The 115343-nt window shown below is 70.9% G+C and carries 88 protein-coding genes, 1 tRNA gene and 3 pseudogenes (3 of these 92 running past the window's edge); 47 read left to right on the top strand and 45 right to left on the bottom strand.

Features of this window, described 5'->3' with window-relative positions; translation table 11 throughout:
- A protein-coding gene (locus ACSYGN_RS26220; protein ID WP_460399699.1) for a glycosyltransferase crosses the window boundary here: on the top strand, positions 1 to 2 show a 2-nt sliver of it. It extends 1309 nt beyond the left edge of the window; a 2-nt sliver of its 1311-nt coding sequence is all that appears in the window; the start codon falls outside the window, past its left edge; the stop codon is cut by the window's left edge — 2 of its three bases fall inside, at positions 1 to 2.
- Positions 1 to 1552 carry the 3' portion of a sugar transferase gene (locus ACSYGN_RS26215; RefSeq protein ID WP_460399697.1) on the top strand. The gene continues 2 nt to the left of window position 1, outside the view, so the window shows 1552 of its 1554 coding nt (coding positions 3–1554); only part of the start codon is in view: it crosses the left edge, with 1 base visible at position 1; the stop codon is at positions 1550 to 1552. The genes ACSYGN_RS26220 and ACSYGN_RS26215 overlap by 4 nt, the downstream gene beginning before the upstream one ends.
- Before the next feature lie 3 nt (positions 1553 to 1555).
- Positions 1556 to 2974 carry an O-antigen ligase family protein gene (locus ACSYGN_RS26210; protein WP_460399695.1) on the top strand — a complete coding sequence of 473 codons (1419 nt, stop codon included), beginning with the start codon at positions 1556 to 1558 and terminating at the stop codon, positions 2972 to 2974.
- Entirely contained in the window at positions 2971 to 5238 is a 2268-nt protein-coding gene (murJ, locus tag ACSYGN_RS26205; protein WP_460399692.1) for a murein biosynthesis integral membrane protein MurJ, read from the top strand. Before ACSYGN_RS26210 ends, murJ begins: the two co-directional genes overlap by 4 nt.
- A gap of 91 nt (positions 5239 to 5329) precedes the next feature.
- Positions 5330 to 6019, top strand: a complete 690-nt coding sequence (locus tag ACSYGN_RS26200; protein ID WP_460403755.1) for a polysaccharide deacetylase family protein — start codon at positions 5330 to 5332, stop codon at positions 6017 to 6019.
- Positions 6016 to 7257 (top strand): glycosyltransferase, encoded by a 1242-nt coding sequence (locus tag ACSYGN_RS26195; RefSeq protein ID WP_460399691.1) that lies wholly within the window; start codon positions 6016 to 6018, stop codon positions 7255 to 7257. The genes ACSYGN_RS26200 and ACSYGN_RS26195 overlap by 4 nt, the downstream gene beginning before the upstream one ends.
- On the top strand, positions 7254 to 7919 hold the full coding sequence (locus tag ACSYGN_RS26190; RefSeq protein ID WP_460399690.1) for a YveK family protein: 666 nt from the start codon (positions 7254 to 7256) through the stop codon (positions 7917 to 7919). The genes ACSYGN_RS26195 and ACSYGN_RS26190 overlap by 4 nt, the downstream gene beginning before the upstream one ends.
- On the top strand, positions 7916 to 9130 hold the full coding sequence (locus ACSYGN_RS26185) for a GNAT family N-acetyltransferase (protein WP_460399689.1): 1215 nt from the start codon (positions 7916 to 7918) through the stop codon (positions 9128 to 9130). Before ACSYGN_RS26190 ends, ACSYGN_RS26185 begins: the two co-directional genes overlap by 4 nt.
- A gap of 49 nt (positions 9131 to 9179) precedes the next feature.
- Here ACSYGN_RS26185 and ACSYGN_RS26180 read toward each other — a convergent pair whose 3' ends face one another.
- The 4 genes from ACSYGN_RS26180 to ACSYGN_RS26165 form a co-directional block, all read right to left on the bottom strand.
- A complete protein-coding gene (locus ACSYGN_RS26180) occupies positions 9180 to 10505 on the bottom strand; it encodes a glycoside hydrolase family 26 protein (RefSeq protein WP_460399687.1) in 1326 nt (441 codons plus the stop codon).
- Positions 10506 to 10808: 303 nt separating this feature from the next.
- Positions 10809 to 11681, bottom strand: a complete 873-nt coding sequence (locus ACSYGN_RS26175; RefSeq protein WP_460399685.1) for a chaplin — start codon at positions 11679 to 11681, stop codon at positions 10809 to 10811.
- A 107-nt stretch (positions 11682 to 11788) separates the two neighbouring features.
- On the bottom strand, positions 11789 to 12016 hold the full coding sequence (locus ACSYGN_RS26170; RefSeq protein ID WP_460399683.1) for a chaplin: 228 nt from the start codon (positions 12014 to 12016) through the stop codon (positions 11789 to 11791).
- 242 nt (positions 12017 to 12258) lie between these two features.
- Positions 12259 to 12681, bottom strand: a complete 423-nt coding sequence (locus ACSYGN_RS26165) for a rodlin (protein WP_460399681.1) — start codon at positions 12679 to 12681, stop codon at positions 12259 to 12261.
- A 356-nt stretch (positions 12682 to 13037) separates the two neighbouring features.
- On the opposite strand from ACSYGN_RS26165, the gene ACSYGN_RS26160 reads away from it, so the two are divergent.
- The gene (locus tag ACSYGN_RS26160; protein ID WP_460399679.1) at positions 13038 to 13454 is read left to right on the top strand and encodes a rodlin; all 417 of its coding nucleotides are present in this window, start codon (positions 13038 to 13040) and stop codon (positions 13452 to 13454) included.
- A gap of 152 nt (positions 13455 to 13606) precedes the next feature.
- Positions 13607 to 14020, top strand: coding sequence for a rodlin (locus tag ACSYGN_RS26155; protein WP_460399677.1), 414 nt, complete (start codon positions 13607 to 13609; stop codon positions 14018 to 14020).
- 140 nt (positions 14021 to 14160) lie between these two features.
- On the opposite strand, the gene ACSYGN_RS26150 is transcribed toward ACSYGN_RS26155, so the two are convergent.
- The 3 genes from ACSYGN_RS26150 to ACSYGN_RS26140 all read right to left on the bottom strand — a co-directional run bounded on the left by ACSYGN_RS26150 (position 14161) and on the right by ACSYGN_RS26140 (position 19794).
- Positions 14161 to 16104, bottom strand: coding sequence for an AMP-dependent synthetase/ligase (locus ACSYGN_RS26150; protein WP_460399675.1), 1944 nt, complete (start codon positions 16102 to 16104; stop codon positions 14161 to 14163).
- 169 nt (positions 16105 to 16273) lie between these two features.
- The gene (locus ACSYGN_RS26145; protein ID WP_460399673.1) at positions 16274 to 17137 is read right to left on the bottom strand and encodes an ABC transporter permease; all 864 of its coding nucleotides are present in this window, start codon (positions 17135 to 17137) and stop codon (positions 16274 to 16276) included.
- Positions 17134 to 19794 carry an alpha/beta fold hydrolase gene (locus ACSYGN_RS26140; RefSeq protein ID WP_460399671.1) on the bottom strand — a complete coding sequence of 887 codons (2661 nt, stop codon included), beginning with the start codon at positions 19792 to 19794 and terminating at the stop codon, positions 17134 to 17136. The genes ACSYGN_RS26145 and ACSYGN_RS26140 overlap by 4 nt, the downstream gene beginning before the upstream one ends.
- A gap of 159 nt (positions 19795 to 19953) precedes the next feature.
- Between ACSYGN_RS26140 and ACSYGN_RS26135 the strand changes: the two genes are divergently transcribed.
- The gene (locus tag ACSYGN_RS26135; RefSeq protein ID WP_460399669.1) at positions 19954 to 20424 is read left to right on the top strand and encodes a GNAT family N-acetyltransferase; all 471 of its coding nucleotides are present in this window, start codon (positions 19954 to 19956) and stop codon (positions 20422 to 20424) included.
- Positions 20425 to 20548: 124 nt separating this feature from the next.
- On the opposite strand, the gene mmsA is transcribed toward ACSYGN_RS26135, so the two are convergent.
- From mmsA to ACSYGN_RS26120, 3 genes and pseudogenes are all read right to left on the bottom strand, one after another.
- The gene (gene mmsA / locus ACSYGN_RS26130) at positions 20549 to 22051 is read right to left on the bottom strand and encodes a CoA-acylating methylmalonate-semialdehyde dehydrogenase (RefSeq protein WP_460399667.1); all 1503 of its coding nucleotides are present in this window, start codon (positions 22049 to 22051) and stop codon (positions 20549 to 20551) included.
- A 14-nt stretch (positions 22052 to 22065) separates the two neighbouring features.
- On the bottom strand, positions 22066 to 23943 hold the full coding sequence (iolD, locus tag ACSYGN_RS26125) for a 3D-(3,5/4)-trihydroxycyclohexane-1,2-dione acylhydrolase (decyclizing) (protein ID WP_460399665.1): 1878 nt from the start codon (positions 23941 to 23943) through the stop codon (positions 22066 to 22068).
- Between the two features lie 50 nt (positions 23944 to 23993).
- Positions 23994 to 24215 (bottom strand): annotated as a pseudogene (locus tag ACSYGN_RS26120) (5-deoxy-glucuronate isomerase); the annotation flags it as partial.
- A gap of 513 nt (positions 24216 to 24728) precedes the next feature.
- On the opposite strand from ACSYGN_RS26120, the gene ACSYGN_RS26115 reads away from it, so the two are divergent.
- A complete protein-coding gene (locus ACSYGN_RS26115; RefSeq protein ID WP_460399663.1) occupies positions 24729 to 24929 on the top strand; it encodes a helix-turn-helix transcriptional regulator in 201 nt (66 codons plus the stop codon).
- Positions 24930 to 25081: 152 nt separating this feature from the next.
- Here the strand turns inward: ACSYGN_RS26115 and ACSYGN_RS26110 are convergent, their stop codons facing one another.
- Complete coding sequence (locus ACSYGN_RS26110; protein ID WP_460399661.1) at positions 25082 to 27319, bottom strand: MMPL family transporter; 2238 nt, start codon at positions 27317 to 27319, stop codon at positions 25082 to 25084.
- 453 nt (positions 27320 to 27772) lie between these two features.
- Here ACSYGN_RS26110 and ACSYGN_RS26105 point away from each other — a divergent pair, with 453 nt between their 5' ends.
- The 3 genes from ACSYGN_RS26105 (at position 27773) to ACSYGN_RS26095 (ending at position 31235) form a co-directional block, all read left to right on the top strand.
- Positions 27773 to 28423 carry a TetR/AcrR family transcriptional regulator gene (locus tag ACSYGN_RS26105; RefSeq protein ID WP_460403753.1) on the top strand — a complete coding sequence of 217 codons (651 nt, stop codon included), beginning with the start codon at positions 27773 to 27775 and terminating at the stop codon, positions 28421 to 28423.
- Between the two features lie 90 nt (positions 28424 to 28513).
- The gene (locus ACSYGN_RS26100; protein ID WP_460399659.1) at positions 28514 to 28753 is read left to right on the top strand and encodes a heavy-metal-associated domain-containing protein; all 240 of its coding nucleotides are present in this window, start codon (positions 28514 to 28516) and stop codon (positions 28751 to 28753) included.
- A 187-nt stretch (positions 28754 to 28940) separates the two neighbouring features.
- Positions 28941 to 31235, top strand: coding sequence for a heavy metal translocating P-type ATPase (locus ACSYGN_RS26095; RefSeq protein WP_460399657.1), 2295 nt, complete (start codon positions 28941 to 28943; stop codon positions 31233 to 31235).
- Between the two features lie 833 nt (positions 31236 to 32068).
- On the opposite strand, the gene ACSYGN_RS26090 is transcribed toward ACSYGN_RS26095, so the two are convergent.
- Positions 32069 to 33358, bottom strand: coding sequence for a citrate synthase (locus tag ACSYGN_RS26090; protein ID WP_460399655.1), 1290 nt, complete (start codon positions 33356 to 33358; stop codon positions 32069 to 32071).
- Between the two features lie 198 nt (positions 33359 to 33556).
- Entirely contained in the window at positions 33557 to 35782 is a 2226-nt protein-coding gene (gene recD2, locus ACSYGN_RS26085) for an SF1B family DNA helicase RecD2 (protein WP_460403751.1), read from the bottom strand.
- A gap of 329 nt (positions 35783 to 36111) precedes the next feature.
- Between recD2 and ACSYGN_RS26080 the strand changes: the two genes are divergently transcribed.
- Entirely contained in the window at positions 36112 to 37017 is a 906-nt protein-coding gene (locus tag ACSYGN_RS26080; protein WP_460399653.1) for a ribokinase, read from the top strand.
- 48 nt (positions 37018 to 37065) lie between these two features.
- Here ACSYGN_RS26080 and ACSYGN_RS26075 read toward each other — a convergent pair whose 3' ends face one another.
- The 6 genes from ACSYGN_RS26075 to ACSYGN_RS26050 form a co-directional block, all read right to left on the bottom strand.
- Positions 37066 to 38052, bottom strand: coding sequence for a hypothetical protein (locus ACSYGN_RS26075; RefSeq protein ID WP_460399651.1), 987 nt, complete (start codon positions 38050 to 38052; stop codon positions 37066 to 37068).
- A gap of 117 nt (positions 38053 to 38169) precedes the next feature.
- Positions 38170 to 38580, bottom strand: a complete 411-nt coding sequence (locus ACSYGN_RS26070; protein WP_460399649.1) for a hypothetical protein — start codon at positions 38578 to 38580, stop codon at positions 38170 to 38172.
- A 493-nt stretch (positions 38581 to 39073) separates the two neighbouring features.
- Positions 39074 to 40063: an ArsR/SmtB family transcription factor gene (locus ACSYGN_RS26065; protein ID WP_460399647.1), complete on the bottom strand. Its 990-nt coding sequence runs from the start codon at positions 40061 to 40063 to the stop codon at positions 39074 to 39076.
- Positions 40064 to 40596: 533 nt separating this feature from the next.
- Positions 40597 to 41397, bottom strand: a complete 801-nt coding sequence (locus tag ACSYGN_RS26060; RefSeq protein ID WP_460403749.1) for a sugar phosphate isomerase/epimerase family protein — start codon at positions 41395 to 41397, stop codon at positions 40597 to 40599.
- Between the two features lie 35 nt (positions 41398 to 41432).
- Positions 41433 to 42641, bottom strand: a complete 1209-nt coding sequence (locus tag ACSYGN_RS26055) for a dihydrodipicolinate synthase family protein (protein WP_460399645.1) — start codon at positions 42639 to 42641, stop codon at positions 41433 to 41435.
- Positions 42638 to 43789 carry a Gfo/Idh/MocA family protein gene (locus ACSYGN_RS26050; RefSeq protein ID WP_460399643.1) on the bottom strand — a complete coding sequence of 384 codons (1152 nt, stop codon included), beginning with the start codon at positions 43787 to 43789 and terminating at the stop codon, positions 42638 to 42640. The genes ACSYGN_RS26055 and ACSYGN_RS26050 overlap by 4 nt, the downstream gene beginning before the upstream one ends.
- 385 nt (positions 43790 to 44174) lie before the next feature.
- Here ACSYGN_RS26050 and ACSYGN_RS26045 point away from each other — a divergent pair, with 385 nt between their 5' ends.
- Both ACSYGN_RS26045 and ACSYGN_RS26040 read left to right on the top strand, forming a co-directional pair.
- Positions 44175 to 45236, top strand: a complete 1062-nt coding sequence (locus ACSYGN_RS26045) for a LacI family DNA-binding transcriptional regulator (protein ID WP_460399641.1) — start codon at positions 44175 to 44177, stop codon at positions 45234 to 45236.
- 115 nt (positions 45237 to 45351) lie between these two features.
- Entirely contained in the window at positions 45352 to 46149 is a 798-nt protein-coding gene (locus ACSYGN_RS26040; protein ID WP_460399639.1) for a sugar phosphate isomerase/epimerase family protein, read from the top strand.
- Positions 46150 to 46475: 326 nt separating this feature from the next.
- On the opposite strand, the gene ACSYGN_RS26035 is transcribed toward ACSYGN_RS26040, so the two are convergent.
- The 7 genes from ACSYGN_RS26035 to ACSYGN_RS26005 form a co-directional block, all read right to left on the bottom strand.
- Positions 46476 to 49802: an SAV_2336 N-terminal domain-related protein gene (locus tag ACSYGN_RS26035; RefSeq protein ID WP_460403747.1), complete on the bottom strand. Its 3327-nt coding sequence runs from the start codon at positions 49800 to 49802 to the stop codon at positions 46476 to 46478.
- Positions 49803 to 49804: 2 nt separating this feature from the next.
- Positions 49805 to 50755, bottom strand: a complete 951-nt coding sequence (locus ACSYGN_RS26030; RefSeq protein ID WP_460399637.1) for an AAA family ATPase — start codon at positions 50753 to 50755, stop codon at positions 49805 to 49807.
- Positions 50752 to 52899, bottom strand: coding sequence for a VMAP-C domain-containing protein (locus ACSYGN_RS26025; RefSeq protein ID WP_460399635.1), 2148 nt, complete (start codon positions 52897 to 52899; stop codon positions 50752 to 50754). Before ACSYGN_RS26025 ends, ACSYGN_RS26030 begins: the two co-directional genes overlap by 4 nt.
- Before the next feature lie 3 nt (positions 52900 to 52902).
- Positions 52903 to 53298: a CU044_2847 family protein gene (locus tag ACSYGN_RS26020; protein ID WP_460399633.1), complete on the bottom strand. Its 396-nt coding sequence runs from the start codon at positions 53296 to 53298 to the stop codon at positions 52903 to 52905.
- Positions 53299 to 53420: 122 nt separating this feature from the next.
- Positions 53421 to 55232, bottom strand: coding sequence for an SPFH domain-containing protein (locus tag ACSYGN_RS26015; RefSeq protein ID WP_460399631.1), 1812 nt, complete (start codon positions 55230 to 55232; stop codon positions 53421 to 53423).
- On the bottom strand, positions 55229 to 56692 hold the full coding sequence (locus ACSYGN_RS26010; RefSeq protein ID WP_460399629.1) for a TIR domain-containing protein: 1464 nt from the start codon (positions 56690 to 56692) through the stop codon (positions 55229 to 55231). Before ACSYGN_RS26010 ends, ACSYGN_RS26015 begins: the two co-directional genes overlap by 4 nt.
- Before the next feature lie 180 nt (positions 56693 to 56872).
- Positions 56873 to 57454 (bottom strand): toll/interleukin-1 receptor domain-containing protein, encoded by a 582-nt coding sequence (locus ACSYGN_RS26005; RefSeq protein WP_460399626.1) that lies wholly within the window; start codon positions 57452 to 57454, stop codon positions 56873 to 56875.
- Positions 57455 to 57602: 148 nt separating this feature from the next.
- Between ACSYGN_RS26005 and ACSYGN_RS26000 the strand changes: the two are divergent.
- Positions 57603 to 57745: pseudogene (locus tag ACSYGN_RS26000) on the top strand (sugar phosphate isomerase/epimerase); the annotation flags it as partial.
- 441 nt (positions 57746 to 58186) lie between these two features.
- Here ACSYGN_RS26000 and ACSYGN_RS25995 read toward each other — a convergent pair.
- Positions 58187 to 58951 (bottom strand): cytochrome c biogenesis CcdA family protein, encoded by a 765-nt coding sequence (locus ACSYGN_RS25995; RefSeq protein ID WP_460399624.1) that lies wholly within the window; start codon positions 58949 to 58951, stop codon positions 58187 to 58189.
- 4 nt (positions 58952 to 58955) lie between these two features.
- Positions 58956 to 59591, bottom strand: a complete 636-nt coding sequence (locus tag ACSYGN_RS25990; RefSeq protein WP_460399622.1) for a TlpA family protein disulfide reductase — start codon at positions 59589 to 59591, stop codon at positions 58956 to 58958.
- 257 nt (positions 59592 to 59848) lie between these two features.
- On the opposite strand from ACSYGN_RS25990, the gene ACSYGN_RS25985 reads away from it, so the two are divergent.
- Both ACSYGN_RS25985 and ACSYGN_RS25980 read left to right on the top strand, forming a co-directional pair.
- Positions 59849 to 60319, top strand: a complete 471-nt coding sequence (locus ACSYGN_RS25985; protein WP_460399620.1) for an IS701 family transposase — start codon at positions 59849 to 59851, stop codon at positions 60317 to 60319.
- A gap of 202 nt (positions 60320 to 60521) precedes the next feature.
- On the top strand, positions 60522 to 61019 hold the full coding sequence (locus ACSYGN_RS25980) for a hypothetical protein (RefSeq protein WP_460399618.1): 498 nt from the start codon (positions 60522 to 60524) through the stop codon (positions 61017 to 61019).
- Positions 61020 to 61534: 515 nt separating this feature from the next.
- On the opposite strand, the gene ACSYGN_RS25975 is transcribed toward ACSYGN_RS25980, so the two are convergent.
- Complete coding sequence (locus ACSYGN_RS25975) at positions 61535 to 62455, bottom strand: EamA family transporter (protein ID WP_460399616.1); 921 nt, start codon at positions 62453 to 62455, stop codon at positions 61535 to 61537.
- A 98-nt stretch (positions 62456 to 62553) separates the two neighbouring features.
- On the opposite strand from ACSYGN_RS25975, the gene ACSYGN_RS25970 reads away from it, so the two are divergent.
- The gene (locus ACSYGN_RS25970; RefSeq protein ID WP_460399614.1) at positions 62554 to 63471 is read left to right on the top strand and encodes a LysR family transcriptional regulator; all 918 of its coding nucleotides are present in this window, start codon (positions 62554 to 62556) and stop codon (positions 63469 to 63471) included.
- 21 nt (positions 63472 to 63492) lie between these two features.
- On the opposite strand, the gene ACSYGN_RS25965 is transcribed toward ACSYGN_RS25970, so the two are convergent.
- Entirely contained in the window at positions 63493 to 64311 is an 819-nt protein-coding gene (locus tag ACSYGN_RS25965) for a hypothetical protein (RefSeq protein ID WP_460399612.1), read from the bottom strand.
- A gap of 5 nt (positions 64312 to 64316) precedes the next feature.
- On the bottom strand, positions 64317 to 64733 hold the full coding sequence (locus tag ACSYGN_RS25960) for a hypothetical protein (RefSeq protein ID WP_460399610.1): 417 nt from the start codon (positions 64731 to 64733) through the stop codon (positions 64317 to 64319).
- Between the two features lie 46 nt (positions 64734 to 64779).
- On the opposite strand from ACSYGN_RS25960, the gene ACSYGN_RS25955 reads away from it, so the two are divergent.
- Both ACSYGN_RS25955 and ACSYGN_RS25950 read left to right on the top strand, forming a co-directional pair.
- Positions 64780 to 69420, top strand: a complete 4641-nt coding sequence (locus ACSYGN_RS25955; RefSeq protein ID WP_460399608.1) for a CHAT domain-containing protein — start codon at positions 64780 to 64782, stop codon at positions 69418 to 69420.
- A 373-nt stretch (positions 69421 to 69793) separates the two neighbouring features.
- On the top strand, positions 69794 to 71647 hold the full coding sequence (locus ACSYGN_RS25950) for a glycoside hydrolase family 3 protein (protein ID WP_460399606.1): 1854 nt from the start codon (positions 69794 to 69796) through the stop codon (positions 71645 to 71647).
- A gap of 51 nt (positions 71648 to 71698) precedes the next feature.
- Here the strand turns inward: ACSYGN_RS25950 and ACSYGN_RS25945 are convergent, their stop codons facing one another.
- The 3 genes from ACSYGN_RS25945 to ACSYGN_RS25935 all read right to left on the bottom strand — a co-directional run bounded on the left by ACSYGN_RS25945 (position 71699) and on the right by ACSYGN_RS25935 (position 77061).
- Positions 71699 to 72103: a hypothetical protein gene (locus ACSYGN_RS25945; protein ID WP_460399604.1), complete on the bottom strand. Its 405-nt coding sequence runs from the start codon at positions 72101 to 72103 to the stop codon at positions 71699 to 71701.
- 159 nt (positions 72104 to 72262) lie between these two features.
- On the bottom strand, positions 72263 to 76048 hold the full coding sequence (locus ACSYGN_RS25940) for an ABC transporter ATP-binding protein (RefSeq protein WP_460399602.1): 3786 nt from the start codon (positions 76046 to 76048) through the stop codon (positions 72263 to 72265).
- Between the two features lie 155 nt (positions 76049 to 76203).
- Entirely contained in the window at positions 76204 to 77061 is an 858-nt protein-coding gene (locus tag ACSYGN_RS25935; RefSeq protein ID WP_460399600.1) for a serine hydrolase, read from the bottom strand.
- A gap of 460 nt (positions 77062 to 77521) precedes the next feature.
- On the opposite strand from ACSYGN_RS25935, the gene ACSYGN_RS25930 reads away from it, so the two are divergent.
- Both ACSYGN_RS25930 and ACSYGN_RS25925 read left to right on the top strand, forming a co-directional pair.
- Positions 77522 to 79819, top strand: coding sequence for an ArnT family glycosyltransferase (locus ACSYGN_RS25930; RefSeq protein ID WP_460399598.1), 2298 nt, complete (start codon positions 77522 to 77524; stop codon positions 79817 to 79819).
- Positions 79820 to 79939: 120 nt separating this feature from the next.
- Positions 79940 to 80734: a phosphatase gene (locus ACSYGN_RS25925; RefSeq protein ID WP_460399595.1), complete on the top strand. Its 795-nt coding sequence runs from the start codon at positions 79940 to 79942 to the stop codon at positions 80732 to 80734.
- Positions 80735 to 80874: 140 nt separating this feature from the next.
- On the opposite strand, the gene ACSYGN_RS25920 is transcribed toward ACSYGN_RS25925, so the two are convergent.
- The 3 genes from ACSYGN_RS25920 to ACSYGN_RS25910 form a co-directional block, all read right to left on the bottom strand.
- On the bottom strand, positions 80875 to 81741 hold the full coding sequence (locus ACSYGN_RS25920; RefSeq protein ID WP_460399593.1) for an acyl-CoA thioesterase: 867 nt from the start codon (positions 81739 to 81741) through the stop codon (positions 80875 to 80877).
- A gap of 46 nt (positions 81742 to 81787) precedes the next feature.
- On the bottom strand, positions 81788 to 82945 hold the full coding sequence (locus ACSYGN_RS25915) for an acyl-CoA dehydrogenase family protein (RefSeq protein WP_460399591.1): 1158 nt from the start codon (positions 82943 to 82945) through the stop codon (positions 81788 to 81790).
- A 308-nt stretch (positions 82946 to 83253) separates the two neighbouring features.
- On the bottom strand, positions 83254 to 83853 hold the full coding sequence (locus tag ACSYGN_RS25910; RefSeq protein WP_460399589.1) for an SACE_7040 family transcriptional regulator: 600 nt from the start codon (positions 83851 to 83853) through the stop codon (positions 83254 to 83256).
- Positions 83854 to 83941: 88 nt separating this feature from the next.
- Between ACSYGN_RS25910 and ACSYGN_RS25905 the strand changes: the two genes are divergently transcribed.
- Genes ACSYGN_RS25905 through ACSYGN_RS25890 form a run of 4 tightly spaced genes read left to right on the top strand, consistent with a single transcriptional unit; the run spans position 83942 to position 89900 of the window.
- The gene (locus tag ACSYGN_RS25905) at positions 83942 to 85558 is read left to right on the top strand and encodes a carboxyl transferase domain-containing protein (protein ID WP_460399587.1); all 1617 of its coding nucleotides are present in this window, start codon (positions 83942 to 83944) and stop codon (positions 85556 to 85558) included.
- A gap of 11 nt (positions 85559 to 85569) precedes the next feature.
- The gene (locus ACSYGN_RS25900; RefSeq protein WP_460399585.1) at positions 85570 to 87786 is read left to right on the top strand and encodes an acetyl/propionyl/methylcrotonyl-CoA carboxylase subunit alpha; all 2217 of its coding nucleotides are present in this window, start codon (positions 85570 to 85572) and stop codon (positions 87784 to 87786) included.
- Entirely contained in the window at positions 87783 to 88733 is a 951-nt protein-coding gene (locus ACSYGN_RS25895) for a hydroxymethylglutaryl-CoA lyase (protein WP_460399583.1), read from the top strand. Before ACSYGN_RS25900 ends, ACSYGN_RS25895 begins: the two co-directional genes overlap by 4 nt.
- 6 nt (positions 88734 to 88739) lie before the next feature.
- Positions 88740 to 89900 (top strand): acyl-CoA dehydrogenase family protein, encoded by a 1161-nt coding sequence (locus ACSYGN_RS25890; protein ID WP_460399581.1) that lies wholly within the window; start codon positions 88740 to 88742, stop codon positions 89898 to 89900.
- Between the two features lie 57 nt (positions 89901 to 89957).
- On the opposite strand, the gene ACSYGN_RS25885 is transcribed toward ACSYGN_RS25890, so the two are convergent.
- Complete coding sequence (locus ACSYGN_RS25885) at positions 89958 to 90674, bottom strand: SAM-dependent methyltransferase (RefSeq protein WP_460399579.1); 717 nt, start codon at positions 90672 to 90674, stop codon at positions 89958 to 89960.
- 39 nt (positions 90675 to 90713) lie between these two features.
- On the opposite strand from ACSYGN_RS25885, the gene ACSYGN_RS25880 reads away from it, so the two are divergent.
- Both ACSYGN_RS25880 and tnpB read left to right on the top strand, forming a co-directional pair.
- A complete protein-coding gene (locus tag ACSYGN_RS25880; RefSeq protein WP_460399577.1) occupies positions 90714 to 91289 on the top strand; it encodes an IS607 family transposase in 576 nt (191 codons plus the stop codon).
- Positions 91286 to 92743, top strand: a complete 1458-nt coding sequence (gene tnpB, locus ACSYGN_RS25875) for an IS607 family element RNA-guided endonuclease TnpB (RefSeq protein WP_460399575.1) — start codon at positions 91286 to 91288, stop codon at positions 92741 to 92743. Before ACSYGN_RS25880 ends, tnpB begins: the two co-directional genes overlap by 4 nt.
- 301 nt (positions 92744 to 93044) lie before the next feature.
- On the opposite strand, the gene ACSYGN_RS25870 is transcribed toward tnpB, so the two are convergent.
- On the bottom strand, positions 93045 to 93230 hold the full coding sequence (locus ACSYGN_RS25870; RefSeq protein WP_460399573.1) for an ATP-binding protein: 186 nt from the start codon (positions 93228 to 93230) through the stop codon (positions 93045 to 93047).
- Positions 93231 to 93712: 482 nt separating this feature from the next.
- Between ACSYGN_RS25870 and ACSYGN_RS25865 the strand changes: the two genes are divergently transcribed.
- Complete coding sequence (locus ACSYGN_RS25865; RefSeq protein WP_460403745.1) at positions 93713 to 94237, top strand: NUDIX domain-containing protein; 525 nt, start codon at positions 93713 to 93715, stop codon at positions 94235 to 94237.
- A 19-nt stretch (positions 94238 to 94256) separates the two neighbouring features.
- On the opposite strand, the pseudogene ACSYGN_RS25860 reads toward ACSYGN_RS25865, so the two are convergent.
- Positions 94257 to 95242, bottom strand: a pseudogene (locus tag ACSYGN_RS25860) (IS5 family transposase).
- A gap of 279 nt (positions 95243 to 95521) precedes the next feature.
- Here ACSYGN_RS25860 and ACSYGN_RS25855 point away from each other — a divergent pair.
- Positions 95522 to 96013: a DUF6461 domain-containing protein gene (locus ACSYGN_RS25855; RefSeq protein ID WP_460399570.1), complete on the top strand. Its 492-nt coding sequence runs from the start codon at positions 95522 to 95524 to the stop codon at positions 96011 to 96013.
- 499 nt (positions 96014 to 96512) lie between these two features.
- Complete coding sequence (locus tag ACSYGN_RS25850) at positions 96513 to 97142, top strand: class I SAM-dependent methyltransferase (protein ID WP_460399568.1); 630 nt, start codon at positions 96513 to 96515, stop codon at positions 97140 to 97142.
- A 9-nt stretch (positions 97143 to 97151) separates the two neighbouring features.
- Here ACSYGN_RS25850 and ACSYGN_RS25845 read toward each other — a convergent pair whose 3' ends face one another.
- Positions 97152 to 97694: a DapH/DapD/GlmU-related protein gene (locus ACSYGN_RS25845; protein ID WP_460399566.1), complete on the bottom strand. Its 543-nt coding sequence runs from the start codon at positions 97692 to 97694 to the stop codon at positions 97152 to 97154.
- Between the two features lie 189 nt (positions 97695 to 97883).
- Between ACSYGN_RS25845 and ACSYGN_RS25840 the strand changes: the two genes are divergently transcribed.
- The 5 genes from ACSYGN_RS25840 (at position 97884) to ACSYGN_RS25820 (ending at position 104172) form a co-directional block, all read left to right on the top strand.
- Complete coding sequence (locus ACSYGN_RS25840; protein WP_460403743.1) at positions 97884 to 98927, top strand: ABC transporter substrate-binding protein; 1044 nt, start codon at positions 97884 to 97886, stop codon at positions 98925 to 98927.
- A 131-nt stretch (positions 98928 to 99058) separates the two neighbouring features.
- A complete protein-coding gene (gene desA / locus ACSYGN_RS25835) occupies positions 99059 to 100516 on the top strand; it encodes a lysine decarboxylase DesA (RefSeq protein WP_460399564.1) in 1458 nt (485 codons plus the stop codon).
- Entirely contained in the window at positions 100500 to 101798 is a 1299-nt protein-coding gene (locus tag ACSYGN_RS25830) for a lysine N(6)-hydroxylase/L-ornithine N(5)-oxygenase family protein (protein ID WP_460399562.1), read from the top strand. The genes desA and ACSYGN_RS25830 overlap by 17 nt, the downstream gene beginning before the upstream one ends.
- A gap of 32 nt (positions 101799 to 101830) precedes the next feature.
- A complete protein-coding gene (locus tag ACSYGN_RS25825) occupies positions 101831 to 102391 on the top strand; it encodes a GNAT family N-acetyltransferase (protein ID WP_460403741.1) in 561 nt (186 codons plus the stop codon).
- On the top strand, positions 102388 to 104172 hold the full coding sequence (locus ACSYGN_RS25820; RefSeq protein ID WP_460399560.1) for an IucA/IucC family protein: 1785 nt from the start codon (positions 102388 to 102390) through the stop codon (positions 104170 to 104172). The genes ACSYGN_RS25825 and ACSYGN_RS25820 overlap by 4 nt, the downstream gene beginning before the upstream one ends.
- 56 nt (positions 104173 to 104228) lie before the next feature.
- On the opposite strand, the gene ACSYGN_RS25815 is transcribed toward ACSYGN_RS25820, so the two are convergent.
- Together ACSYGN_RS25815 and ACSYGN_RS25810 are read right to left on the bottom strand one after the other, a co-directional pair.
- Positions 104229 to 105809, bottom strand: coding sequence for a beta-N-acetylhexosaminidase (locus ACSYGN_RS25815; protein ID WP_460403739.1), 1581 nt, complete (start codon positions 105807 to 105809; stop codon positions 104229 to 104231).
- A 204-nt stretch (positions 105810 to 106013) separates the two neighbouring features.
- Entirely contained in the window at positions 106014 to 107579 is a 1566-nt protein-coding gene (locus ACSYGN_RS25810; RefSeq protein ID WP_460399558.1) for a purple acid phosphatase family protein, read from the bottom strand.
- A 164-nt stretch (positions 107580 to 107743) separates the two neighbouring features.
- Here ACSYGN_RS25810 and ACSYGN_RS25805 point away from each other — a divergent pair, with 164 nt between their 5' ends.
- On the top strand, positions 107744 to 108001 hold the full coding sequence (locus ACSYGN_RS25805) for a hypothetical protein (protein ID WP_460403737.1): 258 nt from the start codon (positions 107744 to 107746) through the stop codon (positions 107999 to 108001).
- A 163-nt stretch (positions 108002 to 108164) separates the two neighbouring features.
- Positions 108165 to 109982: a glutamine--fructose-6-phosphate transaminase (isomerizing) gene (gene glmS / locus ACSYGN_RS25800; protein WP_460399556.1), complete on the top strand. Its 1818-nt coding sequence runs from the start codon at positions 108165 to 108167 to the stop codon at positions 109980 to 109982.
- A gap of 270 nt (positions 109983 to 110252) precedes the next feature.
- Here glmS and ACSYGN_RS25795 read toward each other — a convergent pair whose 3' ends face one another.
- On the bottom strand, positions 110253 to 110780 hold the full coding sequence (locus ACSYGN_RS25795) for a universal stress protein (RefSeq protein WP_460399554.1): 528 nt from the start codon (positions 110778 to 110780) through the stop codon (positions 110253 to 110255).
- A gap of 586 nt (positions 110781 to 111366) precedes the next feature.
- Between ACSYGN_RS25795 and ACSYGN_RS25790 the strand changes: the two genes are divergently transcribed.
- From ACSYGN_RS25790 to ACSYGN_RS25775, 4 genes are all read left to right on the top strand, one after another.
- On the top strand, positions 111367 to 111585 hold the full coding sequence (locus tag ACSYGN_RS25790; protein WP_460403735.1) for a hypothetical protein: 219 nt from the start codon (positions 111367 to 111369) through the stop codon (positions 111583 to 111585).
- A gap of 379 nt (positions 111586 to 111964) precedes the next feature.
- Positions 111965 to 113200, top strand: coding sequence for a helix-turn-helix domain-containing protein (locus ACSYGN_RS25785; protein WP_460399552.1), 1236 nt, complete (start codon positions 111965 to 111967; stop codon positions 113198 to 113200).
- 200 nt (positions 113201 to 113400) lie between these two features.
- Positions 113401 to 114003: an oligoribonuclease gene (orn, locus tag ACSYGN_RS25780; RefSeq protein ID WP_460399550.1), complete on the top strand. Its 603-nt coding sequence runs from the start codon at positions 113401 to 113403 to the stop codon at positions 114001 to 114003.
- 117 nt (positions 114004 to 114120) lie between these two features.
- Positions 114121 to 114193, top strand: a tRNA-His gene (locus tag ACSYGN_RS25775).
- A 71-nt stretch (positions 114194 to 114264) separates the two neighbouring features.
- Here ACSYGN_RS25775 and ACSYGN_RS25770 read toward each other — a convergent pair.
- Positions 114265 to 115062: a hypothetical protein gene (locus ACSYGN_RS25770; RefSeq protein WP_460399548.1), complete on the bottom strand. Its 798-nt coding sequence runs from the start codon at positions 115060 to 115062 to the stop codon at positions 114265 to 114267.
- 102 nt (positions 115063 to 115164) lie between these two features.
- Between ACSYGN_RS25770 and ACSYGN_RS25765 the strand changes: the two genes are divergently transcribed.
- A protein-coding gene (locus ACSYGN_RS25765) for a DUF5996 family protein (RefSeq protein WP_460403733.1) crosses the window boundary here: on the top strand, positions 115165 to 115343 show its 5' portion. The gene runs 757 nt beyond the window's last position; 179 of the gene's 936 nt are visible here — the first part of the coding sequence; the start codon lies at positions 115165 to 115167; its stop codon lies beyond the right edge, outside the window.

The raw sequence follows: 115343 nt of genomic DNA, 5'->3' as shown, positions 1-115343 counted from the left end.
GACTGCGGAAAGCACCCTTCCCTCGCCCGCCGGACAGCCACGGGACCGCGGTCTCCCACCCGTCTCGCCACCCCTCGTGCCCGCCCCGCCCGTCGCACCTGTCACATCGGTCGCCGTGGTGCCGCACACCCGGGAACTCCGGTTCCCGGCGCTGCGACCGCCGCTCCGGAGCACACCGTCGGCATCGCTGACGGCCGCCGACACGCTCGCCACCCTGGTGGGGGCGCTCGTGCTCACCGGGGTGTTCACGGGGGCGCCGCCACGGCCGCTACCGATCGTCTTACTGCTGGCCGGGGCGCTGCCGGCACGCCCGAGGCCACCGCGAGCGCTGCCCGGGGTGCTCGACGAACTGCCCGCGCTGTGCGGCCGTACCGCCGTGCTGTGGCTGGGGCTCGCGGCACTCGTCGCCGCATTCGACCCGCAGCACGCGTTGCCGCTCAGGACCCTGCTGCTCGGCTGGGCGCTGCACACCGTGGCCTCAGGGGCGGGGCGCGCGGTGGTGCACGGGGTACGGCGGGCCGAGGTGCTGCGCCGACCGAGCGCCGCCCTGGTGGTCGGACCGACCGCGACCGCGCAGCGGGTGGCGGTGGCGGTGCTGCGGCAACCGCGGTACGGGGTACGGCCGGTTGGTGTCGTGGCCGGACAACCGGGCTGTGTCACAGGGGGGTTGCCGGTGCTGACGAACACCTCCGAGGTGCAACGGGCGCTGATCCAGAACGGGGTGGACACCGTTCTTGCCGTCGGCCCCGCGATGCTGGACGAACGGGCGCCGCTGCTGCGGGCGTTGGCCGAGTCGGGCCGCGCGGTGTGGGAGCTCGATGCGGACGGCCCGGCGTACGGCGGCGTCCAGTCGTACGGCAACGGCTCGGCGCACATCGCCAGTTCACCGGCGTACGAAGCAACCTCCCCTTTCCGCACCCGTGACCAGCTCGCCGGATTTCCCTGCCGTCGGCTGTACACCGGGGTCCGACGGCCGGGCGAGGCGGGCAAGCGGGTGCTCGACGTGCTGGTGTCCGGGACGCTGTTGCTGCTGGTCAGCCCGCTGCTGCTGGTCTGCGCGACGGTGCTGCGGCTCACCGAGGGACCGGGTGTCGTGTTCCGGCAGGAGCGCGTCGGCCAAGGGGGCCGTCCCTTCACCCTGTTGAAGTTCCGGACCCACCGCCCCGCCGACGCGCACGAGTCGGCCACCCGCTGGAGCGTCGCGGGCGAGTACCGGATGAGCCGCTTCTGCCGCTTCCTGCGCCGGACCTCGCTCGACGAGCTGCTCCAGCTGTGGAACGTCTTCCGGGGCGAGATGAGCCTCGTCGGCCCGCGCCCCGAACGCCCCTATTTCGTCGCCCGGTTCAGCGAGACCTACCCCGGCTACGCGGCCCGCCACCGGATGCGTACCGGCATCACCGGGCTCGCCCAGATCCACGGGCTGCGCGGCGACACATCGATCGAGGACCGGGCGCGGTTCGACAACGCGTACATCGACAACTGGTCGCTGTGGCAGGACATCTGCATCCTGCTGCGCACCGCGGCGGCACTCGTGCGGTCGGCGGGGAGCTGACCGTTGAGCCAGGCACTTGTCCCTGCGCGGGCATCGCGACCGCTGCGCCGGATCCCCCTTTCCGCACCGGTGCTGCCGGTCCTCGGCGTCATCGCCGTCCTCGCGCTGCCCCTCACCCACGGCGCCGGCGGTGAGGGTGGTGCCGGGCCCGCCGACGCGCTGTCCGCCGTCGCGGTGCTGTACTGCGCCCTCCGGGTGCTGCGGGAGCGGCGGCGCCCGTTGTCGCGTACGGCAGCGGTGGTGCTGGGGCTGCCGGTGGCCGGTCTCGCGCTCGCCGCGCTGCACGCGTCGTCGCCGGGCGCCGGGCTCGCGGGGCTCGGCCGCTACCTCGAGATCTTCGTCCTCGTCCCGGCCGCCGTCGTCCTGTTGATCCGTGACCGCGCCGATTTCCGGCTGCTGGCCTGGGCGTTGGTGGCGCTCGCACTGTGGCAGGGCGCCCTCGGCATCCACCAGTACGCGACCGGGACCGGCGCCTCGTACCAGGGCCAGGACATTCGCGCCGTGGGCACTTTCGGCGCGCAGGATGTGATGGGCATGGCGACGGCGGTGAGCTTCGGGCTGCTGTGCGCGGTGGGGCTCGCGCTGGGCGGTACGGGGGTACGGCGCGGCCGGGCGTCGGAGGCTGCGGCAGTACGGCGTAACCGGGCGCCGTGGGGTGTGGAACGGGCCGTCGCCGCAGGCTGCGCCCTCGTGCTGCTCGTCCCGCTCGCCCTGTCGTTCAGCCGGGGTGCCTGGATCGCCACTGCCGTGGGGTGCCTGGCGCAACTGGTGCTGACGGGACTGCGACGGGCGCTGAAGGTGGTCGCGGTGGCGGTGGCGGCCGGGGTGGTGCTGGTGGGCGGTCTCGGGGTCGGCACCGAGATGCTCCAGGAGCGGATCGGCAGCATCGGGCAGGTCACCGAGGCACCCGACCAGTCCGTCGTGGACAGGTACTCCCTGTGGGCGGCAGCGGCCGGGATGTGGCGCGAACACCCGCTGACCGGTGTGGGGTTGAAGAACTTCCCGGAGTACCGGGACGGGCACGCGCCGCTGGCGCTGTCGTCGGGCAGCGACACGGAGGGCGCGGGCGCCGCGTTTCTCAGACAGCCGCTGCTGTCCCCGCACAACATGTATCTGCTGGTGCTCAGCGAGCAGGGCCTGATCGGGCTGCTGACGCTGGGGGGTAGTTGGCTGGCGCTGCTGGTGTGCGCGCTGCGAGGACTGTGGCGGGCACGCGTGTCGGGCACGGGCAGGGGCACGGGCACGGGCATGGACTGCGCGCTGGTCTCCTGCGGGCTGCTGGTCTGGCAGTCGACGGACTTCGTGTACGCCGACATCGGCGGGCCGTCGACCGTGCTGACCGCCTTGTGCCTCGGGCTCGCGGCGTGGTGGGCGCTGGCCGGGAGCGAGCGCGTGTCCGCGGGTGAGGCCTCGATGCGATGACGGTCACGCCTTCCCGCAGCCCGGGGGCCGACGCCGACGCCCATAGCGGCGCCCGTACCCGCGCTCGTAGCCGCGCTCGTGCCGGTGCTCCTACCGGCGCCGACGAGGCCGCCGTTACGTCGGCGGCACCGCCGCGGTCACCGGCGCACCCTGCGCACCAGGCGTCCCCACCGCACCCCGCCGAGACCGCCCCCTCCCGGGCCTTCCTCGCCAGGGCCACCCTCGTCACCGCGTCCCTGTCGCTGGCCGGGGCGGTCCTGGGGCTGGTGCGCGACCAGGCGCTCGCCCGGCTGTTCGGGGCCGGGAGCGCGACGGACGCCTTCCTGGTCGCGTGGACCGTACCGGAGTTCGCGGCCACGCTGCTCATCGAGGACGGCCTGGCGTTCGCACTGATCCCCGCCTTCAGCGCGGCGCTGGCCCGGCGGGCCCGGGACGCGCCCGGCGACGACCCGGTACGGGCCCTCGTGGCGGGCACGCTCCCCCGGCTGACGCTGTCCTTCGTCGCCGTGTCCGCGCTGCTCGTCGCCGCGGCGCCGGTCCTGGTACGGGCCCTCGCGCCCGGTCTTCCCCATCCCGGGCTCGCGGTGGACTGCACCCGGCTCACCGCGACCTGCGTGCTGAGTTTCGGGCTCGCCGGGTACTGCAGCGCCGCGCTACGGGCGCACCGCCGTTTCGGGGCGCCCGCGGCGATCTACGTCGCGTACAACAGCGGCATCGTCACGGGGATGCTGGTCCTCGGCGGCCACTGGGGGGTGCGGTCGGCGGCGGCCGGGGTGGCGGTGGGCGGGCTGCTGATGGTGGCGGCGCAACTTCCGTCACTGCTCGGGCAGTTACGGACGAGACCGACGGATCAAGGAACCGGTGGCTCACGCGGCCGCTACGACACCGCCGTTCGCCCCTTGAGCCTCGAACTCATCGGCGCGGTGCTCCTCTTCGCCCTGTGCCGGCAGTCCCAGGTCCTCGTCGAGCGTTTCCTCGCCTCCGGTCTCCCCTCCGGTGCCATCTCTCACCTCAACTACGCCCAGAAGGTCGCCCAGTTGCCGATGGTGCTGTCACTGATGCTGTGCACGGTCACCTTCCCGGTGGTCACGCGGGCGCTGGCCGAGGGCGACACCGAGCGGGCCCGCCGCAGGGTGGAGCGTGATCTGGCGCTCGTCGCCTGTCTGGTGCTGCTCGGCACGGCGGCGGTCGTCGCCTGTGCGCCGCAGATCATCGAACTCCTCTTCCAGCGAGGCGCGTTCACCGCTCACGACACCGCCGCCACGGCGGGGGTGATGCGGGTGTACGCGCTGGGACTGCTCAGCCAGACGCTGGTGGGCGTCCTGATCCGCTCATACTTCTCGACGGGCCGCGCGACCTGGTACCCCCTCGGCGCGATGACGACCGGAGTCGTGGTGACCGCCTGGGCCGGGGCACTGGCCGTGGGCCCCTGGGGCGCAGCGGGAATCGCCGCCGCGAACGCCGCGGGGATCACCGTGACCGCCGCACTGCTGCTCATGGGGCTCAGCCGTCGCGACGGGCAGGGCCGCTCAGGTCGTCCGGGCGGGCCCGGGAGCTCCCGCGCCTCGGGCGGCTCGGGTGGCCCCAGCGGCTCACGGAACTCGAGGAACTCGACGGGCTACGGCCGTCCGGTCGGTCCAGACGCCTCAGGCAGTCCGGGCCGTTACGGCGGTCTCGGCGGTTTTGGTGGTGGTGATCCCGGTGATTCCGGTGAAATCGGCAGCACGGGCGGTTGGAATGCCCCGGGGGGTCCCGGTGGTTCGTGCGGTCCGAGTGATCACGACACCTCGCCGGAGCACGGCAACCCGGACGATCACGGCACCTCGCTTACCTCGCGCACCCCGCGCACCCCGCACAGACCGGCCGACCCGGCCGTCTCACGCAGCCCGGCCCGCCCGGCCCGCCCGGCCCACCCGGCCCGCTCGGTCGGCAGGATCGGGGTCGGCCGGGTCGGTCCCGTCAGTCCGAGCCGTGGACGTCACCGCAGGCCCCGTGGCGTCCCCGTCGGGGCTCGGCGGGTGCTGCGTGACGTGAGCAGACCGGTGTGTGCCGCGGTGCCCGCGACGGCCGCCGGGGCCTGGGCAGCGAGCGGGCCCGGTCCCGGGTCGCCGCTGGCGGGTCTGGCCGTCGGGGCGGTCACCGTGACCGGCGTGTTCGTCCTGGTCGGCCGGGCGCTGGACGCCCCCGGCCTGGCCCTGGCACTGCGTACCGTCCGCACCGTCACCCGAAGGGGCACCCATGTTCTCCTCCGTCGACACCCCTGACACGCCCGGCACCCCCGCCGTCCCGTCCGGCGCCTTCGTCCCCGCGCCCCGGCGCGCCGAGCGCCCCGGCGGCCGGGTGCCGTGGGTCGCGATGTACCACTCTGTGAGCGACTGCGCCGACGACCCGTACCGCATCACCGTCACGCCCCGACGGCTGGAGCAACAGCTGTGCTGGCTGCGAAGACGAGGCCTGCGCGGGGTCTCCCTGGCCGAGTTGCTGGCCGCCCGTGCCCGGGGCGGCGGCCGGGGCCTCGTCGGGCTGACCTTCGACGACGGGTACGCAGACTTCGTCACCGATGCCCTGCCGGTGCTGCACCGCTGGGACTGCAACGCCACCCTGTTCGTGCTGCCCGGCCGCCTCGGCGGCGACAACGGCTGGGATCCGCTGGGCCCGCGCAAGCCTCTGCTCACGGCCGACGGTGTTCGGCAGGCGGTGGCGCAGGGCGTCGAGGTCGGCTCGCACGGGCTGACCCACATCGATCTGACGTGCGCCGACGAGGCGACCCTGCGTACCGAGACCGCCGCGAGCAGAGCGCTGCTCTCCGAGTTGACCGGTGCTCCGGTGAAGGGCTTCTGCTATCCGTACGGCGCCCTCGACCCCCGCGCCGTCGCCGCCGTCCGCGCCGCCGGATACGGGTACGCCTGTGCCATCGACCCCGGCCCGCTCACCGGCCCGTACGCACTCCCCCGCCTGCACATCGGCCAGCACGACACCGCCGTACGCCTGTATCTCAAGCACCGGCTGCACCGGCTGCGCCGCCGCCCCGTGGAGGGCCTGTGACGAACCGGAAGCACCTCCCGAACGCACCACGCGTCCTGCATGTCATCACCGGCCTCGGCGTCGGCGGCGCCGAGCAGCAACTGCGGCTGCTGCTCGGGCATCTCGCCGTGCACAGCGAGGTCGTGACCCTCACCAACCCGGGCCCGGTCGCCGACGCGCTGATCGCCGACGGCGTGCGCGTGCACCACCTCGGCATGACCGGCAACCGCGACCTGGCCGCGCTGCCCCGTCTGGTCCGGCTGATCCGTACGGGCGGCTACGACCTCGTCCACACCCATCTCTACCGGGCCTGCATCTACGGCCGTCTCGCCGCCCGGCTCGCCGGGGTGCGGGCGGTGGTCGCCACCGAGCATTCGCTGGGCGACTCCCAGATCGAGGGCCGCCGCCTTAGCGCCGGGGTCCGCGCGCTCTACCTCGCCACCGAGCGGCTCGGCCGTACCACCGTCGCCGTCTCCCCCACGGTCGCCGGACGGCTGCGCCGCTGGGGTGTGCCGGAGCCGCGGATCGCGATCGTGCCCAACGGCATCGACCTGGCCCGCTTCCGCCACGACCCGCACCGGCGGCGGCTCACCAGGCAGCGGCTCGGGCTGCCCGAGGATGCGTACGTCGTCGGCGGCATCGGCCGGCTCGTCCCCGGCAAACGCTTCGACACCGCCGTCCGCGCACTCGCCCTGCTGCCCGCCGACCACCGGCTGCTGCTGGTCGGCGGCGGCCCGGAGGAGGGGGCGCTACGGCGCACCGCGCGGGAGGCGGGGGTGGCCGGCCGGGTGCTGTTCACCGGCGAACTCCCCGGATGGGCCGGTGATGCCGACGAGGCGGCCGGGCCCGATCTGCCGTCCCTCACCTCCGCGCTGGACGTGCTGGTCTCGCCGTCTCCCGAGGAGGCGTTCGGGCTCGCGGTCGTGGAGGCGCTGGCGGCGGGGCTGCCCGTGCTCTACGCCTCCTGCCCTGCCGTCGAGGACCTCCCGCCCGGCGCCGCGCCCGCCGCCCGGCAAGTGCGGGGCGGGCCCGAGGACTTCGCCCGTGCCCTCACCGAACTCCGCGCGGCGGGCCCGGGCCCCCGCACCGCCCCGGACGCCGCCCGTCACTACTGCGTCACCCGCAGCGCCACCCGGCTCATGGACGTGTACACGGCGGCCCTGGCCGCCACCACCCCGGCCCTTCCGTCCCCGTCTCCTGCCCCCTCCCCTTCTTCTCCATCTCCGTCCCCGTCATCGAAGGAAGTCGAACAGTCATGATCGAGAACCCGACCCGATCGCACCGTCCGAGCGCCCCGTCCGCCCGCCTCCGCGCGCTCCCGCCGTGGACACTGCTGGCGGCCGGCACCCTCACGGGCGGGCTGCTGGGCGGGGCGTACGGGGTGCTGACACCGCCGACGTACACGGCCACCAGCTATGTCATCGCCGTACCCACCGACCGGTCCGACCCTGCGTCGGCGCTCGGCTTCGCCACGGCCTACGGACGGGTCGCCACCCAGCTCGCGGTGCTCGGCGACGCGCAGGCACAGGCCGGGGTGCCGGTGGACACGCTCAGGCACAGCGTGCAGACGTCGGCCTCGCCGGACGCCCCGATGGTCGCCGTCTCGGCCACCTCGGCCCGCCCCCGCCTCGCCGCCGGGATGGCGAACGCCGTCGCCCGCGCCCTCACCCGGCGCGCGGACGCCACCAAGGCCACCACGCACGTGGAACTCGTCGAGTTCTCCCGCGCGGTCACCCCCGCCGACCCCACCTCGCCCTCCCCTGCGGTGACCGGTCTGATCGGCGCGAGCGCGGGCGGGCTGCTCGGCGGGCTCGCGCTGCTCGTCCGTCCTCAGCGCGACGACGGCACCGGCCGCCGAACCGTGTCCGTGGCGGGCGTTCCCGGCCCGGCCACCGCCGCCGACGCGCACGAAGCGCTGTGACGGCGTCGTACCTCACCGCAGAACGCGCCACCCGCTCCCCCGAGTTCGTCACCGAACTCGTCACCGACGAGCATGTCTTCGCCGAACTCGGCCCGGCCTGGCGGCGGTTACATGAGCGGTGCGGGGCGGCGACCCCGTTCCAGAGCCATGCCTGGCTGCACTCGTGGTGGCTGTCGTACGGCCGTCACGGTCGGCTGCGGCTCGTGGTCGTGCGGAACGGCGGTGAACTCGCCGCCGTGGCACCGCTGATGCGGGTACGGCACCCGGTGCCCGCGCTGGTGTCGCTCGGCGGGGCGATCTCGGACTACGGCGACGTCCTCATCGACGACACACACGCCGACCGCGCCGCGCACGCCCTCACCACGGGTCTGGCCGCCGCGGCGCGCACCGCGCTGATCGACTTCCGCGAGGTACGGCCCGGCGGCGCGGCGGAACGTGTCTACGACCGCTGGTGCGGGCCACGCCGCCGGATGCCCGACTCGCTGTGCCTGGAGCTACCGGCCGTTCCCATGGGCGAGTTGGTGGCCCGGCTGCCGTCGGCGAAGGCCCAGCGGGTCCGGGCCAAGCTGCGCAAGCTGGCCGCGCTCGGGGTGCGGCGTCGTGTCGTACCGCCGCACGAGGTGGACCTGGCGCTGCGCAGACTGCTGGAGCTGCATCAACTCCAGTGGGAAGGACGGAAGGTGACGCCCGAGCATCTGCGGGAGCGGTTTCGTGCGCATCTGGTGCGGGCGGTCGGGCCGATGGTGCGCTCGGGGAACGCGGTGGTCACCGAGTTCCGGCTGGGCACAGACGTCGTGGCCGTCGATCTGACCCTGCTGTCGCGGCGGCTGGCGGGCTGCTATCTCTACGGCGCGCATCCGGGGCTGCGGGAACGCAAGGCGGATGTGGCGGTGATGCTGCTCGACGCGTGCGCGGAGAGCGCGGGAGCGGGAGGTGGCAACGGCCTCGCTCCGGGTCTCGGCAACGGCTCCGGCCCGGGTCTCGGCAACGGTCTCGGCAACGGCCTCGGCCTCGCCACGCTGAGTCTGCTGCGCGGCGACGAGCCGTACAAGCATCATTGGCGCCCCGAACCGGTCGTCAATCAGCGGCTGTTGCTGGCCCGGCGGCGTACCGCACCGCTGCTGTCGGCGGTCGTGTGCGATGTCGCGGCGCGGCAGCGGGGCAAGGAGGTGCTGCGCGGCTGGCGGGAGCGCGACGGGGGCGGGTCCTGAGGTCCCCGCTGACTGCGGGTGGGCCGCCCGCGCAGCCGTCGGCGTGCCGCTACTGCTCGCCCGGCCACCAGTCGGAGCGGAGGCAGAGCTTCCCGCCGAGCCAGCGCTCGATCCAGGATCCGAGGTTCAGCGAGGCGCAGACGGGGGCGGGGGCCGGGGGCGGCGGGGGCTCAGGGGCAGGGGTCTGGGCGGGGGTCTGGGCGGGGGTCTGGGCGGGAGCTGGGCCACCGGCGTTTCCGGTGCCGGAGCCGGAGCCGGTGGCGGTTCCGGTGGCGGTTCCGGTGGCGGTCGCGGCGATCCCGGTCCGGTAGATCTGGGACGACTGCGGGTTGTCCGGGCACTCCCACACACCGTGCGGGCAGTAGTCGGTGAGCGTGTTGTAGAGCGGCTTGTGCTCCTGCATCCAGGCAAGCATGCGCCGCATGTACTCGGGGTTGTCGCCGTTGCGGAAGAGTCCCCATTCGGGATAGGAGACGAGCTTGCCGTGCGCCTTGGCGAAGTCCACCTGCGCCTGGAGGCCGTAGGGCTCGGTCACCTGCTGGTCGAACGGCAGGCCGTCCGGCTGGTCGTAGGAGTCCATGCCGATGACGTCGACCGTGGCGTCCCCGGGGTAGCACTGGGTCCATGGCACGGCGTCCCGGCCGCGGCTCGGCGCGAAGTCGAACCGGAACCGCTGCCCCGGCACGGTCCGCATCGCGGCGACGATCCGGTTCCAGTACGTCTTCCACGCCTCCGGGTCAGGGCCGCAGCGGTGGGTGTAGGTGGTGCCGTTCATCTCCCAGCCGAGGACGACGACCGTGTCCGGCGCGTCGGCGTCCACCAGCCGCTGGGCGAGCCGCTGGAAGTGCGTGTCGAACTCCCCGGCGGCGCCCCGGCGCAGCAGGGAGCGCACCTCGGCGTCGGAGAGACCGTCCTCGTTGCGGTCCAGCATGGGCACGTTGAGGACGAGCATCCGGTCGGCCTTCTCGGCGCGCCAGTCCGCCCAGACGTCCAGGACGGTCGGGGCACCCTCGATGTCCATCCAGCGGTCGCCGGGCAGATAGGTGTGGCCGACCCGCGGTTCGGCACCGCCGAGCCAGGCGCCGAACGCCGCCATCCGGGCGACACCGAGCGCGCCGGAACCGAGGAAGGCACCGAAGGCGGGCGCTTCCGACGGGGTCGGGCTGACGCTCGGGGTCACGGTCGGAGCGGGTGTCGGCGTCGGCGTCGGAGCCGCGCTCACGGGCCGGGGCTTCGGAGCACCGGGCGACGGTACGACTACGGCGGACTGCGGCGCGGCGCATCCGGGACCGGCCGCCAGGACCGCCGACGCGGCAGCGGTGACCACGACGCACACCGCCCGCCGGTACCGGGCGCTTCGCTGCTGTCGGGCCATGCCTGCTCCTCGCTCCGCGCTCGTGCTGCCGCTCGCTGTGCCATTTCTGACACTCATATCTGACGCTCAGTCATATCGGCGCGAGGTTGCTTCGGCGCCGGGCACGCCAGCGTGCTGAGGCTTTCGGGTGGGACCGGGCGTCCACCCGGACGAACCGGGGAGACGGAAGCACACGTTCCGTGCCGCCTCGGCTGACACCGGGCAAAAACGGCTCGGCCCCGGGCGACGGTGCATCGTCGGCCGGGGCACGGGAGGTGGCGGGGCGGGGCGGGTGCCGGGTGGGGTCTCCGGCACCCTGCGCTGCTACCGACGGGAGGCCGCGCGGCCTCGCCGGTACAGGAACGCCCCGCCCGCGATCAGCACGGCGCCCGCGGCCGAGGCGGCGATCATGGCCTCGCTGCCGGTGTGAGCCAGGACGGGTGGGTGACCGTGGTGGGTGGGCGGCGGGGTGTGCTCCTCGCTCGGTGGCGGGGTGTGCTCACCGGGCGGAGGGGTGTGGTCGACGGGGGGCGGGGTGTGCTCCCCGTACGGCGGTGGGGTGTGGTGGTGGGGAGGCGGGGTGTGGTGGGCCGGCGGGGTGTGGTCGCCGTAGGACGGCGGCTTGTGCGTCGGGGACGGCTTGTCCTCGCCGTAGGACGGCGGCTTGTGGGTCGGAGACGGCTTGTGCTCACCGTAGGACGGCGGCTTGTGCGTCGGGGACGGCTCATCGTCGCCGTACGACGGGGGTTTGTGCGTGGGAGTCGGGTCGTCGTCGCCGTACGACGGCGGCTTGCGGGTCGGGGTCGGGGTCGGGTCGTCGTCACCGTACGACGGGGGCGTGCGCGTGGGGGTCGGGTCGTCGTCGCCGCCGTACGACGGCGGCTTGCGGGTCGGGGACGGGGAGTGGTCGTGGGAGGGCCGTGTGTACGTCGGGGACGGCTCCTCGCGCGGGGCCGAGTCGTTGACGCACACGTTGCCGAACGCGGGGTTCAGCGCTCCGGCGACGTCGACGGAGTTCCCGCAGATGTTGACCGGCATGTCGATCGGAACCTGGACGATGTTGCCGGAAAGGACACCCGGCGAGCCCTGCGCAACAGCGTCCGCCTGCGTGTCGGCCAGGGCGGGGCTGCCGTACAGGGACAGAATGCTAGTCGCGGCAGCGGCCGCGACAATTCCCTTGCTGAGGGTCTGTCGCACTCTCGTTGTCTTCCTGCTTGAAGAAGTGGGAAAGCCGGCCTTGGAACGACTGGTCGAGGGTCCAAGGCCGGCTGTTACACAGCTCTGGGGCTGGTACGGATACGCCGTCAGCGGTTGACGCAGACGTTGCCGAACGCGGGGTTCAGCAGCCCGGTGGCGCCGATGGAGTTGCCGCAGACATTGAGCGGGGCGTCGATCGGGATCTGGATGACGTTGCCCGAGAGGAAACCGGGCGAACCGACGGCGACACCCGTGGCGTCGGCGTCGGCAAAGGCCGGGGCCGCGGCACCCAGGGCCAGGATCGCGCCCGCGACGACGGCTGCGCTCTTCTTCATGGACTATCCCTTCTCAGCGGTCGTGTCCCTCATGGACGGCCGAAGCCGCGCGAGCACGGCTTCGATGGCTCGCACCACGACCGGCAGGCTGTAGAACGAGGAATAGACAGCGGAAGAAACTCCGGAACGCGTGCCGCAGGTCAATTCACTCGAACGCCCCCAGCGAATTGACGCCTATGCCGTAACAGACCTGGCGAGGGGTTCCCGAGAAGCGACGTGGGCGAATGACACCGCGAGCGGACTCAGCCGTTGCCGGTGCCGTTGCCCGACAGGGCGGCGATGTCGTCCAGGATGTGCGAGAGCGGCTCGTCACCCTTGGCCTGGGTCGAGTTCTCCGTGCACGTCTGGGTCTGCGGGGAGGACAGGATGCCCACGTCCTGCAGGCCGACGACATCGGCGAGTTCGCCCCCGCCGACGAGAGTCTGGGTGTTGGTCTTGGAGGGCGCGGCGACACAGATCTTGTTCAGCGAGCCCTGGACCAGCGACAGCTGAGGGCTCTTGTCGCCGAACGTGGCCGAGTTGCCGAACGACTGCGAAGCACCGTTGCCGCTGGCCGAGGTGGTCCCGGAGTCGTCACCGATGGCGAGCGCCTGGGGGGCACCGACCGCGGCGATCCCGACGACGGACGCGGCGAGCGACGCGGCGGCCATGACCTTCTTCAGCATTTCCACTTTCCTTTCCTGGCTTCCGTCCTGGTTCTTCCCGGCTCGTGTCTGGGTTCCTGTCCGGTTCCGACCGTCGCCAGGAGGCACCTTCTTGCTTTCCATCAACCGGAAGCACGCCGGATGGTTGCGAGGCGTCACCCGATCGAATTGACGGGCAGTCGCAGAACGACCGGCATGACCGGCATGACCGGCATGAACGGAACGAAGGGAATGAACACCGCCGCGGGAAACGGCCGACCATCGGGTCCTCTTTCCCGCAATGGGCCGATCGGGTGAAGAACAGCAACCGAGGGCATCGGAGGCAGTTGAACCAGGGGACTCCGGTGGACGGGGTGTCTTCAGAAGGGATTTACTCAATGATCAAGAAGGTTCTGGCCACGGCCGCGGTCGCCGCCTCCATCGTGGGCGCCTCCGCAGCGGCCGCCGCGCCGGCCCTGGCCATCGGCAACGACAGCGGCACCACGTCCGCCAGCGGCAACGGTGCTTCGCAGTCGTTCGGCAACTCGGCCACGTTCGGCAACATGAGCCCGCAGATGGCACTCATCCAGGGCTCGTTCAACAAGCCGTGTCTCGCCCTGCCGGAGAAGCTCAACACCCAGGTGCTCACCTCCGCCACGGGCGACGTCCTCGGCCTGCAGGACGTGGGCATCCTGTCCTCCCCGCAGACCCAGACGTGCACGGAGAACTCGACCCAGGCCAAGGGTGACGAGCCGCTCTCGCACATCCTCGACGACATCGCGCTGCTGTCCGGCAACGGCCGGAACAACCACTGAGACGGATCCGTCCGACGGGTTCCTCGTCTCCCGCCCGGGGACCGGATCCCCGGGCCTCGGCCGAACGGGGCACATCGCGCAACTCCGCGACGCCCCGCTCGGTTGACGATCACGCAACTCCCCCCGGAGTCCGCTTCTCGAAGGGAAACAACATGAAGAAGCTGTGGGCAACCGCGGCTGTCGCCGCGTCGCTGGCCGGTTTCATCGGCGCCGCCGCCCCCCAGGCGCTCGCGATCGGCGACGACAACGGCACGACCTCCGCGAGCGGCAACGGCGCCCGCGAGTCGTTCGGCAACTCGGCCACGTTCGGTGACCAGAGCCCTCAGCTGTCGCTGGTCCAGGGCTCGCTGAACAAGATCTGTGTCGCCGCGCCCTCCAAGACCAACACGCAGACGCTCACCGCCCCCGTGGGCGACGTCATCGGCCTGCAGGACGTGGGCATCCTGTCCTCGCCCCAGACCCAGACCTGCACGGAGAACTCGACCCAGGCCAAGGGTGACGAGCCGCTCTCGCACATCCTGGACGACATCTCCACCCTGTCGGGCAACGGCGTCGGCAACGGCTGAGTCTCCGCTCCGCCGCGCGGCGGGTCACCGGTTCTCCGGTGGCCCGCCGTTCGTATGTCCAGCGGTCATCAGCATGTCCAGTGGTCATTCGGATGACCGCTGGCCACTCGGATATCCACCGGTCTTTCGCACACCGGTCGTCAGCGGTACAGCTCCTCGATCGCTCCCGAGTACGCCGCCGTGACCGCGTGGCGCTTGACCTTCAGGGACGGCGTGAGCATCCCGTTCTCCTCGCTGAACTCACCCTCGACCAGCACGAACGCCCGGATCGACTCGGCGCGCGAGACGGCCTCGTTGGCGTAGTCCACCGCCTTCTGGACGTCGGCGCGCATAAGCGGGTCCCGTACGACCTCGGCGAGCGGCATGCCGCCGGGCAGCCCGCGCACCGCCAGCCAGTGGGCGACCGACTCGGGGTCCAAGGTGACGACGGCGGCGACGTAGGGACGGTTGTCGCCGACGACGATGCACTGCCCGACGGGCGGGCGGCTGCGCAGCCGGTCCTCCAGCACGGCCGGGGAGACGTTCTTGCCGCCGGAGGTGATCAGGATGTCCTTCTTGCGGCCGGTGATGGTGAGATAACCGTCGTCGTCGAGGGAGCCGAGGTCGCCGGTGGCGAACCAGCCGTCGCTGAGGACCGCGTCGGTGGCCTCCGGGTTGTTCCAGTAGGCGCCGAACACGATGCCGCCCTTGACCAGGACCTCGCCGTCCTGCGCGATACGCACCGCGGTGCCGGGGACGGGCAGGCCGACCGTGCCGGGGCGCGGTGCGAGCGGCGGCACGATGGTCGCGGCGGCGCTGGTCTCGGTCAGGCCGTAGCCCTCGTAGACGACGATCCCTGCGGCGTGGAAGAAGAGGTTCAGATCACGGTCCAGCGGGGAGCCGCCGCTGATGGCGTAGCGCAGCCGTCCGCCGAGTTCCTTGCGGATACGGCGGTAGACCAGCAGGTCGTACAGCGCCCAGGCGGCGTAGAGGCCGGGCCCCGGGCCCTTGCCGCGGCCGAGGAACCGGTCGAGGTACGCCGCCCCGAACCGCACCGCGACCCGGTCGGCCCGGTCGAAGGAGGCGCCCCTGCCGATCTTCTCGGCGGTCGCACGCCCGGTGTCGTGGATCTTCTCGAAGAGATACGGCACCCCGACCAGGAAGGTGGGCCGGAACTCCCGCAGGGCCGGGCGGAGTTCGTCGGGCTTGACGCTCGGGCAGTGACCGGTCTCGATGCGGGCCATGAGGCAGGCGATCTGGAGGGTGCGGCCGAGGATGTGGGCGAGCGGAAGGAACAGCAGCGTCGAGGCGGTCTGCCGGGTGACCTCCTTGAAGATCGGGTGGAGCAGCTCGACCGTGTTGGCGGCCTCGGCGTGCAGATTGGCGTGGGTGAGCACGCAGCCCTTGGGTCGGCCGGTGGTGCCGGAGGTGTAGGAGAGGGTGGCAATGGTCCCGGGTGTCAGGGTGGTGCGGCGCTTGGTGACCTCGTCGTCGGAGAGATCCTGACCGAGGACGGTGAGGGCGGTGAGGGCGTCCGGCGCCCCGGCGGGCGTGTCGTCGGGGTCGATCTGCCAGATGCGCGGGGGCCGCGGATGGCGGGCCGTGGCCGTGGTGACCATGGCCGTGCCGACGGACGTCTCCGTGATGACGAAGCAGGCGTCCGAGTCTCGGACGATCCACTCGACCTGGTCGGCGGACGAGGTGGCGTACACGGGGACGGACTGGCCGCCGGCCGCCCAGATCGCGAAGTCCGCAACCGTCCATTCGTAGCGGGTGCGGGACATCAGGGCGACTCGGCCGCCCTGCTCGAGTCCGGCGGCGATCAGGCCTTTGGCCACGGCGGTGACCTCGCGGGCGAAGGCGGCGGCCGTGACGGGCCGCCAGCCGCCGGCGGGGTCTCTGCGGCGCAGGACCACGGCGTCCGGGGCCTCGGCGGCGTTGATGAAGGGGATGTCCGCGACGCTGCCGGTGGCGAGGGGCGGGGCGAGAGCGGGGACACGGGCCTCGCGTACGGCACCGTGCTCGTCCCGGACCAGCTCGGGCCGGGTCCGGTCCGCGAGGTCGCCGCGCCGCTTCGCCCGCTTCAAGTCCTTGCGTACGCCCATGCCCGCTCCCGGTCCTGACGGTCCTCGCGCACTTGCCCTGACGTGGTGCTGAACGTACTTGCCGGGAGGGGAACTTACTCGGGCATAACAGAAGGTCAATGGTCCGGACGAGACTCATAGCCGCCCACTCCGCAATCCGCGCCGCAGCCGTCCGCGGCCGTCCGCGGCCCTACGACACCACGTCCTTGCGCGCGAACCCCCGGAAGGCCAGGGCGAACAGGACCAGCGCGTAGGTGACGGAGATGGCGACGCCCTGGATCATGCCGGACCACTCCGGGTGCGGCTGAACGGCGTCGGCCCAGGCGAACTGCCAGTGCGCGGGCAGGAAGTCGCGCCAGTGGCCGAGCGCGGTGACGGCGTCGAGGACGTTGCCGACGATCGTCAGGCCGACCGCGCCGCCGACGGCGCCGAGCGCGGCGTCGGTCTTCGTGGACAGCCAGAACGCCAGCCCGGCGGTGACGAGCTCGGACACGAAGATGTATGCCACGACGACCAGCAGGCGCCCCGCGGCGGTGCCCGCGTCGAGCTGGCCGCCGGTGGGTATCTCCAGCGGGCCCCAGCCGTAGGCGGCGGTGCCGACTGCGAGAGCGACGACGGGCAGCAGCACCATGGCGGCCAGGCTGAGACCGAGCCCGACGACCAGCTTGGACCACAGCAGCCGGGCCCGCGGCACGGGCGCCGCCAGCAGATAGCGCAGGGAGGACCAGCCGGCCTCGGAGGCGACGGTGTCGCCGCAGAACAGGGCGACCGGGATGACCAGCAGGAAGCCCGCCGAGACGAAGAGGTTGACGGCGGCGAAGTTGGCGCCGGACGCGGTGGCCGTGTCCATCAGGGTGACCTGGTTGTTGCGGCCGCTGGGCTCGCCGCCGACGGCGAAGGCGACGAGCAGCACGAAGGGCAGCGCGGCGAGGATGCCGCCCATGACCAGGGTGCGGCGCCGCTTGAGCTGCCGGACCAGCTCGACCCGCAGGGGCAGGGTGCGGCCCGCACGGTAGCCGTGGGCGGGCTCGGCGAGGGCGGGCGGCGTGCTCACGCGGAACCTCCGATCAGGGTGAGGAAGGCGTCCTCGAGACGACGGTGGGGGCCGACGGACGCGACGGGCACATCGAGCCGTACGAGGTCGGCGACCAGCCCGGCGGCGCTGCCGTCGGTGTCGAGACGGACGAGGAGTCCGCCGTCGGCGCGGACGGCGGAGGCGACACCGGGCAGCGCGGCCACCTTCTCGACGACCGGGTCCGCCACGGGTGCGGCGGTGCCGATGAGCAGGGTGTGACCGGAGCCGACGATCTCACCGACCGGGCCCGCCTGGACGAGGCGGCCGCGGTCCATGACGACGAGATGGGTGCAGGACTGCTCGACCTCGGCGAGCAGATGGCTGGAGACGATCACGGTGCGGCCGACCGCCGCGTAGCGGATCATCACCTCGCGCATCTCGCGGATCTGCGGCGGGTCCAGCCCGTTGGTCGGTTCGTCGAGGATGAGCAGGTCGGGCAGGCCGAGCATGGCCTGGGCAAGGGCGAGGCGCTGACGCATGCCCTGGGAGTAGGTGCGCACGGCGCGGGCGAGGGCGTCGCCGAGGCCCGCGATCTCCAGGGCCTCGGCGAGACGGGCGTCCTCGGGCGGACGGCCGGTCGCGCGCCAGTACAGTTCGAGGTTCTCCTGGCCGGAGAGGTGGGGCAGGAAGCCCGCGCCCTCGACGAAGGCGCCGACCCGGGAGAGCACAGGTGCCCCGGGGCGGATGGCCTGGCCGAAGACGCGGATCTCGCCGTCGTCGGGGGTGATGAGGCCCATCAGCATGCGCAGGGTGGTGGTCTTTCCGGCGCCGTTGGGGCCGAGCAGACCGAGGACCTGGCCCTTCTCGACGCGGAACGACACGTCACGGACGGCGTACCGGTCGGCGGAGCGGGCGTAGCGCTTGCTGAGGCCGGTGATCTGGAGCGGGACCTCGGTGAGGGCCGGGTCGGGGGCCGGGGTGCCGGTGCGCATCCGGGCGGTCAGCAGGAGGGTCAGGGCGAGCACGGCACCGGCCAGCGGCAGCCACCACACCCAGGACGGCAGTGGGGCCGCCGCGGTGGTGACGCCGGGGGCGGTGGGCACGCTCAGGTCGCTCTTGAGGGTGACGGTGTACGTCGCGGGGGCGGCCGGTGAGGCGTAGCCGAGGTCGGTGGAGGCGAGGACCAGACGGAGCCGGTGGCCCTTCTGGATCTGGTGGTCGACGGCGGGGAGCGTGATCGTGACGTCCTTGCCCGTCCGGGTGCCCTGGACGCGCAGCGGGGTGACCAGCTGGGAGGGCAGCACCTGCTGGGTGCCGCCGGGCGCGACGTCGTAGACCTTGGCGAAGAGGACGGCGTCGGTGCTGGTGGACGTGAGGTGGACGGTGGCCGTCGGCGATCCGGTGATCTGGAGGTCGCCGGTCAGCGGGGCCGAGTCGAATCGGGCGTACTGCCCGGGGAAGTCGAGGGAGACGCCGACGCCGAGGGAGGACAGCTGGGCGAGGCCGCCGGTGCCGCCGATGCCGGGCAGGGCGGAGACGGCGGGCGGGTTCGCGCCTGCCGGGTTCTCGAAGTGCTGGGTGCCGCCGGTGAGGGCGATGGCGTGCCGTCCGCTCGCCAGGCCCGGGTAGCTGCCGGAGCTGGCGCCCCGGAGCTGGGCGGCGCCGTCAGTGGAGTCGATGCCTCCGGTGCGCGTGACCCGGAAGGCGGGGCCGGTCTCGGTGTGCCGGTCCTGCTTGAGGTACCGGTCGAACCAGGAGCGCACGCGGTTCTGGACGCGGCTGTTCTCCAGGTTGCCGCCGTCGTGGCCGCCGGCGATCCAGTCGACGTCGACGGGGGCGCCGTTGGCCTTGATCGCCTTCTCGGCGGCGTCGGCCTGGCCGAGCGGGAAGAGGGAGTCGGTCTGGCCCTGGACCAGGAGGGTGGGCACCTTGATGTGGCTCGCGACGGCGGACGGGGAGCGTGCCTCCAGCAGGGCGCGTGCCGGGGCGTCGGGGGTGCCGGACTCGGCGACCCGCTCGTACATACGGCACAGGTCGGCCTGGAAGCGGTCGCAGCCGCCGCCGGAGTTGAAGAAGATCCCGGCCCAGAGCTTCTTGAAGACGCCGTTCGGGAAGAGGGCGTCGGCCAGGTTCCAGTAGGTGATCGCCGGGGCGATGGCGTCGACGCGGCTGTCGTGGCCCGCGGCGAGCAGGGAGATCGCGCCGCCGTAGGAGGCGCCCGCGACGCCGACGCGCGGGTCGCCCGGCTTGTCGAGCTGGACCTCGGGGCGCCCCGCCAGCCAGTCGACGAGCCGCGAGACGTCGGCGACCTCGCCCTTCGGGTCGTTCAGTCCGATCTTCCCGGTGGATCTACCGAAGCCACGGGCCGACCAGGTCAGCACCGCATAACCGTCGCGTGCCAGGCCCTCGGCCTGCTGCCGCATGTCGTCCTTGCTGCCGCCGAAGCCGTGCGCGAGGAGCACGGCGGGGCGGCGGCCGGTGGCGGCGGAGGTGAAGTACGCGGTGTCCAGGCGCACCCCGTCCACGGCCATGACCCGGTCGGTGCGGTGCACCGCGGGCGTGCCGTCGGAGGCCACGGCCGTCCAGGTACCGGCCCCGGCGAGCACCACGACGGCGGCCGCGGCGGCGAACATCCGCCGAGGACGGCGCAGCAGCCCGCGCGGCAGCCCGCGCAGGCCGGACAGGGCCGTCCTCATCGGTCCCTGCGGGACAGTCGAAGATCCATGCGTTCAACGGTACGATCCGCCACCGACAACAGGGGCAGCCCCTGGGGCGAACCCTGACCCTCCCCGGGGAGTACGGCACCGTTGTGGCGTACCGCAGCCGCGGTATGCCGGGCGTGGTAGGCAGAAGGTATGGAGATCCGCCGGGCCACCGCGGTCGCCGAGCTGACGGCCGCCGGGCACCTCTTCGACCACCCGGTCCGCGCCGAGTGGGCCGAGCACTTCCTCGCCGCACCGGGGCACCATCTGCTGCTGGCGTACGAGGGTGGTGAGGCCGGCGAGGAGAGCAAGGAGGGCCAGGACGGTGGGGCCGGCGGAGCCGGTGGGGCGGTGCCGGTCGGGTTCATCAGCGGTGTGGAGACTACGCACCCCGACAAGGGCACGGAGATGTTCCTCTACGAGCTGGCGGTCGCCGAACCGTACCGGCGGCGCGGGATCGGGCGGGCGCTGATCGGCCGCCTGGCGGCGCTGGCCAGGGAGCGGGGCTGCTACGGGATGTGGGTCGCCGTCGACGCCGGGAACGACGTCGCCCTTGCCGTCTACCGCGCCGCGGAGGGCAGGGGCGAGGAGCCGTGCTCGGTGCTGACCTGGGACTTCCGCTGAGCGTCCGGGGCAGGCAGGCGGGCGCGCACGGACAGCGAACCCCTCGGCCCGGCGGGCGCGCTCAGGTGGCGGACCCGTCGGCCTGGCGGGCGTCCGGCGGACGCCCGCCAGGCCGGTGTCGTGCTCAGTGGTGGCGCGGGAAGCCCAGGTCGACGCCCGCGGGGGCGTCGGCGGGGTCCGGCCAGCGGGTGGTGACGACCTTGCCGCGGGTGTAGAAGTGCGTGCCGTCGTTGCCGTAGATGTGGTGGTCGCCGAAGAGGGAGTCCTTCCAGCCGCCGAAGGAGTGGTAGCCCACGGGGACCGGGATCGGCACGTTCACGCCGACCATGCCCGCCTCGATCTCCAGCTGGAAGCGGCGGGCGGCGCCGCCGTCCCGGGTGAAGATCGCGGTGCCGTTGCCGTACGGCGAGGCGTTGATGAGGGCGACACCCTCCTCGTAGGTCTCCGCGCGCAGCACGCACAGCACCGGGCCGAAGATCTCGTCCTGGTACGCCCTCGCGGTGACGGGCACCTTGTCGAGCAGCGAGATGCCGAGCCAGTGGCCGTCTTCGTGGCCGTCCACCGTGAAGCCGGTGCCGTCCAGGACGACCTCGGCGCCCTCGGCGGCGGCACCGCTGACGTAGGACGCCACCTTGTCGCGGTGGGCGGCGGTGATCAGCGGGCCCATCTCGGACGCCGGGTCGCTGCCGGGACCGATCTTGATCTTCTCGGCGCGCTCCCGGATCTTCTCCACCAGCGCATGGCCGACCGAGCCGACGGCGACGACCGCGGAGATCGCCATGCAGCGCTCGCCCGCGGAGCCGTAGGCGGCGGACACGGCGGCGTCGGCGGCCGCATCCAGGTCGGCGTCCGGCAGGACCAGCATGTGGTTCTTGGCACCGCCGAGGGCCTGCACGCGCTTGCCGTGGGCGGCGGCCGTGGTGTGGATGTAGCGGGCGATCGGGGTCGAGCCGACGAAGGAGACGGCCTTGACGTCCGGGTGCTCCAGCAGCCGGTCGACGGCGACCTTGTCACCGTGCACGATGTTGAACACGCCGTCCGGCAGCCCTGCCTCCGCCATCAGCTCGGCGAGCTTGACCGATGCCGACGGGTCCTTCTCACTCGGCTTGAGCACGAAGGTGTTGCCGCAGGCGATGGCCAGCGGGAACATCCACATCGGCACCATCGCCGGGAAGTTGAACGGCGTGATGCCAGCGACCACGCCGAGCGGCTGACGGATCGACGCCACGTCCACCCGGCTGGCGACCTGTGTGGACAGCTCGCCTTTGAGCTGCACGGTGATCCCGCAGGCCAGGTCGACGATCTCCAGACCGCGCGCCACCTCGCCCAGCGCGTCGGAGTGCACCTTGCCGTGCTCGGCCGTGATCAGTTCGGCGATCACGTCCCGGTTGGCGTCCAGCAGCGCCCGGAACCGGAAGAGGATCTCGGTGCGCCTGGCCAGCGAGGTCTGGCCCCAGCTCACAAAGGCCTCCTTGGCCGCCGCGACCGCCGCGTCGACCTCGTCCACCGTCGCGAAGGCGACCTTGGTGGTCACCGCGCCGGTCGCCGGGTCCGTCACCGGCCCGTAAGTGCCGGAGGCGCCTTCGGCGCTCTTGCCGCCGATCCAGTGATTGACGATCTTCGTCATGCCCGGTAACTCCTTCACAGATGGCGGCGTCGGGTCGAGACATGCCGTTCGTACAGCTCACGCGCCTTGACCGCGGACGAGCGGGTCGCGGTCGCGGCCACGGGAACATCCCACCAGGCATGCGCCGGGGGCGCGCCCGACACTGTGTCTGCCGTTTGGGTCTCCACGTAGACACATGTGGGAGTGTCGGCCGCCCGCGCCTCGGCGAGCGCTGCGCGCAGGTCCCCCACGGTCCTGGCGCGCAGCACCCTCATCCCGAGACTTGCCGCGTTCGCCGCCAGGTCGACGGGCAGCGGCAGGCCCGTGTACGTACCGTCACCGGCAGGGAAGCGGTACGCGGTGCCGAACCGCTCGGCGCCCACCGACTCCGAGAGGCCGCCGATCGAGGCGTACCCGTGGTTCTGCACCAGCAGCACCTTGATCGCGACGCCCTCCTGCACCGCGGTCACCAGTTCCGTCGGCATCATCAGATACGTGCCGTCGCCGACCAGCGCCCACACCGGCCGGTCGGGCGCGGCGAGCTTCACCCCGAGGGCGGCGGGGATCTCGTAGCCCATGCAGGAGTAGCCGTACTCCACGTGGTACTGGTCGTACGACCGCGCCCGCCACAGCTTGTGCAGGTCACCGGGGAGCGAACCGGCCGCGTTGATCACGATGTCGCTCTCGTCGACCACCGCGTCCAGCGCGCCGAGGACCTGCGGCTGGGTCGGCGCCACATCCGGTTCGGCGGCCTCGTAGCAGGCGTCGACGCGCTGCTCCCAGCGTTCCTTGTCGTCCGTGTACTCGGCGACATAGGAGTCGGCGGCCCGGTGGTCGTGGATCGCCAGGGCCTGGGTCAGCTCCTCCAGGCCGCTGCGGGCGTCCGCGACGAGGGGTGTCCCGGCGAGCTTGTGGCCGTCGAAGGGGGTGATGTTGAGGTTGAGGAAGCGGACGTCCGGGTTCTCGAAGAGGGTGCCGGAGGCGGTGGTGAAGTCGGTGTAGCGGGTTCCTACGCCGATCACCAGGTCGGCGGTGCGGGCGAGTTCGTCGGCGGTGGCGGTGCCGGTGTGGCCCACGCCGCCGACGTCCTGCGGGTGGTCCCAGCGCAGGGCGCCCTTGCCGGCCTGGGTGGCGGCCACCGGGATACGGGTCGCGTCGGCGAACTCGGCGAGCGCCTCCTCGGCGCGGCTGTGGCGGACGCCGCCGCCCGCGATCACCAGCGGCCTGCGGGCGGCGCGGATCATCCGTCCGGCCGCGGCGAGTTCGGCCGGGTCGGCGCCGGGGCGGCGCACCGCCCAGATCCGCTCGGCGAAGAATTCCTCCGGCCAGTCGTACGCCTCCGTCTGCACGTCCTGCGGCAACGCCAGGGTGACCGCGCCCGTCTCCACCGGGTCGGTGAGGACGCGCGCGGCCTGGAGCGCGGCCGGGATGAGCTGCTCGGGCCGGGTGATCCGGTCGAAGTACCGCGACACCGGGCGCAGACAGTCGTTGACCGACACATCGCCCGCGTAGGGCACCTCCAGTTGCTGGAGGACCGGGTCGGCGGGGCGGGTGGCGAAGACGTCGCCCGGCAGGAGGAGGACGGGCAGATGGTTGATGGTGGCGAGGGCGGCACCGGTGACCAGGTTGGTGGCGCCGGGGCCGATGGAAGTGGTGACCGCGTGTGCCGACAGCCGGTTGCACTGGCGGGCATAGCCGACCGCCGCGTGCACCATCGCCTGCTCGTTGCGGCCCTGGTGATACGGCATCACGTCGGCGTGCTCCAGCAGTGCCTGCCCGACACCGGCGACATTGCCGTGGCCGAAAATGCCCCAGGTCGCGCCGATCAGCCGGCGTCGCACGCCGTCCCGTTCGGTGTACTGGGCGGACAGGAAACGCACGAGCGCCTGCGCGACCGTGAGCCTCTGCTTCATCGGTGACCCCCTCCGGGTCGACGGGCCGTATGTCCGGTACGGGGGCCGCGGACCTCCGGCGCGGGGCCGTAGCGGGCGGGGAGTCGTCGCTCGCACTTCGCTCCTGCCAGGGCGAAGCGGCCTCCCGCGCCGGAGGCGTTCGGTGCCCAAGGCTCACGAAGGGCCTCCTCGCAGTCCGTCTCGGACGCGAACATGCCCTCCCTGCCCGGGAGTTGGGACTGCGCTTGAGCCGCTGACCGGTCTGTGTGCACCGTACATTCGTCGCGCGGCGGACGCGACGACGACGGCACGCTGCCCCGGTTTTCTCTCATGCGGCCCTCACAGCAGTCCTTCGGGGCGTACTCCGCTCTCCCGGTGTTCTAACCCCGACACGAAGCCCTGTCAACGTTTTGTCTGGACATATAGAGCGGATCTTGACATTCCGTGTCGCATCCCACACGCCGCCGCCCTGCCGCGCCGCCGTGCCCCACTCCTCACTCTCCCGCATCCACCCCCGTGCGGCACCCGTCAGCCGCGGGCGCGGTCCGTGACGGCCGGTCCCGCGCTGTCAACGCGCCACTCCCGCGGACGGCACGGACCCATGTGCCACTCTTGTCACAAAAGCTACGTACGTGTCACACCTGTCACATGTATGCGACCCCGCGTCACATCCGATCGACAGCCCCTTTCCGGGTGACGGGCCCTCTCGTTCACGAGTCACAGGCCTGTGATGGCCGGCGCAGCGCCCGGTTCCCCACGACGACCCCCCGGTCGCCACCGCGGTGCCGCGCGGGGAGGTGTGCAGCATGACGGACCGTCGGCTCTGGTCGTACAAGGAGATCGCGGCGCACATCCGGGTCCAGCCGGACACGGTCCGCTCCTATCGCAAGCACGGTCTGCTGCCGCCGCCGGACCATGTGGAGGGCGGCAAGCCCTTCTGGTACGCCGACACCGTCCGGGCGTGGGTTGCCTCCCGGCCGGGCAATCGGGGGCGAAGAGCCGACTGAGCCGTGCCCGGGGCAGGGCGCCGGGGGTCTTCGCCCCCGCCGCCCCTTCCCATTCCCGTCCCTGGGGGCTGCGCCCCCAGACCCCCCTTTCGGCCCTTCGGGCCTCGTCCTCAAACGCCGGACGGGCTGTATCCCGGGGGCGAAACCCGTCCTCAGACGCCGGACGGGCTGAGACTCGGTGTGTCTTGCTTCTCCTCCGGCTCCGGTATTCGCCGCGGGTCGGACTCCGTCAGGCCGAAGCGGGCGTGGAAGCGGCGTAGTACAGGTGGGGCCCACCAGGTGGCTCGGCCTGTCAGGCGCATGATGGCCGGGACCAGCAGGCTGCGGACGACCATCGCGTCCATGACCACTGCCAGTGCTATGCCCAGGCCCAGCATCTTGGTGTTGGTGACCCTGGACGTGCCGATGGCGACCATGACCACCGCCAGGATGACCGCCGCCGCGGTGATCAGTCCGCCCGTGCGCTGGAGCCCGTGCCGTACCGCTCCTCGGTGGTCGTCGGTGTGGTCGTACTCCTCCTTGATGCGGGAGAGCAGGAACACGCCGTAGTCCATGGAGAGGCCGAAGGCCACGCAGAACATCAGGACCGGCAGGGTCGTCTCGATGGAGCCGGAGCTGGTGAAGCCGAGGAGGCCGGAGAGATGGCCGTCCTGGAAGACCCAGACCACCGCGCCGAACATCGCCGTCAGACTGAGCGCGTTGAGCAGCACCGCCTGAAGCGGTATCACCACGCTCCCCGTGAGCAGGAAGACCAGCAGGAGGGTGACGAGCGCGATGAAGGCCACGGCCTTGGGCAGTTGCTCGGCTATGGCGTGCTTGGAGTCGACCAGGACCGCCGCCGTGCCGGTCACCTTCGTCTCGAACGGGGCCTTGGCGGCGCGCAGGTCACCCACCAGACGCTGGGCGGAGTCGTCGACGGCTTCACCCCTGGGCAGCACCGAGAAGTAGGCGGCGTCGCCCTTCACCAGCGGGCCGTCCACCCGGACCACTTCGGGCAGCGCGGCGATCCGCGCCTTGTAGTCGGCGTACTGGGCCACCGTCGCCCTGCCTTCCGCGAGCACCTCCAGTGCGCCGCCGGGGCTGCCGGGGAAGCCGTCCCGGATGTGCTGCTGCACCGTATGGGCCTCGGAGGTGGACGGCAGCTGCCGGTCGTCCGCACTGCCGAACTTGACGCCCAGGAAGGGCAGTCCGAGCAGGACCAGCACGGCCGTGGTCGCCAGGGCGAAGAACGGGGCCCGGCGCATCACCAGGCTCGCCGTGCGGGCCCAGGCGGTGCCCTCCTCGCCGGAGGCGCGCGGCGGACGGCCGCGGCGCAGCAGCCGGCGCAGGTCGAGGGCGTCGACGCGGTGGCCGAGCAGCACCAGCGCCGCCGGGAGCAGGATCAGCGCGGCCGCGGCGGCCAGCAGCACCACCGCTATCCCGGCATAGGCGAACGACCGCAGGAAGTACTGCGGGAAGAGCAGCATCGCCGCCAGCGACACCGCGACCGTGAGGGCGGAGAACACCACCGTGCGTCCGGCGGTGCGCAGGGTGGCGCCGACCGCCGTCAGCGGATCGGCACCCCCGGCCAGTTCCTCCCGGAAGCGGCGGACGATGAACAGGGCGTAGTCGATGGCGAGGCCGAGACCGAGGGCCGTGGTGAGGTTGAGCGCGAACACCGAGACGTCGGTGATCTCCGTGAGCCCCCGCAGCACGGCGTTGGTCCCGAGGATGGAGACGATGCCGATGCCCAGCGGCAGCAGAGCGGCGACCGCGCTGCCGAAGACCATCACCAGCAGCAGGAGCGTCACCGGCAGGGCGATCAGTTCGGCCCGGGTCAGGTCCTCCTTGATGATCCTCTGCATGTCGTAGCGCACGGCGACCGGGCCGCCGAGCGTCACCCTCACCGGTCCGTGCGTGCCCCGGTAGAAGGGGGCGATGCGCTGGAGCGTGTCGTCCATCGCCTTCTCGTCGCCGGTGATGCGGGCGGCTATCAGCGCCTCGCGGCCGTCCTTGGCGCGCAGAGTGGGCGCACCCGACTGCCAGTAGGAGCCGATGCCCTCGACGCCCTGCTCCGCGGCCAGCCGGGCGGTGAGCCGCCGGGCCTCGGCGGCGACAGCCGGGGAGTCGACCGAGGCGCGCCCCGAGTCGACGAGGAGCAGCAGATTGGGCTGTGAGTCGGGGAACTCCCGTTCCAGCGCCTGGGTCGCATACGTGGACTCGGCAGCCGGGTCCTGCCAGCCGCCGCTGCCCATGCGGTCCGCGACACCGCTGCCGGCCAGCACGGCGAGCGCGGTGAGGACCAGGGCCACCAGTAGCGACAGCCGCGGGCGGGCGGTCACAAAGCGGGTCCAGCCTCCGGTCCGCGGCGGCCCGCCCGCCGGCCGCGGTGGTGTGTTGACTTCGGTCATCGTGCGGTGTCCCCTTCACCGTGGCCCGTACGCCCGCCGGGGCTCCTGCCGGAGCCGGGGCAGGCGGCACGGGTCCGCCGTAGCAGAGTCATTGCGGAGTCATTTGGAGTCATGCGGAGTCATGTGCCGAGTCGTTGCGCGACGGTCGGTGCAGCGTCGTCACGCAGTGCCGTCGCGCGTCGTTGCGCAGTGCCATCGCGCAGTGTCGTTGCAGGTTGTAGCCATAAGTCATGGCCATGGGCCATTGCCATAGACTGGCAAACACGAGAGTTCGCTCGCGTTTTGCGCACCATCAGAATGCGAGCTACCACTCGCGTTTGTCAATCGCGTTCGAAGAGCTGGGGATAACGCGTGCCCGACAAGTCCGAGACCACCGGGAAAGCACAAGGCGAGGTACAGAGCAGGGCGAAGAGCGGACCGAAGAGCGAGGCAGAGAGCGAGGCGAAGGGCGGAGTGCGGAGCGGAGCACAGGGCAAGGAGCAGCCGCGCCGCCGCCAGGCGCGGGGCGAGCGGCGTATCGCGCAGCTGCTGGAGGCCGCCGCCGCCGTCTTCTGCGCGACCGGGTACACGGCGGCCAGCACCAACGCCATCGCCCGTGAGGCCGGGGTCTCACCGGGCACGCTGTATCAGTTCTTCCCGAACAAGGAGGCCATCGCGATCGAGCTGAGCGACCGGCTCCTGCACGAGATGCGGGAGGCCTACAGCGAGGCGCTCGCCCCGGTCCCACCCGGGACTCCGGTGGAGGAGGCGGTCGCCGCCGCCGTCGACCGGTTCACGGACTTCAACTGCCGCCACCCGGTGTTCCTCGTCCTGATGCACGGCCCCGGTATCCCCGGCCGGATGGCGGAGGTGAACGACGCCCTGCACGCCACGATGCTGGTGCGCATCGAGGAGCTGCTGTCCTCGCTGCTGCCCCCCACCGCACCCGCCGGTGTCGCGACCCGCACCGCCCGGATGGTGCTCGGCATCTACAAGGCGGGCCTGGAACTGATCCTCGCCCACGAGGGCGCCGAGCAGGAGGCGTACGTTCAGGAGCTGAAGGACGCGCTCACCCGCTATCTGAAGCCGGTGGTCGATCCGGGGAGACGGTCGCTCACAAGTTGAGGAATACCCCCTAGGGGTATAGTGTTCGATGAAGTGAGGTGAGGTCCATCCGGCCGCACCCGCCCCACACGCCTCGACGAGGAGCACCACATGACCGCGCAGACCGAGACCCAGGGCACCGTCACCACCGTCTACAAGGTGAGCGGCATGAGCTGCGGACACTGTGAGGGATCCGTCTCGGCGGAGATCTCCGCGCTCGACGGTGTCAGCTCGGTGAAGGCCGTCGCCTCGACCGGCGAGGTCACCGTCGTCTCCACCGCCGCGCTCGACGAGGCAGCCGTGCGCGCCGCCGTCGACGAGGCCGGTTTCGAGCTCACCGGCACCGTCTGAGGCCGCCGGGGCAGCGCGCCTCGCACCAGTTCCACCCGTTCAGTCAGTTCCACCAGCCCCACCCGTTCCACCAGCTCCACCAGTTCCTCCGACCGAGCGGCACCGACCGCGCCGGTTCTCCGACCGGGCCGCACCGACCAGCTGATACTGGCTCCGTACGGCTCGGTCCGTCGTTTGGAGTACGGACATGACGACCACCACTACGGACACCGCCCCGGACCACGCGGGCGGCGCCCCCGAAGGCGCCGCCGCGGCCGCCGCGACGTCCGACGTGGAACTGCTCATCGGCGGGATGACCTGCGCGTCCTGCGCGGCCCGCGTCGAGAAGAAGCTCAACCGGATGGACGGCGTCACGGCCACGGTGAACTACGCCACCGAGAAGGCGAAGGTCACCTATCCCGCCGGCATCCAGATCGCCGACCTGATCGAGACCGTGGTGAAGACGGGGTACACCGCCGAGGAGCCCCCGCCGCCCGAGCCGCCGCAGCCGGAGGAGACCTCGGCCGCCGCGGAGCAGGAGGCGGACCCGGAGCTGGCCGCCCTGCGGCAGCGGCTGACCGTCTCGGCCGTCCTCGCCCTCCCGGTCGTGCTGCTGGCGATGGTCCCCTCTCTCCAGTTCGACAACTGGCAGTGGCTCTCCCTGACCCTGGCCGCGCCCGTCGTCGTCTGGGGCGGCTGGCCCTTCCACCGCGCGGCGGCCGTCAACGCACGGCACGGCGCGGCCACCATGGACACGCTCGTGTCGGTCGGCACGCTGGCGGCGTTCGTCTGGTCGCTGTGGGCCCTGTTCTTCGGTGACGCGGGCATGCCAGGCATGCGGCACGGCTTCGACCTCACCGTCTCGCGCGCGGACGGCGCCTCGACGATCTATCTGGAGGTCGCCTCCGGTGTCGTCGCCTTCATCCTCCTCGGCCGCTATCTGGAGGCCCGCTCCAAGCGTCGGGCGGGCGCGGCCCTGAGGGCGCTGCTGGAGCTGGGCGCCAAGGACGTGGCGGTGCTGCGCGACGGCCGTGAGGTGCGTGTCCCGGTGTCCGCGCTGGCTGTCGGCGACCGGTTCGTCGTACGGCCCGGGGAGAAGATCGCGACCGACGGCACCGTGGTCGAGGGCATCTCGGCGGTGGACGCGGCGATGCTGACCGGAGAGTCGGTCCCGGTCGACGTGACCGTCGGCGACGCTGTCACCGGCGCGACCGTCAACGCCGGGGGGCGGCTGGTCGTCGAGGCCACCCGGGTCGGCGCGGACACCCAGCTGGCGCGGATGGCGCGGCTGGTGGAGGACGCGCAGAACGGCAAGGCCGAGGTGCAGCGGCTCGCCGACCGCGTCTCCGGGGTCTTCGTGCCGGTGGTCGTGCTGATCGCGCTCGGCACCTTCGGGGTGTGGCTCGGTGTCACCGGTGACACGGTGGCCGCGTTCACCGCCGCCGTGGCCGTCCTGATCATTGCCTGCCCCTGTGCGCTGGGCCTGGCCACGCCGACCGCGCTGCTGGTCGGCACCGGGCGCGGGGCGCAACTCGGCGTCCTGATCAAGGGCCCCGAGGTACTGGAGTCCACGCGGCGCGTCGACACGGTCGTCCTGGACAAGACCGGCACGGTCACCACCGGCCGGATGACCCTCCAGGAGGTGTACGCCGCCGAGGGCACCGACGAGAAGGAGGTGCTGCTGCTCGCGGGCGCCCTGGAGCACGCCTCCGAGCACCCCGTGGCGCGCGCGGTCGCCGCCGGCGCACTGGAGCGGATCGGGGACCTGCCGGGTGTCGAGCACTTCGAGAACGTCCCCGGGCGGGGCGTGCGCGGGCGCGTGGCAGGGCGTGAGGTGGCCGTGGGCCGTCTCTTCGACGTGCTGCCGCCGGAGCTCGGCCGGGCCAGGGACGAGGCCGAGCGGGGCGGTCGTACGGCGGTGACGGTCGGCTGGGACGGCGAGGCACGCGGTGTCGTCACCGTGGCCGACGCGGTCAAGGAGACCAGCGCCGAGGCGGTGCGCGAGCTGCGGGCCCTCGGGCTCACGCCGGTGCTGCTGACCGGTGACAACCGGACCGTGGCCGAGGCCGTGGCCCGGTCGGTCGGGATCGACCCCGAGCAAGTGATCGCCGAGGTGCTGCCCGAGGACAAGGTGGCCGTGATACGGCGGCTCCAGGGCGAGGGCCGGACCGTCGCCATGGTCGGCGACGGGGTCAACGACGCCGCCGCCCTCGCCACCGCCGATCTGGGCCTCGCCATGGGCACCGGCACGGACGCGGCGATCGAGGCGAGCGACCTGACCCTGGTGCGCGGCGATCTGCGGGCGGCGGCGGACGCCATACGGCTGTCCCGGCGCACCCTCGCCACCATCAAGGGCAATCTGGTGTGGGCCTTCGGCTACAACGTCGCCGCGCTGCCGCTGGCCGCGGCGGGGCTGCTGAACCCGATGATCGCCGGGGCGGCCATGGCCTTCTCGTCGGTGTTCGTCGTGACCAACAGCCTGCGGCTGCGGAGGTTCCGGTGAGGTCCGCCGGACGGCACTGAGTTCCCTCGGGCGCTCGCACGGCACTCCCCGTGCAGGCGCCCGTCTCACCGGCGAGCTTACTGACGGGTAAGACCAGAATTCGCGAAGTTACCGGCAGTTACTGCGATTTTCGGCAACTCCGATATAAGAGTCCCCCTAGAGTCGGGCGCACACCTCACATAAGCTCTTCACAAGGCTCGCGCATCATCCATAAGCTTGGGCCACGGTCGCTGTATCCGATCTCGCGCGCATCTGACGGGGATGAACGGGAGACGCAGATCACAGTGATGTGAACGTAACCACCGAAGGGGTTCGAAGGTCTAAGTTGGCGATGTCAGGAAGCGTCTTGGGGGGCGCCGACTGGCGTCTGGGGATGTCTTGGGGGACTTCCTCAGAGATGCGTTGCCGGGGCACGTACTTCGGGAAGCTTTGAGCGGCCCTCCCGAGCGTGCTTGTCCCGGCAGATCGCAGCCGTACCGCACCACGCGGTACAGCACAACCCTGCAGTACCGCACCACGCAGTACCGCACCATCGAGGGACGGAGCGAGCCCCGGCTCACTCCGCTCGTACAGCGATTCAGGCGCTGTCCTCACCAAGCGCCCGGCCGGATCCCGTGGGGGGAATCCGCACCGGGACATGGGAAGGCGCCCTGGACGTCGGCCCGTGGGGGGACCGCCGCCAGGGCGCCTTCTGCTTGCCCGGTGAACGTCTTGCCCGGTGGGCGTCGTGCCTGGTGAACGTCTTGCCCGGTGGGCGTCTTGCCCGGTGAGACGGTTCGGACCGGCCCGTGGAGCAACGATCCAGGCCGGCCCGTCAGTCACTGCCGAATGTTCTAACGCTCTTCGACCGGGATGAAGTCACGCTCGACGACGCCCGTGTAGATCTGCCGCGGGCGGCCGATACGGGAGCCCGGCTCCCTGATCATCTCGTGCCACTGGGCGATCCAGCCCGGCAGCCGGCCGAGGGCGAACAGGACCGTGAACATCTCGGTCGGGAAGCCCATGGCCCGGTAGATCAGACCGGTGTAGAAGTCGACGTTCGGGTAGAGGCTGCGCTCGACGAAGTACTCGTCGTTGAGCGCGTGCTCCTCCAGCTTGAGCGCGATGTCCAGCAGCTCGTCGGTCTTGCCGAGAGCGGACAGGACGTCGTGCGCGGCAGCCTTGATGATCTTGGCACGCGGGTCGAAGTTCTTGTAGACCCGGTGGCCGAAGCCCATCAGCCGGACGCCCTCCTCCTTGTTCTTCACCTTGCGGATGAAGGTCTCCACGTCGCCACCGGCCGCCTGGATGCCCTCGAGCATCTCCAGGACGGACTGGTTGGCACCGCCGTGCAGGGGCCCCCAGAGGGCACAGATGCCGGCCGAGACCGAGGCGAACATGTTCGCCTGCGAGGAGCCGACCATGCGGACCGTCGAGGTCGAACAGTTCTGCTCGTGGTCCGCGTGCAGGATCAGCAGCTTCTCCAGCGCGGAGACGACGACCGGGTCGAGTTCGAACTCCTGGGCGGGGACCGAGAAGGTCATCCGCAGGAAGTTCTCGACATAGCCGAGGTCGTTGCGCGGGTAGACGAACGGATGGCCGACCGACTTCTTGTACGCGTACGCCGCGATCGTCGGCAGCTTGGCGAGCAGCCGGATCGTGGAGAGGTTGCGCTGATTGTCGTCGAACGGGTTGTGGCTGTCCTGGTAGAACGTCGAGAGCGCCGAGACGACCGACGACAGCATCGCCATCGGGTGCGCGTCGCGCGGGAAGCCCCGGTAGAAGTTCTTGACGTCCTCGTGCAGCATCGTGTGCTGCGTGACCCGATTCTTGAACGTGGTGAGCTCGTCGATGGTAGGCAGCTCACCGTTGATCAGCAGGTAGGCCACCTCCAGGAACGAGGAGCGTTCGGCCAGCTGCTCGATCGGGTAGCCGCGGTACCGCAGGATGCCCCCCTCGCCGTCGAGGTAGGTGATCGCCGATTTGTAGGCGGCCGTGTTGCCGTAGCCGCTGTCCAGCGTCACCAGACCGGTCTGCGCGCGGAACTTCCCGATGTCCAAGCCCTTGTCGCCGACGGTGGAGTCGATCACCGGGTAGGTGTACTCGCCGTCGCCGTACCGCACTACTACAGAGTTGTCGCTCACGTCTTCCCTCACCGACGTAGTCCCTCATCTTCGAGGTGCCCTGACTGTCTCTACCATCCCCCAGTTGGCTCACGAGAGTGCACTCGGGGTCGGCCATTGGGCCTGCAGGCGGCACTCAGTGCCGCCAATCTGCCCATCCTGCCCGGTCGGCATGCGTATCGGGAAGAGCTCTGTGACGTTCGCGACTCATTTGATCGATCATTTGTTACGTTGGGCCTGGTTGAGCCTGAAGTCCAGTGCCGTACAACGCCGTCCGGCCGACACCGTGCGTACCGCCTGTCCGATCGCCTTGCGTGATCCGACGAGGACGACCAGGCGCTTGGCCCGCGTCACGGCCGTATACAACAGGTTCCGTTGGAGCATCATCCATGCCCCCGTGGTGACGGGGATCACCACCGCGGGATATTCACTTCCCTGCGAGCGGTGGATGGTGACCGCGTACGCGTGCGCCAGTTCGTCCAGTTCGTCGAAATCGTACGGAACCTCCTCATCCTCGTCCGTCAGCACCGTCAGGCGCTGGTCCACCGGATCGAGCGAGGTGACCACGCCCACCGTGCCGTTGAAAACTCCGTTCTCCCCCTTCTCGTAATTGTTGCGAATCTGGGTGACCTTGTCTCCAACCCGGAACACCCGACCTCCGAACCGCTTCTCCGGAAGGTCCGGGCGGCCGGGTGTGATGGCCTGCTGGAGCAGCCCGTTGAGGGTGCCCGCGCCCGCCGGACCGCGGTGCATCGGCGCCAGCACCTGTACGTCACGGCGCGGATCGAGCCCGAACTTCTGCGGGATCCGCCGCGCCGCCACGTCCACGGTGAGCCGCCCCGCCTCCTCCGTGTCGTCCTCGACGAACAGGAAGAAGTCGTTCATACCGTCCGTGAGAGGGTGCTGACCTGCATTGATGCGATGCGCGTTGGTGACCACGCCGGACTGCTGCGCCTGGCGGAACACCCGGGTCAGCCGGACCGCCGGGACCGGGCTGCCGTCGGCCAGCAGATCCCGCAGCACCTCGCCCGCACCGACACTGGGCAACTGGTCCACGTCCCCGACGAACAGCAGATGGGCGCCGGGCGGAACCGCCTTTACCAGTTTGTTCGCCAGCAGCAGATCCAGCATGGACGCCTCGTCCACCACCACCAGGTCCGCGTCCAGCGGGCGGTCGCGGTCGTACGCCGCATCGCCGCCGGGCCTCAGCTCCAGCAGCCGGTGCACGGTGGACGCCTCCGCCCCGGTGAGCTCGGCCAGCCGCTTGGCGGCACGGCCGGTGGGCGCGGCGAGCAGCACCTTGGCCTTCTTGGCGCGCGCCAGCTCCACGATCGAGCGCACCGTGAACGACTTGCCGCAGCCCGGACCGCCGGTGAGCACGGCCACCTTCCGGCTCAGCGCCAGCCGCACAGCCGCCTCCTGCTCGGGCGCCAGCTCCACCCCCGTGCGCCCCTTCAGCCACGCCAGCGCCTTGTCCCAGGCCACGTCCCGGAACGCCGGCATCCGCTCCTCGTCGGTGCCCAGCAGCCGCAACAACTGCCCGGACAGCGACAGTTCGGCCCGGTGGAATGGCACGAGATACACCGCCGTGACCGGTTCCCCGCCGTCCGGTCCCGGCACCTTCTCCCGTACGACACCGGGGTCCTCGCCGTCCTCCGGGGGCGCCGCCAGCTCGGCGAGGCACTCGATGACCAGCCCGGTGTCGACCTGGAGCAGCTTCACCGCGTCCGCGATCAGTCTCTCCTCGGGCAGATAGCAGTGCCCCTGGTCTGCGGACTGCGACAGCGCGTACTGGAGACCCGCCTTGACGCGCTCCGGACTGTCGTGCGGGATTCCCACCGACTGGGCGATCCTGTCGGCCGTCAGGAACCCGATGCCCCACACATCGGCGGCGAGCCGGTAGGGCTGGTTCTTCACCACCGAGATCGACGCGTCGCCGTACTTCTTGTAGATGCGCACCGCAATCGACGTGGACACCTCGACCGTCTGGAGGAAGAGCATGACCTCCTTGATCGCCTTCTGCTCCTCCCAGGCGTCGGCGATCTTCCGGGTGCGTTTGGGGCCGAGGCCGGGCACCTCGATCAGCCGCTTCGGCTCCTCCTCGATGATCCGCAGAGTGTCCGTGCCGAAGTGCTGGGTGATGCGGTCGGCAAAAACGGGGCCGATGCCCTTGACCAGGCCGGAGCCCAGATAGCGGCGGATGCCCTGGACGGTGGCGGGCAGCACGGTCGTGTAGTTCTCGCAGTGGAACTGCTTGCCGTACTGCGGGTGGGAGCCCCAGCGGCCCTCCATGCGCAGCGACTCGCCGACCTGCGCGCCGAGCAGCGCACCGACCACCGTGAGGAGATCACCGGCACCCCGGCCGGTGTCGACCCGGGCGACCGTATAGCCGTTCTCCTCGTTGGCGTACGTGATGCGCTCCAGGACGCCTTCGAGAACGGCCATGCGGGGACCGGCACCGTCACCCGTCCGGTCTTTCCCCCGCTGCCCGTCGCGCGTCTCGCCGCGCGTGTCACCGCGTGCCTCGTCGCGTGCCTCATCGCGTGCCTCGTCGCGCGTCTGACTGCTCCCCGCCTGATTGGACATGACCCGACGCTACCGCCGAGGTCTGACATCACGATCCGGTCTCGGGGTCTTGCCGACTCCCGCCCGACTGCCGACCCAAATGGGCAGAATCGCGATGACGCCGCGTGCCCGCGCGCGGGCACGCGGTCCGTCCGGGGACCCGGGAATCCGAGAATCCGGAGAACCGGGGCAGTCAGGGGAGTCCATTGATGTACGACTACGACCTGCTGGTCGTGGGATCGGCCAACGCCGATCTGGTGATCGCCGTCGAACGCCGGCCGGGTCCCGGTGAGACGGTGCTCGGGTCCGATCTGGCCGTGCACCCGGGCGGCAAGGGTGCCAACCAGGCGGTCGCGGCCGCCCGGCTCGGCGGCCGTACGGCCCTGCTGGCAAGGGTCGGCGACGACACCTACGGGCGGCTGCTGCTCGACTCGCTGCGGGCGTCCGGCGTCGACACGGTGGGTGTGCTGGTCGGCGGCGCGCCGACCGGGGTGGCGCTGATCACCGTGGACCCGTCCGGGGACAACAGCATCGTGGTCGCGCCGGGCGCGAACAGCCTGCTCGCTCCGGGTGACATCCGGGCGGCGGCCAGCCTGTTCCACGCCTCGCGGGTGGTGTCGGCGCAGCTGGAGATCCCGCTGGAGACGGTGGTGGAGGTGGTACGGAGCCTGCCGCCGCAGGCACGGTTCGTGCTGAACCCGTCGCCGCCGAGGCCGCTGCCGCCGGAGCTGCTCGCCGCCTGCGACCCGCTGATCGTCAACGAGCACGAGGCGAGGGTGATCCTCGGCGACTCCTGTGTGAGCGCGGATCCGTGCGACTGGGCGCGGCTGCTGCTGGCCAAGGGTCCGCGTTCGGTGGTGGTGACTCTGGGCGCGGAGGGCGCCCTGGTGGTCTCGGCGGGCGGCGGTCTCGCGCGCGTGCCGTCCGTCGCGGTGCGGGCCGTGGACACCACGGGCGCGGGTGACGCGTTCACCGCGGCGCTGGCTTGGCGGCTGGGCACCGGCGCGTCCCTCGGGGAGGCGGCAGCGTATGCGGCCCGGGTGGGGGCGGCGGCGGTGACCCGGCGCGGGGCGCAGAAGTCGTTCCCGACGGGGCCGGAGGTGGCGGCTCTGTGACGCGACCTGCGTTCGAAGCACCTGCGACGTGGCGGTGGTGATGCGCGGTCAGGGCGCCGGGAACGCCGGCCGTACGCCGTTTTCGCGCTCGGCCCGGCGCAGCGCCGGGTAGAGGGCGCGGCGAAGCTCGTTCACCTCGGCCGTGTGTTCGGCCAGGAAACGGGTGCGCAGCCGTAGGCGGGCGGGGGTGCGGGCGGCTTCGACCGGGCGCATGCAGTCGGCGTAGGCACGGCCGAGCGCCGCCTGGATCTGCGGGACGTCGGCGGCGTCGGCCTGCTGTTCACTCCGGTCGGCCAGGCCCATGAACGACAGCTCGTCGTCGGCCCGGTAGCCGTGGCGGGCCAGGCAGCCGGGGAAGCCGGCGTAGGCGCGGGCGGTGGCCGGGTCGCGGCGTACGGCGGCGAGTGCCGTGAACCACGCGCGCTGGAGGGACGCATACGTGTCGCGCAGGTCGGACAACGCGGCCGACCCTTCCTGCTCACAGCGGCGTGTCGTGGCGGCGTCGGCGGTGCGGGCGGGCGTGTCGGAACCGTACTTGCCCGTCGCGGGACTCGCCGAGCCCGTAGAGGGACTCGCCATGCCCTTTGCAGGACTCGTCATACCCCTCGTGGGATTCGCCGTGGCGGGCCCGATCGGAGCCGGTACCGGGGCGCTGGCGCTGAGGCCGTGGCGGGAGATGAAGTCGAGGTCGGGGATCGCGAAGAAGCGGATGAACGTCACCGGCGGCAACGCGGGGAGCGTGACGCCCTGGCGCCGGGCGCAGTCGGCGGCGGTGACCTGCGCGACCTGCCGTCCGAGGGCGTCGAGCCCCTGGGTCCAGCGGGTCTCGGCGCCGGTCGCGGGCAGAACCATCCGCACCGGGTCGTCGGGGAGGGCGTGGGTGAGGCGGGCCGGAACCGTCAGCACGCGCGGGGTGTCGTCGGCCCGCCCGGGGCGGTCGGCGGAGTCCATGGAGCCCGTGGAGCAGGCACCGGCCAGGAGCATCGTGGCCACGGGGAGCAGAAGCCGTCGCAGGGGCTTGGGGCGGAAGGGCATCCGTGCCGCTCCTCCGGTGGATGGTCGATTTCTGCGAACCGGGGGTGCCGCAGGGCGTGTCGGACACGTCCTGGTCCGAGACGGCACCCCCGGTGAGGCAGGAGGGGCGGGGCGGCGTCAGTGGGTGATCTTCACCGTGTCGCCGCTGTCGTAGTAACTCGCGACGGTGAACTTGGTGCCGTCGTTGACGGCGCTGCACAGCACGTACTTGTCCACGGCGTAGCTGCCGTCGTTGATCGTGATGTAGCCCGCGTTGCAGGTCTGCCAGTACGAGCCGGACGAGTGCCACAGCCGGCCGGCGTAGGCGTCCACGCCGTCGCCCGCCGCGTCATGGGCGTAGGTGAGGTTGAGGTCGTTGCAGGAGCTGGTGGACGACTTGTTGGCGGTGCTGCCGACACCCTCGTAGGGGCCGGTGGTCAGTGTCGACGTCACACACGCCTGCGGTGCCGCGGACGCCGCCGGCGCGAGCACCAGGCAGGCCGCCGCGGACGCCACTGCGAGCGTGCCCGCGAGGATGGCTCGGTTCATGGTTCCCCCTTCGATTCCTGGACACGGACGGGCCGGTCGGCCGGCCGCTCGTCCCCTTCGTCCGCGTCCGTTCGATCCGTGCGATCCGTTCGATCCGTTCACCGAGACCTTCGCAGGCGCGCGCCGAACCCGACCACCTCGTTCGAAGGGGCTCGAAAGTCGCAGCCGGGGCAGCGGAGGGCGTTGCTCCATCGGGGAGGGGGAGGTGGCGGGGACGGATGAGGCAGGAGGGGTGCCGCGGCCGTTCGCGGACGGCTGTGCCGGGTGACCGGAAGTCGCCGGGCGTCGCCGGGAACTGCCGGGAGCCGTCGGCCGTTGGGGATTACAGCCGGGGGCCGCCCAGGGCGTGTCTGACAATTCGCGTCGGATCAGCGCGCGGCGTCTGGTGCGGTGCATCGCAAGGCGGAGGATCGCCCGCGTACTGGACGTACTCGGGTGATCCGACAACGCGGCGAGGTGCCGTGCCCAGACGTCGCGCGCCCGGCGGGAATTGTCAGACACGCCCTGGCGCCGTACCACCGCGGAGCATCGCCGCACCGAGCGGGGTGAGGGTGTGCAGCACGGTGTTGTTCCGGCGGTGGCTGGTGAGTAGGCCCGAGTCGCGCAGGACATTGGCGTGGTGGGTGGCGGTGGCGGGCGAGATGCCGAGCAGCCGGGCCAGCTCCGAGGTGGTCGCGCCGAGGGCCACGGCGCGCAGGACGGCGGCCCGGGTGCGCCCCAGCAGTGCGCCGAGGGACGCCTCGGCGGGGGACGGGTCGGGAGCGGGACCGAGATCGTGGAGGGGGTAGACGAGGACCGGCTGAAGGGTGTTGTCGGCCAGGGAGACGGGTGAGCGCCAGCAGAAGTAGGTGGGGATGAGATGCAGTCCACGGCCGTCGAGATACAGGTCGCGGTCCTCGACGTAGTCGACGTGGAGGACCGGCGGGCGCCAGTGCATGGTGGGTGAGAGCCCGGCGAGCAGTCCGTCGACGCCGATGCCCAGGGTCTGGCGGGCGCGCAGGGCCTGTTCGGCGGCGATGGCGGCGTGGATGCGGTCCTGGTGGGGCGCCACGACCGCCTCGTGATAGGCGCGCAGGGCGGCGGCCAGGTCCTCGCGCGCGTCGCGCTCGGTCAGCCGGGAGGTCCAGACGGGGGCACCGGAGTGCCGCTGGAGCAGGCCCGTCTCCTGGGCGACCCGCTCCGGCGGGGTGTCGACGATCGCCGCGAGTCCCGCGTTCAGGCAGTCGGCGGACTCAGGAGGGGTGAGGAAGTCGGGGAGATAGCGGGCCCGGGGCAGTACCGGCACCAGCAGTCCGCGCACCGCCCTGCCGAGCGGTGTGCCCGAGAGGGCGACACGGGTGTCGCGGAACCAGTCGGCGTAGGCCCAGCGGCCGCGGGCGGTCTGGAGACGGTGCAGGCTGCAGGCGATCTCCCACAGCGGATCGGGCGTGCCGGACAGCCGTACGCGTGCCAGGTCCTCGGGGCCGAAGTGGATGCGCAGCACCGGACCACCCCCGCATCGGTCGTCGCATCGGTCGTCGCCACCGCGTCCCGTGTCCGTAGGGACAGCCTCAGGGACGCACGCGTCACCGGCAATGCCGTGTTTCGGCCGCTCCCCGGGGTGACGGACGGGGCACGGGAGTCGGCCAAGAACACCGGCGGTGGCGCCGTGCCCAGCAGGTCCGAAGGTGCCGTACGGCGTACGCGGCCGGCGGCATGTCCTACGACGGCCGGGGGCTGTGGATGTCCATGGGAAACGGCCGGAACGACCGGAGCGACCGGAGCGTTCCGACCACTCGGAACGACCGGAACGACCGGAACGACCGGAACAACGGGGACAGTCGGAACGGGTCGGAACAGCTTCGAGGGGGCCCGATCCGTCGACCAGGCCCCCTCGGTTTCCCCCTCCATGTCAGAACCCCCGCGATCCCCCCGGATCCCCCTCCAAGGGTTCTGATGCCACGTACGACACGCCACGGCGGCGGAGGGTTGCACGGCTTCCAAAGATTTTTTTCCAACCGAGGAGGAGTTGCTATGTCACCCGACCACATGGCGCACGAACCGCTCCATCGTCTCCGCGAGCACCTCCCGCCCGTCCCGGCCCCACAGCCCCTCGTTGAACAGCTCCACCTCGATGGGCCCGGTATACCCGGCCGCTGCCACGTGCGCCGTCCACTCCCGCATGTCGATCGAACCGTCGCCGAGCTGGCCGCGGCCGTTGAGGACGCCCTCGGGCAGCGGGGTGGTCCAGTCGGCGAGCTGGAAGGCGTGGATACGGCCGCCCGCGCCCGCCCGCGCGATCTGCTGCGGCGCGGTGTCGTCCCACCAGATGTGGTAGGTGTCCACGGTCACCCCGACCTGCCGCGCGGGGAACCGTTCGGCCAGGTCCAGGGCCTGGGCGAGGGTGGAGACCACGCAGCGGTCGGCGGCGTACATGGGGTGCAGGGCCTCGATGGCGAGGCGTACCCCGTGCGCCTCGGCGTAGGGGCCGAGCTCGGCGAGCGCGTCCGCGATGCGCTCGCGGGCGCCGCGCAGATCACGGGAGCCGGGCGGCAGCCCGCCGCAGACGAGGACGAGGGTGTCGGTGCCGAGCGCGGCGGCCTCGTCCACGGCCCGCCGGTTGTCGGCGAGGGCGGCGGCGCGGCCCTCCGGGTCGGCGGCGGTGAGGAAGCCGCCGCGGCACAGGGTGGTCACGGTGAGCCCGGCGGCGCGCACCAGCTCGGCCGCGGCCTCGACGCCGTAGGCCTGGACTGGCTCGCGCCACAGCCCGACACCCTGGACGCCCAACCGGCCGCAGGCGTCGACCAGTTCGGGCAGGGAGAGCTGCTTGACCGTCATCTGATTGACGGAGAAGCGCGAGAGGTCGATGTCGGTCACCGGGTCACCCCGTGGAGTGCGAGGAAGGTCTTCATCCGGTCCTCGGCGAGCTTCGGGTCGGGGAACAGGCCGAGCCGGTCGGCGAGTTCGTAGGCGCGGGCGAGATGCGGGAGGGAACGGGCCGACTGGAGGCCGCCGACCATGGTGAAGTGGCTCTGATGGCCGGCGAGCCAGGCGAGGAAGACAACGCCCGTCTTGTAGAAGCGGGTCGGCGTCTGGAACAGATGCCGGGACAACTCGACGGTCGGATCGAGGAGTTGCCGGAAGCCTTGGACATCGCCGGTGTCGAGCACCCGTACCGCCTCGGCGGCGAGCGGGCCGAGCGGGTCGAAGATGCCGAGGAGGGCGTGGCTGAAGCCCCGTTCGTCGCCCGCGATCAGCTCGGGGTAGTGGAAGTCGTCGCCGGTGTAGCAGCGCACGCCCCGCGGGAGGCGGCGGCGCAGTGCGATCTCGCGCCCGGCATCGAGGAGGGAGATCTTGACGCCGTCGACCTTGTCGGGGTGGGCGGCGATGATCTCCAGGAAGGTCTCGGTGGCGGTGTCCAGGTCGGCGGAGCCCCAGTAGCCGGTCAGGGCGGGGTCGAACATCGGGCCGAGCCAGTGAAGGATCACGGGCTCGGCGGCTTGGCGCAGGAGGTGGCCGTAGATCTCCAGGTAGTCGTCGGCTCCCCTGGCCGCCGCGGCGAGCGCCCGGGAGGCCATGAGAACGGCCTGGGCGCCCGACTCCTCGACGAGGGCGAGCTGTTCCTCGTAGGCGGCGCGGACCTGCGTGACCGTACCGCCGGTGAGCTGCGTGGTCGTACCGCCGGTGGTCTGCGTGACCGTACCGCCGGTGAGCTGATCGGTGCCGACACCGCAGGCGATACGCCCGCCGACCGCCCGCGCCTCGGCAGCGGATCGGCGGATCAGCTCCGCCGCACCCGCCCAGTCGAGCCCCATCCCCCGCTGGGCGGTGTCCATCGCCTCGGCGACACCGAGCCCGTGGGACCACAGATGGCGGCGGAAGGCGAGGGTGGCGTCCCAGTCGACGGCGGCGGGCGAGTCGGGCGACCCGTCGGCGAACGGGTCGGCGACGACATGCGCCGCCGAGAGGACCGTGCGGGAGGTGAGGGCCGTACCGGGGCGGACCGTCAGGGGTTCGGCGCGCGGCTCGTAGGCGCGCAGTTCGCCCCCGGGGCCGGGGAGCCAGAGGACGGCGGCCGTCACAGCACTACCTCCGGTACGGCGATACGGCGTCCCTCGTCCGCCGACTTCAGCCCCAGCTCGGCGAGTTGGACACCGCGGGCACCGGCGAGCAGGTCCCAGTGGTAGGGGGTGCCGGCGTGGACGTGCTTGAGGAACAGCTCCCACTGGGCCTTGAAGCCGTTGTCGAACTCGGTGTTGTCGGGCACTTCCTGCCACTGGTCGCGGAAGACCTGATCGGCCGGCACGTCCGGGTCCCAGACCGCCTTGGGCGTGGCGGAGCGGTGCTGGGCACGGCAGGTGCGCAGTCCGGCGACGGCGGAGCCCTCGGTGCCGTCGACCTGGAACTCGACCAGTTCGTCGCGGTGGACACGGACGGCCCAGGAGGAGTTGATCTGTGCGACGGCGCCGCTCTCCAGCTCGAAGATGCCGTAGGCGGCGTCGTCGGCGGTGGCGTCGTAGGGCTTGCCGTTCTCGTCCCAGCGCTGCGGGATGTGGGTGGCGGTGAGGGCCTGGACGGAGGTGACACGGCCGAACAGCTCGTGCAGGACGTACTCCCAGTGCGGGAACATGTCGACAACGATGCCGCCGCCGTCCTCGGCGCGGTAGTTCCACGACGGGCGCTGCGCCTCCTGCCAGTCGCCCTCGAAGACCCAGTAGCCGAACTCGCCACGCACGGAGAGGATCCGCCCGAAGAAGCCGCCGTCGACGAGGCGCTTCAGCTTGCGCAGGCCCGGCAGGAAGATCTTGTCCTGGACGACGCCGTGCCGCACACCCTTGGCGTGTGCGAGCCGGGCCAACGCGAGGGCGCCGTCGAGACCGGTGGCGGTGGGCTTCTCGGTGTAGATGTGCTTGCCCGCCTCGATCGCCTTGGTGATCGCCGCCTCACGGGCCGAGGTGACCTGGGCGTCGAAGTAGATGTCGACGGACGGGTCGGCGAGGACCGCGTCCAGATCGGTCGACCAGTGCTCCAGGCCGTGCCGTTCGGCGAGCGCGCGCAGGGCGTGCTCACGGCGGCCGACCAGGACCGGTTCCGGCCACAGCACGGTGCCGTCGCCGAGATCGAGGCCGCCCTGCTCGCGCAGGGCGAGAATCGAGCGGACGAGGTGCTGGCGGTGGCCCATACGGCCGGTCACGCCGTTCATGGCGATACGCACCGTCTTGCGCGTCACGTCGTTCCCTTCAAAGGTGCGGCAGGAGTCGAGCGGGTGGGGGAGCGAGGTCGAGCGGGATCAAGGAATGTCGCGGTACAGCAAGCGCTTTCTATCTGATGAGAAGCTAGCCTCTGAGCGGCGGTCGCGACAAGACCGTGACCGCTTCGAGTTGTTCGAGGGGACGAACGGAGGCGGGGCGCGGCCTAAAGTCTGCTCGAAGGTGCCGCGACACACCCGGAACCGGAACCGCGGGACGGCCTGTCTACGACGTCGTACGGCGAGGCCGGGCACGGTGCGCCGAGGCACAGCGGAGCTTGACGACAGCATGACGTATATGACGTACATGACGACAGCGTGACGACATGCGCGACCGGAGGACGGCTGCGCGACCGGAGGACGGCAGATGACGGTGACCCTGGCGGATGTGGCGGCCCGCGCCCAGGTCTCCCCCGCGACGGTGTCGCGCGTACTGAACGGCAACTACCCCGTGGCCACGTCCACCCGTGAGCGGGTGCTGCGGGCGGTGGACGAACTGGACTACGTCCTGAACGGCCCGGCGAGCGCGCTGGCGGCAGCGACCTCCGATCTGGTCGGCATCCTGGTCAACGACATCGCCGACCCGTTCTTCGGGATCATGGCGAGCGCCATCCAGTCGGAGATCGGCGGCCCCGGCGGCCGGGCGGGCGGGGAACGCCTGGCGGTGGTCTGCAACACCGGCGGCTCCCCGGAGCGCGAGCTGACCTACCTCACCCTGCTCCAGCGGCAGCGCGCCGCCGCCGTGGTGCTGACCGGCGGAGCCGTGGAGGACGAGCCGCACGCGTCGGCGGTGGCGGCGAAGCTGCGCAAGCTGACGGCGGCCGGGACCCGGGTGGTGCTGTGCGGGCGGCCTCCGGCGCCGGAGACGGACGCGGTGGCGCTGGCCTTCGACAACCACGGCGGCGCCCGGCAGCTCACCGAGCATCTCATCGGCCTGGGCCACCGGCGGCTCGGCTATATCGCGGGCCCGGAGGAACGTACGACCACCCGGCACCGTCTGGAGGGCCACCGGGCCGCGCTGGCGGCGCACGGCATCGAGGAGGACGCCCGCCGGACCGTCCACGGCCGCTACGACCGCCGCTCCGGCTACGAGGCCGCCCTGGAACTCCTGCGCCGCGACCCGTCCCTGACGGCGGTGGTGGCCGCGAACGACTCCGTCGCACTGGGCGCGTGCGCCGCGCTGCGGGAGTCGGGGCTGCGCGTCCCGGAGGACATGTCCGTCGCGGGCTTCGACGACCTGCCGTTCAGCGTGGACGCGGTGCCGTCGCTGACGACGGTACGGCTGCCGCTGGCGGAGGCAGGGGCGAGGGCGGGCCGCATCGCGATGGGCCGCGAGGAACCGCCGCCCGGGGGGATCGCGACGGTGCGGGGGGAGCTGATGGTGCGGGGGTCGGTGGGGGCGCCGAGGGCCGAGCACGGCCGGCCCTGAGGCGTAGATCGGTCGGAGCCCGAATTCCAAAGGATCCTGCGGGCCAGGACCCGCGCCGGACGTGCGCCGGACGTGCGACTGGACCGGCACGGGAACCGGGGTGACAGTAGAGGACATGAGACTGGCGTTCTCCACCCTCGGTGTCCCCGGTCTGCCGATGCCGGACGTGATCCGGCTGGCGGTGGCCAACGGCTTCCACGGCGTGGAGCTCCGCGCCCATCCGGAGGAACCGGTGAATCCGGGCACCGGCGCCGCCGAGCGCGCGGAGGTGGCGGCGGCGTTCGAGGCGGCCGGCATCGAGATCATCTGCGCGGCGGGCTATACGAAGATCGCCGCCCCGGGCGAGGACGGCCCCGTCCTGGACGAGGTCCGCGCGCTGGTCGACCTGGCGAGGGACCTGAACGCGCCGTTCGTCCGGGTCTTCCCGGGCGGAGACTCGAAGGACCCCGCCGAGGCGGACGCCATCGCCGCCCGCCGCCTGGCCACGGCTGCGGAGTACGCCGCCGACGCAGGCGTACGGATCCTGCTGGAGACCCATGACTCACATCGCACCGGAGCCGCCGCGATCCGGGTCCTCGGCCCGGTCGGCCATGGCAGCGCCGGGGCGATCTGGGACGTGATGCACACCTGGCTGGGCGGCGAGGAACCGTCGGAGAGCTACGCCGCGCTGGCCCCGCACCTCGGCTACGTCCAGGTCAAGGACATCGCCTCCGCCGACGACACGACCCCGCTGCCGCTCGGCAAGGGCATCCTCCCGCTGTCGGACTGCGTGGAACTCCTCTCCCGCCACGGCTGGGACGGCTGGCTGTGCTGGGAGTACGAGAAACGCTGGTACGACGGCATCCCCCCACTCCAGGACCTCCTCCCGGAGGCCCACACCCACCTGAGCCGGCTGCTCAACGACTCGGCGTGACGCGGTTGCGGTTACCGTTCGTCGGCGGCCAGGCGGTCAGGCGGTCAGGCGGTCAGGCGGTCAGGCGGTCAGGACCGAACGTGCGCGGGACACCGTTGCTTTCCAGCTGCTGGTGACCGACCGCAGGAACGACAGGTCGTCAGCGGGAAGCCGGACGGCTTGCTGCCTGCGGAGTCGCAGCAGTACGGAGGGCAGGTGAGTACGGCCCGCGCACGTGCCGTCGGCGACGGCCACCGCGGTATCGACGATGCGAGCAACCCGACCAGACGGCGTCCGGGCAGGCCAAGCCCGTACCGGACCCGTGGTCAGTCGTACCGGACCCGGGGTCAGTCGTTCCGCATCCCCAGCTCGGCCAGCCGGAGGAACGCCTCTGTGGTGGCCGGACGCAGTCGGTCCAGTTCCCAGCCGGCGGACTGCAGCGTCGCGTCGAAGGGCACGTGCACCACCTGTTCGGGGCCGACGTGCAGACGCCGGGCGAACCCGTCGGGCAGTGCACGCCCCGAGCCGCCACCGATGTCCGCGGCCACGACGAGCGCCCGGGCCGCCAGCCGTTCCCGGCCCATCTCCCTGATGTAGGTGAGGGTGCGGACGGCCGCGTCCAGGAACCAGTCCGCGGTCCCGCAGCACAGGATCAGCCGGTCGGTGTGGTCGAGGACCACCTCGGCCGAGCCGTCCAGGCGCATGGGTGACCAGTCGGTGAGGACGAAGGAGTAGTAGGGCGCCGTCTGGGCCAGCACATGGGCGTACTCCTGCTGGTGGGCCGGGTTGGGGCTGAAGTGGCCGGCGCGGTGGGCCACGACTTCCAGGCCGGACGGCAGGCGGCTGGTGAGGGCGCGGATCTTCTCGTACGACGGTGGGGGCGGCAGCGCCGCCAGATCTCTGACGACGGCAGGATTGCGGTGGGTCAGGAAGGCGTCCAGCGCCCCCTCGGAGGCGGATCCGTCGAGGGCCAGGACCGGTTCGCCGCGCACCGCGGCGAGAACGGACCCCAGCACCATCGTGGTCGTGGCGCGGCCGCTGTAGTGGTAGGCGCCGACCAGGGTCAGGCGCCTGCTGTGCGGCATGGGGGCCCGCAGGCGCTCCAGCCGGGCCTCGGCCTCCCGGCGGGCGGCGCCGAAGCGTGGAAGCCGCAGCACGAGGGGTGCTCCGCCGGTGACCGCGGGAGGCGGCGCGAGCGGCACCGGCTCGGCCCGGCTCTCCTGGACCGCCGGCAGCCGCGGGCCGCCCAGTTGAAGACGGGTCCGGGCGACGTACCGGGCGAGCAGCTCGGCGACCTCGCTCGCCGCGGGCCGCCGTTCCGGATCCGGGTCGATGCAGCGCAGCACCAGCCGCCGTAGCTGCTCCCATGTGTCGCCCTGCCACAGGTGCATGCCCTCCGGGAGGCCCGGCATGTCCCAGCCGGCCTTGCTGCTGATGACCTGGAGCAGCTCCCCCAGGGCCCGTACGTTGTCCTCGCGGGTGGGGGCCGGGCCCGAGCCCAGGTACACGCCGTCGACGGCACAGTCCGACAGGTCGCCCAGGACCACGGTGCGGCGCAGCACGTACACGCTGTCGGCGTCCAGCGTCGCGGGCACGAGGCCGTTGACGTGGCACAGGACGACCGCGTTGGCGAGATAGCAGGAGACCAGCAGGCCCTGCAGGATGTCGAAGGGCGCGGTGCCGTCGGTCAGGGCACGGGTGAAGATCTCCACGAGCCGCGACGGCTGCGTGTCGGGCACCCCGGCGTCCGCGATCGGTGTCATCGCGAGCCAGGGCGGGGAGTCCTGGAGCCCGGCGCCGAGCAGCAGGGGCGCGTACTGGCCCTGGAGACGGGACAGCGCCTCGGCCTCCACCGCGATCAGTCCGGCGTTGACGGCGGGCAGGTCGGCGCGCGGCAGACGCAGCACGGCCTCCCTGCCTTCGGTGTCCACGCCCCGGTAGACGACCGTGCGGCGTCCGCGCCGGCGGCCGCGCAGTTCGTAGCCCCCGACGCTGCGCGGGTCCTCGTCGGTGAGCGGTTCCCAGTCGTCCGTTCCGGTGTCGGGCGGTAGCGGGGCGGGCCCCGGGGCACGGCGTGTGTCGCCGACGGACACACCGAACCGGCTGAGGAGCCGGCGCTCGATGCTGCTGAACGGCAGCTGCGAGGCGGACAGGGTGTCGGAGCCGTCCGGGTGGATCAGCCACGCCGGGAAGTCGGGCGAGTTGCCTGCGAGTACCTCCAGGCGGCGCGCGATCCGGCGACCGGTGCGCAGGAGTTCCGCCTGCGGGACGGCGTCGAGGAGGACCGTCTTGGAGGCGTCCGAGAAGTCGAAGACCCGGTGTTTGGCCGGCAGCGGGCCGGACACGGGGGCGGGATGGGGCTGGACGAGGCCGCCGAGGAACACTTCGGCGAGGTGCGAGGTGGTGGCCGGCCAGGGCACCGCCGTCTGCACCAGCCGCATCACGGGTACCGAGAGCGGGGCGACCGCCGCGAGATGGGCGGCGAGGCGGTACGCCTCGGGGGTGGCCGCGTCGCGGAAGTGCTGGGCGCTGCTCAGGTCCCGCGCGGCAGCGACGGTGGAGTACCGGTCGGGGCGGGCCAGCAGCGGGAGTTCCACGGTGATGCCGGGTGAGGCGAGCAGCCGGGCCCACGCGCGCAGTGAGTCCGCCGTGGGTTCGAGAACGGGGATCGGGATGTCGTCGAAGGTGCTGAGTTCGGCGGGCAGCACGGGGTCGGTGATCTTCCAGGAGGTGTTGGCGCCGCCGATGCGCCGGGTGGTGGCCTGCCAGTGTGCGGCCGAGATCCCGGACGCCTCCCACATGTCCGGTGGCAGGGTGTGCAGGACCGCGGCCGGGCCTCGGCCCGCTCGCTCGGCGAGCAGCCGGTGCATCGCGCCGGACCGCCAGGCAGGGCCCATGCCGTCGCTGACGACCAGCAACAGGGTGCGTCCGGAGGGGTCGTTGACGGTGGTCAGTGGCAACTCGGTGCTGCCGGGGCGGAACGGCCGGGCGTGCAGCCGCGGCCGGCCGGCGCTGCGGGTGTCGAGGCCGAGTACCCGGGTGACGGCGAAGGCGCCGAGGCGCTCCAGCAGGGCGCGCAGTTCGGTGCCGAGCCGGTGCCACAGCAGCATGGACAGTCCGTCGTCGACGAGCAGGGTGAGGTCCAGCCAGCGTTCTCGTACCGGCCGTTCCACGACATCGGGCAGGTGTGTCTCGGCGAGTGCCGAGGCGGTGCGGTCCTCGTCGATCTCCGTGCGGTGCCGGCTGTCGTGGCGGCGGCGCAACGGGCGCAGGGACCGGCCGAGTTCCAGCTCGTCGGCGAGAGCCTTCTCCTCGGGGACCCGCACCGGCAGGGCCCGGCGGGGTTCCCGTCCGGCGGACGCGGGCCGTGGCTCGTGCGTCGGCGTCTGGCGGGCCGACGAGTACAGGCTGGGGCTGGTGAGGTCCGGCAGCTCGGGGTCTCCGGGCTCCGGCGTGGGCTGGGGCGGGACGGTACGGTCCTGCGGTCCGGGGTCGTCGGGTGACGGGGGCTGCTGCGGCCGGGCGGGCGCCTGCCGGTGCAGCGGGGCGTCGACGCCGGTGGGAAGGCGGCGGGCGAGCCACAGCACGTCGAGGATCTGGTCGGCGTCCAGGTCCAGCCCACAGCCTGTGAGGGTCCGTAGCACCTCGGACAGCTGTTCCCCGCCGGCCGGCATCGTCACATCGCCCCGGTGAGCTGGTGCAGGACGGCGTCCAGCAGCCCCTCCGCGTCGAGTTCGACGCCGCCGGTGCGCAGGAACACGGCGTTGAGCAACTGGTCGGTGGCCAGCTCGCCCAGGGCGCGGCGGCGGAGAAAGACTTCGATGATGTCGTCGGCCTCCCGCATCGCCGCCTCGCCGAGGTGTGCGGCGACGATGGTGCGCAGCCGCTGCTCGTCGGGCAGCGGCAGGTCGAGCCTGAGGCATCGGCGCAGGAAGGCGGGCGGAAAGTCGCGCTCGCCGTTGCTGGTGATGACGACGACCGGGAACTCGGCGCACTGCACGAGACCTTGGTGGACGGGGACGGTGCCGCGGTGGTCGTAGGTCTGCACCTCCACGTCGGACATGTCCTCCGGCAGCCGGGAGAGTTCCGGGATGTCGAAGAAGCCCTCCTCGAAGACCGTGAGCAGATCGTTCGGCAGGTCGACGTCGCCTTTGTCCATCTCGTCGATGAGCAGACAGCGTGGGGTGACCGAGGGGACCAGCGCGGTGCCGAGCGGGCCGAGCCGGACGAACGTGCCGATGGACGGTTCGCGCTCACCTCGGTCGCGGCTGAGCGTCGTCTCGCGCAGCCGGCCGATCGCGTCGTACTGGTAGAGGGCGTCCTTCACGGTCGAGCGGCTGTTGACGGGCCAGCGCAACAGCTCGCCCAGACGCAGTTCGTGGGCGACGGCCCGGGCGAGTGAGGACTTCCCCGTCCCGGCCGACCCGGTGACGAGCAGCGGACGGCGCAGATGCAGTGCCGCGTTGACGATGTCGGCGTGCTGCGGCGCGATCACGTACGGCAGTTCCGGGCGCATCGACCGTGCGGGCGTGAAGCGGCGCCATGGCGGGGCCGAGGGCAGCGTGACGGACCGGGGGACGCCGTCGCCGCGGAACAGGCGCCAATCGGCATCGGCAGCGGATGTCATGCGCTCTCCTGAGGTTCGGTCAGGTGCAGGCGGGGTACGGTGCGGTCGGCGTCCGCCCAGGCGAGGACCGGGCGGCCGGGGAAGTCGGGCGGGTTGGCCTTGGCGTTGGCGCGGTAGTCCCGTACGCCGTCGGGCAGTTCCGGCGTGGCGATCTGCGCGGTGTACCGGACGGTGTGCGAGGTGCCGTCGCGACCGCGGTCCCACACCACCACGGGTATGCCCAGGGCGAGGCAGGTCTGCACGATGCCGTCCCGCGGTCCGGGGGGCACATCCACGCAGACGCGTACGGTGTCGAGTTGGTTGACCAGCCGGGAGTAGATCGCGTCGCGGTCCATGGACGCGGAGACCACGAGGGTCTTGCCCGAGTCGAGCCGGCTCCACCGGCTGCGCCAGTGGGCCAGGAACCGCCCGTGCCGGCGCAGGAGTTCCGGACAGTGCACCACCAACGGGAACTCCACGCCGAGGACTCCGGGCACGAGCGCCTCCGGGTCCCGTGCCGTCCACTCGTCGACCGGCAGGTTGAGACCGCCCCGGTCCACCAGCACTTCGACCAGGGGCGGCCGCTCGTCCTCGGCGGGTGGTGTGAGGGAGTCGAGCACGCGCAGCACTTCGCGCGCGGCCTCCGACGCCGAGTGCGACGTGACGCTGTCCGTCGAGACCTGCCGTGGCCCCGCGCCTTCGTCGCACCAGATCCTCAGCTGGTGCCGGCCCCGTCCGGCACGTGCCACCTGGACCAGGACGCGTACGCGCGCGGTACGGGCGCTCAACGAGCGCGCCCAGTCCTGGGCGTCGGAACGGCGTTCGCCGATGGCCGCCCGGGGGATGCCCAGCCGCTGTGCCACCCCGTCGGCCCACAGCCGCAGCTGGGGCCGTAAGGCGCTCGCGCACAGCGCGCCGATGTACTCCATCGCCCGTAGGAGTGCGGGCACCCGGGGCTCTCCCTCCCCCGCGCGGCCGTCACCCGGCAGTGCCTCCAGGTGGTTGAGGAGGGCCTCCACCGTGTCCGCGCCGGGCGATGCCGCCAGGTGAGGCAGTGCGGCACGCACCGCCTCGGGGATCCGCGCAAGCACCTCCGGCTCCATCGCCCGCAGGTGCTTGCGCAGGGCGACGTACTCCCGAGGAGACAGCAGCAAGGGTGTCCGGGACAGGGCGCCCGCCGCCAGGACGCGGTCGGCATCCCGCGGAGCATCGCGCCGCAGGTTGCCCGCCAGGGCCGCCAGCGCCCGCGGATGCGTCAGCAGGAACGCCGCGAACTCCTCGGGGGTGGGCGGGGTGACTTCGCTGCCGTGCGGGACTTCGCAGGCCCGGGCCAGCCGCTTGGCGCCTTCCACCCGGCCGCTCGCGGAAGGGAAGATGTCCTCTACGGCCTGCACCAGCAGCAGAAAGGCGTGATCGTCCGGGTCGGGCGGTTCCGGCGTCACACTGTCCAGCACGCCGAGCGGGCGCAACTCGGCCTCCACACGCTGCCAGGGCGCGGCCCAGCTGCGCCGTGCGAGGTCCTGGGTGCTGAACGGGCGCGGTTCACCCGTGGCACGGTCCACGGGCGGCATGAAGTGGGCGATCACCAGACCGACCACGGCCTTCTCCGTCTCGCACCACAACGGGCTGCCGCTGTAGCCGGGTCCGATCGCCATTCCGGTGGGCGCGCCGTCCAGATACGCCCAGGAGTCGTTGAGCCGCCGCACGGTGAGGACCGCGAAGGTGGCCTCGACGCCTGAGCCGTGACATGCCTCCACCTCCTGGCCGACCGTCATGGCCGCCCGGCGAGGGCCGGCGGGCAGACCGCCGGCGGGCCCGTCCACCCGCAGCACGGCCAGGTCACCGAGCCATTCGTCGTCCGTCGGCCGCACCGGTCCGCCGTCACGGGCGCGCGGCGGGATCCAGTGGGCGACGCGTGCGAAATACCTCTGCGAGGAGGCCTCGCGACCGTGCACCTCGACGACGATCTCGGCCAGTCCCGGCGCTCGCGGGTCGAGCATGGCCCGGCCCAGAGCGGCGTTGACGACGTGGGCGCAGGTCAGCACCGTCTCGCCGCCGAGGACAAATCCCGCGCCCACGGCCTTGTCGTCCACGATCCCGCGGATGGACACGACGTGCGGGAACACATCGCCCGCGCCGTCCCCCGCGGTTCCGAACCATCCCACGCGTCACTCCGCGCCGGGCGTCGCACCGGTCTGCGGAGTCGGATTCCAATGGGCGGTGACGGTGAGGTGTGCCTGGGCGGTGCCGCCGACGATCCCGAGCTTGAGGTCCTGGCCCACCTGGACGCCGAAGGTCACGCTCAGCTCGGTCGGCGGCTCGGGCAGGGACGTGGCTGCGGAGTGGAGCTCTTGGAGCAGCGGGCCGAGCGGTCTGAGCGCGCCGCGCAGGGCCCCGGAGGCGAAGTCGGCGACCGCCCGCCCGCCGGCCGCCACGGGCGCCGCCCTTCCCATGCCCTCGGGGAGGTCGTCGGCGGGTACGGCGGGCGCCGTGCCGTTGACGGGTGCGAGCAAGAACCGGACGGGTGTGCCGTCCTCGAGTTCGAGGTCACGTGAAGGGGACACGCTCACATTGTGGTCGGCGGGACGCGTCTTGTCGGCGGTCTCGCACAACTCGGTTACGGAATCGATGCATACGTCACAATCGGTCGGACAGGGTGCGCAGGGCCCGCTCGCCGGGGTCGCCGTCATTCCCGTGTGTCGTCCGGGTCGGCCTCGATCGCGGGGTGGGGGTCCTTGGTCAATTCCTGTCGCTCTGGGGGTGGGGTGAGCCGGGAGTCCGTGTGGAGTTCGCGTAGCCGGGTCAGGAGGTCCTGCATCACGCTGATCGGGAGCGCCTGTACGTAGGCCGAGATGTCACCGCCGCCACCTATGTACTGCGGGACGTCGAAATTGCCGAACTCGCGGAGGATGCGGACCAGGGCGACGTTCTCCGGGCCGAGAAGCTTCACCTCGGCCTCCAGTGCCCGGCCGACCTCGCGGACCTTCGCCTCCGCCCCGATGGCGTCGATCCTCGCCTGCTGCCGGGCGTGTCCGACACCGGCCTCCAGCCGGGCGTCGCGCATCTCGTCGGTGAACTGCACCTGGAGTTCAGCCAGCAGGGACGGGTCCCTGGGGATGAAGCGGCCCAGTCTGGTGCCGAGCATCGTCACACCCCACTCCTCGACCAGCGCGTGCGTGACCTTGTCCGTGAGCTCCTTGCGGATGTCCTGATACTTGCCGAGGAATTCCAGCACGGAGGTGGTCACGGCGATCTCGGCGAAGTACCCGGCGACGGTGGTGCCGAGCACGTCCCGGACGAAGCGCCGCACGGGGGCCGGGTCCCGGACCAGGCCGCCCAGGCCGGAGGTGGGGGCGCCGCCGAACTGGCCGACCAGCCTGGGCGCGACCTCGGGCGGGATCCGCAGGTTCTGGGAGAGCGCCACGTCCATGTCGAAGCCCTGGACGTTGACGGTGATCTGCCCGAGATCGGCGTCGTAGTTGTCGGTCTCGGACTCCTGTTTGTTGTGCCACTTCAGGATCAGCACCCGGGTGGGGATCAGGATGACCCGTACGAACCAGGGGTTCAACGCGTACGAGGTCCCCTCGCCCAGTGTCTCCTCCTGGACGCCGCGCTGCCCGCCGCTCTCGAGGAACACCCAGGGCAGCCGGAAGCTGCGGTGCCCTTCCACCCGCGGTGCCACCGTGTCCTTGGCATCCCGGCGCGGTTCGGCACCGTCCAGGGTGATGACCACACCGGTGTAGCCCTCCTCGATCGATATCTCGCGGAGGTGCTCCTCCGTCAGCCCGTCACGGGACGACGCCACGTTGTCGACGGTGATGACATCGAACAACTCGGGGTTGATGTCGTAGTACCCTCCGCCGCCCAGGACCGCCAACTGCCTGCCCTGTTCGCCGCCGGCGGCGAGGAACGCCTGGCCGTCCTGGAAGCTGTTGCACTCGACGTGCCGCCCGAACCGCCGGTGCAGCGGGCGCACCGCACCGTGCTTCGCCTGGACCAGGCCGACCGTGCCTGGTGGTACGGAGACGCGAGGCACCGTCTCCACGCTGAACAGACGGGTGTTGATGTAGTACGACTGTCCGCCGGGGAGCGTGGCCGGCTGCACGCCCTGCTCTCCACCACCCAGCAGGAACGTCTGACCGTCCTGGAAGTTGTCGCACTCGACGTGCCACGCGAGGGTGCGTCCGTCGGTCCGGGTGCGCCCCGCCTCGGCCGTCACCACGCCGATCATGCCCGCCGGGATCTGCACCCTGGGCACGAATTCCACGGAGTCCATCCGCGGAACGAGCCAGTGGACGCTGCCGGGGAGCAGGGTGCGGGCCAGCACCCCGCGCGCGTTGGCCGGATTGATGTCGCGGAACGCCAGGTCGGGGTGGGCTCTGACGTAGCGGCGGGTGACGATGCCGATGTGCTGGGCCGGCACCACGACACGCGCTTCCCAGCCCGCCCACCCGGCCGCTCCCAACAGCACCACGAAGAAGAGGAACACGATCGTCATTCGGCTTCTGCCTTCCCTTCACTCAGCCGCGCGTGCACCGCGTGCACGGTCGAGCTCCAGCGGTCGTACCAGTCCGGGCTGTTCTCATGGCTCGGGTCACGCAGTGTGGGGAAGAACCCGGGCCGTACGGCGGGTCCCGCCCGCTGTACGAAGTCGACATAGTTCCGGGGCACAGACGCCTCGGCGGTTTCGCGCCAGCCGAGAGCGGCACCGAGTTCCGGGAAGCGGTGTCCTCGCTGTCCCCGCCGTCCCTGCTGTCCCCGCCTTTCCCGGTCGGCGGGGGCTCGGGCCAGCTCCCGCTGTCGGGTGAAGCCCTGGCGGCCATGGGAACTCCTGGACCACAACGAGTCGATGCCGGTCAGCAGTTCTTGCGGTACGGCGCGTGCGTGCCGGTCGCTCAACCAGCCTTCGGCGAGGCGACCCGCGGCCTCCATGACGAGCCTGGTGGTGAGCAGGTCGGCGTGCTCGTACTCGCCCTCGGTGAGATGGGCACGCAGCCGCTCCAGCCCGGCCGGGACCGTCAGCCGTACCCTCCCGGGCGCCGAACCGGCCGTGGCGGGGCGGATCGGCTCGGGGAGCCGGAGCGGGCGGCCCTGGGTCACGTCGTCTTGCAGTGTGCGCAGCAGGTCGAGACCGGACCCGTCGAGCAGCGCACCGTCGCGGGCGTCCACGTGCCAGACCGTGGCCAGGTGGTAGTTGACCGGGCCGTCGAGCAGAACAGGCACGAACGGCCGCCCGTGCACCTGGCCCTCCAGGATCATGCGGGTGATGTCGTCGGAGTCCTGCGACGCCGGTGTCATCACCACGACGACTGCGACCGCATGCCGCAACTGCTGCCGGATCATCCAGAAATGGGCGTCCCCGGGCCGCAGATCACCGGTGGACCAGACGGGCAGCCCAGCCGCACGCAGCTGTCCGGCGAGCCGAAGGCCGTAGGCGGCGTCGGCGGGGGCGTAGCAGACGACGAAAGCGGGGTGCGCGGGCGGGGTGACCGGCCGGGGCGGCGAGGGATGTGCGGCGGCGAGGTTCTCAGGGGTGGGCCTGCCCGCTTCAGGTGCGGGGCGGCCTGCGACCACCGCCGCCAGTTCGGCGGCCTTGTCCGCGAAGTCGCCGCCGACGGCTCCGGTGAAGTCCCGCCAGACCCGCTGTCGAGCGAACGGGGGCGGGTTCACCTCTCCGAGCAGCACCGGGATGAGCCGCAGCCCGCGCTCCGCCGACTCGGTGGCGAGCACCGCGTACTGCTCCATGGCCGAGCCCGAGCGCAGAGCGGCCGGGCTGATCACGGCTATCCCGTTGGCGGTGCGCCGCAGCTCGTCCTCCAGCCGGAGGTTCACCACGTCTCCGGGCTCGACGCACCATTCGGCGATGAAGGGCAGCAGGCCGTGTCCTTCGAGCTGACGAGCCAGCTGTTCCGTCCACGCGGCGTCTTCAGGGGCGTAGGAAAGGAATACGTCGTTCAACCGCCCACACCTCCTTGGCATGTGGCAGGCACCCGGATGCGGCGGGAGCGCCCAGGGTAAGGGCGGAGCCCTTACCTCCGCCCCACAAGACCGCAATTGGCACGTTTCCGGTCAAGAACAGTGGTCAGGGAGTGGTCAGGGTGTGTGTCCTGCTGTGCCACAGGCCCCCGGTGCGGGGTGTCAGGTGCCGGCCCTGCGCCGCTCCCGCACAGCGATGCGCACCAGTTGCGCGACCGCCGCGTCGTAGCCCGCACCGCCCGGTCCGCTCAGGTCCACGGGCTGTCGTACGGCCGCAAAGGGCGGAAGCTCGACGTCACGGGCGACGAGCGCCGGGACGAGCCGCAGACCACCATCGTGGGCGCGGGCGAGCAGTGCCGCGTACTCGTCCCTGATCTTCAGGTCGGCCATGGTCGTCCGACCGAGCAGCAGTACTCCCAACGTCGCGTTGCCGAGGGCGCGTTCAGCCTCCAGCAACGGCGTCAGCCCCGGTTCGACCCAGCGCACGAGGAACACCGAGAGCCCCGCCTCTCGCAGTGGACCGGCCAGCCTTCGTGCCGCATCGGCTTCCTGGTCGGCGTACGACACGAACACGTCGCACGGCTCCTGCCCCTCCGGCGGTTGCGGGCCGGGATCGGAAGCGGGAGCGAGAGCGGTGCGGCGCCGACGCCAGAGCACATCCCGTACGGGAAGGTAGGCGAAGTATGCGGACACCACAGCCACGACCACGCCGACGACCGCGAGTGCGAGGTTGACCCCGTCCATAGCGAAAGTCTAGTTTAAGTCCCCTTATTTCAGCCCCTTGTTGACGCAACTGTCACGCCGCTGTCGGGCTGCACAGGAAGCGACTCGGCCGCCCTGCCGCTGGGCCTGGGCGAGACGGTGGGGTTCACCGATGACGGCAGCCCCCGAGGTGGAACTCCTCTCCCGCCACGGCTGGGACGGCTGGCTGTGCGGGGAGTACGAGAAACGCTGGTACGACGCCACCCCCCGCTCCAGGACCTCCTCCCCGAAACCCACACCCACCTGAGTCGCCTGCTCGGCGACTCAGCTTGACGACAGGTGGTTGCGCGACCGTTCGTTGACGAGCCGGACGACTTCAGTGAGCTCACGCTCGCGCGTCGGGCTGCACCGGTAGCACTCGCACGGCGGCCATCCCGAGGCCATGAGCAGCGGGAGGTAGTGCGTGGACCGCACCTCCTTGGCGAATGCTCTTTGTCTTGGCGTGCTAAGTGGGCGCCGCAGGCCGCCTTTGTGGGCGGGACCTACTCCACTACAGTTGGGTGCCTCAGGGGGTTCTGGCCAAAAACGGCCAGAATGCTGCCGCAGGTGATCGTTCGGTTCGGGCTCCGAAGCCCGACGCTATTGAGAATGATGAGTCAGGTTGTAGTCGCTGGCAACGTGATGCCCGACGAGCGAGTTAGCCTGGGTAAGTCCGCATCCGAACTGTTGGACTTTCTCCGCCCCCAGATTGCCGTTGGCAGCTACTACGGATGCTTAGATTCCCACTGTGAAGCCGTTAGACCAGGTCTGCATCATCTGAATCAGACGGTCCCAGGCCCCGGTAAGCAGCAGCAACCCGGTCGTGATCATCATGGCGCCGCCGATCCGCATCACCCATGCGTATCTCTTCTTGATCCAAGCAAACGCACCGAGTGCTTTCCGGAAGGCGACCGCGGTCAGAACAAACGGCAGCCCAAGCCCCAGACAATAGACAAAGGTCAGCAGCGCTCCGCGCACTGCGCTGCCCTCGTTGGCGGCCAGTATTGTTACGGCAGAGAGAGTAGGGCCAAGGCAGGGAGTCCAGCCGACACCGAACAGTGCGCCGAGTAGCGGAGCGCCCAAGAGCCCGGAGACAGGACGTTTGTGAACGCGGAACTCGCGTTGTGTTATCCATGGCAGCACTCCCATGAAAAACGCGCCAAGCAGGATCATCAGCGCACCAAGAATCTTCGAAAGTACGCCCCGATGCTCCTGGAGAGTGGAGCCGAAGTAGCCGAAGAGTGCACCACCAGAGACGAATACGACCGTAAAGCCGAGTACGAACAGGGAGGCCCCTGCCGCCATTCTGCCTCGGCGGGCGGTGACCAAGTCGGTACCAGTGACACCTGTGACATAAGCGAGGTATCCCGGCACCAGAGGCAGGACGCACGGTGAGAAGAAGGACGCCATTCCTGCTAGCACCGCGATGGGCAGAGCCAAGAAGAGGGTGCCGTGGAGAACCGTCATGTTAACCGCGGACTGAGCAGCGAGTATCTGCATCGGATCACTTCTCCGCGATCAGCGGATCGATCATCTTGTGAATGTTTTCGGTACTGAGCGGCTCGAGTGCACGGGCGGCGATTCTTCCATCTCGATCGAGAACAATAGTTGATGGAATTGTCTGAGGGTTCGATGCCCCCTTGGGGAAGCCGAACAATACAATCCTTCCTGTCGGATCGTAAAGGCTGGGGTACTTAATGCCATAATCCTTTTCGAAGGCTATTGCTGCACTTCGATTGTTTTCTCGTGTGTCGACTCCAGCGAATGCAACACCTTTATTCGCGGTCTCCTGCGCGACCTCCTCGAAATGAGGGGCTTCCGCTCGGCATGGTGGGCACCAGGAACCCCACACATTTATGACGACGACTTTTCCTTTGAAGGTGGCTATGTTGAGTTTCTTACCTTGGAGGGTTGTCCCTTTAAGGTCGTTGGGTAGTTGCCGTTCATTCTTGGGTAGAATAGAAATTCCGTCAGCGTCGGTGGAGGAGTCAATCGGGAAGTCGTGGGACTTCCCGCTGCCGCATGCCGACAGAGACAGTCCACCCACGGCAGCCAGCGCAGTCAGTAAGGCAATACTTGATACTCGGCAGCGGGTCATACAAGGAAGTTTTGCACAACCGCTCAGCGCACTTTCACCCACCCCCCTGCCTCCACTGCAAGGGCGATGGAGCCCGCAAGAGAGCAGTCCTGATGGCCAACAGCGCACAATCGGGCATCGCCCAACGTCGTTGATCCGTCCACGAAGGAAGTGCCCGTCGCGGTGGTGATGCCGTGATCCCGCTGCGCTGGAGGATCGCGCATGTCGGGCTGGTTCCGACCATGCGGCTGGCCGAGCGGTGCGGCCTGTACTACAGGGGAGCTTCGTGTCTGCTGGCCGCGTAACGCGTTGAGCCGTACGTGGAGGACGTGCAGCGGGATGTCGAGCGGTGGGACGGGTGGTTCGAGGATTTCTTCGCGCTGCTCGCCGGGTTGTGGTGCCGGGTGGAGCCGCGGCTGACAGCGCGGGCGTATCTCAAGGCCCTGTTGGGCCCGGTGGAGCGGAAGAACACCTGGCAGATCGCCGCGTATCTCGGTCACACTGCGCCGGACAAGGTCACGGACCTGCTGCGCAGGACAACCTGGAGCTGGAGCCGACTGCGCGACCGGGTACGGGAGTTCACCGTGGAACACCTCGGAGACCCGGAAGCGGTGCTGGTGCTGGACGAGACCGCCTTCTTGAAGAAGGGCGACAAGTCGGTCGGGGTCGCCCCGCAGCACGCGGGGATCACCGGGCAGACGGAGAACTGCCAGGTCGCCGTGTTCCTCGCCTACATCACCCCGTACGGCCGCGCGCTGATCGACTTCGCCCTGTACCTGGGCAGGCTGTGAGCCGGACAGGCGGCGCGCTGCCAGGAGGCCGGGGTACCGCGTGAGCGCGCCAGGAAGGTCCTCACCAAGCCCGAGCTGGGGCGCATCATGGTCGAGCGGGCCCGCTGCGCGCGGGTGCCGTTCGCCTAGTGGCCGCCGACAGCGTCTACGGGCAGGACCGGAAACTCCGGGCGGGCCTGAGCGCCACGGCAAGGGCTACGTGATGGCGGTGCCCTGCGACGAGACCGTCACGGCCGGGCCCACGGGGCCGATGCGGGTGGACAAGCTGGTGCGGCAGCTGCCGCTGGTCTTCGAGCGTCGCTCCTGCGGCCAGGGCGCCAAGGGCGAGCGGTTCTACGACTGGGCACTGGCCCAGGTCTCCTGGCCCTCACCGGCCGGCGAGGTGCGCCGGGGCTGGTGCCACCTGCTGCTGGTGCGCCGCTCGATCAGCGACCCCACCGATATCGCCTACTTCGCGGTGCACGCCCGCACCGGCACCACCGCGGCGACCCTGGTGAAGACCGCGGGACTTCGGTGGGGAGTGGAGGACTGCTTCGAGACCGCGAAGTCCGACTGGCCTGGACCAGTACGAGGTCCGCAAGTGGGAACCCTGGCACCGGCACATCGCCCTGGCCATCGCCGCGTTCGCGTTCCTGTCCGTCAGCGCCACCCGCACCGCCCGCCTCACCCAGCCCCGCGAAGACACGCAGCCGCCCACTGATCCCGAACCCGCCATAACCTGGCTGCCACTGGCCCGCCCCCGATCCTCAACCCCTGATCGACTACACCGCCGAAGAGATCCGCCGCCTGCTCCACCAGACCCTGCGGCACGTGACGATCCCCCACGCGATCGTCTTCGCCCAGTCGCTGTGGCGCCGAGCCCACCAAGCCGTCGCCCGGCGCATCCACTACGAACGACGCCAACGACAAGCTTCCGAAGCTCCCCTGTAGTACCTGCACCGGCTAAGCGGCTCGGGTGAAGTTCGTTGCTGACTGCCGGATTCGGTCTCGTTGCCGTGTGTCGGCGTGTCATGGCGTGGTCGACGGCTTCACCGATGGCGTCGGTGCTGGTCTGGGCGCGTTGCAGGTAGTCCTGGTACTTCGCCTGGCGCCAGACCAGCTCGATGTCGTTCAACTCCGGGCTGCGCGATGGTCGCCGACCGGGATGTCATGTGGACGCGTGCGATCTCGGCCGCGTCCGCGGCCTCCGCGACGCGGATCCGGGTCCTGCCGTCGTTAGTCACCTCGCGAAACTACAAGGCCGGGCGCGGCCCGATCCACCGGATTGGCGTCCGGTCGGCGTGCCGTCGGCGCCCTGGACGTCAGCGCCACTCCGCCCACCAACAGCCCCGCCGCACACCACCGCAGCGGGCTCACGCCCTCCCCCAGGAACACCGCCGCCGCCGACATCCCGAACACCGGGACCAGCAACGAGAACGGCGCCACCGTCGACGCCGGATGGCGGCGCAGCAGCCATCCCCACGCGCCGAAGCCGAACACCGTCGTCACCCACGCCACGTACAGCACCGTCCCCGCCCCCTGCCAGTCCAGGCCGCGCAGGGCGTCGTAGTCCCGGCCCGGGCCCTCCGTCAGCAAGGACAGGGCCAGGAGCGGCAGGACCGGGATCGTGCTGACCCAGACCATGAAGTTCAGGGCGTCCGGGGGTGCCGCCTTGCGGGTCAGGACGTTCGAGGCGCCCCAGCACACCGCTGCCGCCACCACCAGGGCGAAGGCGCCGAGCGGGCCCGAGGTGCCCTCGTCCACCGCCGCCACGGCTATGCCCGCCAACGCGATCGCCATGCCCAACAGCCTTGTTCCCGTCGTGCGTTCGCCGAGGGCCACGAAGGCGATCAATGCTGTGAAGACTGATTGGATCTGGATGACCAGGGAGGACAGGCCCGCGGGCATTCCCTCCGCCATGCCTACGAAGAGAAGGCCGAACTTGGCGACCCCCAGGACCAGGCCCACCGCCACGATCCACTTCCACGCCACCTTCGGGCGGCCCACGAAGAACACCGCCGGGAGTGCCGCCGCCAGGAAGCGCAGGGACGAGAAGAGGAGTGGTGGGAAGTGGGCCAGGCCGATTTCTATGACCGTGAAGTTGACGCCCCAGACTGCGGCTACGAGGACGGCCAGGGCGAGGTGAGCGGGTCGCATGGCGTCGAGCATCGCCGTCGCCGACCCATTAGCACCAGCGATGATTTCTGCATGGTTGGATGAAGGGCTACTAATCAATCAGCCCCGGAGGGCCTGTCTTGCTTGATCTTCAGCGACTTCGGGCGTTGCACGCCGTCTCCGTGTACGGGACCGTCGGCGCCGCCGCCACCGCGCTCGGGTACACCTCCTCCGCCGTGTCCCAGCAGATCGCCAAGCTGGAGCGGGAGACGCGGACCGTGCTGCTGGAGCGGGAGGGGCGGGGGGTTCGGCTCACCGATGACGCTCGGCAACTCGTTGTCGTGGCACAGCAGTTGCTCGCCATCGTCGAGCGGGCCGAGACCGAGATCGAGGAGCGGCGCGGGGTGCCCGCCGGGCGGCTGACCGTGGCGGCGTTCGCGTCTGCCGCGCGTGGACTGCTGCCCGGTGTGCTCGCCGATCTCGCCGTACGGCATCCCGCGCTCGACGCGCGCCTCAGCGAGGTCGATCCGCATCTGTCCGTCGATCTGGTGGCCAAAGGCGCCGTCGATCTCGCCGTCGCACATGATTGGGACATCGCCCCGCTGCCTGCTCCGCCCGGGGTCGAACAGGCGCCGATCGGGGAGGACTTGTGCGATCTGCTGGTGCCCGAGGGGCATCGGTTCGCCGGGCGTACGGACGTGCGGCGGGAGGAACTGGGCGGTGAGCGGTGGATCTGTCAGCCGCCGGGGCGGGTGTGCAACGAGTGGCTCATGCGGACGCTGCGTGCGGCGGGGCATGAGCCCGACGTGGTCCACCAGGCCGATGAGAATCCGACCCTCGTTGCTCTCGTCGCCGCCGGGCTCGGCATCTCTCTCATTCCGCGGCTGGGCCGTGGGCCGCTGCCCGCGGGTGTTGTCGAGGTCGGGCTCGACCCCGTGCCCGTAAGGCGGTTGTACGCGGTCTGGCGGGCCGGGGCCGCGCGGCGGCCTGCGATCACCGAGACTGTGCGGACCCTGCGCGAGCACGGCCGCAGGCTTCGCGGCGGCGGCGCCATGTGACGGCGACCGGCCCGGCCCGGTTCAGGGGCGCATCGGCTGCTGATCCGCCGCGCTCAGGGTGAACGCCGCTTCCGTGGTGCGGCACAGTGCCTGCACCGCGTGGCGCAGCAAGCGCCAAGAGGCGAGGCCGAGGAGCACGCCGACCGGGGCCGCGGGCCACCACCAGGCGCCGAGAACCGTGAACGCCACGCTCCAGACGAGGGCCTCGCAGGCGGCGTCGTAGGCGTCACGGGCCTCCGCCAGCGCACTGCGCAGCGAGTCGGCCGCCCCGAGCAGGAGGGGGGTCCAGCCGCTCGCAAGGTCACCGCCCGTCTCCCTCGCGACGTTCGCCTCGGTGCGGCGGAAGCGGTCGCCCGACCAGGTCGGTGACTGCGGTCGGCCGGCAGCCCTGGCACGCGCCGCCCGCGCGTCGAGCCGGTCCGCGCGCAGCCCACGGCCCGCCCCGCGTGCCCGCACGGACTCCCTTGCCAGCGTGTCCGGTTCGGCCCAGCGCCGTCCGCGCCACGCCGTCGCCCGCCGGCCCACCGGCATCAGCCACCACGGCCAGGCCCCGGACGCCAGCGCCCCGACCGCGGCCGCGGCGTACGGCACGGCGAACGCGGCCCCCACCACCGGCACCGCGAACAGTACGAGCGAGGCGATGGTCTCCGCGGACAGGCCACCGCCCGCCCGCAGCACGGCGGCGATCCGTTCACGGGCGAGGGCGACGTCGTTCCAACGGGCCTGGCCCAGTGCCCCGCCGCCGACGGCCGCGACCACGACGAACAGCGCCGCGGGCAGCAGGCGCCGCAGGAACCAGCCGTCGGGTATGCGCCGTTGCAGCTCGATGAGCAGCCCCATCGCCGTCAGCCGTCCACCAGGCGCATGGGGCCGCCGCCCAGTTCGCACGTCGGCGACGGATCCGAGACGCCAGCGCGCAGTTCGACCCGGGCGCAGCGGTTCGTGGGGCAGATCCATCCGACCGACCGGGGTGCCGGGGCGCCCGGCCAGTCGCCCACGCCCATGCTGACGGGGAGTCCGAGCCCGTTCGGGATGCCCGCCGACTCGACCGCGTCGTGCAGCGCACGCACGGCGTTCCGCCATTCGGGGGTGGTCGGGGCGGCGTCCCTTACGACGGGGAAGGCCGCGTCCCAGACGGCCGGGCCGATCAGCTCGCGCAGTTCGCCGACGTTGCGGCACAGGTATTCCACCGCGTCCTCGTAGGCCCTGCGCGCCGTCGCCCCGTCCCCCACTGCGGCCTCCCTGGAAGTCTTGAAAACCACCGTTCCCATCGTTTTCCGACAGGCCGTCAGCATAATATGAGACGTGATGTCCGAGCATCGGCAACGAGTGGTCTCACGCCTCGTCACAGCCCAGAACTCCGGCGATCCCACGCCGCTGCGCGATCAGGACGCGGTGGCCGACGCGCTCGTCCTGCTGCGCGAGGCCGCGCCCTCGCCCGATGGCTCGATCGACCTGGACGCGCTCGCCTCGGTCTTCTGGACCTTCTGGTTCCGCCACCGAGGCGCCGAGGACCCCGAGGTCCAGCTGAATGTGACCGTCGTGTCCGGCGTCTTCGGTTTTCTGTGCCCCCGTGTCCCCGAGGGTGCCGGGCTCCCCGAGGTGTTGAAGGAGGGCTTCGATCCGGCCGATCCGTCCAACGAGGCGCGTTTCGCCCACCTGATGAGCACGGCGTACGCCGATGCCGTGGCCAGCGGGCCGGAGGGGGAGCGGACCGCCGCGCTCGAGCGTGCCCTGGCCTGGTCGGACACTGCCTTCGAGTACGTGCGGGACGACGACCACGTGGGGTTCGTGGAGTTGGCCCTCCACGCCCTCGAACTGAACGTGACACGGCACCAGTTCGCAGCCGATCCGGACGCGCTGGCCATCGCCGCCCGGTACGGGCGCGAGGTATGTCTGCGGCTCGGCGCCATCGACCCCGGCCTGCTGGACCCCGCCGCGGCCCGAAGCGCGGCGGGGCCCGCCCTGCGTACGCTGGTGGACGCCGCACGGCTGCTCGGCTCACCCGAGCTCGCCGTGGTCGAACAGCTCGTCGCGGCCGCCCCGGACGGGGCTCTCGCCCCGGAGACCGCCGAGGGGCTGCGCTTCCTGCGCGCGGTGGACGCCGAGCCCGTCACCTGGCCCGGCGAACGAGACCTGATGGTCGGTGCGGCCATCGCCGAGGCGGGCATCGCGGAGCACGACGCCGCCCGTATCGCCTGCGCCGTACGGCGGCTGCGCTCGGCCCTATCCGACACCCCGGCCGACCACCCCGCGCGCCCCGATGTCACCACCGCGCTCGGCAAGGCGCTCGCGGCCCTCGCACAGGAACGCGCCGACGAGGAAGCCGGACTCGAGGCCGTCCGACTGCTCTCCTCGGTGGGCGCCTTGAGCGAGGAGCAGCATGAAATGCTCGCCATGTACGAGGAGTTGGAGGAGCTGAGCGCAGGCGACGGCGCGGTCGGCCAAGAGCGGGTCGGACCGCTTCTCGGGCGCCTGACCGCATACGTCCGCGAGCGCGCCGCGCGCGACGGCTCCCCGGTCGACATCGACGTCGAACTCCTCGACCTGACCGCCGGATTCGAACCCGAGGACGCCTCCGACGAGCGGCTCGCCCGCTACCGCGCCGCCCTGGCCGTCCTCCCCGCCGACCGGCCGCACCGGCACGCCTACACCGCCGTACTCGCCGCACTCACCGGGCTGCGGGCAGTGGCGCTCCACGACAGTGCACCCGCCCGCGCCGGGCTGCTCGCGGCAGAGTCCCGGGAGCTGACCGAGGAAGTGGCGGCGAGCGCACCGCCCGGATTCCCGGCGTCGGAACTGCTACGGCAGGGACTGTTCGAGGTGGCGCTGCCCGTCGCCGCCATGTCCGTCACCACGGGGGAAGTGCCGGACGAGGAGATCCGCGCGCTGGTGGCGCAGGTGACCCGTATGAGCGAGGTCCGGCTGACCGGCCCCGACACCCTCGACTCCGACATCGAGATCATGCGCGAGCTTCTGGCGGGCACGGACGACGAAGGCATCCGCTCCCGCCTCTCCGCCGCGCTCGGCGCCGCCCTGTCCTCCCGGTCCCACGGCCGTACCGAGCCCGTGCGGTTCGAGGAGATCGAAGAGATCGTCGGGTTGCTGCGCCATGCCCGCTCCACCGCCTCCACCGCCTCCACCGCCTCCGACATGCCGCCCGGGATCGACCGGATTCTCGCGGACGCGCTGACGGCCCTGTCCATCGGCAAGTTCGACGCGGAAAACGCACGCGAGGCGGCGGCCCTGCTCGCCTCGTCGTCGGGCGTACCTGATGTGCCGGCCACCGACGGGGAGCTGTCCGAGACCGACATGGTGATGCTGAGGGGCCGGACCGAGCTGCACAACGCCCTCCAGAACTACCTCTTCGGGCATGAGCCCGCCCAACTGGAACGGGCCAGACGGATCGCCCGCCGTATGCGGGACACCGCACACACGGCGCACACCGCTCCCGCCACTCCCGCCGCACCGGGCGCAGCCGGGCAGGACGGCCGACCCTGGTACGACCTGATGGGCGACGTCTACGTCGACCTCGTGGAGACCGTGGGTCCGGGAGGCGGGCCGCGCCCGGACCTCAGCGATGCCGTGGTCGACCAGTGCCGGGCGACGTTCGCGAAGTGCCCCGCCGGGCATCCGATGCGGCTGATGGCCGCGATGACGCTCGCGCGTGCGCTCTTCCAGCGCGCCACAAAGCTCCGTGCCGCCGAACCGGAGCGGGCACGGGCCCTGCTGGCCGAGGCGGAAGAGGTGACCCGCGTCGTCTCCGAGGCAACACCGGAGGGTCTCCCGGACCCGGGTGCCATGCTGCGGACGGTCCTCGACCTCGTCGGCCGCGGCCGACTCCCTGAGATCACCGAGGTCACCGAGGTCACCGAGGTCACCGAGAGCACCGAGGTCACCGAGAGCACCGAGGTCACCGAGAGCACCGATACGGGTGCCGGGCGTCCCGCGGCGGGCCCGGCGGGCCTCCTCGCCGCCATGCTGGCGCCCCTCCAGGCGCGGCTCGACGGTATCGCGGACCCGGGTGCGTGGCGCAACCCGGCGATCCCGGTGTGGATGCGGGCCCACGGCGAGATCGGCGCCGCCGCGGGGGCGCTGGGCCGGGCACAGCCACGGGTCGATCTGGCCCTCGCGCATCTCGAAGCGGGGATCGAGGCCATGGCCACCGTCACCGACCGGGGCAGCGACCAGTCGTCCGCCGAGCACGGCCTGGTGTCGTTCGAGGGTGACATCAGGTCGATCACCGAGCTGATCCTCACCCACCTCGTCGGGCGTGAATTCGCGTCCCAGCTCACCACGCGGCTGAACGCCTTGGAGCAATTCACCCGCGCCATCGAGGCGGGACAGCCCCCGCCCGCGCCCGGTCCTCTGAACGGCCCGGTGACGCCCCCGGTGGCGGGCCCCGAGGTGGACCGCGTCGCGGAGCTGCTGGAGCGCGGCCGTGGACTGCTGCTGGCCCGGCGGATCGAGGCCCGCGCCGACACGGGCGAGCTGCGCCGCGCCCACCCCGGCCTGGCCGACGAGTTCGACCGGCTGACGGAACGACTCGGCGCGGGCGATGAGAGGTCCGCCCCGGGTGACGAGACGTCCGCCCCGCACGACGGAAGGTCCCGCCCGCCCCACGAGACGTCCGGCACAGGCGACGAAAGGTCCGAGCCACGCAACGAGACGTCCGCCCCGCACGACGGAAGGTCCCACCCGCACCACGAGACATCCCGCACCGGCGACGGGACGCCCGACGCGGGTGGCGCCGAGTGGGCCCGGCTGGCGGGCTTGCGCGCCTCCCACGAGATCGACGAGCTCCTACGGCGCATCCGCGCCCTGCCCGGCTTCGAAGGGTTCCTGCGTCCGCCCACCGCCGAGGAGTTGCGCGCGCTGGCCGTCGAAGGCCCTGTCGTCGTCCTGAACCACGGCCGGAAGTTCTGCCATGCCCTTGTCGTCACCCGCACGTCGATCACGGTCCTCCTCCTCGCGGCCGAGGCCGACGAGGTCACCGACTCGGCACGGCGGCTGCGTGACGCCTTGGACGCCATCAACGCGCACGGAGCGGCCCGCCCCTCCCCGCTGCAGCTCGTCGCCGCCGCCAGGACGGTCCGCGAGACGCTGGCGTGGACCTGGCACAAGATCGTGCGGCCGGTACTGGAACAGGCCGGGTCGGCGGACCCCGTCCCCCGGCACGGCGACTGGCCGCGCGTCTGGTGGGTACCGACGGGAGCCTTCAGCGCCCTGCCGCTGCACGCGGCCCAGTGCACGGCGCCCGACTGCATGCTCGACGGCTGCGGTGCCGCCCTCGACGCGGTGGTGTCGTCGTACGTACCGGGCTTTCAGACCTTGGCCTATGCCCGGGCGCGGGCCCGGGTGCGCGCCGCGGCCGACCACGGCAGCGCTCTGCTGGTCGCCGACCCGGAGGAGGAACTCCCGGGCGTGGCGGCGGCGGCCACCCACGCCGCCGAACTCCTCGGCGCGCGGAGGCCGTTGATCGGCCGGGCGGCCACCCGCGAGGCCGTGCTCACGGCACTGCGCGACGCCACCTGGGCCCACTTCGGCTGCCATGCGGCGACGGACCCGGCGGAACCCTCCGGAGCCCTCCTCCGGCTGCCCAGCGGCGAGCAGGTATCGGTCCTGGAGATCTGCCGGGCCCGCCCGCGTTCGGCCCAGCTCGCCTTCCTGGCGGCCTGCGGCACCGCACGCACCGCCGAACGCCTCACGGACGAGGCCATCCACATCACGAGTTCGTTCCTGCTGGCGGGCTTTCCGACGGCGGTCGGCACGCTGTGGACGATCGACAGCACGTACGCCGACCACGTGACCCGGGACTTCTACCGCCGTGAGACGGCCGTCGGCGGTACCGGTGCCGCGCGCGGCCTCCACGACACGGTCCGCGGGCTGCGGCGCCGTATGCCGGACCGGCCGCACCTCTGGGCGGCGTACGTCCACGCGGGAGCGTAAGAGGGAAGCCCGAAGCGCTGGAACAACTGACGGATCAACAGCATCACCGGCACCAATTCCGAGATTCCCGGCCATGTCGGGAACCCGGCCGCTCCCCCGCTCGTCCAACCGGCAAGCTGCCGGATGAGTCTCCGTGGTGCGGTGTCGGCCCTCGCCGCTGGCTGCGATCGCTGACCCACCCTCTCCTCCGTACCGCGGCCGGCAGTACGCCGTCACCGGCGCGCCCCCTCCAAAGCGCCGGTGACGGCACCTGGGGCAAGGGTCCCCCGGCCCGTAACGTCCGGTGCCGCGCGGTCCCTTGACCGGCAGAAACCTTCCGGATATTGCTGGTTTCTCGGAAGTTTCCTTCAGCCGATCCCCGGAAGGAGCACACGTGCCGGTCCCAGGAAGCCAGAGCCGACCCGCCGGACCCACTCAGTCGACCCCCTCCAGACGCACCCTCCTCGCCGCCTCCGCCGCCGCCCTCGCGACCGGCGTGGCCGGCGCCACCGCCGTCCACGCCGCCGTACTGCAGCGTCACGACGACACCGAACTCCAGGCGCTGATCTCCCGGATGACCCTGGAGGAGAAGGTCGGCCAGCTCTTCGTCATGCGGGTCTACGGCGCCTCCGCGACCGCGCCCGACCAGGCCGACATCGACGCCAACCTCAAGGAGATCGGCGTCCGCACCGCCGCCGAGATGATCGCCAAGTACCGGGTCGGCGGCATCATCTACTTCAGCTGGACCCACAACACCCAGAACCCGCACCAGATCACCGCCCTGTCCAACGGCATCCAGAAGGCGTCCCTCGCCCAGCCGCGCGGTCTGCCGATGCTGATCACCACCGACCAGGAGCACGGCGTCGTCTGCCGCGTCGGCAAGCCCGCCACGCTGTTCCCCGGCGCGATGGCCGTCGGCGCGGGCGGCTCGTTCAAGGACGCCCGCGTCCTGGGGCGGATCTCCGGGGCCGAACTGCGCGCCATGGGCATCTGCCAGGACTACGCGCCCGACGCCGACGTCAACGTCAACCCGGCCAATCCCATCATCGGCGTCCGCTCCTTCGGCGCCGACCCGAAGGCCGTGGCGCGGCTCGTCGCCGCCGAGGTGACGGGGTATCAGGCATCCAGAGTCGCCGCCACCGTCAAGCACTTCCCCGGGCACGGGGACACCGCCGTGGACAGCCACTACGGCTTCCCCGTCATCACGCACAGCCGCGAGCTGTGGGAGAAGCTGGACGCCGTGCCCTTCCGCGCGGCGATCGCGACCGGCATCGACTCCATCATGACCGCGCACATCATGGTCCCGGCCCTCGACGACTCCGGCGACCCCGCCACCCTCTCCCGCCCCATCCTCACCGGCATCCTCCGCGAGGAACTCGGCTACGACGGTGTCGTGGTCACCGACTCCCTCGGGATGGAGGGGGTCCGCACCAAGTACGGCGACGACCGTGTTCCCGTGCTCGCGCTGAAGGCCGGGGTCGATCAACTGCTCAACCCGCCCTCCCTGGACGTCGCCTGGAACGCCGTCCTCGCGGCCGTGCGCGGCGGTGAGCTGACCGAGGCCCGCCTCGACGAGTCCCTGCTGCGCATCTTGCGGCTGAAGTCGAGACTCGGGCTGCTCGACGACCCGTACGCCGACCCGGCCCGCGTGGACAGCGTCGTCGGCACCCGCTCGCATCTCGCCCTCGCCGACCGCATCGCCGACCGTACGACGACCCTGCTGGTCAACAAGGGCGGGCTGCTTCCGCTGTCCACCCGCAAGCACCGCAGGCTGCTCGTCGTCGGCGCCGATCCCGCCTCGCCGTCCGGCACCACCGGGCCGCCGACCACCGTGCTCGCCGCCGCGCTCAAGGGCTTGGGCTTCACCACCACCGCCCTGTCCACCGGGACCACGCCCTCGGCGGCCACCATCGCAAAGGCGGTCACCGCGGCGGGCGGCGCGAACGCCGTCGTGGTCGGGACATACAACGTGACCGCGGGCAGCGCGCAGCAGACGCTCGTACGGCAACTCGTCGCGACCGGGAAGCCGGTGGTGGCGATCGCGATCCGGAACCCCTACGACGTGGCCCAACTGCCCACCGTCCCGGCCGTCCTGGCGTCCTACTCCTGGACCGACGTCGAACTCGGCGCCGCGGCGCGGGTCCTCGCGGGACGGGTCCCGCCGCGCGGCAGGCTCCCCGTGGACGTCCCGCGCGCCGACGACCCGACGAAGGTGCTCTATCCGACCGGGTACGGGCTGTCCTACTAGGCCGGCAGGGGGTCGGCACAAGGCATCAGCGCAGAAAGCCAGTTCACGGCCTCAGCACAGAATCCACCCCGAGCTGACCGACCCCCGCGCCACCTGCCCCTTCACCCATACGCACCGGTGTCCCGCGTGCACGGTCACCGGTCCCGCCCGGTAGGAGTAGCGGCCCTTGTCGACGACCGGGCGGTTGCCGCGGGCCTGCACGCTCACCATCATCGTGCGCTTGGCGCCGGGGTTGTCGGGAACGGTGATCGCGCAGACATAGCCGCCGCTCCGGTAGATGTGCACGGTGCCGGTGCTGAAGGAAAGGGCTCTCACCTCGCGTCCCGCGCAGGTCGTCGCGGTCACCGCCTGCGCGGTGCCGGGTGACACGAGCGCGAGCGCCCCCGCTCCGGCGAGCACCGCGGCGCCGAGCGCCAGCCGCCGCCGTAGCCCGCCGCGTATCGCACCACTGTCCACTGTCGTCCCCTCCCGTATACGACCATGAACCTGATTTGCGCGTACTGATGTACGGACGCGTGGCGTAGTCCGAATGGTTGCGTTCGACGGGTCAAACGATGGCCAGACAATGACGGTCGGTCAATGACGGTCGGTCAATGACGGTCGGACTATCGGTCGTCAGACGATCGTGGCGCCCACCGGCTCCTCCGGTTCCTCCGGCTCCGCCGCGCCGATGAAGGTGCGCCACAGACCGGCGTACCGGCCGTCGAGGGCGAGGAGTTCGTCGTGTGTGCCGTCCTCGGCGACCCGGCCGTGGTCCATCACCACCACCCGGTCGGCACGCGCCGCGGTGGTCAGCCGGTGGGCGACGACGAGGGTCGTACGGCGTCCCGCGAGCCGGTCCGTGGCCTGGTTGACCTGGGCCTCGGTGGCCAGGTCGAGCGCGGCGGTCGCCTCGTCGAGGAGCAGGACGTCGGGGCCGACCAGCTCCGCGCGGGCGAGGGCGATCAGCTGGCGCTGGCCCGCTGAGAGGTTGCGGCCGCGCTCGGCGACGTCGTGGAGGTAGCCGCCGTCGAGCGTGGCGATCATCTCGTGGGCGCCGACCGCTCGGGCGGCGGCCTCCACCTCGGCGTCGGTGGCGTCGGGGCGGCCGTAGGCGATGGCGTCGCGGACCGTGCCCTGGAAGAGGTACGCCTCCTGCGGGACGACGCCGAGCCGGTGCCGGTACGTGGTGAGGTCGAGGGTGCGCAGGTCGGTGCCGTCGATGGTCACCCGGCCGCCGGTGGGGTCGTAGAAGCGGGCGACCAGCTTGACCAGGGTGGACTTGCCCGCGCCGGTCTCGCCGACGAAGGCGACGGTCTGGCCCGCGGGGATGCGCAGGTCGATGCCGTCGAGCGCGGCGTCAGCCGTGCTCTTGCCTTCACCGACACCCTCACCGACGCCTTCGCCGACGTAGCTGAAGCGCACGTCCTCGAAGGCGATCTCGCCGCGCAGCGCGGGCAGTTCGACGGGCGCGGCCGGGGACTTGGTGGACGTCGGCTCGCGCAGCAGCTCCTGGATGCGGCCCAGGGAGACGGTCGCCTGCTGGTAGCCGTCGAAGACCTGGGAGAGCTGCTGGACGGGGGCGAAGAACAGGTCGATGTAGAGCAGGTACGCCACCAGCGCACCGGTCGTGAGGGTCGCCGCGTCCACCCGCCCGGCGCCCGCGATCAGCACCGACGCCGCCGCGACCGACGACAGGAACTGCACGAACGGGAAGTAGATCGAGATCAGCCACTGGCCGTGGATGCGCGCCTCGCGGTAACTGGCGCTGCGCGCGGCGAAGCGGCGCCCGCCGTCGCTCTCGCGCCGGAACGCCTGCACGATCCTGAGGCCCGCCACCGACTCCTGGAGGTCCGCGTTGACGACGGACACCCGCTCACGCGCCAGCTCGTACGCCTTCACGCTCGCCCGGCGGAAGTAGTACGTGGCGACGATCAGCGGGGGCAGCGTGGCGAAGACGACCAGCGCCAGCTGCACGTCGAGGACCAGCAGGGCGAGCATGATGCCGAAGAAGGTGACGACGGAGACGAACGCCGTGACCAGACCGGTCTGGAGAAAGGTGGACAGGGCGTCGACGTCGGTCGTCATCCTCGTCATGATCCGGCCGGTCAGCTCGCGCTCGTAGTAGTCGAGGCCGAGGCGCTGGAGCTGGGCGAAGATCTTCAGGCGCAGTGCGTACAGGACGCGTTCGCCGGTGCGGCCGGTCATCACCGTCTCACCGATCTGTGCCGCCCACTGCACGAGCACCGCGATCAGCGCCAGCAGGGCGGCGGCCCAGACCGCGCCCAGGGCGGCCTTGGTGACGCCCTGGTCGATGCCGTGCCGGATCATGATCGGCAGCAGCAGGCCCATGCCGGCGTCCACGGCCACGAGGGCGAGGCTGATCAGCAGCGGGCGGCCGAAACCGCGCAGCAGTCTGCGCAGGCCGTACGACTCCTCGGGGCGTACGGCGTGGGCCTCGTCGACGCCGGGGGTGTCGTCGGCCGGGGGCAGGACGGCGACCTTGGCGAGGAGTTCGGGGGTGGCCGGGGTGCCGGTGAGGGCGAGGTCCTTGGGTTCGCGGTCGCCGGTCCACAGGCGGGGGGTGACTCCGCGCTCGGCGTCGAACTCCGCGTCCAGTTCGTCGCGTACGGAGGTGTCCTCGGCGAGTTCGGCGGGGCGGACGTGGCCCGGGGAGACGCCGCCGAGTTCGTCGGGGTCGGTGAGCAGGCGGCGGTAGAGGGCGGAGCGGGACTGGAGCTCCTCGTGGGTGCCGAGGTCGGCGAGGCGGCCCCGGTCGAGGACGGCGATGCGGTCGGCGAGGCCGAGGGTGGAGCGGCGGTGGGCGATGAGGAGGGTGGTGCGGCCCCGCATGACGTGCTTGAGGGCCTCATGGATCTCGTGCTCGACCTCGGCGTCCACGGCCGAGGTCGCGTCGTCGAGGACCAGCAGCCGGGGGTCGGTGAGCAGGGCGCGGGCGAGCGCGAGGCGCTGGCGCTGGCCGCCGGAGAGGGTGAGGCCCTGTTCGCCGACCTTGGTGGCGTAGCCGTCGGGCAGCTCGGCGATGAACCGGTCGGCCTGCGCGGCGCGTGCCGCCTCCTCGATCTGCTCGTCGGTGGCGTCGGGGCGGCCGTATGCGATGTTGGCGCGGATGGTGTCGGAGAAGAGGAACGAGTCCTCCGGGACCAGGCCGATCGCGGCGCGCAGCGAGTCGAGGGTGAGTTCGCGGACGTCGTGCCCGCCGAGGAGGACGGCGCCGTGCGAGACGTCGTAGAAGCGCGGCAGGAGCAGGGAGACGGTCGATTTGCCGGAGCCGGAGGAGCCGACGACGGCGAGGGTCTCGCCGGAGCGGATCTCGAAGCTCAGCCCTCGCAGTACGGGGCGGTCCTCGTCGTAGCCGAAGGACACGTCGTCGAACTCGACGGTCGCCGGGGCGTCGGCGGGCAGGGCGAGGGTGCCGTCGGTCATGGTCGGCTCGGTGTCGATCAGCTCCAGGACGCGCTCGGTGCCGGCGCGCGCCTGCTGGCCGACGGCGAGGACGACGGCGAGCATCCGCACCGGACCGACGAGCTGGGCGAGGTAGGTGGAGAAGGCGACGAAGGTGCCGAGGGTGATGTGCCCGCGTACGGCGAGCCAGCCGCCGAGGGCCAGCATGGCGACCTGGCCGAGTGCGGGGACTGCCTGGAGGGCGGGGGTGTAGCGGGCGTTCAGACGGATGGTGCGCATCCGCCCGGCGAACAGCCGCCGCCCCACCTCGCGCAGCTTGCCGGTCTCCTGCGCCTCCTGCCCGAAGCCCTTCACGACGCGGACGCCGGTCACGGCGCCGTCGACCACCCCGGCCACGGCGGCGGCCTGCGCCTGCGCGTACCAGGTCGCCGGGTGCAGCCGGGAGCGGCTGCGGCCCGCGATCCAGCCGAGCGCGGGGGCGACGGCGAGGGCGACCAGGGTCAGCGGGAGCGACAGCCACGCCATGATCACGAGGGACATCAGGAAGAGAAGGACGTTGCCGATGGTCATCGGCAGCATGAAGAGCAGGCCCTGGATCAGCTGGAGGTCACTCGTCGCCCGCCCGACGACCTGCCCGGTGGACAGCTCGTCCTGGCGGCGGCCGTCGAGGCGCGTGATCGCGTCGTACATGCCGGTACGCAGGTCGTGCTGTACGTCGAGGGCGAGGCGGCCGCCGTAGAAGCGGCGGATGTAGGTGGCGGCGTAGACAAGGGCGGCGGCGCCGATCAGGGCGCCGGCCCAGGGGGCCATGCCGCGGGTGTGGTTGCCTATGACATCGTCGATGATCACCTTGGTGATCAGGGGGACGACGGCCATCACGGCCATGCCGGCCAGGGACGATCCGAGGGCGAGGATCACATCGCCGGGGTGCCGCCAGGCGTATCCGGCGAGCCGTCGGGCCCACCCGCGGGTTACGTCGTCCTGGCTCGCCGTCACGCCGGTGCCTTCCGTTGTGTGGAGCGGCTGATCTGCCCCTGCACGGGCGACTGATCTGCCGTTGTACGGGCGGCTGATCCACCGCCTACCGGAAGGCACCAACGTCCGCGGCCCGGGATTTCATCCCGTTACGCGATCAGCAGAAAAACCGTTGATCAACCCGCCGCCGCGAGGTCCCTGTGGATCACCTTGGCGACGCCCTGGATGGTGCTGATGCCGTAGCTCATGGTGCTGTTGCCGTGGGTGAGCACGGTGATCATGTAGTCGTGGCCGCCGCCCTTGAAGGTGCCGACACTGTGCACCCGCCAGCCGTGCGTGGCCCGCTGGAGCCACCCGTTCTTGACGTGCACGGAGACGGTGGAGGGGGCGCCGTAGGGGGTGCCCCAGCGCTGCGACGAGATGACCTGGCCCATCAGCTGTTGGATGTAGGAGCGCGAGTTGTCGCTGAGGACGGTGTTCGCGGCCGTGATCAGCTTGAGCAGCTTCTGCTCGTCGGTGACGGTGATCTGGGTGAGGCCCCAGTAGGTGCCGGAACCGGGGACGGTCTGCGTCATGCCGGCCGCAGTGAGGAAGCCCTTGATCTTCGTCGCGCCGAGCTGCTTCCACAGGGTGGAGGCGGCGGTGTTGTCCGACTGGGTGATCATGGCCTTGGCGAGCGTGGTCTCTTGGGTCGTGAGGTAGCGGTTGTGCTTCTTCGCGTCCCACAGCAGCGCGCTGAGGATGGTGACCTTGACGACGCTGGCGGAGTCGTACGCGGTGGAGGCGCGCAGGGTGCAGGTCGTCTTGGTGGAGCGGTCGTAGAGACCGACGGCCACGGTCCCCGAGCGGGTGGCGAGGGCCGCGGTGATGTCCTTCTGGAGCTTGGCGGCGAGGGCGGTGTTGGTGCTGGAGGTGCAGCTCACGGTGGGTGTGGTCGCGGCGGCAGGCGTAGCGGCCGCGAAGGGTATGAGCACCGCGGCGCCGAGGCCCACCGCCAGGGTTCTGCCGCGCCAGGAAGACATGCGCTGAGTCATGGGTGACCCGTCTCTTTTTTCGGGCGATCAGGGCCTGTCTGGAGTTGTGATCTGGATCAGGGAGCGGGGCGTGGTGCGTGCGATCGCAAGGCGCCGGAAGGTCCTCGTAGCGGAGCTACTAGGACCTTCCGGCAACGCCGCGAGCGTGCGTGCCACGCCCCGCGAGCCCAGATCACCAACTCCAGACAGGCCCCAGGGCCGTGGGGATACGGCCTGCACACATGACTCGCGAGCAACAGCGACGGTTGTACGAGGGTTCGAAGGGTGAGGAAATGATGACGCTTCACCCCTTTTATCCCGCCAAGGGGCGGCATTCCGGGCCGACATCAGCCACTGATTCAGCCGACATCGGCCACCGGCTCACGCACCCCGCCGGGATTTACCCGACGGAGATCCGATCCACAGCTGACACCCAGGCTCGCCACAGTGCGCACCCAATGACCCCCGCGACGGTGCCATGGTGACCTCTGCCACCGATCCCCTCCCCCACACCACCGTGTCCGCCGACTGGCCACCCCCTGCCGGGCCCGCCGCGCCGCCGGAGCGGGCACCGCGCTGGTCGTTGCCCGCGCTGATCGCGATCCTGGTCCTGGCGGCGGCGCTGTACGCCTGGAACCTGTCCGGCTCCAGCCTCAACAGCTTCTACAGCGCCGCCGTGCTCAGCGGCACTCAGAGCTGGAAGGCCTGGTTCTTCGGCTCGCTGGACGCCGGGAACTTCCTCACCGTCGACAAACCGCCGCTCGCGCTCATGGTCATGGGCCTGTCCTGCCGGATCTTCGGCTTCGGCACCTGGCAGATGATGGCGCCGATGATCGCCGTCGCGCTCGCCACGATCTGGATCCTGCACTCCTCCGTGAAGCGGGTCTGGGGCCACGGCGCGGCGACGGTCGCCGCGCTGGTGCTGGCGCTGACGCCGATCACCGTCGCCATCAACCGCGACAACAACCCCGACACCCTGCTGGTGTTCCTGATGGTCGGCGGCGCCGCCCTCGGGCTGCGCGCCGTCACCAACGGGAAACTCCTGCCGCTCGTCGGCTCGGCGGTCTGCTTCGGCCTCGCGTTCAACACCAAGATGCTCCAGGGCTACATCGCCCTGCCCGCCGTCTTCGGCGTCTATCTCTACGCGGCCAGGCCCGCGCTCGTGAAGCGGATCGTCAACGTGCTGATCGCCTGCGTCGCGCTCGCCGTCAGCAGCTTCTGGTGGGCGGCGGCCGTGTCCCTCGTGCCCGCGTCCGAGCGGCCGTACATCGGCGGCTCCACGGACGGCACCGCCTGGGACCTGATCATGGGCTACAACGGCCTCGGCCGTGTCCTCGGCGGCGAGGGCAACGGCGGCAGCGGAGGCGGCGGGGGCGCCTCCTTCTCCGGTACCGCGGGCATCGGCCGGATGTTCAACGACACCCTCGGCGGCCAGATCTCCTGGCTGCTGCCCTTCTCCGCGATCGCCCTCGTCGGCGGCCTGGTCCTGTGCGGCCGCGCCCCGCGCACCGACCTCACCCGCGCCGCACTGCTGCTGTGGGGCGGCTGGACCCTGCTCCACTTCCTCACCTTCAGCATGGCGGAAGGCACCATGCACCCCTATTACACGACCGCCCTCGCCCCCGGTATCGCCGCCCTGTGCGGTGGCGGCGGCGCGATGCTGCTCGGCGCACTGCGGGGCGACCGGCGCTGGATCTGGGTACTGCCCACCGCGCTCGGCGCCACCGGGCTGTGGGCCGTGGTCCTGCTGCGCCGCGCCTCCGGCTGGAACACCTGGCTGTGGCCGGTGGTCGGCCTGCTGACCGTGGCCGCGATCACCGGGCTGATCCTCTTCCGCGCCGGCGGCACCCGCGCCCGGCTCCTCGCCGCCTCCGTCGCCGCCGCGGTCGTCGCCGCGGTCGCGGGTCCGGCGGCGTACTCCTGGTCGGTGCCGTCCGGATCGGGCGGCGGCATGGGCGGTACGAACCCCACGGCGGGCCCCTCCACCGGCAGCAGCTTCGGCGGCGGCCCCAGCGGCAACCGCAGCGGCGTCCCCGGCGGCGGCTCCATGGAGGCCCCGGGCGGCCAGAACCAGGCCGGCGGCGCCCCGCAGGGCGGTGAGATGCCGAGCGGCGGCCCGACGATGCCGGGCGGCAACGCCAACGGGGAGATGCCGAGCGCGCCGAGCGGACAGGGCAACGAAAACGGCCAGACCGGCCAAGCCCCGGGCGGCAACGGCGAGATGGGCGGCGGTACGGCACCGGGCGGCACCGGCACCGGAACCGGCGGCGCTCCCTCCGGCATGGGCGGCGGCATGGGCGGCGGCATGGGCGGCGCCGACAGCGAGCTGATCTCGTACCTGAAGAAGCACCGCGACGGCGCCAAGTGGCTGCTCGCGGTGTCCAACTCGCAGAGCGCCGCCCAGATCGAGCTGAGCACCAAGGTGCCGGTCATCTCGATGTACGGCTTCACCGGCTCCGACAAGGCGATGACGGTGGCCAAGCTCAAGGAACTGGTGAAGAAGGGCGAACTGCACTACATCCAGATCGGCGGCGGCATGGGCGGCGGAGGCATGGGCGGCGGCAACAGCGCCAGCTCGGCGGTCACGGCGTGGGTGCAGAAGCACGCCACGAAGGTGAAGGAGAGCGCGTACAGCAAGACCACGTCGTCGACCTCGAAGTCGTCCTCGTCGTCCAAGTCGTCCTCGAACTCGAACTCGAACTCCTCGTCGTCGTCCACCTCCCAGACCCAGAACAACCAGTCCACCCTCTACCGCCTGGACCCGTCCGACCTCGACTGAACATCAGCACACCGAGGAGCGGCTCCGACCGGATCGGTCAGGGCCGCTCCTCGGTGTGTCGGACGTCCCAGCGCCCGGGACACCGCGAACCGGGACAGGGGGCTGCCTCACAATGGGTCCATGCCGATATCCGGGACACCCAGCCGCGCCGAGCTCGTCGACCATCTCGTGAAGACCCGTATCGCGGGGGATGTCGCCACACCCCGTGAGAACAACCTCAACCACTACCGCAGGCTGGCCAACGGCGAACGGCATTTCTGGCTCGGGGTCGAACTCGGCGACCGCTGGAGCGACGAGCAGGACGTCCTCGCGGTGATGGCGGAGCGGGTCGGGGTGAGCGATGACCCCGCGCACCGGTACGGGCAGGACACCATCGACCCCGAGCTGACGGTGGATGCGCTGGAGCGGATGGCGGGGCGGCTGCGCAAGGCGGCCGAGGGCGGGCAGCGGGTGCTGTTCGCCACCGGTCACCCGGGCGGTCTGCTCGACGTGCACCACGCCACCGCCGTCGCGCTGCGCGCCGCGGGCTGCGAGATCGTCGTCATCCCGGAGGGCCTCCAGACGGACGAGGGGTACGTCAGGCAGTTCGCGGACGTCGCCGTCCTGGAGCACGGGGCGACCCTCTGGCACACCCATTCGGGCGAGCCGATGCACCAGATCCTCACCGCGATGGAACACGCCGGGCGCCCGCTGCCCGACCTGGTCGTCGCCGACCACGGCTGGGCGGGGCGGGCCGCGCAGCACGGCATCGACGCCGTCGGGTACGCCGACTGCAACGACCCGGCCCTCTTCCTCGCCGAGTCGGAGGGCACCCTCCAGGTCGCCGTACCGCTCGACGATCATGTGATCAGCCCGCGGCATTACGACCCGTTGACCGCCTATCTGCTGTCGGAGGCCGGGCTCCAGCAGCAGTAGGCCGGCAGTGGCACTGAGCGGCCCCGGCGAAGTCGACCACGGTTCGGCAACACCCCCCAAGGGGCGCGGGGAACTGCGCGACCAGCCACGACGGGCCCGCAGACGATCGACAGCCCATCGCGGCACTTCCCGCGGAGCGCTCAGTGGGGGACGCGGACCACGCCCTCCTGGATCACCGACACCGCCAGCCTGCCGTCCTGGGTGTAGATCCGCGCCTGGCCGAGTCCTCGTCCGCCGTGCGCCGACGGGGACTCCTGGTCGTAGAGCAGCCACTCGTCGGCGCGGAACGGGCGGTGGAACCACATCGCGTGGTCCAGCGACGCCCCGACCACGTCGCCGACCGCCCAGCCGCCGCGGCCGTGGGCCAGCAGCACCGAGTCGAGCAGCGTCATGTCGGAGACGTACGTGGCCAGCACGATGTGCAGCAGGGGGTCGTCGGCGAGCTTGCCACTGGTGCGGAACCACACCTGTGAGTGCGGTTCACGCGGCTCGCCGAACCGGCCGTACGGCGGCTCGTCGACGTAGCGCAGATCGACCGCCTCGCGCGCCTGCAGGAAGCGTTCGACCACCTCGGGGGCGAGATGGCGGTAGCCGCGCAGCCGTTCGTGGGAGGTCGGGAGCGTCTCGGGGTCCGGGGCGGGCGGCACGGGGGCCTGGTGGTCGAGGCCTTCCTCGTACGTCTGGAAGGACGCCGAAAGGCCGAAGATCGGCTTGCCGTGCTGGACGGCGACCACCCGGCGGGTGGTGAAGGAGCGTCCGTCGCGCAGCCGGTCGACGGTGTAGACGATGGGCGCGCCGGGGTCGCCCGGGCGCAGGAAGTACGCGTGCAGGGAGTGCGCGGGCCGGTCCGCCGGGACCGTGCGCCCGGCCGCGACCAGCGCCTGCGCCGCGACCTGCCCGCCGAAGACGCGCGGGACGACGGCGGAGCGCGACTGCCCGCGGAAGATGTTCTCCTCGATCTGCTCCAGGTCGAGCAGATCGAGGAGATCCTGTAGTGCCTCGCTCATGGTGTCCGTTGTACCCGTGAGTCCGCTGCCGCTGGTTGCGGGCGGCCTACAGGCCCATGTCCTTGGCGATGATCGACTTCATGATCTCGCTGGTGCCGCCGTAGATGCGGTTGACGCGGTTGTCGGCGTACAGGCGGGCGATCGGGTACTCGTTCATGAAGCCGTAGCCGCCGTGCAGCTGGAGGCAGCGGTCGATGACACGGTGCGCGGCCTCGGTGCAGAACAGCTTGGCGCTCGCCGCCTCGGCAGGGGTCAGCTCGCCCGCGTCCAGGGCCTCCAGGGCGCGGTCGGCGACCGCCTCGGCGGCGTCCACCTCGGCCTGGCAGGCGGCCAGTTCGAACTTGGTGTTCTGGAAGTGCGCGACCGGCTGCCCGAAGACGGTGCGCTCCTTGACGTACTCCTTGGCGAACCGCACGGCTGCCTTGGCCTGCGCGTAGGCGCCGAAGGCGATGCCCCAGCGCTCGGAGGCGAGGTTGTGGCCGAGGTAGTGGAAGCCCTTGTTCTCCTCGCCGAGCAGGTCCTCGACGGGCACCTTGACGTCGACGAACGCCAGCTCTGCGGTGTCGGAGGTCTTCAGGCCGAGCTTGTCGAGCTTGCGGCCGACGGAGTAGCCCTCGGACTTGGTGTCCACGGCGAACAGGGATATGCCGTGCCGGCGGTCCTCGGCGGTGGGCGCGGAGGTGCGGGCGCAGACGATCACGCGGTCGGCGTGCACACCGCCGGTGATGAAGGTCTTGGCGCCGTTGAGGACGTAGTGCGTGCCGTCCTCCGAGAGCCTGGCCGTGGTCTTCATGCCCGCGAGGTCGGAGCCGGTGCCCGGCTCGGTCATCGCGAGGGCCCACATCTCCTCGCCGGAGACGAACTTCGGCAGGTAGCGCTTCTTCTGCTCGTCACTGGCGAGCATCTTGAGGTACGGCAGGCCGAGCAGCACATGCACACCGGAGCCGCCGAAGTGGACGCCCGCGCGGGCGCTCTCCTCGTAGATGATCGCCTCGAACTTGTACGAGTCGATGCCCGCACCGCCGTACTCCTCGTCGACGCGGATGCCGAAGACACCCAGCTCGGCGAGCTTGTAGTAGAAGTCGCGCGGCGCCTGGCCCGCGGCGAACCACTCGTCGTACACCGGTACGACCTCGGCCTCGATGAAGGCGCGCAAGGTCTCCCGGAACGCCTCGTGATCCTCGTTGAACACCGTACGGCGCACGCCGCCTCCTCCTCAGACCCGCATATGCATGTCACAGATGTCTAAGCGCTTGCTCAGAGTCAAAGATACCGGCGGGTAGGGACGGGAGTCCAGAGTGTCCTGGAGGCGTCATCCGTAACGCTCGTCACGTGCGGACGGCGCGGACGGCAGGGGTCCGCACGAAGGCGGTTGACCCGGACGGCGCGGACGGCAGGGGTCCGCACGGAGCGGTTAACCCGGAGGGCGCGGACGGCAGGGGTCCGCACGGAGCGGTTAACCCGGACGGCGCGGACGGCAGGGGTCCGCACAGACCGGTCGGCCCGGACGGCTCAGGGCGCCCCGGCCGACTCGAACGCGCCGCGCGCCATCTGGTGCAGCAGCCGGGCGGTGACGGCGCGCCCCGGCAGGGTGCCCGGCCGGGCCAGGTGCGGGGTCGAGTTCAGCAGGCCGAACACCGCGTGCACGGCCGCGCGGGCGGCGGGCTCGGTCAGCTCGGGGTGCAGCTCCCGTACGACCTCCACCCACAGCTCGACGTACTGCCGCTGGAGCTGGCGCACCAGCTTGCGGTCGCTGTCGCGCAGGCGGTCCAGCTCGCGGTCGTGCAGGGTGATGAGAGGACGGTCGTCGAGGGCGAAGTCGATGTGACCCTCGATGAGCGAGTCGAGGACCAGCTCGGGACCGGCCGAGCCGTCGGCCTCGGCGAGCCGCCGACGCGCGCCGGTCAGCAGCCGCCCGCTGATGCCGACCAGCAGTTCGGCGAGCATCGCGTCCTTGCCGGGGAAGTGCCGGTAGAGACCGGGGCCGCTGATACCGACCGCGGCGCCTATCTCGTCGACCCCGACACCGTGGAAGCCCCGCTCCGCGAAGAGGCGGGCGGCTTCCTTGAGGATCTGTTCGCGGCGGGTCGGGGCGTCGGTTCTGGTGACCATGGGAGTAATTCTAGACAGCGGCGGTTAGCGGTCGTTAACCTGAAGGCGATAGTTAACGCTCATTAACAGCTGGTGAGGGGACCGCGGGATGCAGGAGGCACCGGAGCTGACGAGCGCGGCAGACCCCGCGTCGGAGGCGTGGCGGGCCAATGAGCGGGCACAGCGCGCGCTGGCGGAGGAGCTGCGCGCCAAGCTGGCCGCGGCGCGGCTGGGCGGCGGGGAGCGGGCCAGGGCCCGGCACACGGCGCGCGGCAAGCTGCTGCCGCGCGAGCGGGTGGACACGCTGCTCGACCCCGGCTCGCCGTTCCTGGAGCTGGCGCCGCTGGCGGCCGACGGGATGTACGAGGGCCAGGCACCGGCGGCCGGGCTGATCGCCGGGATCGGCAGGGTCGCCGGACGCGAGTGCGTGATCGTCGCCAACGATGCCACGGTCAAGGGCGGGACGTACTACCCGATGACCGTGAAGAAGCATCTGCGCGCCCAGGAGGTGGCCCTGGAGAACCGGCTGCCGTGTCTGTATCTCGTCGACTCGGGCGGCGCGTTCCTGCCGATGCAGGACGAGGTGTTCCCGGACCGCGAGCACTTCGGGCGGATCTTCTACAACCAGGCCCGGATGTCCGGCGCCGGCATCCCGCAGATCGCCGCCGTCCTCGGCTCCTGCACGGCGGGCGGGGCGTATGTCCCGGCGATGAGCGACGAGGCGGTCATCGTGCGGAACCAGGGCACCATCTTCCTGGGCGGTCCGCCGCTGGTGAAGGCCGCCACCGGCGAGGTCGTCACGGCGGAGGAACTGGGCGGCGGCGATGTCCACGCGCGCGTGTCGGGCGTCACCGACCATCTCGCGGAGGACGACGCGCACGCGCTGCGGATCGTACGGAACATCGTCGCCACGCTCCCCGCGCGCGGACCGCTGCCCTGGGAGGTGACGGCGCCGGTCGAGCCGAAGGCCGATCCGTACGGGCTGTACGGCGCGGTGCCGGTCGACCCGCGCACCCCTTACGACGTACGGGAGATCGTCGCGCGCGTGGTGGACGGCTCGCGGTTCGCCGAGTTCAAGGCGGAGTTCGGGCAGACCCTCGTCACCGGCTTCGCACGTGTCCATGGGCACCCGGTCGGGATCGTCGCCAACAACGGCATCCTGTTCTCCGAGTCCGCCCAGAAGGGCGCCCATTTCATCGAGCTGTGCGACCAGCGCGGCATCCCGCTGGTGTTCCTCCAGAACATCTCCGGATTCATGGTGGGCAGGGACTACGAGGCGGGCGGCATCGCCAAGCACGGCGCCAAGATGGTGACAGCGGTGGCCTGCACGCGGGTGCCGAAGCTGACGGTGGTGGTCGGCGGGTCGTACGGGGCGGGCAACTACTCGATGTGCGGCCGGGCTTATTCGCCCCGTTTCCTGTGGATGTGGCCCGGCGCCAAGATCTCGGTGATGGGCGGCGAGCAGGCCGCGTCCGTCCTCGCGACCGTCAAACGGGACCAGTTGGAGGCGCGGGGGGAGAGCTGGCCCTCCGAGGAGGAGGAAGCCTTCAAGGCGCCGGTGCGCGCGCAGTACGAGCGCCAGGGCAATGCCTATTACGCCACGGCGCGCCTGTGGGACGACGGTGTGATCGACCCCTTGGAAACTCGCCGGGTGCTGGGCCTGGCCCTGACCGCCTGCGCCAACGCGCCCCTGGGAGAGCCCCAGTTCGGCGTCTTCCGGATGTGAGGAGGGGAAGCGTGTTCGACGTTGTGCTGGTGGCCAACCGGGGCGAGATCGCGGTGCGGGTGATCCGTACGCTGCGGGCGATGGGGGTGCGCTCGGTCGCGGTGTACTCCGACGCCGACGCGGACGCCCGGCATGTGCGGGAGGCCGACACGGCGGTGCGGATCGGGCCCGCGGAGGCCGCGGAAGCCTCGGGAGCCGCGGAGGCCGCGGAGGCCGCGGAGGCCGCAGAGAGCTATCTGTCGGCCGAGCGGATCCTGGCCGCCGCCGCCCGCACCGGCGCACAGGCGGTCCACCCGGGCTACGGCTTCCTCGCCGAGAACGCCGGCTTCGCGCGGGCCTGCGAGGAGGCGGGACTGGTCTTCATCGGCCCTCCGGCCTCGGCGATCGCGCTCATGGGGGACAAGATCCGCGCCAAGGAGACGGTCCGCGCGGCGGGCGTCCCGGTGGTGCCCGGGTCCAGCGGGAGCGGGCTGACGGACGATCAACTCATCGTCGCGGCACGGGAGATCGGCATGCCGGTGCTGCTGAAGCCGTCGGCAGGCGGCGGCGGCAAGGGCATGCGGCTGGTGCGGGAGGTGACCTCCCTCGCCGAGGAGATCGCCGCGGCCCGCCGCGAGGCCCGCGCCTCTTTCGGGGACGACACGCTGCTGGTGGAGCGGTGGGTGGACCGCCCCCGGCACATCGAGATCCAGGTGCTGGCCGACGGCCACGGCCATGTCGTCCACCTCGGCGAGCGCGAGTGCTCCCTCCAGCGGCGGCACCAGAAGCTCGTCGAGGAGGCGCCCAGTGTGCTCCTGGACGCGGCGACCCGGGCCGCGATGGGTGAGGCGGCGGTGCAGGCGGCGCGTTCCTGCGGATACCGGGGCGCGGGCACCGTCGAGTTCATCGTGCCGGGCGGCGACCCCTCGTCGTACTACTTCATGGAGATGAACACCCGGCTCCAGGTGGAGCACCCGGTCACCGAGTTCGTCACCGGCCTGGACCTGGTGGAGTGGCAGCTGCGTATCGCAGCGGGCGAGCGACTGCCGTACGGCCAGGACGACATCACCCTTACCGGGCACGCCGTGGAGGCCCGGATCTGCGCCGAGACCGTGTCGGTGCGGGAGGGTGCCCGCGGCTTCCTGCCGTCCGGCGGCACGGTGCTCAAGCTCTACGAGCCCTCGGGCGACGGCGTACGCACCGACTCCGGGCTCAGCGAGGGCACGGAGGTGGGCAGCCGCTACGACCCGATGCTCGCCAAGGTCATCGCCCACGGCCCCGACCGGGAGACGGCACTGCGCAAGCTCCGCGCGGCCCTGGCCGGGACGGTGACGCTGGGCGTGCCGACCAATGCCGGATTCCTGCGCCGGCTGCTGGGGCATCCGGCGGTGGTGGCGGGGGAGCTGGACACCGGGTTGGTGGAGCGGGTGCTGGACGATCTGGTCACGGACGAGGTCCCGGCGGAGGTGTATGCGGCGGCGGCGCTGCTGCGTCAGACGGCACTACGGCGCGTGCCACACTCTGGGGACTCTGGGGACTCTGGGGACTCCGGGGACTCCGGGTGGTCCGACCCGTTCGCGGCTGGGGACGGCTGGCGGATGGGCGGCGAACCGGCCTGGACACCGCACCCGATGCGGGTGGCGGGCCATGACCCGGTGGTCGTACGGGTCCGGGTCCCGGCCATGTGCGCGACCATGGGCGCGGGCGGGGGCCCAGGTGGGATGGAACTCCTGCTGGAGGGGACGGACACCCCCGTGCCCGCGCGCAGCACCCCCGGAGAACGGCTCACCGTCGAGCTGGACGGCGTGACGCACACGTTCACCGCGGTCCCGGACGCACAGGGCGAGGGGGTCTGGCTGGCCCGGGACGGCGACTCCTGGCTCGTACGCGACCACGACCCGGTCGCCGCGAGCCTGAACCGGGCCGCACACGCGGGCGCCGACTCCCTCACCGCACCGATGCCCGGCACGGTGACGGTGGTGAAGGTGGCTGTGGGCGACGAGGTGGCCGCGGGCCAGAGCCTGCTGGTGGTGGAGGCGATGAAGATGGAGCACGTCATCTCCGCCCCGCACGCGGGCACGGTCACGGAACTCGACGTCACCCCGGGCACGACGGTCGCGATGGACCAGATCCTGGCGGTGATCGCACCGCACGACGAAGCGGCAGCTCCAGACGAAGCAGCAAATCCAGACGAAGCGGCAGCTCCGAATGGATCGGCTGCTCCAGTGGACGGAGGCGAGCAGGCATGACACCACCCCGCGATCTCCCGATGGTCGTCCCGGCCCAGGACCTGCCCGCACGGGTGAGGATCCACGAGGTGGGCGCGCGCGACGGTCTCCAGAACGAGAAGGCGATCGTGCCGACGGAGGTGAAGGCGGACTTCGTCCGCCGCCTGGCAGAGGCGGGCCTGACGACGATCGAGGCGACGAGTTTCGTCCATCCGAAGTGGGTGCCGCAACTGGCGGACGCCGAAGAGCTGTTCGGCCGGATGAAGGACGAGCTGACCGGAGTACATCTGCCGGTCCTGGTCCCCAACCACCGAGGTCTGGACCGGGCCCTCGCCCTCGGCGCCGACCGCATCGCCGTGTTCGCCAGCGCGACGGAGTCCTTCGCCAAGGCCAACCTGAACCGCACGGTCGACGAGTCGCTGGCGGTGTTCGACCCGGTGGTGCGGCGGGCGAAGGAGGAGGGCGCGCACGTGCGCGGCTACGTCTCGATGTGCTTCGGCGACCCGTGGGAGGGCGCGGTCCCACTCCACCAGGTGGTCCGGGTCTGCACGGCACTGCGGGACATGGGCTGCGACGAGCTGAGCCTGGGCGACACGATCGGTGTGGCGACACCGGGCCACGTCCTCGAACTGCTCGCCCTGCTCAACGAGGAGGGCGTACCGACCGACGTCCTCGGAGTGCACTTCCACGACACCTACGGCCAGGCGCTGGCGAACACCTACGCGGCGCTGGAGCACGGCGTCACGACGATCGACGCCTCCGCGGGCGGCCTGGGCGGCTGCCCGTTCGCGAAGTCGGCCACCGGCAACCTGGCCACGGAGGACCTGGTGTGGATGCTCCAGGGCCTAGGCATCGAGACAGGCGTCGACCTGGACCGCCTCACCGCCACGAGTGTGTGGATGGCGGCCCACCTCGACCGACCCAGCCCGTCCCGCACCGTCCGAGCCCTCTCCCACAAGGACCAGTGATCACCGATGGACTACCGTCTCTCCCCCGAACTGGAGGAACTCCGCCGCACGGTGGAGGAGTTCGCGCACGATGTGGTGGCCCCGAAGATCGGCGACTTCTACGAGCGGCACGAGTTCCCGTACGAGATCGTGCGCGAGATGGGCAGAATGGGGCTGTTCGGTCTGCCGTTCCCGGAGGAGTACGGCGGGATGGGCGGCGACTATCTGGCACTGGGCGTGGCGCTGGAGGAGCTGGCGAGGGTCGACTCCTCGGTGGCCATCACTCTGGAGGCCGGTGTCTCCCTGGGCGCGATGCCGATCCACCTCTTCGGCACGGAGGCCCAGAAGCAGGAATGGCTGCCCCGGCTCTGCACGGGCGAGATCCTGGGTGCCTTCGGTCTGACGGAGCCGGACGGCGGCTCGGACGCGGGCGCCACCCGCACCACGGCCCGCCTGGACCCGGCGACCGATGAATGGGTGATCAACGGTACGAAGTGCTTCATCACCAACTCGGGAACGGACATCACGGGTCTGGTGACGGTGACGGCGGTGACGGACCGGGGGCCGGACGGCCGGCCCGTGATCTCGGCGATCATCGTGCCGTCGGGCACTCCGGGGTTCACGGTGGCGGCGCCGTACTCGAAGGTCGGCTGGAGCGCCTCGGACACCCGGGAGCTGTCCTTCTCGGACGTCCGGGTCCCGGCGGCGAACCTGCTGGGCGAACTGGGCCGGGGCTACGCCCAGTTCCTGCGCATCCTGGACGAGGGCAGGATCGCGATAGCGGCACTGGCGACGGGGCTGGCGCAGGGCTGCGTGGACGAGTCCCTGAAGTACGCCAAGGAACGCCACGCCTTCGGCCGCCCGATCGGCGCCAACCAGGCGATCCAGTTCAAGATCGCCGACATGGAGATGAAGGCCCATACAGCCCGCCTGGCCTGGCGGGACGCAGCGGCCCGCCTGGTGGCAGGCGCCCCCTTCAAGAAGGAGGCGGCCCTGGCCAAGCTCCACTCCTCCACGGTCGCCGTCGACAACGCCCGCGAGGCCACCCAGATCCACGGCGGCTACGGCTTCATGAACGAGTACCCGGTGGCGCGGATGTGGCGGGACTCGAAGATCCTTGAGATCGGGGAGGGGACGAGCGAGGTGCAGCGGATGCTGATCGCGAGGGAGTTGGGGCTCGCGGGATGACGCGGGAGCCCGGGGTCGGCGGTGTGCCGTCGGCCCCGGGCTCCGTATGTCAGCCGGTCAACGCTCCAGGAGGGCGAAAACCCCCCACCCGAGATACTCACGCTCGTACCGGACATAGCGGACCGGATCTGCCGTGAGCTCGGCCCTCAGCTCGGCGGCCAGCTCGTCCTCGGGATTGCTGTCGAGCCAGCGACGGACGTTGAGCCACTGTGCGGCGCGGTAGCGGTCCCAGCTGTCCTGATCGGCGAGCATCATCTCGACGACGTCGTAGCCGAGTTCACCGAACCGTCCGACCAGTGCGGGCAGCGGCAGGAAGTCGTCTTTGCTGGTTGCGTGACACGCGTCGAGGGTGGCCTGGTCCTGCGGCTCCTGACGCCAGTACGGCTCGCCGATCAGCAGCATGCCGCCGGGGCGAAGACTGCGGCGCAGCAGCTCGATGGTGCCGACCACACCGTCGCCGATCCAGGTGGCGCCGATGCACGCCGCGAGATCGACGGGTGCGTCCGAGACATGGCCGGAGGCGTCGCCGTGGAGGAAGACCACCCGGTCGTCGACACCGAGTTCGGCCGCGCGGGCGCGGGCCTTGGCCGTGAACTCGATGCACATGTCCACACCGGTCCCGACCACGCCGTGGTCGCGCGCCCAGGTGCACAGCATCTCGCCGGATCCGCTGGCGAGGTCGAGCACGCTCGTCCCGGGAGTCAGATGGAGAGCCTCCCCCAGGGCGGCCAGCTTCTCGGGGGTGAAGAGGCCACCAACTGTTGCGTGATTCATCAGTGAATCTCAGGCTTTCTCATCCGATATCTTGATCGCGTGAAACTTTCCGAGTGGGCGGCGCGCAACGGCGTGCATTACCAGACCGCGTGGGCGTGGGCGAAAGAGGGCCGTATGCCGGTCCCGGTGCGCCAGACGCCGTCCGGCACGTGGCTGGTCGACGAGCCCGCTTCGGAGACGTCCGGCCGCGTCGTGGCGTACTGCCGGGTTCCGTCGGCGGACCAGAAGCCGGACCTTGACCGGCAGGTGGCCCGCGTGGTCCAGGGGGCCACTGGTCTCGGCCTGCCGGTAGCGGAGGTCGTGACCGAGGTCGGATCGGGGCTGAACGGGCGGCGCCGCAAGCTGCACCGCCTGCTGTCCGACCCGCAGGCGGCTGTGATCGTGGTCGAGCACCGCGACCGGCTGGCCCGGTTCGGCGTCGAGTACCTCGAAGCCGTCCTGTCGGCGTCCGGGCGGCGCCTGGTCGTCCTCGACGCCACCGAGACGGCCGATGACCTGGTGCGCGACATCACCGAGGTGCTGACGTCGATGTGCGCGCGCCTGTACGGGCGGCGGGCGGCGAAGAACCGGGCTGAGCGCGCGGTGGCCGTGGCGACCGGGGATGCCGACGGGTGAAGAAGTTCCGTCCGCAGCCCGGGTTCGTGGTCCAGGCGTACCGCTTCGCTCTGGACCCGAACGCCGTCCAGGAGCGTGCGCTGCGTTCGCACTGCGGCGCTGCGCGTGCCGCGTACAACTGGGCTGTGGGCTGGGTGACCGCCTCGTGGTGGCAGCGCAAGGCCGAGGAGACGTACGGCATCCCCGAGGCCGGGCTGACGGAGTGGCGGCCGTGGTCGCTGCCGTCGCTGCGCAAGGCGTTCAACGCCGCCAAGCACACCGACCCCAGATTCACCACCTGGTGGGAGGAAAACTCCAAAGAGGCGTACTCCACCGGTATCGCGAACGCTGCTGCCGCGTTCGACAACTACGCCAAGTCCAAGCAGGGCAAGCGCCGCGGCCGGAAGATGGGTGCGCCGCGGTTCAAGTCGAAGCGGAAGGCCCGCCTCGCCTGCCGGTTCACCACCGGCACGATCCGCGTGGATGCCGACGGCCGGCACGTCACGCTGCCGAGGCTGGGCACGATCCGCACCCACGAGCCCACCGTCAAACTCCTCACCCGCGTCCAGGCCGGGACGGCCCGGATCCTGTCCGCGACTGTGCGGCAGGAGCGCGGGCGCTGGTTCGTCTCCTTCCAGGCAGAGGTGAAGCAGGACCTCGGCCGGGTCGCGCGGCCGGACACAGCGGTCGGGATCGATCTCGGCGTGAAGACCCTCGCTGTCATGGCCGACAGCACGGGCGAGATCCGCGCTGTCGCCAACCCCGGGCACTACGACCAGGCACGCAGGCAACTGCGCCGCGCCTCCCGCGTCGTCTCCCGACGCCAGGGCCCCGACCGGCGCACCGGGCAGAAACCCTCGAAGCGGTGGGAGAAGGCCAACGCCCGGCGGAACAAGGTCCACCACCGCGTGGCGAACCTCCGCGAAGACGCCCTGCACAAACTCACCACGAGCGTCGCGGCCGAGTACGGCACTGTCGTGGTCGAGGACCTCAACGTCGCCGGGATGCTCCGCAACCGGCGCCTGGCCCGCCGGATCGCCGACGCCGGATTCGGCGAGATCCGCCGCCAGCTCGACTACAAGACCCGCCAGCGCCACGCCACCCACATCGTGGTCGCGGACCGCTGGTACCCCTCCTCGAAAACCTGTTCCGGGTGCGGCGCGGTGAAAGCCAAGCTGCCGCTGCATGTCCGGACCTACGAATGCGACGCCTGCGGCCTGGTCATCGACCGGGACGACAACGCCGCACTCAACCTCGCCGCCCTCGCGGCAGCCGCAGTAACTGGTACCGGAGTGGCCGGAGACCAGGACACCACCGCGGTGGTGTCGAAGCCTCGTGGAGCCGACCGGAAGACCCGCGCCACCCGCCCCCGCCGCAAGGCGGAGGCGGGGCGGGCAGGTGGCGCAACCCTGCCGCACCAGCGGCAGGCAGAAACGAGAGACCGTACTCAAGCCGAAGCCCTCACGCTCTGGTGACGAGACGGACCTTCCGGGCCGCAATGCCCGGAATGCTGAGAGCTGCTGAGGCTCTGAGCGACGGTTGTGGATGCGGTGGCTGATCATCCACGGTTGGGGTTCCTTACGTCGGATGAGGTCATGACGTGCCTGAGGAACGGCCGGCTGCCTCCGACCGCCGCTGCCTGAACCGTCATCAAACGCACCTCTTCCGGCCGCAAGACTGCCCGGACACACGTAGTCCGAACCCGGGGAGGGTAGGCCGCGTGGATCCCGACGTCCACCGGTTTTCCCCGGCTCCCACGCACCCCTGTACGTCTTGCTAATGGGCGACCTCGGCCCAGACGACCTTGCGGCTACGTGTCCCCTGCTCCCTGACTTCGTAGCCCCACCGGCTGCTCAACGCGTCGACGAGCAGCAGCCCACGTCCTGCCTCGGCCTCTTCAACAGAGCGTCGCATCACGGGAGCATCCGGCGAGGCGTCGGTGACGCTGATGGTCATGGTCACGTGAGCGTCTCCTCCGGGATGGAGCCCCGGCGTCTTCGGGTACGAGGGCCGGGACCTGGTCGTCACCGCCGCCTGGGTGCAGAAGTTTCCGGCGGCGTGCGACCAGTCAAAGGCCGCGAGGGGCACCTATGTGACTCCGTGCGGCGACTCCGAGACGGAGTCACCATTCCATCACTGCGCGTAATATTGATGCGGCGCACGGCAGGCAAGGAGGCCTGATGGACAGCCGGCGGACGCCTGACCTTCATGACGTCGTCGCAGAGCTTCTCAACGACACCCGGTTCCTCGCTGTTTGCCGCGATCGTGACATAGGGGCCCTGTTCCGGCTGCTCAACCACCGGGGCATCAGCACCCGCAGAATCGCCGCGGGCGCCGACATCACCCAAGGACGGCTCTACGACTACATGAACGGCAAGAGCCGGGTAGAGAAGCTGTCTGTGTTCGAGCAGATCGCCGACGCCTTCCACATCCCCGGAGAGTTGCTGGGCCTTGCCAAGCGGGCGTGGGAACCCTCGGCGGAGGCCGTCGCACGGCAGCCGCCGGCCGAGGGCAACGCCAAGCAGGCCCGGAAGCGCGTCGCGGCGGATGTCGTTCTGAGGGATGCAGCAGGCCTGATACTCCTCGTGAACCCGACGTACAAACAGCACTGGGACCTGCCGGGCGGAATGGCGGAGGAGAACGAGCCGCCTGAGGAGGCGGTGACACGCGAACTACGCGAGGAACTCGGCTTGGACGTCACCCCACGCGGCCTGTTGGTGGTCGACTGGGTGGCTCCCCATGGACCGTGGGACGACCAGATCGCGTTCGTCTTCGACGGCGGCACACTGGACGTGGATGAGCTGACCCCGCAGGACGAGGAACTGTCCGAGGCCCTCTTCGTCTCCGCCGACAGAGCAATGGTCCTGGTCGGCGAGCGGATGCGCCGCAGGCTCGACGCGGCCTTGCGCGCCATCAGCCGAAGCCGACCGGAATACCTGCGGGACGGACACCCGCTCTGGCGGGTCTAGGTCCTGTCTGGAGTTCGGATCACGACTGCGGTGCGATGCTGCGGAGCCAGAGCATCGCACCGCACAGATGCAGTCCGGCCTCGTAGCTCTCCGGGGTCTTGTCGAAGCGGAACGCGATGCCTCGCCAGTTCCGCAGCCGGTTGATGCACCGCTCCACGGTGTTGCGCTCGGTGTACAAGGCCGCGTCGTGGCTGACCGGGCGACCGCCCTTCGAACCGCGCTTCTTCCGGTTGGCGGCCTGGTCCACCTTCTCCGGGATCACCGCCCGGATTCCACGACGCCGCAGGTAGCGGCGGTTACGGCGGCTGGAGTAAGCCTTGTCCGCGGCCACTGCGTCCGGTCGGGTCCGGGGACGCCCGACCGGCCCGCGCACCTTCACCCGCTCCAGGACCGGGACGAACTGCGGGCTGTCGCCGGCCTGTCCGGGGGTGAGCACAAACGCCAGCGGACGGCAGCGCCGGTCGGCCGCCAGGTGAATCTTGCTGGTCAGCCCTCCCCGGGAACGCCCCAGTTGTGCGGCCTTCAGACGGGCCCGGTGCCGTCGGCGGGCCCGTCGCCGCTCAGCGCCCGCGTCGTCCTCGCACTGTCCGTCCTGCGGCTGTTGTCCCTCCACGGCGCCCCCTTTTCGGACTCGGCGGCCGCTTCCAGGGCCGCCAACTGCTCGGGTTCCAGTGCCATCCCGGCGGCGTGGTGGTGCGCCCGTGCTGTCGCCGAGTCCACGCTGACCAGGCCCAGGTCCGCCTGACCCCGGTCAGCGGCCTCGGCGATCACCGCCTCCATCAGGTGCTGGAAGACGCCCTGCGTCGCCCAGATCCGGAAGCGGTCGTACGCGCTCTGCCAGGGCCCGAACTCGCTGGGCAGGTCGCGCCAGGGACTGCCCGTGCGGAACCGCCACATCACCGCGTTGAAGTGTTTCCGCAGGTCGGGGATGGGCCCGACTGCGGCGATCGGAAGGTGGGGCTCGATCAGGGCCCACTGCTCGTCGGTGAGATCGCCTCGCGCCATGGCCGATGGCCTATCAAGGAGGGACCCCATGACGCAGGCGATCTACCGAACTCGTGATCCGGACTCCAGACAGGACCTAGGGCGCGTAGCAAGTTGTGGTCGATCTGCGGGATGTGCCTTCCTAAGCGGTTGCGGCAAAGTCGAGTACTGATCCTTCGTCGGCCGAGGCCCACGGCCGAAGGCCCGCTCTTGGTACACGGCGCAGACCGGGCGGCCGCCGTTTTGACGACGGCGCGTGGCTGCGCGGGCTTGTCAGTGGGTTCCTCTACGGTGCCCCCTATGTCGCACTGGATACACGGCCCGCTCCCGCATCACGAGGAAGCCAACGTCGTCTTCTTCCGGGGGATCTCTCTGGACGCGCTCACGCAAGGACTCCTCAGCCAGCGGCGAAAGCCACTCGCGTACGGCAAGGGCCTTGATTGGGGGTTGGTGATGCACGACATGCTTAGCTGGGAGAGCGGTGACTACGGCCTTGCCGAGTATGGGCAGTTGTGCCCGGCCGGCGGCGAGCTCGTCGTTTTCGAGATCGAACCGTGCCTCGTCAAAGCCCACGGCCCATCGTTCCAGTACCTCCGCGATGGACAACTGATCACCGCCTTCAGCTTCGAGACTCCGTACTACCGGGCAGGTGAGGAGCCCGACCTGCTGCTGCCCGCCCTCACGGCGGCGAACCTGATCAACCCGGCGGATCTTGACAGAGATGACAACGAGGAGCGGATTGTAGAGGTAATCGCCGGTTTCTTCTCTTTGCCCGAACTCGAAATGCCTTGACCGAGGGCGCTGAGCGGCCTCGGTGATGTGGGGTTGTGATTCGGGTACGAGGCAGGGTCATTTTGGTGCTGGTGCCTTTGGGCCAGCGGGCCAGCTCCACGGTTTCGGTGTACCGGGCCGGCTCGTCGAGCGGACTCTTGTTGTAGAGGTTCGGGTGGCTGCCGTCGGCGTCCTTGATGGAGGTACGGCCGATCCACATAAGGTGCTGCGACTCCTGCCGTCGGCAATCCATCTGCCCGGTGACCGTACCCGCTTCCTGTACGGTCTGCGTGCTCGGACGGAGCGTCACGTCGTACCCTGTCCGTTCGCCGCACTTGGACAGTTTCTCGCCGTCAGGCCACGCCATTACCAGGGCCACGACAGACACGACGGCAGCCACCAGCGCGGTGTTGCCGCCAATAAGAGAGTGCGGGAGGCAGGGCAGCCGGTTTCCGGGGACGGGGGCGGTGCGGGGGCCCGGAGATGCTGCAGACGTGCTCGGGTGTTAGCTTCCCTTCCTTTGATGGGGCACCAGGACGAGACCCGGACGGCCTACGACGGGGTCGTCGAGCTGTATGCGTCGATGTTCGCCAGCCGGTTGGAGACGCGCCCGTTCTCGCGGAACATGATCGGCACCTTCGCGGAGCTGGTGCGTGGGACGGGGAACCCGCGGGCAGCCGACGTCGGGTGCGGGCCCGGGCATCTGACGGCCTTGCTGCACGACCTGGGGCTGGACGCCTTCGGGCTCGACCTCTCCCCCGGCATGATCGACCACGCCCGGCGGGCCCATCCGGCGCTACGGTTCGACGAGGCGCGGATGGAGGCCCTGCCGGTCGAGGACGGCGCGCTCGGCGGTGTACTGGCCCACTATTCGACGATCCACACCCCGCCTGGGGAACTGCCCGCGCTGCTCGCCGAGCAGGCGCGGGTCCTGGCACCGGGGGGCCTGCTCCTGGTCTCGTTCTTCGCGACCGACGCAACGGAGCCGGCCCGCTTCGACCACAAGGTGACACCCGCCTACAGCTGGCCGGTGGACCGGTTCGCCGGGTTGCTGGCCGGGGCCGGGCTCGTCACGTTCGTCCGGCTGCTCCACGATCCGGCCTCCGAGCGGGGCTTCCTCGACACCCACTTGCTGGCCCGCCTCCCCTAGGCCCTGTCGTCACCACTGCCGGTGCACGGTTGCCTTGCTGCCGGTCACCAGGCTTGCCGGGGGAACGTCATCGGCCACCACCGCTCCGGCGGCGATCACGGCGTCACGGCCGATGCTGACGCCGGGCAGGATCGTGGCACCGGCGCCGATCCACACGTTCTCCGCGACGTCGATGGGTGCGCCGGTGAGGTACAGCCGCCGCTCCTCGGGGTCGACCGGGTGGCCGCTGGTGATGAACATGACGTTCGGACCGATCATCACACGCTCGCCGAGCCGGATGCCGGCGTAGTCCAGGAACGTGCAGTTCTGGTTGATGAACACGCGCTCGGCAAGGTCGAGGTGGAGGCCGTGGTCCGTGTAGAAGGGCGGATAGATCGTGACTCTCGGCGGCACTGGCTTGCCGAGGATCTGCTCGAACAGTTCTGCCTTGCCTGCTTCGTCCTCGAAGGGCAGGACGTTCAGGCGGGAGGTGAGCTCGGTGACCCGCAGGACCCTCTCGGCCATGGCCTGGAACTCGGCGCTGTGGATGCGCATGAGACGGTCGCCGGACATGCCACGGTCCCTTCTGCTGGGCACGAAAAGATCGTTCTGCGCCGAACAACCTGGACACCCTCGCAACGGCACTCTATGCGACTGCCCACCGTGTCCAGCCAGCACCCCCTGAACATCAACTGAGGTTAGGCTAACCTAGCTTAGAATTCTCCGGCGGTCGCTCCGCCCCGGTCGAAAGCAGTCATGCCCATGCCTTACGCCCGTACCACGCACCCCACCCGCCGCGGCATCCTCGCCGCGGGCGGCGCCCTCGGTCTCGGTGCCGCGCTCGCGGCCTGTGGTGATGTGAAGAGCGGGGGTCCGGGGAAGGGGGGCGCGGCCGCCGCCCCAGGTCCCTGGTCGTTCGAGGACGACCGCGGTCAGACCGCCGAGACCGACAAGGTCCCGGCGAACATCGTCGCCTTCGTGGGCGTGGCCGCCGCGCTGTACGACTACGGCGTCCGGGCCGAGGGGGTCTTCGGGCCGACGACCGCCAAGGACGGCAAGGCCGATGTGCAGGCCGGGGACATGGACGTCAGCAAGGTCACGGTGCTCGGCAACGAGTGGGGGCAGTTCAACATCGAGAAGTATGCGGCGCTGGCCCCTGATGTGCTCATCTCCACGATGTTCGACAGCGTCGGGACGCTCTGGTACGTGCCCGAGGAGTCCAAGAAGAAGATCCTTGCCGTCGGGGCGCCCAGCGTCGGCGTCTCGGTCTACGACCGGCAGCTGACCGAGCCGCTCCAGCGCATGCTCGCCCTCGCCAAGTCCCTCGGGGGTGACGTCACTTCGGACGCCGTCACGCAGGCCAAGAAGCGCTTCGAGGACGCCTCGGCCAAGCTGCGCGCCGCCGTCAAGGCCAACCCCGGCATCAGGGTCATGGCCGGTTCCGCCAGCCAGGACCTGTTCTATGTCTCCGGCTCGAACCTCTCCGTCGACCTCGAGTACTACAAGGCCCTCGGCGTCACCTTCGTCGAGCCCCCGGAGAAGGCCAAGGCCAAGGGCGGCGGCTGGTACGAGTCGCTGAGCTGGGAGAACGTCGACAAGTACCAGGCCGACATCATCATGATGGACAACCGCACCTCGGCCATCCAGCCCGCCGACATCACCGAGGCCACCTGGAAGAAGCTCCCCGCGGTCAAGGCCGGCCAGGTCATCGCCCGCAATCCCGAGCCGATCCTGTCCTACGACAAGTGCGCCCCGCTGGTCGAAGACCTCGCCACCGCCATCGAGAAGGCCAAGAAGGTCGGCTGAGGTCCCCGGCACCCGGCACCCGGCCCCGGCACCCGGCCCCGGCACCCGGCTCCCGGCAGCACCCCCTGAACCCCGCAGGTTCCGCCTCTCCTGCCCGCACGGACCGACCGTCCCCACCGGAGGACCCCCACATGCGCTCGCACCTGCTCAATGACCTCACCGCGGAGCACTACCGGCGCTCCGTGACCGAAGGAGTCGAGCGGGTGGCGGCACAACTCGCCACCGCCGACCGCCCGTTCACCGGCGTCACGGCGGACGACCTCGCACCCCGTATCGACAGCGTCGACCTCGACAGCCCCCTGCACGACACCACCGCCGCGCTCGACGAACTGGAGGAGGTCTACCTCCGCGACGCGATCTACTTCCACCACCCCCGCTATCTCGCCCACCTCAACTGCCCGGTCGTCATCCCGGCGGTGCTCGGCGAGGCCGTGCTCTCCGCGGTCAACTCCTCGCTCGACACCTGGGACCAGTCGGCCGGGGGCACCCTCATCGAGCGGAAACTCATCGACTGGACGGCCGCCCGTATCGGCCTCGGACCCGCCGCCGACGGTGTGTTCACCTCCGGCGGCACCCAGTCCAACCTCCAGGCCCTGCTGCTGGCCCGCGAGGAGGCCAAAACCGGCTCCCTCGGCACCCTGCGCGTCTTCACCTCCGAGGTCAGCCATTTCAGCGTGAAGAAGTCCGCCAAGCTGCTCGGCCTCGGCCCCGATTCCGTCGTCACCGTTCCCGTCGATCACGACAAGCGGATGCAGACCGTCGCCCTCGCCCATGAGCTGGAGCGCTGCCGCCGGGACGGGCTCGTGCCCATGGCCGTCGTCGCCACCGCCGGGAGCACCGACTTCGGGTCCATCGACCCGCTGCCCGAGATCGCCGGACTGTGTGCCCAGTACGGCGTCTGGATGCATGTGGACGCCGCCTACGGCTGCGGGCTGCTCGTCTCGCGCCGCCACCGCGACCGCATCGCCGGGATCGAACGCGCCGACTCCGTCACCGTCGATTATCACAAGTCCTTCTTCCAGCCGGTGAGTTCCTCCGCCGTGCTGGTCCGTGACGGCGCCGCACTAGGCCACGCCACCTACCACGCCGACTATCTCAACCCGCGCCGCATGGCCGAGGAGCGCATCCCCAACCAGGTCGACAAGTCCCTCCAGACCACCCGCCGTTTCGACGCCCTCAAACTGTGGATGACCCTGCGGGTGATGGGCGCCGACGGGATCGGTGAACTCTTCGACGACGTGTGCGACCTGGCCCGGCAGGGCTGGGAGCTGCTGGCCGGCGATCCGCGGTTCGACGTCGTCGTCGAGCCGTCGCTGTCGACTCTCGTCTTCCGTTTCGTCCCGGCCCCCGTGACCGATCCCGGCCTCACCGATCCCACCGAGATCGACCGCGTCAACCTCCACGCCCGCAAGGCCCTGTTCGCCTCCGGCGAGGCCGTGGTCGCGGGCACCAAGGTCGGCGGCCGCCAGTATCTCAAGTTCACCCTCCTCAACCCCGAGACGACGGTGTCCGACATCGCCGCCGTCCTCGATCTGATCGCCGGCCACGCCGAGCAGTACCTGGGAGAGACCCTTGACCGTGCATCCTGAATCCGCAGCCGGAGACACCGCCCACGACGTCGTGGGAATCGGCCTGGGCCCGTTCAATCTCGGCCTCGCCTGCCTCACCGAGCCGATCGCCGAACTCGACTGCGTCTTCCTGGAGTCCAAGCCCGGCTTCGAGTGGCACTCGGGCATGTTCCTCGACGGCGCCCATCTCCAGACGCCGTTCATGTCGGACCTCGTCACCATGGCCGACCCGACCTCGCCGTACTCCTTCCTCAACTACCTGAAGGAGAAAGGGCGACTGTACTCGTTCTACATCCGGGAGAACTTCTACCCGCTGCGCGTCGAGTACGACGACTACTGCCGCTGGGCCGCCGCCCAACTCGGCAGCCTCCGCTTCGACGCCACGGTCACCGAGGTGACGTACGACGAGGGCGACGAGCTGTACCTCGTACGAACGGATGGCGGCGACACGTACCGCGCCCGCCACCTCGTCCTCGGCACCGGCACCGTCCCCTACGTCCCCGCTCCCTGCCGGGAGTTGGGCAACGATGTCGTGCACACTGTGCAGTACAAGCACCGCAAGGCCGAACTCCAGTCGGCCGGGTCGATCACGATCGTCGGCAGCGGGCAGAGCGCGGCCGAGGTCTACTTCGAGCTGCTCGGCGAGATCGACGCCCACGGCTACCAGCTCAACTGGGTCACCCGCTCACCGCGGTTCTATCCGCTGGAGTACACCAAGCTCACCCTTGAGATGACCTCCCCCGACTACATCGACTACTTCCACGCGCTGCCCGAGAACACCCGGCACCGGCTGGAGAAGGAGCAGAAGGGGCTCTTCAAGGGCATCAACTCGGATCTGATCAACGACATCTTCGACCTGCTCTATCAGAAGGGCGTCGAGAGCGGCGACCGGCCCGTGCCGACCCGGCTGCTCACCAACTCCACGCTCACCGAGGCCCGTCGCGAGGACGGCTCGTACCTGCTCGGCTTCCACCAGGACGAGCAGGGCAAGGACTTCGAGATCCGCAGCGAGGCCTTGCTCCTCGCCACCGGCTACCACTTCGAGCCCCCGGCCTTCCTCGCACCGGTCCGCGATCGCCTTCGCCACGACGGCCACGGCAGCTTCGATATCGCCCGCAACTACGCCATCGATGTGACCGGCCGCGGCATCTTCCTCCAGAACGGCGGCATCCACACCCACAGCGTCACCAGCCCCGACCTGGGCATGGGCCCGTACCGCAACTCGTACATCATCCGCGAGCTGCTCGGCACCGAGTACTACCCGGTCGAGAAGACCATCGCCTTCCAGGAGTTCGCCGTATGAACGAAGTTCGCGGAACGAGCGATGTCCGCCCTATGAGCGACGCACGCCGTACGGGCGTCACCGCCGCCGACTTCACCTTCCGGCCCCTCCACCCGCTCACGGACGCCGAGTTGCTGCACGGCTGGGTGACACATCCCAAGGCGGCCTTCTGGATGATGCAGGACGCGAAACTCGAGGACGTCGAACGCGCCTATCTGGAGATCACGGCCGACGAGCACCATCACGCACTGCTCGGGTCGCTCGGCGGTGATCCCGTGTTCCTGATGGAGCACTACGCCCCCGCCCGGCGGGAGCTGGTCGGGCTGTACGAGGCCGAGCCCGGGGACGTCGGGATGCACTTCCTCGTCGCGCCCAGCGACACACCCGTGCACGGCTTCACCCGGGCCGTCATCACGGCAGTCGTCGCATACTTGTTCGAGAACCCGGTCGTCCAGCGGATCGTCGTAGAGCCGGACGTGCGCAACACCGCCGTGCACGCCATCAACGAGGCAGTCGGCTTCGTGCCCGAGCGGGAGATCCAGAAGCCGGAGAAGACCGCCCTGCTGAGTTTCTGCACCCGGGAGGCGTTCGAGAGGGCGGTGGCCGCCGCGTGAACGGTCGTCCCGCCGAGTGCGTCTCCCACCTCTCCCCCGAGCGCTGGGAGACCGCCAACCGCCTCCTCGTCCGCAAGGCCCTCGCCGAGTTCGCGCACGAGCGGCTCATCACACCGGAGGAAGAGACAGACGGCGGCTATGTCGTGCTCAGCGACGACGGAGCCACCCGCTACCGCTTCACCGCCATCCGCCGCGCCCTCGACCACTGGCAGGTGGAGGCGGCCTCCATTACCCGCACCACCACCCACAACGGCGCCGAACTCCCCCTCGCCTCCCTCGACTTCTTCATAGAACTGCGGCAGACACTCGGCCTGACCGACGAGATCCTCCCCGTCTACCTGGAGGAGATCTCCTCCACCCTCTCCGGCACCTGCTACAAACTCACCAAACCAGCTGTCGCCTCAGCCGAGTTGGCAGCGCGCGGCTTCCAGGACATCGAGACCGGGATGACGGAGGGCCACCCCTGCTTCGTCGCCAACAACGGGCGGCTCGGCTTCGGAGTCCATGAGTACCTGGCGTACGCCCCCGAGACCGCGCACCCCGTCCGGCTGATCTGGCTGGCCGCGCACCGTTCCCGGGCGGCGTTCACCGCCGGTGCCGGGATCGAATACGAGGGTTTTCTGCGCCGGGAGTTGGGGGCGGCGACGGTCGAGCGGTTCGACTCCATACTGCGTGAGCGGGGACTCAACCCGGCCGACTATCTGCTCATCCCGGTCCACCCCTGGCAGTGGTGGAACAAGCTCAGCGTCACCTTCGCCGCCGAGGTCGCCCGGCAGCAGCTGGTCTGCCTCGGCGAGGGCGACGACGAGTATCTGGCGCAGCAGTCGGTCCGCACCTTCTTCAACACCACCGATCCCGCCAAGCATTATGTGAAGACGGCGCTCTCCGTCCTCAACATGGGCTTCATGCGCGGGCTCTCCGCCGCCTACATGGAGGCGACCCCCGCCATCAACGACTGGCTCGCACGGCTCGTCGCCGCCGACCCGGTGCTGAAGCGGACGGGTGTGTCGATCATCCGGGAGCGTGCCGCCGTCGGCTACCGGCATCTGGAGTACGAGAAGGCCACCGACCGCTACTCGCCGTACCGCAAGATGCTCGCCGCGCTGTGGCGGGAGAGCCCCGTACCGTCCCTCCAGGACGGCGAGTCCCTGGCCACCATGGCATCGCTGCTCCATGTCGACCATGAGGGCGCGTCCTTCGCGGGCGCGCTGATCGAGCGGTCCGGAGTGCCGGCGGCGGAGTGGCTGCGGCACTATCTGAGGGCGTACTACACCCCGCTGCTGCACTGCTTCTACGCCTACGACCTGGTATTCATGCCGCACGGCGAGAATGTGGTCCTCGTCCTCACGGACGGTGTGGTGCGGCGCGCGATCTACAAGGACATCGCCGAGGAGATCGCGGTGCTGGACCCGGACGCGCTGCTGCCGCCCGAGGTCGCCAGGATCCGGGTCGAGGTGCCGGAGGACCAGAAGCTGCTGTCGATCTTCACCGACGTCTTCGACTGCTTCTTCCGCTTCCTCGCCGCGCACCTCGCCGCCGAGGGCATCCTGGCCGAGGACGACTTCTGGCGGACGGTCGCCGAGGTCACCCGCGAGTACCAGGAGTCGGTGCCCGAACTCGCCGACAGATTCCGGCAGTACGACATCTTCGCCCCCGAGTTCGCGCTGTCCTGCCTCAACCGGCTCCAGCTCCGCGACAACCGGCAGATGGTGGACCTCGCCGATCCGTCCGGCGCGCTGCAGCTGGTCGGCACGCTCAGGAACCCGCTCGCCGGGTTCTGACCCGGACCGGCGGGCGCCCCTGAGCACGGTCCTCCGAGGCGTCCGCCGTCACGGTGTCAGTCAGTGGGCCAGGGCACCTGTGGCGACCGGTAGTACCGGATCCCCAGCGCCTCCCAGCGCGCCGCCTGCGCCGCGAGCCGCACCTTGTAGGCGTCCCAGCCGTGCGTGGCCGCAGGAGACCAGCCCAGCTCGGCCACGCCGGGCAGCCGGGGGAAGGTCAGATAGTCGATGTCGGCGTCGGTGACGACGGTCTCCGTCCACAGCGGCGCCTCCACACCGCGCACCGCCGATCCCGGCAGCCCGGCGAGATAGGCGCCCGGGTCCCAGTCGTAGGACCGGCGCACCTCCACCAGCCCCGCCCAGTCCTGGCCGAGCGGGGTGTCGGCGGTGTACTTCATGTCGAGGTAGATCCGGTCGGCGGGCGACAGGACGATCCCGGTGCCGTGCTGCGCTGCGGCCACGACTTGCGCCTTCTCCTCGGCCGAGGTGTCGTCCAGACCCCAGTACTGGGCGATCGCGCCCTTGGCCGGGTGCGCGCCGGTGAGCTGGTGCCAGCCGATGACCGTCTTGCCGTACTCGGCGACGATCGGCTGCACCCGGTCCATGAAGGCGACATAGTCCGCGTGGCTCGTGGAGTGCGCCTCGTCGCCGCCGATGTGCAGATAGCGGCCCGGCGTGAGCGCGGCCAGCTCGCGGATCACGTCGTCGACGAAGTCGTAGGTGACCTGCTTACCCACGCACAGCGAGCTGAAGCCGACGTCGGTGCCGGTATAGAGAGGGGGCGCGGTGCCGTCGCAGTTCAGCTCGGCGTACGAGGCGAGCGCCGCGTTGGTGTGGCCCGGCATGTCGATCTCCGGGACGACCTCCAGATAGCGGGAGGCGGCGTAGCGGACGATCTCGCGGTAGTCGGCCTTGGTGTAGTGGCCGCCGGTGCCGCCGCCGACCTGGGTCGAGCCGCCGTAGGACGCCAGCCGGGGCCAGGAGTCGACGGCGATGCGCCAGCCCTGGTCGTCGCTGAGGTGCAGATGCAGGGTGTTGATCTTGTAGAGGGCGAGTTCGTCGATGTAGCGCTTGACCTGGGTGACGGTGAAGAAGTGCCGGGAGACGTCGAGCATCGCGCCGCGGTAGGCATAGCGGGGGCGGTCCTCGATGGTGCCGCCCGCCACCAGCCAGGGGCCGGGCTTCACGGTGTCCTTCTCGACGGCCGCCGGGAGCAGCTGGCGCAGGGTCTGTACGCCGTGGAAGAGGCCCGCGGGTTCCCGCGCGGTGATGACGACCCCGCCGCGCCCGCTGTGCAGACGGTAGCCCTCGGCGCCGTACGGGCCCTTGGCGAGCCGGAGTCGGATGCCGCCGGTGCCGTGCGTGGTCAGCGGGAGGGGATAGCCGGTGGAGGGGCGCAGCACTCCGGCGAGGTAGGCGCCGACGCCGCGCGCCTTGGGCGGGGCGACGATGCGGGTGTCGCGGGTGATGCGGTACGGCGTCCCGGTCGGGGTGACGGATGCCGGTGCCGGGATCACCCGGCCGAGCGGCGTGGCGGTGCGGGCCGGTGCGGACGCCGTCGACGTCGTCGCTGCGGCCCCGGCGGTGAAGCTGCCCGCAGCCGCGACGAGCAGCAACGAGCCGAGGATCCTGGACATGCGGGGTGTCGTGCCGCGCTGCCGTCTCACCTGTGCTCCCTTGGTCGAGACCAACCGAAGGGCCCATTCTGGTCCAGACCTTTCCCCGGCGGAAGCCGTGAGGACGGTGAATGCCCCATGGGGCCGGTGAAAGCCACCGCGACAGCGAAGGCGGCCCCTGCGCGATGTGCGGCAGGAGACCGCCGGATCGCCGCCCCGCAAGCCCTACTTGGCCCTGCGCGCCACCGTGAAGTGGTCGATCCGCTCGCCCGTCTCCGCGATGCCCTGCACCTTCAGCGTCGCGTACCGGCCCTTGGACGCGGGCGTGACATCCACCCGCAGGAACGAGTAGTTGAGGTACCGCACCCGTGACCACGCCACGGTCTCGTTGACCTTGCCGTCTTTGGTGTTGATGAACGACGCCACGGAGTCGACCTCGTTCGGGTGGCCCTCGTAGGAGTCCGGCGCGCTGAACGCGTACAGGCTGCGGCCCGCCGCGCCCGCGGTGACGTAGACCACACCTTCGGTCTCGGGGTACGAAGTCCCGCCGATCGGAAGCTTCTTGGCGACCGCGTTGCCCTTGATGACGTCGGTGCGCTCGTACTGGTGGTTGTGGCCGTTGATGACCAGGTCGACGGTGTACTTCTCGAACAGCGGCACCCACTCCTGGCGCACCCCGCCCTCCGAGGCGTGGGCGGTGGAGGTGCAGTAGGCGCAGTGGTGGAAGAACACGACGATGAAGTCGATGTCCCGGTCGGCCCGGAACTTCTTCAACTGCCCCTCGAACCACGTCGTCTGGGTGCCGCCGGAGATGCCGAGGTTGGCCGGGATCTCGAAGGAGACGTCGTTGGGGTCGAGCGAGATGATCGCGGTGTTGCCGTGGACGAAGGAGTAGACGCCCGGCAGATGCTGTCTGTCGGGGCCGTTGTCGGGCAGCGTGAAGCGGGCCTCCTCGCCGCCGTAGCCGCCCGGCGAGTACCAGGCCTCCATGTCGTGGTTGCCGTAACTGACCATCCACGGAACCTGTTTGGCGACCGACTCGGTCTGGTGGAGGAACTGGTCCCATATGCGTGAGTCGTAGCCGGTGTCGGTGCTCTTGCCCTGTCCGGCCGGGTCGCCGTAGGCGATGTCGCCCGCGTGCAGATGGAAGGCCGGGTTCTGGCCGAGGATCAGACTGTCGTTGGCCAGCGCGTGATAGCTGACGCCCTGGTCGCCGAAGGCCGTGAAGGTGAACGGCTCCCGGCCCGCGGGGGCGGTGGTGAATGTGCCCAGGGTGCCCAGCAGATGCGCCTCGGCCGGGTCGAAGCCGGCGTGACCGACACCGTAGTAGTACGTCCTGCCGGGGCGCAGTCCCGCGAGCTTGGCGTGCAGGTAGTACTGCGTGCGGTCGCCGCTGGCGCCGACTCCGGCCGGGGTGTAGAGGGTGCGGACCTCGGCGGGGATCCTGCGGGAGAGGTCCCAGGGGCGGGCGCCGATCCGGACGAACGGCTTCTGCACGGCGACCGGGACCTGCCAGGAGACGGTCATCTCGGTGCGCGCGTCGTTGCCGTAGGCGAGGTGGCGGCCGAACGGGGCGACGAGGGCGCCGTCGACCTTCTCCACCGCGGGGGCCGCCGACGGGGTCGGGACCGCTGCCCGGGCCGTCCCGCCTGCGATGAACGTGCCACCCGTGACGGTGCCGAGGGTGACGGCGCCGCCGCGGATCATCGTGCGCCGCGAGAATCTGGCGCGCAGATACTCGTGCTGCTCGGCCATGCTCATGCGCTCGGCCAGCTTCTCGGGTACTCCCATACGTGGAATGTCCATGGCGTGTGAAACTCGTCCCTCCGGGCAACCGGGCGCAAGACACAGGATGGACAGCTTCGGAACAGCGGCCCATGAGAGATTCAACAGTCGCTTGCCCGAAAGCGGGCAGATTTCTTGCGAAACTGCGGCTTGTGTCTCAGGATCTACAGGTGCACGACGAACTGGTCGATCATCTGACGAGGTCCACGCCCCTGGGACGGGGCGAGGCGCTGCGCGTGATCCAGGACGTACTCGCCTATTTCGGCGAGACGACCGAGGTCTATGTCCGCCGCAGACACCGTGAGCTCCAGGCGCAGGGCCTGGTGAACGCGGAGATCTTCGAGCAGATCGCGGCGGACCTGGGATACCGGGCGGTGGCGCCGCCGGAACTCACGCTCAGACAGCTGCGCCGGATCGTGTACGGCTGAGCCCGCGGCCGGAACGGCACGGCACGCACACTCAGCCGAGGCCGGACAGCAGGCAGCAGGAGCGGATTGCTGTCAGCGGACTGCGGACTGCGGACTGCGGACAGCACCAGCGACGCAGGGACCACGAACGACCGTGGTCCCCTGGGGTTAGGGATACAGACACATGTGCGGAATCGTCGGATACATCGGGAAGCGTGACGTGGCTCCCCTGCTGCTGGAGGGCCTCCAGCGGCTGGAGTACCGGGGCTACGACTCGGCCGGCATCGTCGTGACCACACCGCGCACCGGCGCGCTGAAGATGGTCAAGGCCAAGGGCCGCGTGCGCGACCTGGAGTCGAAGGTCCCGGCCCGCTTCAAGGGCACCACCGGTATCGCCCACACCCGCTGGGCCACCCACGGCGCCCCCTCCGACGTCAACGCCCACCCCCATCTGGACGCCGAGGGCAAGGTCGCCGTCGTCCACAACGGCATCATCGACAACGCCGCCGACCTGCGCCGCAAGCTGGAGGCGGACGGCGTCGAGTTCCTCTCCGAGACCGACACCGAGGTCCTCGTCCACCTCATCGCCCGCTCACAGTGCGAGAAGCTGGAGGACAAGGTCCGCGAGTCGCTGCGCGTCGTCGAGGGCACCTACGGCATCGCCGTGCTGCACTCCGACTTCCCGGACCGTATCGTCGTGGCCCGCAACGGCTCCCCGGTCGTCCTCGGCATCGGCGAGAAGGAGATGTTCGTCGCCTCGGACATCGCCGCGCTGGTCGCCCACACCCGCCAGATCGTCACCCTCGACGACGGCGAGATGGCCACCCTCAAGGCCGACGACTTCCGTACGTACACCACGGAGGGCACCCGTACGACGGCCGAGCCGACCATCGTGGAGTGGGAGGCGGCCTCCTACGACATGGGCGGCCACGAGCACTACATGCACAAGGAGATCCACGAGCAGGCCGACGCCGTGGACCGGGTGCTGCGCGGCCGTATCGACGACCGTTTCTCCACCGTGCACCTCGGCGGCCTCAACCTGGACGCCCGTGAGGCCCGCAGGATCCGCCGGGTGAAGATCATCGGCTGCGGCACCGCGTACCACGCCGGCATGATGGGCGCCCATCTGATCGAGGAGCTGGCCCGTATCCCCGCGGACGTCGAGCCGGCCTCCGAGTTCCGTTACCGCAACGCCGTCGTCGACCCCGACACCCTCTACATCGCCGTCTCCCAGTCCGGTGAGACGTACGACGTGCTGGCCGCCGTGCAGGAGCTGAAGCGCAAGGGCGCGCGGGTGCTGGGCGTCGTCAACGTGGTCGGGTCGGCCGTCGCCCGCGAGGCGGACGGCGGCATCTATGTGCACGCCGGGCCCGAGGTGTGCGTGGTGTCCACCAAGTGCTTCACCAACATGACCGTCGCCTTCGCCCTGCTCGGCCTCCACCTCGGCCGCACCCGCGACCTGTCGGTGCGCGACGGCAAGCGGATCATCGAGGGGCTGCGCAAGCTGCCCGCGCAGATCAACGAGATCCTGGCGCAGGAGGACGAGATCAAGAAGCTGGCCGACGAGTACGCCGAGGCCCGCTCGATGCTGTTCATCGGCCGGGTGCGCGGCTACCCGGTGGCCCTGGAGGCGTCCCTGAAGCTCAAGGAGGTCTCCTACATCCACGCCGAGGCCTACCCCGCCTCCGAGCTGAAGCACGGCCCGCTCGCCCTGATCGAGCCCACCATGCCGACGGTGGCGATCGTGCCGGACGACGACCTCCTGGAGAAGAACCGCGCCGCTCTGGAGGAGATCAAGGCCCGCAACGGCCGTATCCTCGCGGTCGCCCACCAGAAGCAGGAGAAGGCCGACCTGACGATCGTCGTGCCGAAGAACGAGGACGAGCTGGACCCGATCCTCATGGGCATCCCGCTCCAACTCCTTGCCTACCACACGGCGAAGGCGCTCGGCCGCGACATCGACAAGCCGCGCAACCTGGCCAAGTCCGTGACGGTGGAGTAAGCGCCGCTTCCGGCAAGGAAACTGACGGACCGTCGAGCCCGGCGGACGCGAACGTGAACGACCCCCTGTGTGCCACCAGCACAGGGGGTCGTTCCATGAGAGGCCGGAGCCGCCTGGTCCGGCCCGCAGCTGCCTCGGCCGGTGGCCGTCACACCCCGGGGTCCGGCAGCGCGTCATGCGTACGCTGACCGGTATATGCCCTGCCCAGAGGCACGAACACCCCTACGCGTCAGTAGAGTTCACGTCCGAGGGCCCGCCGCGGGACGCGGGTCACGGGATGACGATGACGGGCCGCTGCGCCCGCTTGGCGAGCCGTCCGGCGACGGAGCCGAAGATGCGCCCCACTATGCCGTGCGTGGACCCCACGACGATCGCGTCCGCCTCGTACTCCCGCCCCACCTCTTCGAGTTCGTGGCAGATGTCGCCGCCGCGCTCGACGAGGATCCAGGGCACCTCGGCCAGATGGTCGGCGCAGGAGAGTTCGAGCCCGAGCACCTCGGTGCGGTGATCGGGGACGTCGACGAAGACCGGGGGTTCGCAGCCCGCCCAGACGGTGGTGGGCAGCCGGTTGGCGACATGGACGATGATCAGGCCGGAGCCGGAGCGGCGGGCCATGCCGATCGCGTACGCGAGTGCGCGCTCGCTGGACGTGGAGCCGTCGAAGCCGACGACCACGCCGTGCAGGAAGGCGGGGTCGCAGGAATGGCGTGCTTCTTCCGCCGCCAGGGGATCGGCCGCCGTGGGATCGGCGACGGGCCGCCTGCGGTCCGCGGGTTCGGAGAATTCGTGACCGGCCATGGGATTCTCGGCGTCTAGACCTCGTGGGTGGGACGACAGTGTGCGGCGGAGCTGTGTCCGGGAATCATCTTCCCAACCCCATACCCCCAAGGGTACGGCGGCACTCCTCCTTAGCCCAGATCCCGCGAGCGGTCCGCGGGAGTTCCCCGGAGCATGCACGAGCAGATGCCCGTGACGCAATGGTTGCTGCCCGGTACAGGCGGTTTGCACAGGATTCACTGACCCGCGCGAGGTACCGGCCGGCCCGGCCCGCCTCTGTACGCCACCCCACTCGGCGGCACCGGCAGTGACCGACACGGCGGACGGACGTTGAACCGAAGCGAACCGCCGCCGCAGGGAGTCAGCCATGCCCGGACCACCCGACCCCTCCCCCGACAGGCACCCCGAAGAGCACCCCACCCAACATCCCGCCGAACGCCCAGCCGAGCAGCCCGCCACGCACCCCGCCGAGCAGCCCGCCGAACGCTTCACCGCGCAGCCCGCCGAACCCGCCGCCGAGCAGCCCCCGAGGCACCCCCCACCACCACCGGCACCACCACCGGCACCGGCACCGCCACCGCCACCCACCAAGGACACAGTCACGGACGTGGTCCGCTGGGCGGCGTTCAGCTGTGTCCTCGTCCCTGTCGCCCTGCTCTGGTACGGCACCTCGCTCGCCGGCGCGACCGGGACCGCCCTCGGTCTCGCGGCCGTCACCGCGGTCTGCCGCCTGTTGCTGCGCCGGTCGGAGCGCGACGGGAATCGCGACGGAAAAGGGGCGCGAGGAGGCGGACGTCACACCGGGGGGAGTACACCGGTCGACTGACCGGTTTCCGCGCACGCGCCCGCTCGTTTTCGGCCAACTTCTGGAAACCGCGCATCCCCTGTCCTGACCACCCCCTAACCCCCGTTCCACCTGCACGGAAAGGGTCTGCGGGACCCCGCGCACCCTACGTGGATTGGCCACTGCGACAAGGCGCACTTCCCTGCACGGCCCACGAGTGCAACGCTTCGTGATCGAATGCTTCACGCCAAGTTGCCATGTCGACATTGAGCGGGGTGGCGAACTGGCCACGCAGGCACTGTGCAACACAGTAGATTCGATCTTGACTGTCTTTACGGCGGGGGACTCGTGCAGGACCGAGGGGAAACGTGCAGGAGCGACACAACCGAGGAGCCGCGACCACCGAGGGGGGCTTAGCAGTATGAGCCACGACTCCGCTGCCGCGCCGGAAGCCGCGGCCCGGAAACTGTCCGGGCGACGCCGCAAGGAGATCGTCGCGGTGCTGCTGTTCAGCGGCGGCCCCATCTTCGAGAGTTCCATACCGCTGTCGGTGTTCGGGATCGACCGCCAGGACGCCGGCGTGCCGCGCTACCGACTGCTGGTGTGCGCGGGCGAGGAGGGTCCGCTGCGGACCACGGGGGGCCTGGAACTCACCGCGCCGCATGGCCTGGAGGCGATCTCGCGCGCGGGCACGGTCGTCGTGCCCGCCTGGCGCTCGATCACCTCGCCGCCGCCCGAAGAGGCACTCGACGCGCTACGCCGGGCGCACGAGGAGGGCGCCCGCATCGTGGGACTGTGCACCGGGGCGTTCGTGCTGGCCGCGGCGGGCCTGCTGGACGGCCGTCCCGCGACGACCCACTGGATGTACGCGCCGACGCTGGCCAAGCGCTATCCGTCGGTGCACGTGGATCCGAGAGAGCTCTTCGTCGACGACGGGGACGTCCTCACGTCGGCGGGCACGGCGGCGGGCATCGATCTCTGCCTCCACATCGTGCGAACCGACCACGGCAACGAGGCGGCCGGCGCGCTCGCCCGGCGCCTGGTCGTGCCACCGCGCAGGACGGGAGGCCAGGAGCGCTACCTGGACCGGTCTTTACCTGAGGAGATCGGCGCCGACCCGCTCGCCGAGGTCGTCGCCTGGGCACTGGAGCATCTGCACGAGCAGTTCGACGTCGAGACGCTCGCGGCCCGCGCCTATATGAGCCGCCGCACCTTCGACCGCCGGTTCCGCTCGCTGACGGGCAGCGCTCCGCTCCAGTGGCTGATCACCCAGCGGGTGCTCCAGGCGCAGCGGCTCCTGGAGACGTCGGACTACTCGGTGGACGAGGTCGCGGGCCGCTGCGGCTTCCGCTCGCCGGTGGCCCTGCGCGGTCACTTCCGCCGCCAGCTCGGCTCGTCCCCGGCGGCGTACCGGGCCGCGTACCGCGCCCGCCGCCCGCAGGGCGACCGCCCCGAGAGCGACGCCCCCGTGGCGCCCCCGGCGAGCACGATGACCGGCGGCCCCACGGTGCAACTCCACCCGGAGGGCCCGGTACCGCCCCAGGCCCGCCGTACGGCAGCCGCGGCGGCGGCGAGCGCGGTGGGCTCCGGAGCAGCGCTGTCCGCGTCCCTGGACGGCCGTGACCCGTATCTGCCGAGGCAGCGCAGCGGGGCGTGAGGGGAACCTGAAGGACGGGCGGGGCGCGCCCGGGGCAGGCACGTGGCAAGGGTCACGGAGCCGCCCCCGCGCCCCGCCCGTTTCTCACGTGGACCACCGATCCGGACCACCGATCCGGACCACCGGTCTGGACCACCGGCAATGACAAGGTCACGTCACGACCGGCCCCCGTCGGCCTTTCGGGCCGTAAGGTTAGACATATGAACGATCGCATGGTGTGGATCGACTGCGAGATGACCGGCCTCTCGCTGTCGGACGACGCGCTCATCGAGGTGGCCGCCCTCGTCACCGACTCGGAACTGAACGTGCTCGGCGAGGGTGTGGACATCGTCATCCGCCCGCCGGACTCGGCACTCGAGACGATGCCGGAGGTGGTCCGCCAGATGCACACCGCATCCGGACTCCTCGACGAGCTCGCCGGCGGCACGACGCTGGCCGACGCACAGGAACAGGTCCTCGCCTTCGTGCGCGAGCACGTCAAGGAGGCCGGCAAGGCCCCGCTGTGCGGCAACTCCGTCGGCACCGACCGCGGCTTCCTGCTGCGCGACATGCCCGAGCTGGAGAGCTATCTGCACTACCGCATCGTGGACGTGTCGAGCATCAAGGAGTTGGCCCGCCGCTGGTACCCGAGGGCCTACTTCAACAGCCCGCAGAAGAACGGCAACCACCGCGCGCTGGCCGACATCCGCGAGTCCATCGCGGAGCTGCGCTACTACCGCGAGGCGATCTTCGTCCCCCAGCCGGGCCCCGACTCCGACACGGCCCGCACGATCGCCGCGAAGCACGTCGTCCCCGCCCGCTGACCCCCGCAAACCCCCCGCCCGGGGCCCCCGTAAAACCTGGGCGCGAGCACCCCTGTGAACCCTGTACACTTTTTCTCGGCCGGTCGGAGACAGCGTTAGCCGAACTACCGGCCCATGGTGGGTGTAGCTCAGCTGGTAGAGCACCTGGTTGTGGTCCAGGATGTCGCGGGTTCGAGTCCCGTCACTCACCCTTTGCCAAGAGGCCGATGGTCTGCGAAAGCAGTCATCGGCCTCTTGCGTTGCCCTTGCGACCCCACGCGGTCAGTCGCTGTCCCGGTAGTTCATGAACCAGTGGGTGTCGAAGTAGCGGGCCATCGTATACGGGTGGTGCGGGTCGGTGAGGATGCGGCAGACGAACTCCGCGGCCTGGCAGTCGAAGGAGAGGTCCTCGTTGTCGAAGGACCGGACCACGACGGGCCAGCGGTCAGGGTCGTCACCCTCGGCCCTCCAGCAGTACAGGTCCTCGTGCTCAGTGCCCGCCCAGATGAGCAGACCGTCCTCCCTGAGGGACGTCCACGGCTCCTGGTTCAGATCCAGGTACCCGTCGAAAGCGCCCACGCCGAACGTCTCGACCATGCGCTTGTAGTCGCTCGGCAACACGATAGCCAGGCGCGACTCCATCTCGGCCCAGTCGACGTCCGGCCGCTGGGCGGGCTGCGTCCAGCCGGTGATCCGGTTGAGCCGCTGCATCCAGTCGACGTCCTCGCCCGGCGCAACCGCCAAGGCTTCCGGCACCTCCCTGCGGGCGACCACCAGCACCGGCCGCTCAGCCCCTTCGGCGTCCCGCGCGGTCCCGGTGCCGATCCACTGGTCCCCGTACGCCCACGCCCGTATCGTCACGGCCCGGTCCTCGATAGGGGCGAGGAGAGCGGCGCCCTTGGAGTCGTCGAGCGTGGGATCGGTGAAGCCGTCGAGGACGAGCGTGCGCGGGGCACCGTACCTGTCGCTGAGCCGGTCGATCAGGTCCTGCAGGTTCAATTCGCCGGACAGGTACATACAGCCGTCCTCCGGGCCGAGTTGGTCCAGCAGGTCGCTGACGGTCGCTTGCGTGAGCTCCATAGCGAACAGTGAAGCGCACCGCACTGACAGTGGGGCCGAACCGCTCCCTCCGGCCCCCGCGCGGGTGCCGGACGGCGCCCGCCGGGTCATCATGGGAGCGTGATGGAGCTGTTCCCACCGATGCCGCTGCCGGAGTGGCGGGACACCAAGGAGACACTGCACCGCTTCGCACAGATCGTCGGCAAGATCCGCCTGGCGGCGAGCGCCCGGCGCAACCACTGGTGGAACGTCCCGTTCCACCTCACGGGGCGCGGCCTCACCACGCGTCCGATGGGTCAGGT

The organism is Streptomyces sp. YIM S03343, assembly GCF_054729195.1.
This window is presented reverse-complemented; position numbering and strand designations above follow the sequence as displayed.

What these genes read in the sequence shown, in the direction of transcription:
- ACSYGN_RS25810 (WP_460399558.1), bottom strand. Translation starts at nt 107,579, where the DNA reads ATGGGAGTACCCGAGAAGCTGGCCGAGCGCATGAGCATGGCCGAGCAG.
- ACSYGN_RS25840 (WP_460403743.1), top strand. Translation starts at nt 97,884, where the DNA reads ATGCCTTACGCCCGTACCACGCACCCCACCCGCCGCGGCATCCTCGCC.
- ACSYGN_RS26170 (WP_460399683.1), bottom strand. Translation starts at nt 12,016, where the DNA reads ATGAAGAAGAGCGCAGCCGTCGTCGCGGGCGCGATCCTGGCCCTGGGT.
- ACSYGN_RS25905 (WP_460399587.1), top strand. Translation starts at nt 83,942, where the DNA reads ATGCAGGAGGCACCGGAGCTGACGAGCGCGGCAGACCCCGCGTCGGAG.
- ACSYGN_RS25795 (WP_460399554.1), bottom strand. Translation starts at nt 110,780, where the DNA reads ATGGCCGGTCACGAATTCTCCGAACCCGCGGACCGCAGGCGGCCCGTC.
- ACSYGN_RS26135 (WP_460399669.1), top strand. Translation starts at nt 19,954, where the DNA reads ATGGAGATCCGCCGGGCCACCGCGGTCGCCGAGCTGACGGCCGCCGGG.
- ACSYGN_RS26165 (WP_460399681.1), bottom strand. Translation starts at nt 12,681, where the DNA reads ATGCTGAAGAAGGTCATGGCCGCCGCGTCGCTCGCCGCGTCCGTCGTC.
- ACSYGN_RS26190 (WP_460399690.1), top strand. Translation starts at nt 7,254, where the DNA reads ATGATCGAGAACCCGACCCGATCGCACCGTCCGAGCGCCCCGTCCGCC.
- ACSYGN_RS25890 (WP_460399581.1), top strand. Translation starts at nt 88,740, where the DNA reads ATGGACTACCGTCTCTCCCCCGAACTGGAGGAACTCCGCCGCACGGTG.
- ACSYGN_RS26140 (WP_460399671.1), bottom strand. Translation starts at nt 19,794, where the DNA reads ATGAGGACGGCCCTGTCCGGCCTGCGCGGGCTGCCGCGCGGGCTGCTG.
- ACSYGN_RS26035 (WP_460403747.1), bottom strand. Translation starts at nt 49,802, where the DNA reads ATGCCGGCCGGCGGGGAACAGCTGTCCGAGGTGCTACGGACCCTCACA.
- mmsA (WP_460399667.1), bottom strand. Translation starts at nt 22,051, where the DNA reads ATGACGAAGATCGTCAATCACTGGATCGGCGGCAAGAGCGCCGAAGGC.
- ACSYGN_RS26150 (WP_460399675.1), bottom strand. Translation starts at nt 16,104, where the DNA reads ATGGGCGTACGCAAGGACTTGAAGCGGGCGAAGCGGCGCGGCGACCTC.
- ACSYGN_RS25935 (WP_460399600.1), bottom strand. Translation starts at nt 77,061, where the DNA reads ATGACTCAGCGCATGTCTTCCTGGCGCGGCAGAACCCTGGCGGTGGGC.
- murJ (WP_460399692.1), top strand. Translation starts at nt 2,971, where the DNA reads ATGACGGTCACGCCTTCCCGCAGCCCGGGGGCCGACGCCGACGCCCAT.
- ACSYGN_RS25815 (WP_460403739.1), bottom strand. Translation starts at nt 105,809, where the DNA reads ATGTCCAGGATCCTCGGCTCGTTGCTGCTCGTCGCGGCTGCGGGCAGC.
- glmS (WP_460399556.1), top strand. Translation starts at nt 108,165, where the DNA reads ATGTGCGGAATCGTCGGATACATCGGGAAGCGTGACGTGGCTCCCCTG.
- ACSYGN_RS26015 (WP_460399631.1), bottom strand. Translation starts at nt 55,232, where the DNA reads ATGACGATCGTGTTCCTCTTCTTCGTGGTGCTGTTGGGAGCGGCCGGG.
- ACSYGN_RS25855 (WP_460399570.1), top strand. Translation starts at nt 95,522, where the DNA reads ATGTCGCACTGGATACACGGCCCGCTCCCGCATCACGAGGAAGCCAAC.
- iolD (WP_460399665.1), bottom strand. Translation starts at nt 23,943, where the DNA reads ATGAAGCAGAGGCTCACGGTCGCGCAGGCGCTCGTGCGTTTCCTGTCC.
- ACSYGN_RS26110 (WP_460399661.1), bottom strand. Translation starts at nt 27,319, where the DNA reads ATGACCGAAGTCAACACACCACCGCGGCCGGCGGGCGGGCCGCCGCGG.
- ACSYGN_RS26155 (WP_460399677.1), top strand. Translation starts at nt 13,607, where the DNA reads ATGAAGAAGCTGTGGGCAACCGCGGCTGTCGCCGCGTCGCTGGCCGGT.
- ACSYGN_RS25965 (WP_460399612.1), bottom strand. Translation starts at nt 64,311, where the DNA reads ATGGGGCTGCTCATCGAGCTGCAACGGCGCATACCCGACGGCTGGTTC.
- ACSYGN_RS25955 (WP_460399608.1), top strand. Translation starts at nt 64,780, where the DNA reads ATGTCCGAGCATCGGCAACGAGTGGTCTCACGCCTCGTCACAGCCCAG.
- ACSYGN_RS26100 (WP_460399659.1), top strand. Translation starts at nt 28,514, where the DNA reads ATGACCGCGCAGACCGAGACCCAGGGCACCGTCACCACCGTCTACAAG.
- ACSYGN_RS25910 (WP_460399589.1), bottom strand. Translation starts at nt 83,853, where the DNA reads ATGGTCACCAGAACCGACGCCCCGACCCGCCGCGAACAGATCCTCAAG.
- ACSYGN_RS26040 (WP_460399639.1), top strand. Translation starts at nt 45,352, where the DNA reads ATGAGACTGGCGTTCTCCACCCTCGGTGTCCCCGGTCTGCCGATGCCG.
- ACSYGN_RS25825 (WP_460403741.1), top strand. Translation starts at nt 101,831, where the DNA reads ATGAGCGACGCACGCCGTACGGGCGTCACCGCCGCCGACTTCACCTTC.
- orn (WP_460399550.1), top strand. Translation starts at nt 113,401, where the DNA reads ATGAACGATCGCATGGTGTGGATCGACTGCGAGATGACCGGCCTCTCG.
- ACSYGN_RS25845 (WP_460399566.1), bottom strand. Translation starts at nt 97,694, where the DNA reads ATGTCCGGCGACCGTCTCATGCGCATCCACAGCGCCGAGTTCCAGGCC.
- ACSYGN_RS26060 (WP_460403749.1), bottom strand. Translation starts at nt 41,397, where the DNA reads ATGACGGTCAAGCAGCTCTCCCTGCCCGAACTGGTCGACGCCTGCGGC.
- ACSYGN_RS25980 (WP_460399618.1), top strand. Translation starts at nt 60,522, where the DNA reads ATGGCGGTGCCCTGCGACGAGACCGTCACGGCCGGGCCCACGGGGCCG.
- ACSYGN_RS26005 (WP_460399626.1), bottom strand. Translation starts at nt 57,454, where the DNA reads ATGGACGGGGTCAACCTCGCACTCGCGGTCGTCGGCGTGGTCGTGGCT.
- ACSYGN_RS25920 (WP_460399593.1), bottom strand. Translation starts at nt 81,741, where the DNA reads ATGAGCGAGGCACTACAGGATCTCCTCGATCTGCTCGACCTGGAGCAG.
- ACSYGN_RS25785 (WP_460399552.1), top strand. Translation starts at nt 111,965, where the DNA reads ATGAGCCACGACTCCGCTGCCGCGCCGGAAGCCGCGGCCCGGAAACTG.
- desA (WP_460399564.1), top strand. Translation starts at nt 99,059, where the DNA reads ATGCGCTCGCACCTGCTCAATGACCTCACCGCGGAGCACTACCGGCGC.
- ACSYGN_RS26045 (WP_460399641.1), top strand. Translation starts at nt 44,175, where the DNA reads ATGACGGTGACCCTGGCGGATGTGGCGGCCCGCGCCCAGGTCTCCCCC.
- ACSYGN_RS26160 (WP_460399679.1), top strand. Translation starts at nt 13,038, where the DNA reads ATGATCAAGAAGGTTCTGGCCACGGCCGCGGTCGCCGCCTCCATCGTG.
- ACSYGN_RS26030 (WP_460399637.1), bottom strand. Translation starts at nt 50,755, where the DNA reads ATGACATCCGCTGCCGATGCCGATTGGCGCCTGTTCCGCGGCGACGGC.
- ACSYGN_RS26095 (WP_460399657.1), top strand. Translation starts at nt 28,941, where the DNA reads ATGACGACCACCACTACGGACACCGCCCCGGACCACGCGGGCGGCGCC.
- ACSYGN_RS25995 (WP_460399624.1), bottom strand. Translation starts at nt 58,951, where the DNA reads ATGCAGATACTCGCTGCTCAGTCCGCGGTTAACATGACGGTTCTCCAC.
- ACSYGN_RS25885 (WP_460399579.1), bottom strand. Translation starts at nt 90,674, where the DNA reads ATGAATCACGCAACAGTTGGTGGCCTCTTCACCCCCGAGAAGCTGGCC.
- ACSYGN_RS26180 (WP_460399687.1), bottom strand. Translation starts at nt 10,505, where the DNA reads ATGGCCCGACAGCAGCGAAGCGCCCGGTACCGGCGGGCGGTGTGCGTC.
- ACSYGN_RS25975 (WP_460399616.1), bottom strand. Translation starts at nt 62,455, where the DNA reads ATGCGACCCGCTCACCTCGCCCTGGCCGTCCTCGTAGCCGCAGTCTGG.
- ACSYGN_RS26115 (WP_460399663.1), top strand. Translation starts at nt 24,729, where the DNA reads ATGACGGACCGTCGGCTCTGGTCGTACAAGGAGATCGCGGCGCACATC.
- ACSYGN_RS26080 (WP_460399653.1), top strand. Translation starts at nt 36,112, where the DNA reads ATGTACGACTACGACCTGCTGGTCGTGGGATCGGCCAACGCCGATCTG.
- ACSYGN_RS25925 (WP_460399595.1), top strand. Translation starts at nt 79,940, where the DNA reads ATGCCGATATCCGGGACACCCAGCCGCGCCGAGCTCGTCGACCATCTC.
- ACSYGN_RS26200 (WP_460403755.1), top strand. Translation starts at nt 5,330, where the DNA reads ATGTACCACTCTGTGAGCGACTGCGCCGACGACCCGTACCGCATCACC.
- ACSYGN_RS25770 (WP_460399548.1), bottom strand. Translation starts at nt 115,062, where the DNA reads ATGGAGCTCACGCAAGCGACCGTCAGCGACCTGCTGGACCAACTCGGC.
- recD2 (WP_460403751.1), bottom strand. Translation starts at nt 35,782, where the DNA reads ATGGCCGTTCTCGAAGGCGTCCTGGAGCGCATCACGTACGCCAACGAG.
- ACSYGN_RS26070 (WP_460399649.1), bottom strand. Translation starts at nt 38,580, where the DNA reads ATGAACCGAGCCATCCTCGCGGGCACGCTCGCAGTGGCGTCCGCGGCG.
- ACSYGN_RS26075 (WP_460399651.1), bottom strand. Translation starts at nt 38,052, where the DNA reads ATGCCCTTCCGCCCCAAGCCCCTGCGACGGCTTCTGCTCCCCGTGGCC.
- ACSYGN_RS25895 (WP_460399583.1), top strand. Translation starts at nt 87,783, where the DNA reads ATGACACCACCCCGCGATCTCCCGATGGTCGTCCCGGCCCAGGACCTG.